Source organism: Thioalkalivibrio sp. AKL9, from assembly GCF_000377825.1.
GTDB classification, from domain to species: Bacteria; Pseudomonadota; Gammaproteobacteria; order Ectothiorhodospirales; family Ectothiorhodospiraceae; genus Thioalkalivibrio; species Thioalkalivibrio versutus.
Genome location: NZ_KB905104.1, coordinates 1 through 115343, shown reverse-complemented (window position 1 = coordinate 115343; position 115343 = coordinate 1). Strand labels below are relative to the sequence as shown.

General features: G+C 65.9%; 108 protein-coding genes, 3 tRNA genes, 1 pseudogene and 1 riboswitch (1 of these 113 running past the window's edge). Of the genes and pseudogenes, 56 read left to right on the top strand and 56 right to left on the bottom strand.

Features of this window, described 5'->3' with window-relative positions; all coding sequences use genetic code 11:
- The 11 genes from hisC to galU form a co-directional block, all read left to right on the top strand.
- Positions 1-1071, top strand: partial view of a histidinol-phosphate transaminase gene (gene hisC / locus D573_RS0102715; protein ID WP_018937603.1) — the 3' portion only. 87 nt of this gene lie to the left of the window's left edge; the window shows 1071 of its 1158 coding nt (coding positions 88-1158); the start codon falls outside the window, past its left edge; the stop codon is at positions 1069-1071.
- Complete coding sequence (locus tag D573_RS0102710; RefSeq protein WP_018937602.1) at positions 1068-1949, top strand: prephenate dehydrogenase/arogenate dehydrogenase family protein; 882 nt, start codon at positions 1068-1070, stop codon at positions 1947-1949. Before hisC ends, D573_RS0102710 begins: the two co-directional genes overlap by 4 nt.
- 6 nt (positions 1950-1955) lie before the next feature.
- Positions 1956-3260 carry a 3-phosphoshikimate 1-carboxyvinyltransferase gene (aroA, locus tag D573_RS0102705; protein ID WP_018937601.1) on the top strand — a complete coding sequence of 435 codons (1305 nt, stop codon included), beginning with the start codon at positions 1956-1958 and terminating at the stop codon, positions 3258-3260.
- Positions 3257-3964: a (d)CMP kinase gene (gene cmk, locus D573_RS0102700; protein ID WP_018937600.1), complete on the top strand. Its 708-nt coding sequence runs from the start codon at positions 3257-3259 to the stop codon at positions 3962-3964. Before aroA ends, cmk begins: the two co-directional genes overlap by 4 nt.
- 85 nt (positions 3965-4049) lie before the next feature.
- On the top strand, positions 4050-5720 hold the full coding sequence (gene rpsA / locus D573_RS0102695) for a 30S ribosomal protein S1 (RefSeq protein ID WP_018650149.1): 1671 nt from the start codon (positions 4050-4052) through the stop codon (positions 5718-5720).
- 93 nt (positions 5721-5813) lie between these two features.
- Positions 5814-6110, top strand: coding sequence for an integration host factor subunit beta (locus D573_RS0102690; RefSeq protein ID WP_018937599.1), 297 nt, complete (start codon positions 5814-5816; stop codon positions 6108-6110).
- 9 nt (positions 6111-6119) lie between these two features.
- A complete protein-coding gene (locus D573_RS0102685) occupies positions 6120-6437 on the top strand; it encodes a lipopolysaccharide assembly protein LapA domain-containing protein (protein ID WP_018145703.1) in 318 nt (105 codons plus the stop codon).
- 69 nt (positions 6438-6506) lie between these two features.
- Positions 6507-7739, top strand: a complete 1233-nt coding sequence (locus tag D573_RS0102680) for a tetratricopeptide repeat protein (protein WP_018937598.1) — start codon at positions 6507-6509, stop codon at positions 7737-7739.
- A complete protein-coding gene (gene pyrF / locus D573_RS0102675; RefSeq protein WP_018937597.1) occupies positions 7736-8455 on the top strand; it encodes an orotidine-5'-phosphate decarboxylase in 720 nt (239 codons plus the stop codon). Before D573_RS0102680 ends, pyrF begins: the two co-directional genes overlap by 4 nt.
- 99 nt (positions 8456-8554) lie before the next feature.
- Positions 8555-8836, top strand: coding sequence for a ComEA family DNA-binding protein (locus D573_RS0102670; protein ID WP_018937596.1), 282 nt, complete (start codon positions 8555-8557; stop codon positions 8834-8836).
- 113 nt (positions 8837-8949) lie between these two features.
- Positions 8950-9828 carry a UTP--glucose-1-phosphate uridylyltransferase GalU gene (gene galU / locus D573_RS0102665; protein ID WP_018145699.1) on the top strand — a complete coding sequence of 293 codons (879 nt, stop codon included), beginning with the start codon at positions 8950-8952 and terminating at the stop codon, positions 9826-9828.
- 27 nt (positions 9829-9855) lie between these two features.
- On the opposite strand, the gene D573_RS0102660 is transcribed toward galU, so the two are convergent.
- From D573_RS0102660 to hspQ, 3 genes are read right to left on the bottom strand one after another with little or no spacing between them, the layout of a single operon-like run.
- Positions 9856-10542, bottom strand: a complete 687-nt coding sequence (locus D573_RS0102660) for a rhomboid family intramembrane serine protease (RefSeq protein WP_018145698.1) — start codon at positions 10540-10542, stop codon at positions 9856-9858.
- A gap of 22 nt (positions 10543-10564) precedes the next feature.
- Positions 10565-12250: a dihydroxy-acid dehydratase gene (ilvD, locus tag D573_RS0102655; protein ID WP_018937595.1), complete on the bottom strand. Its 1686-nt coding sequence runs from the start codon at positions 12248-12250 to the stop codon at positions 10565-10567.
- Positions 12251-12271: 21 nt separating this feature from the next.
- Positions 12272-12592: a heat shock protein HspQ gene (gene hspQ, locus D573_RS0102650; RefSeq protein ID WP_018169763.1), complete on the bottom strand. Its 321-nt coding sequence runs from the start codon at positions 12590-12592 to the stop codon at positions 12272-12274.
- 142 nt (positions 12593-12734) lie between these two features.
- Here hspQ and D573_RS0102645 point away from each other — a divergent pair, with 142 nt between their 5' ends.
- Complete coding sequence (locus tag D573_RS0102645) at positions 12735-13289, top strand: NUDIX domain-containing protein (protein WP_018937594.1); 555 nt, start codon at positions 12735-12737, stop codon at positions 13287-13289.
- A gap of 22 nt (positions 13290-13311) precedes the next feature.
- Here the strand turns inward: D573_RS0102645 and D573_RS0102640 are convergent, their stop codons facing one another.
- The gene (locus tag D573_RS0102640; RefSeq protein ID WP_018937593.1) at positions 13312-13983 is read right to left on the bottom strand and encodes an L-fuculose-phosphate aldolase; all 672 of its coding nucleotides are present in this window, start codon (positions 13981-13983) and stop codon (positions 13312-13314) included.
- 210 nt (positions 13984-14193) lie between these two features.
- On the opposite strand from D573_RS0102640, the gene D573_RS0102635 reads away from it, so the two are divergent.
- Positions 14194-14661, top strand: a complete 468-nt coding sequence (locus D573_RS0102635; RefSeq protein ID WP_018937592.1) for a cytochrome c — start codon at positions 14194-14196, stop codon at positions 14659-14661.
- A gap of 39 nt (positions 14662-14700) precedes the next feature.
- Positions 14701-15582, top strand: coding sequence for a c-type cytochrome (locus D573_RS0102630; RefSeq protein WP_369772841.1), 882 nt, complete (start codon positions 14701-14703; stop codon positions 15580-15582).
- A gap of 65 nt (positions 15583-15647) precedes the next feature.
- Here the strand turns inward: D573_RS0102630 and D573_RS0102625 are convergent.
- Positions 15648-15723 (bottom strand) — tRNA-Asn (locus D573_RS0102625).
- Positions 15724-15806: 83 nt separating this feature from the next.
- Entirely contained in the window at positions 15807-16997 is a 1191-nt protein-coding gene (locus tag D573_RS0102620) for a pyridoxal phosphate-dependent aminotransferase (protein WP_018937590.1), read from the bottom strand.
- 84 nt (positions 16998-17081) lie between these two features.
- Between D573_RS0102620 and uvrB the strand changes: the two genes are divergently transcribed.
- The 5 genes from uvrB to D573_RS0102595 all read left to right on the top strand — a co-directional run bounded on the left by uvrB (position 17082) and on the right by D573_RS0102595 (position 22148).
- Entirely contained in the window at positions 17082-19112 is a 2031-nt protein-coding gene (gene uvrB / locus D573_RS0102615) for an excinuclease ABC subunit UvrB (RefSeq protein ID WP_018937589.1), read from the top strand.
- Positions 19113-19154: 42 nt separating this feature from the next.
- Positions 19155-20198 carry a beta-N-acetylhexosaminidase gene (gene nagZ, locus D573_RS0102610; RefSeq protein WP_018937588.1) on the top strand — a complete coding sequence of 348 codons (1044 nt, stop codon included), beginning with the start codon at positions 19155-19157 and terminating at the stop codon, positions 20196-20198.
- Between the two features lie 114 nt (positions 20199-20312).
- Positions 20313-20681 carry a DsrE family protein gene (locus D573_RS0102605; protein WP_018145688.1) on the top strand — a complete coding sequence of 123 codons (369 nt, stop codon included), beginning with the start codon at positions 20313-20315 and terminating at the stop codon, positions 20679-20681.
- Positions 20682-20821: 140 nt separating this feature from the next.
- Positions 20822-21373 (top strand): hypoxanthine-guanine phosphoribosyltransferase, encoded by a 552-nt coding sequence (locus D573_RS0102600; protein WP_018937587.1) that lies wholly within the window; start codon positions 20822-20824, stop codon positions 21371-21373.
- Between the two features lie 22 nt (positions 21374-21395).
- Positions 21396-22148 (top strand): S-methyl-5'-thioinosine phosphorylase, encoded by a 753-nt coding sequence (locus D573_RS0102595; RefSeq protein WP_018937586.1) that lies wholly within the window; start codon positions 21396-21398, stop codon positions 22146-22148.
- 248 nt (positions 22149-22396) lie between these two features.
- On the opposite strand, the gene D573_RS0102590 is transcribed toward D573_RS0102595, so the two are convergent.
- Positions 22397-23755, bottom strand: a complete 1359-nt coding sequence (locus D573_RS0102590) for an adenosylmethionine--8-amino-7-oxononanoate transaminase (protein ID WP_026287897.1) — start codon at positions 23753-23755, stop codon at positions 22397-22399.
- A gap of 38 nt (positions 23756-23793) precedes the next feature.
- Positions 23794-25164, bottom strand: a complete 1371-nt coding sequence (locus D573_RS0102585; RefSeq protein ID WP_018937585.1) for a KamA family radical SAM protein — start codon at positions 25162-25164, stop codon at positions 23794-23796.
- Between the two features lie 360 nt (positions 25165-25524).
- On the opposite strand from D573_RS0102585, the gene D573_RS0102580 reads away from it, so the two are divergent.
- Positions 25525-26658: an aminotransferase class V-fold PLP-dependent enzyme gene (locus tag D573_RS0102580; RefSeq protein WP_018937584.1), complete on the top strand. Its 1134-nt coding sequence runs from the start codon at positions 25525-25527 to the stop codon at positions 26656-26658.
- A gap of 95 nt (positions 26659-26753) precedes the next feature.
- Here D573_RS0102580 and D573_RS0102575 read toward each other — a convergent pair whose 3' ends face one another.
- From D573_RS0102575 to fabD, 10 genes are all read right to left on the bottom strand, one after another.
- On the bottom strand, positions 26754-27092 hold the full coding sequence (locus D573_RS0102575; protein WP_017941553.1) for a PilZ domain-containing protein: 339 nt from the start codon (positions 27090-27092) through the stop codon (positions 26754-26756).
- Between the two features lie 97 nt (positions 27093-27189).
- Complete coding sequence (locus D573_RS0102570; RefSeq protein ID WP_018937583.1) at positions 27190-28185, bottom strand: DNA polymerase III subunit; 996 nt, start codon at positions 28183-28185, stop codon at positions 27190-27192.
- Position 28186: 1 nt separating this feature from the next.
- Positions 28187-28840, bottom strand: a complete 654-nt coding sequence (gene tmk / locus D573_RS0102565; RefSeq protein WP_018937582.1) for a dTMP kinase — start codon at positions 28838-28840, stop codon at positions 28187-28189.
- Positions 28841-28857: 17 nt separating this feature from the next.
- Complete coding sequence (mltG, locus tag D573_RS0102560) at positions 28858-29892, bottom strand: endolytic transglycosylase MltG (protein ID WP_018937581.1); 1035 nt, start codon at positions 29890-29892, stop codon at positions 28858-28860.
- Positions 29879-30691, bottom strand: a complete 813-nt coding sequence (gene pabC / locus D573_RS0102555; protein WP_018937580.1) for an aminodeoxychorismate lyase — start codon at positions 30689-30691, stop codon at positions 29879-29881. The genes mltG and pabC overlap by 14 nt, the downstream gene beginning before the upstream one ends.
- Positions 30688-32037 carry an aminodeoxychorismate synthase component I gene (locus D573_RS0102550; RefSeq protein WP_018937579.1) on the bottom strand — a complete coding sequence of 450 codons (1350 nt, stop codon included), beginning with the start codon at positions 32035-32037 and terminating at the stop codon, positions 30688-30690. Before D573_RS0102550 ends, pabC begins: the two co-directional genes overlap by 4 nt.
- A gap of 15 nt (positions 32038-32052) precedes the next feature.
- Entirely contained in the window at positions 32053-33273 is a 1221-nt protein-coding gene (gene fabF / locus D573_RS0102545) for a beta-ketoacyl-ACP synthase II (protein WP_018937578.1), read from the bottom strand.
- Positions 33274-33402: 129 nt separating this feature from the next.
- Positions 33403-33642 (bottom strand): acyl carrier protein, encoded by a 240-nt coding sequence (gene acpP, locus D573_RS0102540; protein WP_018145676.1) that lies wholly within the window; start codon positions 33640-33642, stop codon positions 33403-33405.
- Positions 33643-33770: 128 nt separating this feature from the next.
- Positions 33771-34508: a 3-oxoacyl-ACP reductase FabG gene (gene fabG / locus D573_RS0102535; RefSeq protein WP_018937577.1), complete on the bottom strand. Its 738-nt coding sequence runs from the start codon at positions 34506-34508 to the stop codon at positions 33771-33773.
- 44 nt (positions 34509-34552) lie between these two features.
- A complete protein-coding gene (fabD, locus tag D573_RS0102530; protein WP_081618722.1) occupies positions 34553-35497 on the bottom strand; it encodes an ACP S-malonyltransferase in 945 nt (314 codons plus the stop codon).
- A gap of 197 nt (positions 35498-35694) precedes the next feature.
- Between fabD and infA the strand changes: the two genes are divergently transcribed.
- Positions 35695-35913, top strand: a complete 219-nt coding sequence (gene infA, locus D573_RS0102525) for a translation initiation factor IF-1 (RefSeq protein WP_012982660.1) — start codon at positions 35695-35697, stop codon at positions 35911-35913.
- A gap of 99 nt (positions 35914-36012) precedes the next feature.
- On the opposite strand, the gene clpA is transcribed toward infA, so the two are convergent.
- The 3 genes from clpA to icd form a co-directional block, all read right to left on the bottom strand.
- A complete protein-coding gene (clpA, locus tag D573_RS0102520) occupies positions 36013-38283 on the bottom strand; it encodes an ATP-dependent Clp protease ATP-binding subunit ClpA (RefSeq protein WP_018145673.1) in 2271 nt (756 codons plus the stop codon).
- A 5-nt stretch (positions 38284-38288) separates the two neighbouring features.
- Positions 38289-38615: an ATP-dependent Clp protease adapter ClpS gene (gene clpS, locus D573_RS0102515; protein WP_018650138.1), complete on the bottom strand. Its 327-nt coding sequence runs from the start codon at positions 38613-38615 to the stop codon at positions 38289-38291.
- Positions 38616-38720: 105 nt separating this feature from the next.
- On the bottom strand, positions 38721-39977 hold the full coding sequence (icd, locus tag D573_RS0102510; RefSeq protein ID WP_018937575.1) for an NADP-dependent isocitrate dehydrogenase: 1257 nt from the start codon (positions 39975-39977) through the stop codon (positions 38721-38723).
- 152 nt (positions 39978-40129) lie between these two features.
- Here icd and D573_RS0102505 point away from each other — a divergent pair, with 152 nt between their 5' ends.
- From D573_RS0102505 to D573_RS0102475, 7 genes are all read left to right on the top strand, one after another.
- A complete protein-coding gene (locus D573_RS0102505) occupies positions 40130-40591 on the top strand; it encodes an NUDIX domain-containing protein (RefSeq protein ID WP_018937574.1) in 462 nt (153 codons plus the stop codon).
- Complete coding sequence (mnmA, locus tag D573_RS0102500) at positions 40588-41685, top strand: tRNA 2-thiouridine(34) synthase MnmA (RefSeq protein ID WP_018937573.1); 1098 nt, start codon at positions 40588-40590, stop codon at positions 41683-41685. Before D573_RS0102505 ends, mnmA begins: the two co-directional genes overlap by 4 nt.
- Positions 41686-41760: 75 nt before the next feature.
- On the top strand, positions 41761-42390 hold the full coding sequence (gene hflD / locus D573_RS0102495) for a high frequency lysogenization protein HflD (protein ID WP_018937572.1): 630 nt from the start codon (positions 41761-41763) through the stop codon (positions 42388-42390).
- Positions 42391-42405: 15 nt separating this feature from the next.
- Positions 42406-45159, top strand: a complete 2754-nt coding sequence (gene acnA, locus D573_RS0102490; protein ID WP_018937571.1) for an aconitate hydratase AcnA — start codon at positions 42406-42408, stop codon at positions 45157-45159.
- 66 nt (positions 45160-45225) lie between these two features.
- Positions 45226-45558 (top strand): hypothetical protein, encoded by a 333-nt coding sequence (locus D573_RS0102485; protein WP_018937570.1) that lies wholly within the window; start codon positions 45226-45228, stop codon positions 45556-45558.
- A complete protein-coding gene (locus D573_RS0102480) occupies positions 45558-46397 on the top strand; it encodes an HDOD domain-containing protein (protein ID WP_018937569.1) in 840 nt (279 codons plus the stop codon). Before D573_RS0102485 ends, D573_RS0102480 begins: the two co-directional genes overlap by 1 nt.
- Positions 46398-46426: 29 nt before the next feature.
- Complete coding sequence (locus tag D573_RS0102475; RefSeq protein WP_018937568.1) at positions 46427-48379, top strand: bifunctional diguanylate cyclase/phosphodiesterase; 1953 nt, start codon at positions 46427-46429, stop codon at positions 48377-48379.
- Between the two features lie 43 nt (positions 48380-48422).
- Here the strand turns inward: D573_RS0102475 and D573_RS0102470 are convergent, their stop codons facing one another.
- Positions 48423-49805 carry a lyase family protein gene (locus tag D573_RS0102470; RefSeq protein ID WP_018937567.1) on the bottom strand — a complete coding sequence of 461 codons (1383 nt, stop codon included), beginning with the start codon at positions 49803-49805 and terminating at the stop codon, positions 48423-48425.
- Positions 49806-49901: 96 nt separating this feature from the next.
- Here D573_RS0102470 and purB point away from each other — a divergent pair, with 96 nt between their 5' ends.
- Together purB and D573_RS0102460 are read left to right on the top strand one after the other, a co-directional pair.
- Positions 49902-51269 carry an adenylosuccinate lyase gene (gene purB, locus D573_RS0102465; protein WP_018145662.1) on the top strand — a complete coding sequence of 456 codons (1368 nt, stop codon included), beginning with the start codon at positions 49902-49904 and terminating at the stop codon, positions 51267-51269.
- A 13-nt stretch (positions 51270-51282) separates the two neighbouring features.
- On the top strand, positions 51283-52455 hold the full coding sequence (locus tag D573_RS0102460) for a cupin domain-containing protein (protein WP_018937566.1): 1173 nt from the start codon (positions 51283-51285) through the stop codon (positions 52453-52455).
- A 24-nt stretch (positions 52456-52479) separates the two neighbouring features.
- On the opposite strand, the gene dusA is transcribed toward D573_RS0102460, so the two are convergent.
- Entirely contained in the window at positions 52480-53469 is a 990-nt protein-coding gene (gene dusA, locus D573_RS0102455) for a tRNA dihydrouridine(20/20a) synthase DusA (RefSeq protein ID WP_018937565.1), read from the bottom strand.
- 56 nt (positions 53470-53525) lie between these two features.
- Between dusA and D573_RS0102450 the strand changes: the two genes are divergently transcribed.
- Positions 53526-54953 (top strand): Glu/Leu/Phe/Val dehydrogenase, encoded by a 1428-nt coding sequence (locus D573_RS0102450; protein ID WP_018937564.1) that lies wholly within the window; start codon positions 53526-53528, stop codon positions 54951-54953.
- 18 nt (positions 54954-54971) lie between these two features.
- On the opposite strand, the gene D573_RS0102445 is transcribed toward D573_RS0102450, so the two are convergent.
- Entirely contained in the window at positions 54972-56357 is a 1386-nt protein-coding gene (locus D573_RS0102445; RefSeq protein ID WP_018937563.1) for a M17 family metallopeptidase, read from the bottom strand.
- Between the two features lie 92 nt (positions 56358-56449).
- Here D573_RS0102445 and D573_RS0102440 point away from each other — a divergent pair, with 92 nt between their 5' ends.
- The 4 genes from D573_RS0102440 (at position 56450) to mnmD (ending at position 61744) form a co-directional block, all read left to right on the top strand.
- The gene (locus D573_RS0102440; RefSeq protein ID WP_018937562.1) at positions 56450-57427 is read left to right on the top strand and encodes an ABC transporter ATP-binding protein; all 978 of its coding nucleotides are present in this window, start codon (positions 56450-56452) and stop codon (positions 57425-57427) included.
- A complete protein-coding gene (locus D573_RS0102435; protein WP_018937561.1) occupies positions 57424-58206 on the top strand; it encodes an ABC transporter permease in 783 nt (260 codons plus the stop codon). The genes D573_RS0102440 and D573_RS0102435 overlap by 4 nt, the downstream gene beginning before the upstream one ends.
- A 99-nt stretch (positions 58207-58305) precedes the next feature.
- Positions 58306-59814 carry a peptidoglycan DD-metalloendopeptidase family protein gene (locus tag D573_RS0102430; protein WP_038039586.1) on the top strand — a complete coding sequence of 503 codons (1509 nt, stop codon included), beginning with the start codon at positions 58306-58308 and terminating at the stop codon, positions 59812-59814.
- 85 nt (positions 59815-59899) lie between these two features.
- Positions 59900-61744 carry a tRNA (5-methylaminomethyl-2-thiouridine)(34)-methyltransferase MnmD gene (gene mnmD, locus D573_RS0102425; protein ID WP_018937559.1) on the top strand — a complete coding sequence of 615 codons (1845 nt, stop codon included), beginning with the start codon at positions 59900-59902 and terminating at the stop codon, positions 61742-61744.
- On the opposite strand, the gene D573_RS0102420 is transcribed toward mnmD, so the two are convergent.
- From D573_RS0102420 to D573_RS0102400, 5 genes are all read right to left on the bottom strand, one after another.
- Positions 61705-63960, bottom strand: coding sequence for a diguanylate cyclase domain-containing protein (locus tag D573_RS0102420; RefSeq protein ID WP_018937558.1), 2256 nt, complete (start codon positions 63958-63960; stop codon positions 61705-61707). The genes mnmD and D573_RS0102420 overlap by 40 nt on opposite strands.
- A gap of 94 nt (positions 63961-64054) precedes the next feature.
- Positions 64055-64363, bottom strand: coding sequence for a GIY-YIG nuclease family protein (locus D573_RS0102415; protein ID WP_018176778.1), 309 nt, complete (start codon positions 64361-64363; stop codon positions 64055-64057).
- 19 nt (positions 64364-64382) lie between these two features.
- A tRNA-Leu gene (locus D573_RS0102410) sits at positions 64383-64469 on the bottom strand.
- A gap of 58 nt (positions 64470-64527) precedes the next feature.
- On the bottom strand, positions 64528-66495 hold the full coding sequence (locus tag D573_RS0102405) for a M48 family metallopeptidase (protein WP_018937557.1): 1968 nt from the start codon (positions 66493-66495) through the stop codon (positions 64528-64530).
- Positions 66496-66508: 13 nt separating this feature from the next.
- Positions 66509-67099: a LemA family protein gene (locus tag D573_RS0102400; protein WP_018145650.1), complete on the bottom strand. Its 591-nt coding sequence runs from the start codon at positions 67097-67099 to the stop codon at positions 66509-66511.
- A gap of 121 nt (positions 67100-67220) precedes the next feature.
- On the opposite strand from D573_RS0102400, the gene D573_RS0102395 reads away from it, so the two are divergent.
- The 5 genes from D573_RS0102395 (at position 67221) to D573_RS0102375 (ending at position 70733) form a co-directional block, all read left to right on the top strand.
- Positions 67221-68060, top strand: coding sequence for a motility protein A (locus D573_RS0102395; protein WP_018937556.1), 840 nt, complete (start codon positions 67221-67223; stop codon positions 68058-68060).
- A gap of 4 nt (positions 68061-68064) precedes the next feature.
- Positions 68065-68874, top strand: coding sequence for an OmpA family protein (locus D573_RS0102390; RefSeq protein ID WP_018937555.1), 810 nt, complete (start codon positions 68065-68067; stop codon positions 68872-68874).
- A gap of 128 nt (positions 68875-69002) precedes the next feature.
- A complete protein-coding gene (locus D573_RS0102385) occupies positions 69003-69920 on the top strand; it encodes an HPP family protein (RefSeq protein WP_026287896.1) in 918 nt (305 codons plus the stop codon).
- 344 nt (positions 69921-70264) lie between these two features.
- Positions 70265-70341, top strand: a tRNA-Arg gene (locus D573_RS0102380).
- A 65-nt stretch (positions 70342-70406) separates the two neighbouring features.
- The gene (locus tag D573_RS0102375; protein ID WP_018145644.1) at positions 70407-70733 is read left to right on the top strand and encodes a hypothetical protein; all 327 of its coding nucleotides are present in this window, start codon (positions 70407-70409) and stop codon (positions 70731-70733) included.
- A gap of 4 nt (positions 70734-70737) precedes the next feature.
- Here D573_RS0102375 and D573_RS0102370 read toward each other — a convergent pair whose 3' ends face one another.
- Entirely contained in the window at positions 70738-71424 is a 687-nt protein-coding gene (locus D573_RS0102370; RefSeq protein ID WP_018937553.1) for an arylesterase, read from the bottom strand.
- Between D573_RS0102370 and D573_RS0102365 the strand changes: the two genes are divergently transcribed.
- Together D573_RS0102365 and D573_RS0102360 are read left to right on the top strand one after the other, a co-directional pair.
- Complete coding sequence (locus tag D573_RS0102365) at positions 71423-72133, top strand: ABC transporter ATP-binding protein (protein WP_018937552.1); 711 nt, start codon at positions 71423-71425, stop codon at positions 72131-72133. The genes D573_RS0102370 and D573_RS0102365 overlap by 2 nt on opposite strands.
- A complete protein-coding gene (locus tag D573_RS0102360) occupies positions 72130-74652 on the top strand; it encodes an ABC transporter permease (protein WP_018937551.1) in 2523 nt (840 codons plus the stop codon). The genes D573_RS0102365 and D573_RS0102360 overlap by 4 nt, the downstream gene beginning before the upstream one ends.
- A 179-nt stretch (positions 74653-74831) precedes the next feature.
- Here the strand turns inward: D573_RS0102360 and D573_RS0102355 are convergent, their stop codons facing one another.
- Entirely contained in the window at positions 74832-75710 is an 879-nt protein-coding gene (locus tag D573_RS0102355; protein ID WP_018937550.1) for an undecaprenyl-diphosphate phosphatase, read from the bottom strand.
- 96 nt (positions 75711-75806) lie between these two features.
- Positions 75807-77111: a methyl-accepting chemotaxis protein gene (locus tag D573_RS0102350; protein ID WP_018937549.1), complete on the bottom strand. Its 1305-nt coding sequence runs from the start codon at positions 77109-77111 to the stop codon at positions 75807-75809.
- Between the two features lie 206 nt (positions 77112-77317).
- Between D573_RS0102350 and D573_RS0102345 the strand changes: the two genes are divergently transcribed.
- Together D573_RS0102345 and D573_RS0102340 are read left to right on the top strand one after the other, a co-directional pair.
- Positions 77318-77755: an Rrf2 family transcriptional regulator gene (locus tag D573_RS0102345; RefSeq protein WP_018145638.1), complete on the top strand. Its 438-nt coding sequence runs from the start codon at positions 77318-77320 to the stop codon at positions 77753-77755.
- 16 nt (positions 77756-77771) lie between these two features.
- Complete coding sequence (locus D573_RS0102340; protein ID WP_018937548.1) at positions 77772-79472, top strand: ExeM/NucH family extracellular endonuclease; 1701 nt, start codon at positions 77772-77774, stop codon at positions 79470-79472.
- Between the two features lie 34 nt (positions 79473-79506).
- Here D573_RS0102340 and D573_RS0102335 read toward each other — a convergent pair whose 3' ends face one another.
- From D573_RS0102335 to D573_RS0102320, 4 genes are all read right to left on the bottom strand, one after another.
- Positions 79507-80385, bottom strand: coding sequence for a mechanosensitive ion channel family protein (locus D573_RS0102335; RefSeq protein WP_018937547.1), 879 nt, complete (start codon positions 80383-80385; stop codon positions 79507-79509).
- A 15-nt stretch (positions 80386-80400) separates the two neighbouring features.
- Positions 80401-81210, bottom strand: coding sequence for a hypothetical protein (locus D573_RS0102330; protein ID WP_018937546.1), 810 nt, complete (start codon positions 81208-81210; stop codon positions 80401-80403).
- A gap of 104 nt (positions 81211-81314) precedes the next feature.
- Positions 81315-82403, bottom strand: coding sequence for a PA0069 family radical SAM protein (locus D573_RS0102325; protein WP_018937545.1), 1089 nt, complete (start codon positions 82401-82403; stop codon positions 81315-81317).
- On the bottom strand, positions 82400-82774 hold the full coding sequence (locus D573_RS0102320; RefSeq protein WP_018937544.1) for a DUF1992 domain-containing protein: 375 nt from the start codon (positions 82772-82774) through the stop codon (positions 82400-82402). Before D573_RS0102320 ends, D573_RS0102325 begins: the two co-directional genes overlap by 4 nt.
- A gap of 101 nt (positions 82775-82875) precedes the next feature.
- Here D573_RS0102320 and D573_RS0102315 point away from each other — a divergent pair, with 101 nt between their 5' ends.
- Positions 82876-84846, top strand: coding sequence for a bifunctional diguanylate cyclase/phosphodiesterase (locus tag D573_RS0102315; protein ID WP_026287895.1), 1971 nt, complete (start codon positions 82876-82878; stop codon positions 84844-84846).
- Between the two features lie 10 nt (positions 84847-84856).
- Here the strand turns inward: D573_RS0102315 and D573_RS0102310 are convergent, their stop codons facing one another.
- The 6 genes and pseudogenes from D573_RS0102310 to D573_RS0102285 form a co-directional block, all read right to left on the bottom strand.
- Entirely contained in the window at positions 84857-85336 is a 480-nt protein-coding gene (locus D573_RS0102310) for a hypothetical protein (protein WP_018169820.1), read from the bottom strand.
- A gap of 92 nt (positions 85337-85428) precedes the next feature.
- The gene (gene pyrC / locus D573_RS0102305; protein WP_018937542.1) at positions 85429-86460 is read right to left on the bottom strand and encodes a dihydroorotase; all 1032 of its coding nucleotides are present in this window, start codon (positions 86458-86460) and stop codon (positions 85429-85431) included.
- A gap of 387 nt (positions 86461-86847) precedes the next feature.
- Positions 86848-87048 (bottom strand): annotated as a pseudogene (locus D573_RS14025) (DUF167 domain-containing protein); the annotation flags it as partial.
- A gap of 5 nt (positions 87049-87053) precedes the next feature.
- Entirely contained in the window at positions 87054-87800 is a 747-nt protein-coding gene (locus tag D573_RS0102295) for a class I SAM-dependent methyltransferase (protein WP_018145628.1), read from the bottom strand.
- 71 nt (positions 87801-87871) lie between these two features.
- Complete coding sequence (locus D573_RS0102290; protein ID WP_018937541.1) at positions 87872-88900, bottom strand: hypothetical protein; 1029 nt, start codon at positions 88898-88900, stop codon at positions 87872-87874.
- Positions 88901-89016: 116 nt separating this feature from the next.
- On the bottom strand, positions 89017-89850 hold the full coding sequence (locus D573_RS0102285; protein WP_018937540.1) for an alpha/beta hydrolase: 834 nt from the start codon (positions 89848-89850) through the stop codon (positions 89017-89019).
- A gap of 99 nt (positions 89851-89949) precedes the next feature.
- On the opposite strand from D573_RS0102285, the gene D573_RS0102280 reads away from it, so the two are divergent.
- On the top strand, positions 89950-92142 hold the full coding sequence (locus tag D573_RS0102280; protein ID WP_018937539.1) for a bifunctional (p)ppGpp synthetase/guanosine-3',5'-bis(diphosphate) 3'-pyrophosphohydrolase: 2193 nt from the start codon (positions 89950-89952) through the stop codon (positions 92140-92142).
- Between the two features lie 629 nt (positions 92143-92771).
- Positions 92772-93086: a GIY-YIG nuclease family protein gene (locus D573_RS0102275; protein WP_018937538.1), complete on the top strand. Its 315-nt coding sequence runs from the start codon at positions 92772-92774 to the stop codon at positions 93084-93086.
- 601 nt (positions 93087-93687) lie between these two features.
- Here the strand turns inward: D573_RS0102275 and D573_RS0102270 are convergent.
- From D573_RS0102270 to D573_RS0102250, 5 genes are all read right to left on the bottom strand, one after another.
- Positions 93688-94077 carry a flagellar protein FliT gene (locus D573_RS0102270; RefSeq protein WP_018937537.1) on the bottom strand — a complete coding sequence of 130 codons (390 nt, stop codon included), beginning with the start codon at positions 94075-94077 and terminating at the stop codon, positions 93688-93690.
- A 47-nt stretch (positions 94078-94124) separates the two neighbouring features.
- Positions 94125-94538 carry a flagellar export chaperone FliS gene (gene fliS / locus D573_RS0102265; RefSeq protein WP_018169828.1) on the bottom strand — a complete coding sequence of 138 codons (414 nt, stop codon included), beginning with the start codon at positions 94536-94538 and terminating at the stop codon, positions 94125-94127.
- A 39-nt stretch (positions 94539-94577) separates the two neighbouring features.
- Positions 94578-95945, bottom strand: a complete 1368-nt coding sequence (fliD, locus tag D573_RS0102260; RefSeq protein ID WP_018937536.1) for a flagellar filament capping protein FliD — start codon at positions 95943-95945, stop codon at positions 94578-94580.
- A 1218-nt stretch (positions 95946-97163) separates the two neighbouring features.
- Positions 97164-97589, bottom strand: coding sequence for a flagellar protein FlaG (locus tag D573_RS14895; RefSeq protein WP_255346755.1), 426 nt, complete (start codon positions 97587-97589; stop codon positions 97164-97166).
- 74 nt (positions 97590-97663) lie between these two features.
- Entirely contained in the window at positions 97664-99055 is a 1392-nt protein-coding gene (locus D573_RS0102250) for a flagellin (RefSeq protein ID WP_018937534.1), read from the bottom strand.
- 666 nt (positions 99056-99721) lie between these two features.
- On the opposite strand from D573_RS0102250, the gene D573_RS0102245 reads away from it, so the two are divergent.
- Together D573_RS0102245 and D573_RS0102240 are read left to right on the top strand one after the other, a co-directional pair.
- Positions 99722-100021 carry a nucleotidyltransferase family protein gene (locus D573_RS0102245; protein ID WP_018937533.1) on the top strand — a complete coding sequence of 100 codons (300 nt, stop codon included), beginning with the start codon at positions 99722-99724 and terminating at the stop codon, positions 100019-100021.
- The gene (locus tag D573_RS0102240) at positions 100018-100515 is read left to right on the top strand and encodes a hypothetical protein (RefSeq protein WP_018937532.1); all 498 of its coding nucleotides are present in this window, start codon (positions 100018-100020) and stop codon (positions 100513-100515) included. Before D573_RS0102245 ends, D573_RS0102240 begins: the two co-directional genes overlap by 4 nt.
- A gap of 541 nt (positions 100516-101056) precedes the next feature.
- Here the strand turns inward: D573_RS0102240 and D573_RS0102235 are convergent.
- Complete coding sequence (locus D573_RS0102235) at positions 101057-101683, bottom strand: YIP1 family protein (protein ID WP_018937531.1); 627 nt, start codon at positions 101681-101683, stop codon at positions 101057-101059.
- Between the two features lie 102 nt (positions 101684-101785).
- On the opposite strand from D573_RS0102235, the gene D573_RS0102230 reads away from it, so the two are divergent.
- On the top strand, positions 101786-102007 hold the full coding sequence (locus tag D573_RS0102230; RefSeq protein WP_255346757.1) for a ribbon-helix-helix protein, CopG family: 222 nt from the start codon (positions 101786-101788) through the stop codon (positions 102005-102007).
- Between the two features lie 11 nt (positions 102008-102018).
- On the opposite strand, the gene D573_RS0102225 is transcribed toward D573_RS0102230, so the two are convergent.
- The 8 genes from D573_RS0102225 to bluB form a co-directional block, all read right to left on the bottom strand.
- Positions 102019-102792 carry an adenosylcobinamide-GDP ribazoletransferase gene (locus tag D573_RS0102225; RefSeq protein ID WP_018937529.1) on the bottom strand — a complete coding sequence of 258 codons (774 nt, stop codon included), beginning with the start codon at positions 102790-102792 and terminating at the stop codon, positions 102019-102021.
- Between the two features lie 220 nt (positions 102793-103012).
- Positions 103013-103579, bottom strand: a complete 567-nt coding sequence (locus D573_RS0102220) for a histidine phosphatase family protein (protein WP_018937528.1) — start codon at positions 103577-103579, stop codon at positions 103013-103015.
- Positions 103576-104637: a nicotinate-nucleotide--dimethylbenzimidazole phosphoribosyltransferase gene (cobT, locus tag D573_RS0102215; RefSeq protein WP_018937527.1), complete on the bottom strand. Its 1062-nt coding sequence runs from the start codon at positions 104635-104637 to the stop codon at positions 103576-103578. The genes D573_RS0102220 and cobT overlap by 4 nt, the downstream gene beginning before the upstream one ends.
- Before the next feature lie 810 nt (positions 104638-105447).
- Positions 105448-105969: a bifunctional adenosylcobinamide kinase/adenosylcobinamide-phosphate guanylyltransferase gene (cobU, locus tag D573_RS0102210; protein ID WP_018937526.1), complete on the bottom strand. Its 522-nt coding sequence runs from the start codon at positions 105967-105969 to the stop codon at positions 105448-105450.
- Positions 105966-107450, bottom strand: coding sequence for a cobyric acid synthase (locus tag D573_RS0102205; protein ID WP_018937525.1), 1485 nt, complete (start codon positions 107448-107450; stop codon positions 105966-105968). The genes cobU and D573_RS0102205 overlap by 4 nt, the downstream gene beginning before the upstream one ends.
- Complete coding sequence (gene cobD / locus D573_RS0102200; RefSeq protein WP_018937524.1) at positions 107450-108457, bottom strand: threonine-phosphate decarboxylase CobD; 1008 nt, start codon at positions 108455-108457, stop codon at positions 107450-107452. Before cobD ends, D573_RS0102205 begins: the two co-directional genes overlap by 1 nt.
- Positions 108458-108467: 10 nt before the next feature.
- On the bottom strand, positions 108468-109370 hold the full coding sequence (gene cbiB / locus D573_RS0102195; protein WP_018937523.1) for an adenosylcobinamide-phosphate synthase CbiB: 903 nt from the start codon (positions 109368-109370) through the stop codon (positions 108468-108470).
- Positions 109367-110140: a 5,6-dimethylbenzimidazole synthase gene (bluB, locus tag D573_RS0102190; RefSeq protein ID WP_018937522.1), complete on the bottom strand. Its 774-nt coding sequence runs from the start codon at positions 110138-110140 to the stop codon at positions 109367-109369. Before bluB ends, cbiB begins: the two co-directional genes overlap by 4 nt.
- Before the next feature lie 93 nt (positions 110141-110233).
- Positions 110234-110498: riboswitch (cobalamin riboswitch) on the bottom strand.
- A 220-nt stretch (positions 110499-110718) separates the two neighbouring features.
- On the opposite strand from bluB, the gene D573_RS0102185 reads away from it, so the two are divergent.
- The 6 genes from D573_RS0102185 to D573_RS0102160 form a co-directional block, all read left to right on the top strand.
- On the top strand, positions 110719-111555 hold the full coding sequence (locus tag D573_RS0102185) for a cobalamin-binding protein (RefSeq protein WP_018937521.1): 837 nt from the start codon (positions 110719-110721) through the stop codon (positions 111553-111555).
- A 139-nt stretch (positions 111556-111694) separates the two neighbouring features.
- The gene (locus D573_RS0102180) at positions 111695-112666 is read left to right on the top strand and encodes an iron ABC transporter permease (RefSeq protein WP_018145607.1); all 972 of its coding nucleotides are present in this window, start codon (positions 111695-111697) and stop codon (positions 112664-112666) included.
- Positions 112666-113532, top strand: coding sequence for an ABC transporter ATP-binding protein (locus D573_RS0102175; protein ID WP_018937520.1), 867 nt, complete (start codon positions 112666-112668; stop codon positions 113530-113532). Before D573_RS0102180 ends, D573_RS0102175 begins: the two co-directional genes overlap by 1 nt.
- Before the next feature lie 5 nt (positions 113533-113537).
- The gene (locus tag D573_RS0102170) at positions 113538-113903 is read left to right on the top strand and encodes a hypothetical protein (protein ID WP_018937519.1); all 366 of its coding nucleotides are present in this window, start codon (positions 113538-113540) and stop codon (positions 113901-113903) included.
- A gap of 85 nt (positions 113904-113988) precedes the next feature.
- Complete coding sequence (locus tag D573_RS0102165; protein WP_018937518.1) at positions 113989-114837, top strand: pirin family protein; 849 nt, start codon at positions 113989-113991, stop codon at positions 114835-114837.
- A gap of 393 nt (positions 114838-115230) precedes the next feature.
- Positions 115231-115343: transposase (locus tag D573_RS0102160; RefSeq protein WP_018649543.1), on the top strand; the 113-nt coding region annotated here is incomplete at its 3' end.

Below are 115343 nucleotides of genomic sequence, written 5' to 3'. Positions count from 1 at the left end.
CCCTACCAGCCGGGCAAGCCCGTGGCCACGCTGGAACGCGAACTGGGCATTACCCAGGCAGTCAAGCTGGCCTCCAACGAGAATCCGTTGGGGCCCTCGCCCCTTGCGGTGGAAGCCGGGCGCGCGGCGCTGGCCGATGCGCATGTCTATCCCGACGGCAATGGCTTCGAGCTGAAGGCACGTCTGGCCGAACGCCATGGCGTGACCCCGGAGCAGATCACCCTCGGCAATGGCTCCAACGAGGTGCTGGAGTTGGTTGCACGGACCTGGCTGGCGCCGGGGCGTGCTGCCGTGTTTTCTGCCCACGCGTTTGCGGTCTATCCGCTGGTGACTCAGGCGGTGGATGCCGAGGCCCGAGTGGCCGCGGCGCTGCCCGCCGACCATCCGGAACAGCCCTTCGGGCACGATCTTGACGCGATGCAGGCGCGGGTGGATGGCGATGTGCGGGTCGTGTTCGTGGCCAACCCGAACAACCCGACCGGCACCTGGCTGGATGCGGCGGCGCTCGAAGCCTTCGTGGCCGCGATGCCGGTCACGACCGTGGTTGTTATCGACGAGGCCTATTTCGAATATGTCGAGGAGGCCGAGTATCCGGACACCACGCAATGGCTGGATCGCTATCCGAACCTGATCGTCACCCGGACTTTCTCCAAGATCCAGGGCCTGGCCGGACTGCGCCTCGGCTATGCGGTTAGCTCGCCGGCCATCGCGGACCTGCTGAATCGAGTGCGCCAGCCGTTCAATGTGAATGCGATTGCCCAGGCGGCCGGCCTGGCCGCGCTGGACGACCACGAGCATGTGGAAAAGTCGGTGGCCATCAATCGAGAGGGGGTTCGCCAGGTGAGCGCCGCCCTGCGCGAGCTGGGCTTGCGTGTGATCCCGTCGGTGGGCAATTTCGTGACCTTCGATACCGGCCGGGATCCGGGCCCGGTATATGACGACATGCTGCGCGACGGCGTGATTACGCGCCCGGTAGAGAATTACGGTCTTCCCGGGCATCTGCGCGTCACGGTCTCGACCCGTGCCGACAATGACCGCTTTCTCGCGGCCCTGAAAAAGGCCCTGGCGTGATCGAACGGCTGGTCATCTTCGGCGTTGGGCTGATCGGTGGTTCGCTGGCCCTGGCCCTGCGCGAGGCGGGGGCCGTGCGCGAGATCGTGGGTTGTTCGCGCAATGCAGACAACCTGCGTGAGGCGCAACGCCTGGGCGTGATCGATCGCTGGACCACCGATGTCGCCGAGGCCGCCGAGGGCGCGGACCTGGGCGTGCTCGCCGTCCCGTTGGGGGCGATGGAGCCACTGGCGCGCGACCTGGCTGCGGCGTGGCCCAAAGACAGCCCGCTGACCGATGTGGGCAGCAGCAAACAGGCCGTAATCGATGCGGTGGGTGCCGGCTTCGGCAAGGTCCCGCGTGCGTTTGTCCCCGGCCATCCGATTGCGGGAACCGAGAAGAGCGGGGTGGGGGCGGCCTTTGCCACCCTGTTCCGTGAGCGCCTGGTAATCCTGACGCCGGTCGATGCCACGAATGCGCTGGCGACCGACCGAGTGGCCGCGATGTGGCAGGCCGTCGGGGCGCGGGTCGAGTACATGACCCCGGCGCACCACGACCGGGTGCTGGCCGCGACCAGTCATTTGCCCCATGTGCTGGCCTTCACGCTGGTGTCGTCGCTTGCGAACATGAGCGAGCGCGACGAGATCTTTCATTACGCCGCCGGGGGCTTTCGCGATTTCACGCGCATCGCCTCCAGCGATCCGGTGGTCTGGCGGGATATCTGCCTCGCCAATCGCACCGCCATCCTCGAGGTGATCGGGCAGTACCAGGCCGATCTGGAGGGTTTGCGCAGCGCCATCGAGCACGGCGATGCCGCTACCATCGAACAGAGCTTTGAACACGCCAAGGAAACCCGCGATCGCCTTTGCGACCCCGCGGACGCACAACTGGATACCTGAAAATCGATGAATACCTTTACCGTACAGCCCGGAGGGCAGCTTTCGGGCCGCGCCCGCGTGCCGGGCGACAAGTCGATCTCCCACCGGGCGATCATGCTGGGTGCGCTGGCCGAGGGCGAGACGCGTGTGACCGGATTCCTCGAGGGGGCCGATTGTATTGCGACACTGGAGGCGTTTCGTGCGATGGGCGTGGCGATCGAACGTACCGGTCCAGGCGATGTACGCATTCAGGGTGCCGGCGTGCACGGGCTCAAGGCCCCGGCGGCGGCGCTGGACATGGGCAACTCGGGGACGGCGATGCGGCTGCTGTGCGGCGTACTGGCCGGCCAGGCGTTTGACAGCGAGCTGATCGGTGATCGCTCCCTGAGCGGGCGGCCGATGCGCCGAGTCACCGACCCACTCGCGCACATGGGTGCGCACATCGATACCAGCGAGACCGGGACGCCACCGTTGCGGGTACATGGCGGGGCCCCGTTGCGGGGTACGGACCATGTATTGAAAGTCGCCAGTGCCCAGGTGAAGTCGGCCCTGTTGTTGGCAGGTCTCTGGGCGGACGGCAAGACCTGCGTGACCGAGCCGGCGCCCACCCGCGATCACACCGAGCGGATGCTGGCCGGATTCGGTTATCACGTGGAGCGCGACGGACCCCGTGCCTGTGTAGAGGGCGGCGGTCGCCTGGTCGCAAGCCCGGTGGATGTGCCCGCGGACATCTCGTCGGCGGCGTTTTTTCTGGTCGGTGCCTCGATTGCCACCGGCTCGCGCATGCGCCTGGAACATGTGGGGATCAACCCGACGCGCACCGGGGTGATCGACATCCTGCGTCTGATGGGCGCCGAGATCCGCGTCCTCGATGAGCGCGAGGCCGGCGGCGAGCCCGTGGCCGATCTCGAGGTCGAGGCGGCCACTCTGAAGGGGATCCAGATCCCCGAGGACCTGGTGCCACTGGCAATCGATGAATTCCCGGCCATCTTCGTCGCCGCGGCCTGTGCCGAGGGCGAGACGGTCCTGACCGGCGCGGAGGAGCTGCGGGTCAAGGAAAGTGATCGTATCCAGGTGATGGCCGATGGTCTGGCCGCGCTGGGCGTGGACTGCGCAGTGCAGCCGGATGGCATTCGCATCCAGGGCGGTGACGGTTTCACTGGGGGCGAGGTCGACAGTCATGGCGATCACCGCATCGCCATGTCGTTCGCGATGGCCGGGCTGCGTGCCCGAGCGCCGATCCGCATCCGCGATTGCGCCAACGTGGGGACCTCTTTCCCCGGCTTCGTGGCGCTGGCGCGTGAGGCCGGACTGCAACTGGAGGCGGCATGAGTACGGCCATTCCGGTACTGACTATTGATGGCCCCGGCGGTGCAGGGAAGGGCACGGTCTGCATGCGCGTGGCGGCGGCGATGGGCTGGCATCTTCTGGATAGCGGAGCCCTTTATCGCCTGTTGGGGCTGGCTGCGCGGCAGCACGGCGTGGAACTGACCGACGAGGAGGCACTGGCCCGGCTGGCCGCGGGTCTGGATGTGGATTTCGAGGTCAATCGGGATGCCACGGCCGTGACCACGCTGCTGGAAGGCGCACCCGTGGACCAACTGCTGCGCACGGAGCAGACGGGCAGTGACGCCTCGCAGGTGGCTGCGATTCCGGCGGTGCGCGAGGCTCTGTTGGAGCGTCAGCGCGGTTTCGCGAAGGCCCCGGGGCTGGTCGCCGACGGGCGCGACATGGGCACGGTCGTGTTCCCCGAAGCGGACCTGAAGATCTTCTTGACGGCCTCGGCCGAGGAGCGGGCCAGGCGGCGATACATGCAGTTGAAGGAACAAGGACTTAGTGCTAATCTCTCCGCCCTTCAGGACGAGATGGAGGCCCGCGACCGGCGTGATCGCGAACGCAGCGTGGCCCCCCTCAAGCCCGCCGAAGATGCCTGGGAAGTGGATACCACGGACCTGGACATCGTCGGCGTGGTCGACATGATCCTGGAACGCCTCCGGGACGTACTCCCGGAACAAAGCCCCCGCCCCGCGGAATAAGCCGTCGGAAGCGGGATCATAAATGTCTAGAACTGGTTGCAGGAAGTATCTGCAAGCATTTGTTAAACCACAGGTTCACAAATCCATGAGTGAAAGTTTCGCGCAACTGCTCGAAGAGAGCATGGCCTACACCCAGATGCAGCCGGGTGCCATCCTCAGTGCCACCGTCATTGAGGTCACCCCGGAAGTCGTCGTGGTGAACGCCGGCCTGAAGTCCGAGGGGGTCATTCCCACCGAGCAGTTCATGAACGAAGAGGGTGAGCTCGAGGTCAAGGTCGGCGATGTCGTCGAAGTGGCCCTCGAAACCCCGGAAGACGGTTTCGGCGAGACGCGCATGTCGCGCGAGAAGGCCAAGCGAGCCAAGGCCTGGGACCGTCTCGAAGGTGCGATGGAAGAAGAGCAGTACGTCACCGGCAAGATCTCCGGCAAGGTCAAGGGTGGCTACACCGTCGAGCTGGGCGATATCCGGGCGTTCCTGCCGGGTTCACTCGTGGATGTCCGTCCGGTGCGCGATACCGCGTATCTGGAAGGCAAAGAGCTGGAATTCAAGCTTATCAAGCTGGATCGCCGTCGCAACAACGTGGTTGTGTCGCGTCGTGCCGTGGTCGAGCAGGAATACAGCGCCGAGCGCGAAGAGCTGCTGAAGAACCTGCAGGAAGGCGCGCAGGTCAAGGGCATCGTCAAGAACCTGACCGACTATGGTGCGTTCCTGGATCTGGGCGGCATCGACGGCCTGCTGCACATCACCGATATGGCCTGGAAGCGCGTCAAGCACCCGTCCGACGTAGTCGAGATCGGCCAGGAAGTCGAGGTCAAGGTCCTGAAGTTCGACCGTGAACGCATGCGCGTATCGCTGGGCCTGAAGCAGCTGGGCGAGGATCCGTGGGAAAACATCACCCGCCGTTACCCGACCGGCACCCGGATCTTCGGCAAGGTCACCAACATCACCGACTACGGCTGCTTCGTGGAGATCGAAGACGGCGTGGAAGGCCTGGTGCACGTGTCCGAGATGGACTGGACCAACAAGAACGTCAACCCGGGCAAGATGGTTGCCATCGGTGACGAGGTCGAGGTGATGATCCTGGACCTGGACGAAGAGCGCCGCCGCATCTCGCTGGGTATGAAGCAGTGCCAGTCCAACCCGTGGGACGACTTCGCCGCCAACCACAACCGGGGCGAGAAGGTCAGTGGCCAGATCAAGTCGATCACCGATTTCGGTGTGTTTGTTGGGCTGGAAGGCGGCATCGACGGCCTGATTCACCTCTCCGACCTGTCCTGGCATGAGGCCGGTGAAGAGGCGATCCGCAACTTCAAGAAGGGTGACGAGGTCGAGGCCGTGGTCCTGTCCGTGGATCCCGAGCGCGAGCGCATCTCCCTGGGCCTGAAGCAGCTGGACCGCGATCCGTTCGCCAACTTCGTGGCCGAGCACAGCAAGGGCAGCATCGTGTCCGGTACCGTGAAGGAAGTAGACGCCAAGGCCGCGGTGATCGAACTGGCCGACGGCATCGACGGCATCCTGCGTGCCGCCGACATCTCCCAGGATCGTGTGGAGGATGCCAGCACTGTGCTGAAGGTTGGCGAAACCGTCGAAGCCCGATTCATGGGCGTGGACAAGAAGACCCGCGCCATCAGCCTGTCGATCAAGGCCAAGGATCGCGCCGAGGAAGCCGAGATGGTGTCCGATTACGGCAGCAATGCCGGTACCGGTACCACCCTGGGCGATCTGCTCAAGGAGCAGATGGACAAGAACGACTAAGCCCGTTCTGCGGCGGCCCACGGTGCCGGAAGGTGCCGTGGGCCATTTTGTTCCGGGAAACCGGGTTTCCTTCCTGTCTGTGACGAGTGCCTGATGACCAAATCGGAATTGATCGAGAACCTCGCCCGGAAATCGCCTCATTTGCCTGCCAGGGATGTCGAGATGTCGGTCAAGGCATTACTCGAACGGATGAGTCATGCGCTGGCCAATGGGCAGCGGGTAGAGATTCGCGGCTTCGGCAGTTTTTCCCTCCATTTCCGGCCCCCAAGGCTGGGACGTAACCCCAAGACCGGTGAAAGCGTTGCCTTGCCCGGTAAGCATGTCCCCCATTTCAAGCCCGGCAAGGAATTGCGCGAACGGGTAAACGGCTCCATCGACGGGAACGACTAGGGACCGTCCGTGGACGACCGACGTCGACAGCAGATTCGCAATGCCGTGGCCTTTGCCGCGCTTATCGTGATTTCGTCCGCTGTTGGCATTCTTGTTGTACTGAACGAAGACCTGGTGACCCTTGCGTTACCCGGTGTGCAGATCGAGGCGCCGCTCGTGGTGTTCCTCGGGATTGCGGCCCTGTTCGGGGTCGTTTTGGCTTCGCTCGTACTCTGGCTGCGGCTGCGCCGGTTGCGTCAAAAGATTGCAGACCTGCGCGAACAGAACCATGCCCTCAAGGTCGAGGTCGAGCAGTTGCGTACCGCACCCATGCGGGATTTCTACTAGTCACGTGGCGCACATGCGGCCACTGACGCCCCACACGTTTTTCTTCTCATCCGGGACCCATTCTCGCTCATGATCGACGACTGGTTCTGGTTGCTGCTCCCTATTGCGGCTGCAAGTGGCTGGTGGCTCGCGCGTTACGGCGTGCCGGAAGACCGTGAGGAACGGGAGCCGTCACTGGATCGCTACCTGGAAGGTGTGCGCCACCTCCTCGACGACCGCACGGATGATGCCCTTCAGGCCTTCATCGAAATGGTGGAAGTCGATCACGAAACCTTCGAGACCCATGTAATCCTGGGCCGGCTGTTCCGGCGTCGAGGCGAGGTCGATCGCGCCATCCGCATCCATCAGAACCTGGTCGCGCGGCCCACGTTGCCTGCGGCGCAGCGGGCGCAGGCCCTGTGCGAACTGGGCGAGGATTTTCTCCTGGCCGGCGTATTGGATCGGGCGGAGGCGGTGTTTCGCGAATTGTCGGATTCGCCGCATCAGGCGGTCGCCGCACTGGAAGGCCTGCGTCAGGTCTACGAGACCCAGCGGGAATGGGAACGTGCGATCGAGGTGGGCGACCGGCTGAAGGAACATGGGGTCCCGCACGAGCATCAGAGGATCGCGCATTATCATTGCGAACTGGCCCAGATCGCGCTGGACAAGGGTGACTGGGAAAGCGCCAGGGCGCGCGCGGAACAGGCCGAGGGCCTGGTGCCGGGGCTTTCGCGGGCATTGCTGATCCAGTCGGAGATCGCGGCACGCAGGGGCGAGATCCGCGAGGCGATCGGATTCGGACGCGATGCGGTGGCGCGTACCCCGCAACTGGCGCCCTTGCTGGTACCGCGTATCGAGCGGTTGCATCAAGAGCTGCCTGGGGAGAATCGTCTGGGTCAGCTGGAGGAGCTCCTCGACGATCTTGCGCGCAACCGTGGGATCACGATGGCGCGCATTGCCCTGATGCGTCTTTACCGACGTACGGGCCGGCTGGATGCCGCGCTGATGGAGCTGGGTTCGATCCTGGCACAGCGTCCGGTGCCGACCTCGGGATTACTGGAGGCGGTGCGCTGGATGAAGATTCTCCCGGCGGTCCAGCAATACAGCACCGAGTTTGCGGCATTCGAAAAGGCCCTGGCTGACCAGCTCGGGAGCCAGCATCTGTACCAGTGCGTGAACTGTGGCTATCAAGGGCGCGCGCATGTGTGGCAGTGCCCAAGCTGTCGTCGCTGGGATACGCTGCGCGGTCTCGACTTCGACATTGATCAGACGACGGAGGCCGCCGAGGAGGCGCTAATCCGCGAAGGGAGTCCCCGTTCATGAATCCGATTCCGGAACCTGCAACGCGCCTGATTGTGGCGCTCGATTTTTCCGAAGCCGAAGCCGCACTGGCGTTCGCCCGAAAGCTCGATCCCGCCCAGTGCGCGCTGAAGGTCGGGTTTGAGCTGTTCGTGGTCGCCGGGCCCGACCTGTTGCACCGTCTGCACGGCCTGGGTTTTCGGGTCTTTCTGGATCTGAAGTTCCACGACATCCCGAATACGGTGGCGGCGGCTTGTCGGGCCGCGGCGCGGACCGGTGTCTGGTTGATTAACGTGCATGCCAGTGGCGGTGAAGAGATGATGCGCGCCGCGCACGCGGCGGTGCGCGAGACGAATGACACGACGGCGCTTCTGGCCGTGACGGTGCTGACCTCCAGTGACGCCGGTACCTTGCGTGAGATCGGCGTGAATCGGGAACCGGCCGAGCAGGTGCGTCTTCTGGGCGAACTGGCGGTGCGCAAGGCGGGCCTGGAAGGGCTGGTCTGTTCGGCGCAGGAGGCCGCCATGCTGCGCCGCCTGCTCGGCGAGGAACCGTTGCTGGTAACGCCCGGAATTCGGCTGGAGGACGCGGGCGGGGACGATCAGAAGCGGGTGATGACCCCCGAACGGGCGATCTCGGCCGGGGCCAGCGCCATCGTGGTCGGCCGGCCGATCACGCGTGCCGCGGACCCGAGCATGGCCATGGAGGCCTTCATCACACGATTGCTGAAGAGCGAATGACGGCTTGGATTGGAGGGGTTTTCGCAGGGCATCAATCCCGCTAGGATGCCGTTGGTGCATGGATGCACCGATCGTTCAATGAAGATAAGGAGCGTTTTCATGAGGAAGCTTTTTCAATGTGCGAAGTGCTGGGCCCTGGCGGGCCTCTGCGTCCTGCCGCTGGTGATGGTTACGGCCTCGGGAGGCCAGCCGCTCAACGTGAATGGCGCATCCGCCGAAGAGCTGGCCGCGCTGGACAACGTCGGTCCGGTGAAGGCCCAGGCGATCGTGGAGCACCGCGAGGCACACGGTGAGTTCGCTTCGGTGCAGGCACTGACCGAGGTCTCCGGAATTGGTGAACGCACCGTGGAGATGAATCTCGACCGCATCGTCGTCGAGTAACGTTGTAGCGTAGTGGGTGGCAGCGCGTGCTGCCACCCGGTTCCAGCCCCTGGTCAATGGGTCCGTGAGGACGCGTGGGCCAGGGGTTCGTTATTGAGCGCCCAGGAGATGGAATGAGCCAGAATCACCCACCGATCCGTACCGCCGTGTTCCCGGTTGCCGGCATGGGTACGCGCTTTCTGCCGGCCACCAAGGCGAATCCGAAGGAGATGCTGCCGATCGTGGACAAGCCGCTGATCCAGTACGCAGCGGAGGAGGCGGTGGAAGCGGGGATCGAGACCCTGGTGTTCGTGACCGGGCGCAACAAGCGCTCCATTCCGGACCACTTCGACAAGGCTTACGAGCTGGAACATGAGCTGGAGGAGCGCGGCAAGACAGAGCTCCTGGAGCAGGTGCGCAATATCGTTCCGCCGAACGTGACCTGTGTCTATGTGCGCCAGTCCGATGCGCTGGGTCTCGGTCACGCGGTGGCCTGCGCCCATCCGATTGTGCGTAACGAACCCTTTGCCGTGATCCTGGCGGACGACCTGATCGAGTCAAGTAATGGTGGGGCGACGCGGCAGATGGTGGAGCAATACGCCGAGCACGGGTGCAGCGTGCTCGGGGTGGAAGAAGTGCCGGGTGACCGCACACATCAGTACGGGATCATCGATCCAGTGAAGACCGGCCCGCGCAGCTGGGATGTGAAGGGGATCGTCGAGAAGCCCGATCCGGACCAGGCCCCGTCGAACGTGGCGGTGGTGGGGCGTTACATCCTGACCCCGAGAGTCTTCGAGATGCTGGCCACGCAAAAGCCAGGGGCCGGCGGCGAGATCCAGCTGACCGATGCCATCGCGCGGTTGCTGGAGCTGGAGCGGGTAACGGCCTTCAACTTCGAGGGGCGCCGCTTCGATTGCGGTTCCAAGCTGGGCTATCTGGAGGCGACCGTGGAACTCGCCCTGAACCACCCGGAGCTGAAAGACGACTTCGCCGAGTATCTCCGCAACCGCTAGGGAGACGCCGAGCCTCGGCGGGTCCTGTCACCACCAGAAACGGCGCTGACGCGGCCGGATCGGCAGGCGCCCGCGCCAATACTGGATGAGCAGGAAGCCGAAGGCCATCCCGCCCAGATGAGCGAAATGCGCGATGCCGGCGAGCGTGCCGGAAATCCCCAGGTACAGCTCCAGCGCGCCGTAGCCGATCACGAAATACTTGGCCTTGATCGGGATGGGCAGGAAGATCAGGAACAGGCGCTGGTTGGGGAACATCATCCCGAACGCGAGCAGAACCCCGAATACCCCGCCCGAGGCCCCGATGGTCGGGTAGATCATGTCACCGTTGCCGTGGGCAGTGATGACCAACTGCACCAGCCCGGCACCGATCACGCACACCAGAAAGTAGGTGCCGAAGGTGCGTGAACCCCACGCGTTCTCGATCTGCACGCCCAGCATCCATACGGCGAACAGGTTCACGAACAAATGGACTGGACCGCCGTGCAGAAAGCCGTAACTGACCAGCTGCCAGAGCTGGAAGTCGGGCACCCGCATCCAGCTGCCGTCCTGATGGACGGTGGCCGGCGTGCCGATGGGCCAGAGCCCGAAATGGGTGATCAACCAGTCACCCAGCCACGGCATGGTGAGGAACAGGCCCACGTTGGCGATCAGCAGGAAGCCGATCACCGGCGGCATCATGCTGAAGTCGGGGTGGCGGGGGTCCGGGTGTGTCATCGGACTCTTTTGCTCCCCGCCGTCAGGTGAAATCGTCGGTTACGGCACCGCGACTGGCCGAGCCCACGATACGCGAGTATTTCGCCAGGACCCCGCGGTCAAAGCGGGGCACCGGCGGCTCCCAGGCCGCGCGGCGGTGTTCCAGCTCGGCTTCGTCGACCTGCAGCGTGAGCCGGTTTTCTCCGGCATCGATCTCGATCGTATCCCCGTCCCGGACCAGCGCAATCGTGCCGCCGGTCGCGGCCTCGGGGGCAACATGTCCAACCACCATTCCGTACGTCCCGCCGGAGAAGCGCCCGTCGGTGATCAGACCAACGGAATCGCCCAGGCCCGCACCGATGATCGCGGCGGTCGGCGCGAGCATCTCGCGCATGCCGGGACCCCCACGTGGCCCCTCGTAGCGGATGACGAGGATATCGCCGGCCTGGATCTGGCCGTCGAGGATGGCATCCAGGCAGGCCTCCTCGGAGTCGAAGCAGCGCGCGGGGCCGGCGATGGCGGTCCGCTTGAGTCCGGTGATCTTGGCCACCGCGCCCTCGGTCGCGAGATTGCCCTTGAGGATGGCCAGGTGCCCGTGCGGGTACAGGGGCCGCTCCAGCGGGCGGATGATTTCCTGATCCGGGGAGGGCGCATCGGGGATCTCCGCCAGGGTCTCGGCCAGGGTGGCCCCGGTAATCGTCAGGCACTCACCGTGCATCAGCCCGGCATTCAGGAGCATCTTCATCACCTGGGGCGTGCCGCCCACCGCATGGAACTGGGTGGTCACGTAGCGCCCGGAGGGCTTCAGGTCGCACAGCACGGGGACCTTGCGGCGGATGCGCTCGACATCGTCGATGTCCAGGGGGACCTCGGCGGCATGCGCAATCGCCAGCAGGTGGAGTACTGCGTTGGTGGAGCCCCCGATGGCCATCACCACTGCGAGGGCGTTCTCGAAGGCCTCGCGGGTCAGGATGTCGCGCGGGCGCCGGTTCGCGTGGATGGCCCCTACCAGGACCTCGGCCGACCGGGCGGCCGAATCGCCCTTTTCCGGGTCCTCGGCGGCCTGGGTGGACGAACCGGGGAGGCTCATGCCCATGGCCTCGAAGGCACTCGACATGGTATTGGCGGTGAACATGCCGCCGCAGGAGCCGGCGCCGGGGCAGGCGTTGCGTTCTACGCCCTGAAGGTCCTCGTCGGACAGATTGCCGGCACCATGCTGGCCCACGGCCTCGAAGGCGCTGACGATAGTCAGGTCCTGACCCTTGTAGTGCCCGGGCTTGATGGTTCCGCCGTAGACGAAGATGCCCGGCACGTTGAGACGGGCCAGGGCAATCATCGCCCCGGGCATGTTCTTGTCGCAGCCGCCGGTGGCGAGAATGCCGTCCAGGCTCTGGCCGTTGACTACGGTCTCGATGGCGTCGGCGATGACCTCGCGCGAGACCAGCGAGTACTTCATCCCCGGCGTCCCCATGGAGATGCCGTCGGAGATGGTGATGGTACCGAAGGTCTGCGGCATGCCCCCGGCCTGGCGCACCGCCTGTTCGGCGCGGGCGGCGAGGGCACCAATGCCCATGTTGCAGGGCGTGATCGTGCTGTGCGCGTTGGCAATGCCCACGATCGGGCGCTGAAAGTCGTCGTCGCCGAAGCCGACTGCGCGCAGCATGGCGCGGTTGGGCGTGCGGCGGGGGCCTTCGGTGACGACGCGGCTGCGGCGGTTGTCCTGTGCCATGGTCTTCCCTGCGGTTGTGGGTTAGTGGGCGCCGGGCTCGCCGTGGCGCGAGTAGCGGCCGTTCATGAAACGATCGAAGAACTGCCCGAGGGCGGGGTGTTCGATCTGTTCGCCGCGAGTATCCGGCTCCAGGTGGCGTTCGGCCACGTAGGTGCTGTGCGAATAGCCGTCCACCAGCACGTGATACCACGGCTGGTCCTTGGGTGGGCGGCTCTTGGCCACGGTTTCGTACCATTCGTCCGAACCGGCGTACACCGGATCCACATCGACGATCACACCCCGGTAATCGAACTTGGTATGGTGAATGAGCTCACCAACGGTAAAGCGCGTGCGTGTGGTCATGTTCGCCTCTGTCCTGCCTCGGTGCGCAAGTCTCTATTGTGGACCGCGGCCACCGGCGCGTCTTCGAGCTCGGCTCTCGGGTGCACCGCATGGCACTGTACGACTTTGTATTTAAAGCTATAACGCCCCTAACGGTACCGCCATGAGTCGCAATCAAAACAGGCTGGATGCCAGCTTCCATCACCATATCCCCGAAGGCGATGATCGCGAACGGCGTGTCTGCGACCATTGTGGCTTCGTTGACTACGAAAACCCGCGAATCATCGTCGGCAGCGTGGCCATCTGGGAAGACCGCGTATTGCTTTGTCGAAGGGCCATTCAGCCGCGTCGTGGTTTCTGGACCCTGCCGGCGGGGTTCATGGAAAAGGGGGAAAGCCCGGCCGAGGGGGCCCGCCGCGAGGCCTGGGAGGAGGCGCGGGCCGATCTGGAAATCGAACAGTTGCTGGGCGTCTATAGCGTCCCGCACATCGGGCATGTGCAGATGATCTATCGGGCGCGCTTGCTGAGCGATGCGATTGCCCCGGGCCCCGAATCGGAAGAGGTCGGCCTGTTCCGATTCGATGAACTGCCGGAGGAGCGCGCCTTCCCGTCGGTGACCTGGGCCCTGCAGCACTATCTGGAAACCCGAGACCGGGTCGATTTCGCCCCGCGCTCGGCCCCGCTGGCCGATGGAGAAGGTGTCACCCCCGGTCTTTGAGGGTGGCGCGCTCCACGCGTGTCTATTTCCTGTCGCGCTGCGGCCCGTAGTGGCGAAACTTTTCCAGGACGCGATCCATCTCCGCGTCATCCAGCAATTGCGGCCCTCCGATCTGCAGGCTCAGCACATATTGCCGTGCCAGGAGTTCAACCTCCTCGGTCAGCCACAGGGCGCGCTCCAGGTCCTTCCCGGTGGCAATCATCCCGTGATTCGCGAGCAGGCAGGCCGTGCGGTCCCGCAGGGCCGCCACCGCGCGCCGCGAGAGGGTCTCCGTTCCAAACGTGGCGTACGGGGCGCAGCGGATGGAGTTCCCGCCGGCGGCGGCGATCATGTAGTGCAGCGCGGGGATGTCGCGTCCCTGGATTGCCACGACACTGGCATGGACGGAATGGACATGGACGACCGCTCCCAGCTCTGGTCGCGCCTGCAGGATGGCGCGGTGGAAGTGCCATTCGCTCGAGGGCTTGCGGCCAGGCGCCCATTGTCCATCTGCATCGACATACACCAGGTCGTCCGGCTGTAACGCCTCGTACGGGATGCCAGAAGGCGTAATTAGCATGCCGTCGCCGAAGCGCGCGCTGATGTTGCCCGAGGTGCCCTGGTTGAGCCCCCGACGATTGGTCTCCAGGCCGGTGTTGATGATGGCTTGGCGAAGGGCGGTCTCGTCGGTCGTGTTGGGGGAGTTCAGGGTCATCTTCTCGGAAGCGCTTGGGCGTAATGCGATTGTACCGGGTTCGTCCGGGAACCCCCGCGCACGGGTTGTGGTCAATCGGGAAAGCCCGCAATCGTGATGGGTAATCCATTTCGCTCATGGAAATGGGGCGGGCCCGCCGTTTATAGTGGCTTCGCATATCCGGTTCGCCAGATATCCGCGAAATCTTGATTGTTACAGGGAGGAAGCACCATGAAGAACGTCGCACGCCTGATTACCGCCACCTCCGTGGCCGCCGCACTGACCCTTGGGTTGGGTGCCGGAAGTACTGTTCACGCATTCGATGAGCACGAGGCCACGATCGACTACCGCCAGGGTGTGATGCGCGCCATTGGTGGCAACGTGGGCGCCATTGCCGCCGTGGTGGTGGACGGAGCCGAGTTCGGCGACAACCTCGAGATGCATACCAGCCAGCTGGTAGCGCTGAGCCAGGACATCCCGGGCCTCTTTCCGGAGGGGAGCGATTTCCCGGATACCGATGCCAAGGAAGAAATCTGGGATGACTGGGAACGCTTCGAGGAGCTGTCCAATGACACGCTGGAGGCCGCCGAAGCCCTGCACGCAGCCGTGGAAGCCGGTGACGAAGGCGAATACGCCATTCGTTTTCGCAACCTCGGGCAGTCCTGCCAGGCTTGCCACGACGACTTCCGCCGCGAGTAACCCGCAGTGCTAGCAGGTAACAAGGGGCTGGCAGCCTGTCTGTCAGCCCTTTTTCTGGTTGGATCGGCGGCCACGGTGCAGGCAGGGGTGCAGATTGGCGAGCACGACCCGTCCGCGGGTACCGACGAGCAGATCGCCTACGGTGAGTACGTCTTGCGAGCCGGTGGCTGCGTGACCTGCCACACGGCCGAAGACGGGGAATTCCTGGCCGGCGGGCGTGCGATCGAGAGCCCGTTTGGTGCGTTCTATGGTCCCAACATCACCCCGGATGCGGAACACGGCATCGGGGACTGGTCGGAAGAGGACTTCAAGCGCGCCCTGCTCGAAGGCCGCAGCCCGGACGGACGCCACTACTATCCGGCCTTTCCGTATACGTCGTACACCAAGATGCAGCCGCGAGACGTGGAAGCCCTGTGGGCCTTTCTGCAATCCGAGGTGGAGCCCGTCGCTCGAGAAAACACCCCGCATGACCTGGTCTGGTATGCCCGGTTCCGGTCATCCCTGATGGGCTGGAAGTGGCTGCATTTCGAACCGGGCACCTTCGAGGCCGACCCCGACCAGTCGGACGAATGGAACCGTGGGGCCTACCTCGCCAACGCCCTTGGGCATTGCATGGAGTGCCATACTCCGCGCACGCGGACCGGCGGTCTGGACCTCAAGCGTATTGGGGCCGGCGCCCGACTGCCCGACGGGGACGTTGCCTCCAATATCACCCCGGATCGCGAAACCGGCATCGGACGCTGGGGGGAGCGGCATATTGCACGCTATCTGGAGATGGGCCTGACCCGCGACGGTGATTTTGCCGGCGGCGGCATGGCCGACGTGATCGATCACGGCACTGCCCATCTGACCGATGCCGATCGCCGCGCCATCGCGATTTATACCGGTTCTCTGGAGCCCATCGAACACGATCCCGAGTAATCGGCACGGCAGTACGCACCACGAAAAAGGGCCAGGTCGCAATGACCTGGCCCTTCTTCTTTATCTGGCTCCCCGGGACGGGCTCGAACCGCCGACCTAGTGATTAACAGTCACCCGCTCTACCGACTGAGCTACCGGGGAATTGGGCGCAAATCCTAATGGGGCGGGGCGGGGGCGTCAAGGAAAATCTGGCCGCCCTTCGCGTTTTACCGCCGTTCGCGGCCTCAGCTGTGGTTGGCCACGAACTGGCGCAGCCGTTCCAGGGCCTTGTCGAGCTGATCGACGCTGGTGGCAAACGAGACGCGGACATGACCAGGGGCCCCGAAGGCGCTGCCCGGCACCAGGGCCACCCCCACCTCGTCCAGCAGCTGTTTGGTCAGGGCCACATCGGTATCGATGTCTGCGGCCTGCATCAATCCGGTGACGCGCGGGAAGCAGTAGAACGTACCGTCTGGCATCAGGCACTCGATGCCGTCGATGGCATTGAGGCCGTCGACCACACGACGTGCCCGCTCGGCAAAGGCGGAGCACATGGCGACCACGCAGGCCTGGTCACCATCGAGTGCGGCCTCGGCGCCGGCCTGGGCAATGGAAGTCGGGTTGGAGGTGCTTTGCGACTGGATCTTCTTCATCGCCGCGATCAGGTTCTTCGGTCCACCGGCGTAGCCGATACGCCAGCCGGTCATCGCGTACGCCTTGGAAACGCCGTTCAGGACGACGGTACGGTCCAGCAGGTCCGGGGCCACGTTGACGATGTTCACGAACGGCGTGGAGCCGAACAGGATGTGCTCGTACATGTCGTCGGTGGCAATGACGACGCGCGGATGACGCCGCAGGACCTCGGCCAGTTCCGTCAGTTGCTCGGCCGAATAGGCGGCACCCGTGGGGTTGGAAGGGCTGTTCAGGAACACCAGGCGGGTGTTCGGGGTGATCGCCGCTTCCAGCTGTGCGCCGGTGATGCGGAAGCCGGCTTCCTGCTCGGCGCTGACGACCACCGGCCGGGCACCGGCGAGCAAGGCGATATCCGGGTAGGAGACCCAGTAGGGGGCGGGGATCACCACTTCGTCGCCCGGGTTCAGCAGGGCCTGGCAGAGGTTGAAGATGCTCTGCTTGCCGCCGGAGGAGACCAGGATCTGGTCGGGGGTGAACGTCAGGCCGTTGTCGCGATCGAACTTCCGAATGATGGCGGCCTTGAGACTGACCGTTCCGTCCACCGGAGTGTACTTGGTTTCTCCGCGGGCAAGCGCGTCGACCGCGGCCTGCTTGATATGCTCGGGGGTATCGAAATCCGGTTCTCCCGCCCCCAACCCGACAATGTCCCGTCCCTCGGCTCGCAACTGGGCGGCCAGGGCGCTGACGGCGAGAGTGGGGGAGGGCTGGATGCGCTGGACGCGGTCGGAGAGCTCGATTTCCAAGGTGGGGCCTCTGTGTGATCGGGGCGAAGGGCCGCGCGGGCGGTCGGGTGCGAAATGATACTGAAATCAGGCGCGGAGGATAAGGTGCAGCCAGGCGAAGGCGAACAATTCCAGGTGGTGTCCGAATACCAGCCGGCTGGCGACCAGCCCGCGGCGATCGCGGCATTGACCGAAGGCCTCGAGGCGGGCCTGGCACATCAGGTCCTGCTCGGGGTCACCGGGTCGGGCAAGACGTTCACCATCGCCAATGTGATCGAGAATATCCAGCGCCCCACCATTATCCTGGCGCCAAACAAGACCCTGGCCGCCCAATTGTACGGGGAATTCAAGGAGTTTTTCCCGAACAACACGGTGGAGTATTTCGTTTCCTACTACGATTACTACCAGCCGGAGGCCTACGTCCCGTCCTCGGATACCTATATCGAGAAGGACGCGTCGATCAACGACCACATCGAGCAGATGCGCCTGTCGGCCACGCGTGCGTTGCTGGAGCGCCGCGATGCGATCATCGTGGCCTCGGTCTCCGCGATTTACGGCCTGGGTGATCCGCGCAAGTATCTCTCCATGGTGCTGAATCTGGAGCGCGGCGAGCGTATTGACCAGCGCGACTTGCTGCGGCGCCTGGCGGAGTTGCAGTACACCCGCAATGATGCGGAGTTGCGCCGTGCGACCTACCGCGTCCGCGGCGAAGTCATCGACATCCACCCGGCGGAGTCGGACATCGAGGCGGTGCGCATCGAGCTGTTCGACGACGAGGTGGAACGCCTGTCGTATTTCGATCCCCTGACCGGCGAACAGCTGCGCACCGTCCCGCGCCTGACGATCTACCCGAAGACCCACTACGTGACGCCGCGCGAAACCCTGTTGGGGGCGGTGGACCACATCCGCGACGAATTGAAGGAGCGCCTGGACTTTCTGCGCAAGGAAGACCGGCTGGTCGAAGCACAGCGGCTGGAGCAACGCACGCTGTTCGATCTGGAGATGATCCTCGAGATCGGCTACTGCAACGGCATCGAGAACTACTCGCGCTACCTCTCCGGCCGCGCCCCGGGCGAGCCGCCACCGACCTTTTTCGACTACCTGCCCAAGGATGCGCTGTTGGTGATCGACGAGTCGCACGTGTCGGTCCCGCAGGTGGGCGGGATGTACAAGGGCGACCGTTCGCGCAAGGAGACGCTGGTCGAATACGGCTTTCGCCTGCCATCGGCGCTGGACAACCGGCCGCTGCGTTTCGAGGAATTCGAGGCCTTGCAGCCGCAGACGATCTACGTCTCCGCTACCCCGGGGCCCTATGAGCGTGAGCATGCCGACGCGATCGTGGACCAGGTGGTGCGCCCGACCGGGTTGCTGGACCCGATCCTGGAGATCCGCCCGGCCGGTACCCAGGTGGACGACGCACTCTCCGAGATTCGCGATCGGGTCGAATGCAACGAGCGCGTCCTGATCACCACGCTGACCAAACGCATGGCCGAGGATCTGACGGATTATCTGTCCGAGCACGGGGTACGCGTGCGCTACCTGCACTCGGATATCGATACCGTCGAGCGCATGGAGATCATCCGCGACCTGCGCCTGGGCGAGTTCGATGTGCTGGTGGGGATCAACCTGCTGCGCGAAGGCCTCGACATGCCGGAGGTCTCGCTGGTGGCGATCCTGGATGCCGACAAGGAGGGCTTCCTGCGCTCCGACCGTTCGCTGATCCAGACCATCGGCCGCGCCGCACGCAACGTCAACGGCAAGGCGATCCTGTACGCCGACAAGGTGACCGGATCCATGCGGCGCGCGATCGACGAGACCGAGCGCCGCCGGGCCAAGCAGATCGAGCACAATGAGGCCCACGGGATCACGCCCATCGGCATCCGCAAGAACGTTGCGGACATCCTAGAGGCGCGCAACGCGATGCCTGGCGCCGGCGGCCGACGGGGCCGGAAGGTGGCGGAGGAGGGCGCCGATTACGTGGGCGCGCCGGACAACGCGGCCAAGGAGATCGAACGCCTGGAAAAGGAGATGTTTGCCAAGGCCCGCGACCTCGAGTTCGAGGAGGCCGCCCGGATTCGCAATCGCATCGAAAAGCTCAAGGCACTCGCCTTTCTCCCCGAAGCCTCGCTATCCTGAAAAGATGGCTCCCGCGGGAGCGCCGAATCGAGCCCCTGAGTGATGTCCAAGAACGACCCCTTGCCCCTGGGTCCGGTGATGCTCGATGTCGCCGGTACCGAACTGACTCCCGAAGACCGTGAACGCCTGCGTCATCCCGCCACCGGCGGCGTGATCCTGTTCGCCCGCAACGTCGGCACTGCGGAGCAGGTGAGCGCGCTGGTCGCCGCCATTCGCGCCGAGCGCCCCGGCATCCTGATTGCGGTGGACCAGGAGGGCGGACGGGTGCAACGGCTGCGCGATGGCTTCACCGCCATCCCGCCGATGCGTCAGTTGGGCCATGTCCACGATTACGACCGCAACAAGGCCTGCGAGCTCGCCCATGCGACCGGCGAACTTCTCGGGCGCGAGCTGCGCTCGGTGGACATCGACTTCAGCTTTACCCCGGTGCTGGATCGCGACCTCGACATCAGCGAGATCATCGGCGATCGTGCCTTCCATTATGACCCGGACGTGATCGCGCGCCTGGCCGGCGAGTTGATCCGGGGCCTGTCCGCGGCCGGCATGGCGGCCGTGGGCAAGCATTTCCCGGGTCACGGGGCTGTTGCCGCGGATTCGCATGTCGCCTTGCCGGTCGACGACCGTCCACTCTCCGAGATCGAGAATCAGGACCTGGAGGCGTTTCGCCCGGTGCTTGGGGACCTCGAGGCCATCATGCCGGCACACGTCGTATACTCACAGGTGGATGAACATCCCGCGGGCTTCTCGCGCGTCTGGCTGCAGGACATCCTGCGCCGCGAACTGCGCTATCGCGGGGCGATCCTCAGCGACGACCTCGCCATGGCTGGGGCAGAGGGCATCGGCGGTCCCGCCGAGCGCGCTGCGGCCGCACGGGCGGCCGGCTGCGACATGGTGCTGATTTGCAACCAGCCGGAACAAGCCGACATCATCCTTGCCGCCCAGGCGGATCAGCCGTTGTCACCTGAATCGCGGCGTCGACTGGAACGCTTGCGGGCGCGCCCAGTGGAGCCTGATCCACAGGGTCTCGTCGCACTGCGCGCGCGGTTGGCGCGCTGGACCCAAGCGAGCCAGATCGCCACTGCATAACCCCATGGAAAGGGCGCATTGGCACCCGCGTGCCGAGCCGCCTATAATGCGCCACCGGTTTGCAGTTGAGCAGCTAGTAATATTCACACTCACCACTGAAGTTGGAGATCCAAAATGGCCGATAAGCTCATGATCGTCATGGTCAACACCGACCCGAGCAACGCTTCCGAACTGGGTGCCCCGTTCTTCCAGGCCACCGTGGCTGCCGCCATGGAATACGACGTTGAAATCGTGATGACCGGCCGTGCTGGCGAGCTCGCCAAGAAGGGCGTTGCCGAGAACCTGTTCGTGCAGGAAGGCTCTAGCAAGAGCGTCTACGACTTCATGAAGGACGCCCACGAAGCCGGCGTCGTAATGAAGGTCTGCACCCCGACGCTGGATCTTTGGGGCAACGACCTGATTCCGGAGATCGAAGAAACCGTGGGCGGCGCCTACGTCATCTCCGAAGCGATGGACGACGACACGGTCACCTTTACCTACTAAGGTTATCGACGTTCGTTTTCAGCCGGCCGGCCCTTGTGCCGGCCGGTTGCGTTTCCGGGCTCCGAAAAGGCGAGGCCAACCTTGCCGAATGTTCGGCGCTCGGACATGATTTCCCCGCATCGACACCCTCAGGATATGCCATGAGCCCGGAACAGGCCCGAGCCACGCTGCGCGACGCCGACTGCCTCTTCAGCCGCGATGCCGTCGAGACGGCGATCGACCGCCTGGCGGAACGCACTGCCAGCACGCTGAAGGACCGCAATCCGTTGGTCATGGGCGTGATGAACGGGGGTGTGGTGCTGATGGGCGGGTTGTTGACCCGCTGGTCGTTTCCCATGCAGGTGGATTACCTGCACGCCACGCGCTATCGCGGTGGCACCCGCGGCGGCGAACAGCTGCACTGGTTGGCACGTCCGCAGGCCTCGCTCAAGGACCGAACCGTTGTCATCGTGGATGACATCCTCGACGGCGGGATCACCCTGGAGGGAATCAAGACGTTCTGCGAGGAGCAGGGCGCGGCGCAGGTGATCTCCATCGTCCTGGTGGACAAGCACAACCCGGAGCGGGACCCGGCGATCACCGTCGACTACGCCGCCCTGGAGGCCCCGAACCGCTACCTGTTCGGGTACGGTATGGATTATCAGGACTATCTGCGCAATGCGCCCGGCATCTTCGCCGTGGCCGACCACTAAACCACTGACGCCCGAGGCGCTCATGTCCACACCCCGTATCGCCGTCATCGGCGGCACCGGCCTGACCCGGCTGAAGGATCTGGAGATCACCCGGCGTCAGGTAATGCACACGCCGTATGGCGAACCCTCGGGGCCGCTGGTGTTCGGCCGCCTGAACGACACCGAGATCGTGTTTCTGCCACGGCATGGGGCCCGGCATACCATCCCGCCGCACGAAGTGAACTACCGCGCCAATATCTGGGCGCTGAAAAATGCCGGGATCGACAACGTGGTGGCCGTGGCTGCAGTCGGCGGGATTGGCGAAGAGATGAAGCCCGGTATGGTCGCGATCCCCGATCAGATCATCGATTACACCTGGTCACGGGCGAATACCTTCTTCGAGGGGAATGACCTGGAAGAGGTCACCCACATCGACATGACCTGGCCCTATAGCGACAGCGTCCGCCAGACACTGATCCGCGCGATTGACGACCTGGGTATCGAGGCCGTGGAGCACGGGACCTACGGGGCCACGCAGGGACCGCGCCTGGAGACGGCCGCGGAGATTGATCGCCTGGAACGCGACGGCTGCGATCTGGTGGGCATGACCGGCATGCCCGAGGCGGCGCTGGCGCGTGAACTGGGGCTGAACTACGCCTGCTGTGCCGTAATCGCCAACTGGGCGGCCGGACGCGCCGAAGGCGAGATCACCATGGACGACATCGCCGCGAATCTCGATGTCGGCATGGCGCGGGTGAAACAGATCCTCACGCACGTCATCAGCAGTCTTTCCTGACGCCACGGCGTTAACAATCCGGGGACCGGCCGGGGAGAGAACCCGGGCCGGGTGACCGCACGTGCATCGTCCAGGGGCTCGCTAAGGCGACCAGCACAGTCCCTTATCCGCGATTTAACATAATATGTATTATGCGACATTGAAGATGGACGTGTCTCGAGCGGAATGACCGGGATGTTCCCACCGAACTTATGAACGCGGCCTGCGCCAGGCCCAATCCCGTTCCCGTTTAGGCCTGATCCCGCACGTCAGGCGCGCACGGCCTTTTCGATCCCCTCGGTCATCACCTCGACGAGGAAGTCGATCTGTTCCTCGGTGATCACGTACGGCGGCATCAGATAGCTCACGTTCCCCAGTGGTCGCAACAGCGCACCGCGTGTCAGGCCGTGGCGATAGATGTGCAGTCCGCGACGCTCCTGCCACGGATACGGGGTGCGCCGGGACTTGTCCTGCACCAGTTCCACCGCCGCAATCATGCCGTGCTGGCGCACGTCGGCGACATGCGGATGTTCCCGCAAGGGTTCAAGTCGTTTCTCGATATGGGCGGCAAGCTCCCGGTTTCTCTCAAGAACGGGATCGGAATCGAAGATGTCCAGTGTGGCAAGTGCGGCCCTGCACGCGAGCGGATTCCCGGTATAGGAATGCGAATGCAGGAACATGTTGAGCTTTTCGTAATCGTCGTAGAACGCCTGGTAAATGGTATCTGTGGTCAACACGGCGGCCATGGGCAGATAGCCGGCGGTCAGGCCCTTGGACAGGCACATGAAATCGGGCGTGATTGGCCCCTGTTCGCAGGCGAACAGCGTGCCCGTGCGCCCGAAGCCGACTGCGATCTCGTCGGCGATCAGGTGGACGCCGTGACGGTCGCAGGCTTCGCGCAGTAGCCGCAGGTATTCAGGGTCGTACATGCGCATGTGGCCGGCGCACTGGACCAAGGGCTCCACGATGACCGCGGCGGCCTCATCGGCATGTTCCGCCAGCGCCTGCTCCATGTGGTCGAACTGGCGACGCGCCACATCGGCGCAGGTTTCGCCGTCTTCGCGGTCGAAACAATCCGGTGCCGGCACGGTGATGACGTCCAGCATCAGCGGTTCGTAGGTTGCGCTGTACAGCGGTACGTCGCTCACGGACAAGGCGCCCAGAGTCTCGCCGTGGTAGCTGTTGGACAGGCGGATGAAGCGAGTCTTCTGCGGGCGATCGACGTTGCGCCAGTAGTGAAAGCTCATCTTCAGCGCGACCTCGACCCCGGCGCTGCCGTTGTCCGCCAGGAACACCCGGTTCAGGCCTTCGGGGGTGATGTCGATCAGGCGTTCGCACAACTCGACCACCGGCTCGTGGGTGCAGCCTGCGAGGATGACGTGCTCCAGCTGATCGAGCTGCTCCTTCACCGCATTGCCGATGCGGGGGTTGGCGTGACCGAACAGGTTGACCCACCACGAACTGATGGCATCCAGATAGCGATTGCCGTCGAAATCGTACAGCCAGACACCCTCCCCCCGCTGGATCGGAAGCAGCGGGAGGGTCCCCTCCTCGCCGTAGTCTTTCATCTGGGTACAGGGATGCCAGAGGGTGCGCAGGTCGCGTTGCTTGAGCGTGTTGTTGTCCATGAGGTCCATTGTGCCAAACCCGCCCGGCTGAGGCGGACTCAGTGAGCCGATTCGTCCTTCATCGCCATCAGCTCGTCCTCGAAGAAGAAGCGATCTTCGCCGAAGGCGGGTTTGAGCTGATCGAGCCAGGTGGCTTGGTCATCGTAGCGCGCAAAAAACGGGCGCTGGACCCAGTCGGGGTTGCGTGCCTGGATGAAGCGCAGGACGAAGACCTTCTCGCCCTGGATCTCGGCAACGCCCTGGATCTCCACCTTGCCGGGCTCGGCGCTCATTGAGGGGCCGCGGGCGGTGCGTCCGAGCCCCGAGACCTGTTTCATGGCCTCGCGGTAGATCTCCCAGGCGCGCGCCAGCGGGACCTCGAAGTACCGCCGTGCCCCGGTGTCGCGTTCGACAAACATGTAGTACGGGATGATCCCGAGGCGTACCTGTTCGCGCCACAGCTCGGCCCAGCCCTCGGCGTCGTCATTGATGTGCCGGAGCAAGGGCCCCTGGGAACGGATTTCGGCGCCGGTATCCCGTACCCGACGGATGGCCTCGTGGGCAATCGGGGTCCGCAGTTCGTTCGGATGGTTGTAATGCGCCATCAGGGCCACGTGCTTGCCCGCCTCGACCAGCCGTTCCAGTAGACGCAACAGTTCGTCCGCATCCGAGTCGGTCACGAATCGGTAAGGCCAGAATGTCAGGGCCTTGGTGCCGATCCGTACGGTCTGTATGTGGGCCAGCTCCGGCTCCAGCAAGGCCTCAAGATAGGCCTTCAGGTGCTTGGTTTTCATTACCATCGGGTCGCCACCCGTCATCAGAAGGTCGCTGATCTCCGGATGGCCGCGCAGGTAGTCGTGCAGCAACGCGGCATCGGTGCTGGCGATGCGCAGCTCCTTGTCACCGACGAACTGGGCCCAGCGGAAGCAGAAGGTGCAATAACTGTGGCAGGTCTGGCCCTGGCCGGGGAAGAAGAGCACCGTTTCACGGTACTTGTGCTGGAGGCCGTTGATGACCTCGCCCGCTTCCTCGCTCGGGCGATTGAGCTCCATCTGCCCGGCCGGATGCGGGTTGAGCTCCTCGCGCAGCTCGCGCGCGAGGGCCTGGATCTCGGCCCGCCCTGCCCCTTGGTGATGCAGAACGGCCATGCGCGCGAAGGCCTCGGGGGCCAGCATGTCCCGTTGCGGAAAGGTTAGCTGGAAGATTGGATCGTCGGGAACCCGGCTCCAGTCGATCAGCTCCTCGATCACGTAGTCGTTGACCCGGAACGGAAGCACACTGGCAACCACCTGCATCTCGAAGCGCATGGCCTCGGGCAGGCTGGCCAGGGCCGGGATGCGTTCGATCGAGCGTTCATTAAAGACGCGGAACTCGCGCGGCTCGACCGCACCAAGCTGGGGATCACGATAGAACTGGACAACGGAATTCATCTGCGACTCCTGTGCCGACAAACTGAAATTGGAGTGCCTCGCCGCAGCGATGGGCGAGGATGCGCGTGTATCCCGGGACGTTCGGGGCGCTCAAGCTCTAGGAATACGGGATGACCATTCGCACGCGAACGGCGTCCGTAAGAGCAGCGAGTAAGATGCTGACCCGTGCCGCTGTCGAAGGGCGGGGTAGCGGGACCTTCAGAAGCCGGTAAATTAACAACTTGCCCGCATTTTCACAACCAGTTCCCGGGAGCGCCTGATGCGTCGGGTGGGCAGGCGGGCCCCTTCGGCTGCGTCTCTCCGGGTGTTCTAAGCCTCGCCTGACTGGGTTACCCTTTGGCACCCGCCAAGGAGGATCGCATGCACCCGGAGTTTCCACAGGAAGGGATCATCCACCTCAATCATGCCGCCGTGGGCCCCTGGCCCCGGCGCACCGAGGACGCGGTCTGCCGCTTCGCCCGGGAGAACGTGGCCCATGGCTCGCGCGACTACCTGCAGTGGCTGCAGCAAATCGACGCGACGCGGGAACTCGCACGGGCGTTGATCGGGGCGCCGTCCGCAGAGGACATTGCCTTCGTGAAGAACACGTCCGAGGCGCTGTCGATGGTGGCCTTCGGTCTGGACTGGCAGCCGGGCGACAATGTGGTGTTCCCGGCGCACGAGTTCCCGTCCAATCGTGTCGTCTGGCTGGCCGCTGCGGAACGTTTCGGCATCGAGGCGCGCGAGGTCGCCATTGGCGAGGAACCGGAGCGCGACCTGCTGGCCGCCTGTGATGCGCGGACCCGTCTGGTGGCCACCAGTGCTGTGCGCTACGACTCCGGGCTCCGGGTCGACATCCAGGCGCTGGGTGCGGAACTGCGCTCGCGGCGCATCCTGTTCTGTGTCGATGCGATCCAGCACCTGGGCGCCCTGCCCTTCGATGCCCCGGGTTGCCATGCCGACTTCGTGATGGCAGATGCCCACAAGTGGATGCTGGCGCCCGAGGGAATCGGGGTGTTCTACGTAAACCCGGAGATCCGCGAACGGCTGACGCTGCAGGAATATGGCTGGAACATGCTGGCGCATGCCGGTGATTTCTCGAACCCGGGGATCGAGCCCGCCACGAGTGCACGGCGTTTTGAACCGGGCAGCCCGAACATGCTCGGGATTCACGCCCTGCACGCCAGTCTCTCCCTTCTGCTGGAGATCGGGCTGGACAGCATCGACCACGAGATCCGCGAGCACTGGCTACATTTGGAAGAAGGCCTGCGTGCGCACGGCTGCCAAATCCTGACACCGCGCGGCCGGCGTGCCGGCATCCTGACGTTCCGACCGCCGGTGGATGACCTGGAAGCGCTATACGCGAGGCTTCAGGGGCGCGGCATCCTGTGTGCCATGCGAGGCGGCGGGATCCGCTTTGCGCCCCACTTCTACCTCACGCAGGCGCAGATTGACCAGGCGCTGGAAACTCTGGGCGAGGCCATCCGCGAGACCGGTGCCGCGTACGTGCGCTGACGGTTCCAGGCTCGTCGCGAAGGGGTGGCAAGCGGGTGTTCGTGCGCGATGCAAGGTCCCGACGCAGCGTCGGTCAAGACGGCACTTTCAGACGTCTAGAAGGTATGCGTCTTGCGGTCGGAGTTCAGCATGCCGCCCAGGTGTTCCTCGATGCGGCGGTGGGTCACACCCTTGTCCGACTTGTTGAACTGCACGCCGATGCCCCGCAGCCGGTTGCCCTGGGCGCGCGGCGGCGTAATCCAGACCACCGTGCAGGGGGTCGGAAGGCGATCCGAATCCTCCAGCAGTGACAGCAGCAGGAAGACCTGGTCTCCGAGCTTGTAGGCCTTGTCGGTCGGGATGAATAGACCGCCATTGGTCACGAACGGCATGTATGCCGCATACAGCGCGGGTTTTTCCTTGATTGCCAAGGTGAGCATGCCCTGCCCGGCCATAGACCCTCCGTGTGACCTGAAATCGTACTGGGTCTGGCAGTATCGCCCATCGCACCGATACCGCGCCACCCCGACTGTACTCGTGGCGAGTGACGCCTTACTGCTCGAGGAAGCTCAATGCGATGTCTTCCATGCGCAGCTGCGGGTTAAGCTGGCGCGAGGCCTGGCGTTGCCAGCCGAGCGCTTGATTCGAAAGTTCGGCCAGCCGCCGCGGTCCCATGCGGCGCGCGAAGTCCTCGAGTCGATCGCGCGGGAACTGCCGGCCAAACGCATCCGGCTCGCCGTTGACGAGCAGGCGCTGGGCGGCAACCAGCAGGGCCTGGATTCGCGGGATCAGGGATTCCGGCAGGCTGCGTTGCATGGCACTGGCCATCGGTGTCACCCCGGGGCGCCGCAGTAACAGGGTCAGGGCCTCGCGGTCCTGTTCCCAGCGCGCCATACGGTCGGGGTCGGTCAGGATCTCGCGGGCGGCCAGCGGACGCCCGAGACTGGCGGCATAGGCCTCGTCCACTGCCGCAGGGTCATCGGCGGCCCCGCGCAACCAGTCCGTTGCTTCGGCAGGCCCCGGCGTGGCGATTTCGACCATCTGGCAGCGGCTGCGGATGGTCGCTGGCAGGCGCGCCGGCTGAGCTGCCTCGAGAATCAGCATCGCCCTGGGCGGGGGTTCCTCCAGGGTCTTCAGCAGCGCATTCGCCGCATTCGTGTTCAGGGCATCGGCCGGGCGGATGATCACGCTGCGCAGCCCGCCCGAACCGGACAGCGAGAGAAACTCGATCGCCTCGCGGGCCGCCGCGATCAGGATCTCCTTGCCCGCCTCCTCCGGCTCCAGCGTCATCACCTCGGGGTGTACACCACCAAGGAAGCTGCGACAGCCGTTGCATTCGCCGCACGGCGGCTCGGTGCCCGTCGCGCGCTGGCACAGCAGGGCCTGGACCAGCGCGCGCGTCAGCAGTGCCTTGCCAACGCCCGGAGCGCCATGGACCAGCAGACCGCTGGGCAGGCGCCCTTCGCGCCCGCGCCGCGCCAGCGCCTCCCACGGCTTTTGCAGCCAGGGCGGCAGGGTATCGTCGGTGACTGGCGCAGCCGTGGCCACCTTAACCCTCCAGCGCGTGCAACGGCAGGCGCTCGCGCACGCCCGCGAGGATGCGCGCGGCTACCGTGTCCGGGTCCGCGGATGCATCCACGACCAGATAGCGTCCCGGCGCTCGCTCGGCGCGTTCCCGATAAGCCTGGCGTGCGCGCTCGAAGAAGTCCAGCGCCTCGCGTTCGATGCGGTCTCGCCGGCCGCGCTGGACGGCGCGATCAAGCCCGGTCTCTGGGTCGATGTCCAGCAGGATTACCAGATCCGGGCGGAGATCGCCCTGCAGCCAGTCCTCCAGCTGCGCGACCCGCTGGGAGCCGAGTCCCCGCCCGGCCCCCTGGTAGGCAAACGAGGCATCGGTAAAGCGGTCGCTAAGCACCCAATCGCCGGCCTGCAGAGCCGGCCGAATCACCTCGTGCAGGTGCTGGGCCCGCGCGGCGAACATCAGCAGCAACTCGGACTCGGCGCACATGCCCGGCAGGTCGGGGTCCAGCAGCAGGCCGCGCAGGCGTTCGCCGAGGGCGGTCCCGCCCGGCTCCCGGGTGTTGCGCACCGGGTGTCCGGCAGCGCGCAGCGCGGTGTCCAGACGCTCGATCTGGGTGGTCTTGCCCGAGCCCTCGATGCCTTCGAGGACCAGGAAATGGCCGGGATGGGGCGAGCGTTCCATGTGCAGGGCGTCTCCAGTTACCGGTTGCGTATGCCGTAGCGGCTGCCATCCCCGCCCAGCTGGTAGCGGATCACGGCCTCGCGATGTTCACGATAGGTCTCGGAGAAATGATGACTGCCGTCGCCGCGCGAGACGAAGAACAGGTCATTGGTTTCGGCCGGACGTGCCGCCGCCTGCAAGGCCGCGCGCCCCGGCAGGGCGATGGGCGTTGGCGGGAGCCCGGCACGGGTGTAGGTGTTGTAGGGATGATCGCGGTCCAGTTCGGCGCGCGTCAGGCGTTGTACGCCGGGCTCCTGCGCGTACAGCAGGGTGGGATCGGTCTGCAGGCGCATGCCGCGCTTGAGCCGATTCACGAACACCCCGGCCACCCGGTCACGTTCGTCCCCGCGCCCGGTCTCGCGTTCGATGATGGAGGCCAGGATCAGCAGCTCATAGGGGGATTTCACCGGGTGGTCCTCGATTCGGTCCCCCCAGGCGCGGTCCAGGTGCAGGCCCATCGCCTGGTGGGCGCGATGCAGCACCGTCAGGGCCTCGGTTCCGGACCCGAAGAAATAGGTGTCCGGCAGGAACCATCCCTCCGGGTGTCCCAGGTCCTCGAGCCCCAGTGCCTCCAGCAGGTTGTTGACCCCGACCGATTCGGCGGGCCCGATGAGTTCTGGGTGCTCGCGCAGCGCGGCCAGCGCCTGGCGGATGGTCCAGCCCTCGGGGAACGTGAGGCGATGCTGCACCACCTCGCCGCGGGCCATCGCATGGATCAGTTCGCGCGGGGTCATGCCCGGCGTCACGGCGTATTCTCCCGCCTGGAGACGCGGTGCAATCCCCTGACGCCGTCCATAGGCCTCGAGCACCCAGGCAGAATCCACCCAGCCGCGTTCGGCAAAGGTCCTGCTCACCGAACGCAACCCCTGCCCCGGTTCCAACTGAAAGCGTTCCGAGGCGTCCAGCGCCATCGGCGTATCCAGCTGCGCCTGGTAGTGTTCGCTCAGCCACCAGGCGGCGCCCAGGGCCAGAACGACCAGGAGGGCCAGGACAGCGAGGCTAATCCGCTTCATGCAATGCAATTCCCATTGGATACAGCGGATCATCCTGCCACGCAGGCCCCCGCTTGTCCCCTTCGGACAGCACGGCCGGGGTCATCCCGATACGCGCGTTGCTGACATAGAGCGCATCGGCTCTCTCGATACGCGCGGGGTCCGGGTACGCCTCGATCACCTCGAACCCGAACCGTTCGGCATGCTCGAGGACCCAGGCGCGCCGCGTACCGGCGATCCCGGACTGATCCACCGGCGGGGTGAGCAAGGTACGCCCTTCGCGCAGCCAGAGATTCCCTTGCGTGGCGCTGACCACGCGCCCCAGCGCATCGTGGAGGATTGCCTCGTCCCAGCCCGGTTGCCAGCTGCGCCGGGCCATCACGTGTTCCAGGCGACTAGTGTGTTTGAGACCCGCGAGCGCCGGGTTTACGCCGATCGGCACTGCGGCCCAACCCAGGCTCAGAGATTCGCGTTCAGTGGGGGCGGCGTCGTCCAGCGCCGGACCGGCACTGACGATCCGAGTCAGTGCCGGTGCCGCGGGCGGCGCGTAGCCCCTTGGCCCCTCACCCCGGGTCACTGTCAGGCGCACCATGCAGGCTGGCAGGGTCGCCACTCGCGCAATCTCGTCCAGCACCTCGGTCTCGCCGATTTCCGGAAACCCGAGGTGCCCCAGCCCGCGCGTCAGGCGGGCCCAGTGGTAGGGCCATAGCTGTGGTCGGCCCTGTCGCACCCGTAGCGTCTCGAACAGGCCGTCGCCCAGGAGTAGCCCGCGATCCAATGGCGATACCCGCCCCTCGCGCTCGCCGTTCACCAGGATCATGGGCTCTTCTCCCCCGCCCCCTGCAGCGCCTCCAGCAGGCCGCGTGCCTTGTGCCGGGTCTCCTCCAGCTCGCGCTCGGGATCGGAGTCCGCGACGATGCCCGCCCCCGCCCGAAACCGCAGTTCGTTCCCCCGAACGACGAGGGTCCGGATCAGGATATTGGTATCCATGCGGCCGTGGCGGCTGACGTACCCGCAGCCTCCGGTATAGGCCCCACGTGGGGCCTGTTGTTCCAGTTCCTGGATGATCTGCATGCTGCGGATCTTCGGGCAGCCGGTGATGGTGCCGCCCGGAAAGACCGCGCGCAGGATGTCGGCCGTGGTGGTGCCCGGGCGCAGGCGCCCGACAATGCTGGAGACGATGTGATGCACCCGGCGATAGCTCTCGATGGTCATCAGCTCCGCCACGCGCACGCTACCGATCTCGGCCACCCGACCGACATCATTGCGTTCCAGATCCACAAGCATGACATGCTCGGCGCGTTCCTTGATGTTGAACGTCAACTCGCTGAAAAGACGCCGATCTTCTTCCGCGTCCGGATCGCGGCGACGGGTCCCCGCAATCGGCCGGGTCTCGACCATGGCGTTTTCGACCGACACCAGCCGCTCTGGGGAGGAACTGATCACGTGAGCACCGGGGAGTTGCAGCCACGCGGCAAACGGTGCGGCATTGGCCTCGCGCAGGCGGGTGTACAGCCCCGCCGGATCCAGCGGCTGCGCGGCGGTGGCACGCCATTCGCGGGACAGATTGACCTGAAAGGTGTCGCCGGCCCGGATGTACTCGAGGCCCTTCATCACTGCGTCGCGATAGCGCTGGGCGTCCTCCTCCTGAAGGGCCAGGGCGGGCAGCGGCTCGGATGCGGGACTCGGCTGGCCCCGGACTGTCGCGCAGTCCGACTCCACCCGCTCCAAACGCGCGCAATCGCCTGCCTCGTCGACGAACCAGGTCGTCCCCTCGTGGTGATCGTGGATCAGTGCCGCCGGGAAATAGGTCACCAGGGCATCCGGCAGCCAGGGGTCCGATCGGCAATCACCCAGGGCCGGCTCCATGCGCCAGGCCAGTTCGTACCCGGCGTACAGGAACCATCCCCCGAGGAACGGGAGGTGGGCATATGCGGCGTCTTCGGGGTCCAGTGGTGGTGTGCTCGAGAGATCCTGATCCAGCACGCCCAGCACGTCCTCTCCGGCCGCACTGGACAACGTGCGGCCGGGGAAGGCGAACAGGATGGAAAAACGAGCCGGAGCCTGCCCGATCAGGGCCGACTCCAGCAGGTGGGGATAGCGCTCTGGGAATCGCCGCGCCAGGGCCGCAAAGTCGACCCCGGCGGCCAGTTCATGGACCGCCATGGCGGCGCCGCAGCGTCAGATGCTGCGGAACACCAGAGTGCCGTTGGTGCCCCCGAAACCGAAGGAGTTCGACAGGCCGACCTTGGTCTTCATTTCGCGTGCCTCGTTGGCCACGTAGTTCAGGTCGCACCCTTCGCTCGGGTTTTCCAGGTTGATGGTCGGCGGTGACACCTGATCGCGCAGCGCCAGGGCGGTAAACACGCCCTCGATCCCGCCGGCGGCACCCAGCAGGTGGCCGGTCATCGACTTGGTGGAGTTGACCATGAGCTTGTAGGCGTGATCGCCGAAGGCCTTCTTCAGGCCCTGGGTCTCCGCCAGGTCACCTGCGGGGGTCGAGGTCCCGTGAGCATTGATGTACCCAACCTCTTCCGGATTCACCCCGGCATCTTTCAAGGCACGATGCATGCACTTGGCGGCACCGGAACCATCCTGGATCGGCTGCGTCATGTGGTGCGCATCCGCATTCCAGGCGAAGCCGGCCACTTCGCAGTAGATGTGGGCCCCGCGGGCCTTCGCGTGCTCGTACTCTTCGAGCATCATTACACCGGCGCCATCGCTCAGCACAAAGCCATCGCGGTCCTTGTCCCAGGGACGCGAGGCGCGTTCGGGGTCGTCATTGCGAGTGGACAGCGCGCGGGCGGCGGCGAAGCCGCCAATGCCCAGTGGCGTGGTGGCCATCTCGGCCCCACCGGCGACCATGGCATCGGCGTCCCCATAGGCGATCATGCGCGCGGCGTCACCGATGTTGTGGGTACCGGTGGCGCAGGCCGAGACGATGGAGATGTTCGGGCCCTGCAGGTTGCGCATGATGGACAGGTTCCCGGCCACCATGTTGATGATCGCACTGGGCACGAAGAACGGGGAGATCTTGCGCGCCCCGCCCTTCAGGTACGCACCGTAGGAGCGTTCGATATAAGGCAACCCGCCGATCCCGGAGCCAATGGCCACCCCGATCCGCTCGGCGTTCTCCTCGGTAACTTCCAAACCGGAGTCATCCAGGGCCTGAAGCCCCGCCGCGATCCCGTAAAGGACGAAGGTGTCCATCTTCTTCTGGTCTTTCGGCGGGACGTAGTCATTGGCTTCGAAGTCCCGGACCGCGCCGGAGATCTTCACCGGCATGTCCGATGCATCGAAGACATCGATGGGGGAAATGCCGCTCTTGCCGGCCTTGATGTTGCTCCAGGCCTTGTCGATAGTGGATCCGACCGGGGAGACGATCCCCAGTCCGGTAATCACGACACGTCGCTTAGCCAATGTGTTCTCCTCGAAAGACTGAAATTACGCGCTCAGCGCAACGACGAAGGGCCGCCCTGCGCGCAGGAAGGCCCGTTCGCGTCGTCCTGATCGGCGCCCGGAGGCGTCGAATCAGTCCTTCATGTGCTCGTTGATGTAATCGATCGCCTGTTGCACGGTGGTGATCTTTTCCGCCTGCTCGTCCGGGATTTCGGTTTCGAATTCCTCTTCGAGCGCCATGACGAGTTCCACCGTGTCCAGCGAATCCGCACCCAGGTCGTCGACGAAGCCGGCCGCGTTGGTCACGTCCTCTTCCTTGACACCCAGCTGCTCGACAACGATTTTCTTGACGCGTTCTTCAATGCTACTCATGGTTCAGAAATCCCCTTCAGTGTGAGGCGGCTTCGTTGAAAGGTCCGCCATTCTAGAGAAAAGCCCCGCCGCGATCTAGCGATCCGCGCAGCGGGTCGTGCGGGCGGCCTGCGGCCGACCCGTCGTGATCAATGCATGAACATCCCGCCGTTCACATGCAGGGTCTCGCCGGTGATGTATCCGGCCTCCTCGGAGGCCAGGAAACCGACGGCCGCGGCGATCTCTTCGGGCGCCCCCAGGCGCCCCAGCGGAATCTGTCCGAGCAGGGCCTGTTTGGTGTCATCGCCCAGTTCGCGGGTCATGTCGGTATCGATGAAACCCGGTGCGACCGTGTTCACGGTGATACTGCGGCTCCCGACCTCGCGCGCCAGGGAACGGGCAAATCCCGCAAGGCCGGCTTTCGCGGCGGCGTAGTTGGTCTGCCCGGCGTTGCCGGTGGAGCCCACGACCGAACCCACCAGGATGATGCGGCCGCGGCGCAGTTTCATCATGCCTTTCAGCAGGCGCTGTGTCAGGCGCACGGCAGCGGACAGGTTGGTGTCGAGGACCGCGTCCCATTCCGCGTCCTTCATGCGCATGAACAGGTTGTCGCGAGTAATACCGGCATTGTTGACCAGCACCTCGATCGACCCTTCCTGTTCCTGGATCGCCTGCAGGCCGGCTGCGACGGAGTCCGCGTCGGTCACGTCCATCGCTATGCCGCGCCCGCCCCATTGCTTCAGGGTTTCGGTGATCCGTTCGGCGCCGGACGCACTGGTCGCGGTACCCACCACCTGCAGGCCCTGCTCCGCCAGACGGCGGGCAATGGCCGCGCCAATTCCGCGGCTTGCACCGGTTACAAGGGCTACACGTTTGCTGTCGGACATGGTTAAGCCTTTACTTCAAGTGAGAGAAAGTCGCAGTCGGTCGCTCAGCCCGCGGCCAGACGTTCGAGCGTGACCTTCAGGGTATCGCGGTCGGCAACATCGAACAGTTCCAGTTCGCGGTCGATGCGTTTGGCAAGACCGGTCAGGACGCGTCCCGGCCCGCATTCAACCTGAACCGCCACGCCCTGTTCGCGCAAGCCGCGAATGGTCTCGACCCAGCGCACCGGGCGATACAGCTGCGCGGCCAGATTTTCCTTGATGGCCGCGGCGGCATCGGTCGGCGCGGCAGTCACATTCTGCCAGACCGGGATTGTGGGGGACTGAAAGCTGGTGCCGTCCAGGGCCGCCTGCAGGCGTTCCGCGGCCGGGCGCATCAGTGCGCAATGCGACGGGACCGAGACCGGCAGCTTCAGGGCGCGCTTCGCACCAGCATCCTTGGCACCGCTTACGGCCCGATCCACCGCAGTGGCATTGCCCGCGATCACGACCTGCCCCGGTGCGTTCAGATTGACCGCCTCCAGGATCTCGCCTCCGGCATGCTCGAGGCAAAGCGCGTGTACCGCGGCATCGTCGAGCCCAAGGATGGCCGCCATCGCGCCTTCACCTTCCGGCACCGCAGCCTGCATGGCCCGGGCCCGCTCGGCGACCAGGCGTACCGCATCCGGGAAGCGCAGGACGCCGGCGGCGACCAGGGCGCTGTACTCGCCCAGGCTGTGGCCCGCGACGGCCTGCGGGCGGGCGTCCGTTTGTTCGGTCAGGAGGCGCCAAGTGGCGACCCCGGCAGCCAGCATCACCGGTTGTGTCCACTCGGTCTGGTTGAGTTGTTCCACCGGACCATGCTGGCAAAGGCTCCAGAGATCCGCGTCGAGGCAATCCGACGCTTCCTGAAAGGTGTCGCGGACAATGGCGTGGTCATCGCCCAGATCGGCCAGCATGCCGGCGGACTGGGACCCTTGCCCCGGAAATACGGCGGCCCAAGAAGTTGTCATTCGTTACAGATCTCGCGCGTGAAAGCGCGCGTAGTGTAGGCGGTCACGTACACCCCGGCAAACGCCGCCCATCCGCAGGGACCGCCTCTGGTCCGTCGCCGGGGCGTGGCCATGTCCCCCGAAAGCCGCCACGTGACTTGTGTTCCGCCGGTGCATCCGGATAATGTCGCACCTTGATTCAATACGAGAGGGACCGTATGGCGAAGGAAGACGAAATCGAGCTGGAGGGCACTGTAGTCGAAACGCTCCCCAACACCACCTTCCGGGTGGAGCTCGAAAACGGGCACACGATCACGGCGCACATTTCCGGAAAAATGCGCAAGCATTACATCCGGATCCTGCGCGGCGACAAGGTGATCGTGCAGATGACGCCCTATGACCTGACCAAGGGTCGTATCGTCTACCGCAACAAGTAAGTTCGCTCTCCAAAGAAGAAGCCCCGGCCGGACCGGGGCTTCTTCGTTTGCGGGCCCTCCCGGGCCCGGTAACGCCGGGTCGGCGGTCGGCGAGCCGCGTCAGGACGGCACCGCGGTTTCCTGGATGTCCAGCTCCAGACCGGCCTCGCCCAATCGGACCACCACTTCGCCACCGTGGGCCAGTCGTCCGAACAGCAGCTCGTCGGCCAGCGGCTTTTTGATGTACTCCTGCAACGTACGCGCCATCGGGCGCGCGCCCATCTTGACATCGTAGCCGTGCTCGGCCAGCCAGGCACGCGCCTCCGGCTCGACCGTCATATGCACCTTCTTCTCGTCGAGCTGGGCTTGCAGCTGGATCAGGAACTTGTCGACCACGCTGAGGATGGTGGCCTCGTCCAGCGGCCCGAACTGAATGGTGGCATCCAGGCGGTTACGGAACTCCGGCGTGAACGTGCGCTTGATCGCTTCCATCGCATCGCTGGAATGATCCTGCTTGGTAAAGCCCACCGATGGACGGCTGGCCTGCTCGGCCCCCGCGTTGGTGGTCATCACCAGGATCACGTTGCGGAAGTCGACCTCGCGCCCATTGGCATCGGTCAGCGTGCCGTGATCCATCACCTGCAGCAGTACATTGAACACGTCCGGGTGGGCCTTCTCGATCTCGTCCAGCAGCAGCACCGAATGCGGATGCTTCAGGATGGCATCGGTCAGCAACCCTCCCTGTTCGTAGCCCACATAGCCCGGCGGTGCCCCGATCAGGCGCGATACGGTATGCCGCTCCATATACTCGGACATGTCGAAGCGGGCCAGATGGATGCCCATCTGCTGCGCCAGTTGGCGTGTGACCTCGGTCTTGCCGACACCGGTCGGCCCGGCAAACAGGAACGAGCCGATCGGCTTGTCCATGTCGCCCAGCCCGGAGCGGGCCATCTTGATCGCGGTGGATAACGTCCCGATGGCCTCGTCCTGTCCGAAGACGGTCATCTTCAGGTTGCGATCGAGGTGGCGCAGGGTCTCCTTGTCGGAACTGGAGACGGACTTCGGCGGGATGCGCGCGATCTTGGCCACGATCGTCTCGATGTCTTGTACGCCGATGGTCTTTTTGCGCTGGCTGACCGGCTGCAACTGCCGGCTGGCCCCGGCCTCGTCGATCAGGTCGATGGCCTTGTCCGGCAGAAAGCGGTCGGTGATGTAGCGATCGGCCAGTTCCGCCGCCGCGCGCAGGGCCGGCTTGGTGAAGCGCACGTTGTGGTGCGTCTCGAAGCGGGACTTCAGGCCGCGCAGGATCTGCTCGGTCTCGTCCACCGTCGGCTCCGGCACCTCGATCTTCTGGAAGCGCCGCGCCAGGGCCCGGTCCTTCTCAAAGATGCCGCGATATTCCTGATAGGTGGTGGACCCGATGCACTTCAGTTCGCCCGAGGCGAGCATCGGCTTGATCAGGTTGGAGGCGTCCATCACCCCGCCGGAGGCCGCGCCGGCCCCGATAATGGTATGAATTTCGTCGATGAACAGTACCGCGCCCGGCTCTTTCTTGAGCTGGGCGAGCACGCCTTTCAGACGCTTTTCGAAGTCTCCGCGGTACTTGGTGCCGGCGACCAGCGCGCCCAGATCCAGCGAATAGACGGTGGCAGACGCGATCGCATCCGGTACCTGTTCATCGACGATGCGCCGTGCCAGACCCTCGGCGATCGCGGTCTTGCCCACGCCGGCCTCGCCCACCAGCAATGGGTTGTTCTTGCGGCGGCGGCAGAGGATCTGGATGGTGCGTTCGATCTCGTGATCGCGCCCGATCAGCGGGTCGATCTCGTCCTTGCGCGCCTTGTCGTTCAGGTTGGCGGCGTAGAGCTGCAGCGCGTTGGTCTTTTCTTCGCGTTCACCCTCCACCGGCTCGCCCTGGGACTCGCCCGGGTTGGGCTGGGCCCCGAGTTCGTCTTCCCCGACCTTGGAGATGCCGTGGGAGATGAAATTCACGACGTCCAGACGCGAGATATTCTGCTGACCCAGCACGTACAGGGCCTGGCTGTCCTGCTCTCCGAACAGGGCCACCAGCACGTTGGCGCCGGAGACCTCCTTGCGCCCGCTGGATTGCACATGGAATACCGCCCGCTGCAGCACTCGCTGGAAGCCCAGGGTTGGCTGGGTCTCGCGCGAATCGCTCGGCGGGATGCGCGGCGTGTTTTCGTCAATATAGGCCGCAAGCTCGTCGCGGATGCGATCGAGATCGCCCCCGCAGGCCCGCAGCACCGTGGCAGCGCTGGGATTTTGCGCCAGCGCCATCAGCAGATGCTCAACCGTCACGAACTCGTGACGCTTTTCGCGGGCCTCCTTGAAGACCATGTTCAGGCTGAATTCGAGTTCCTTGTCGAGCATGGGAGTCAGACCTCCTCCATCGAGCAAAGCAGTGGGTGCTGATGACTGCGGGCATAGTCGTTCACCTGCGCCACCTTGGTCTCGGCCACATCCCGGGTAAAGATGCCGCATACGCCTTTGCCACGCGTATGCACATGCAACATGACCCGGGTGGCCTTCTCGCGATCCATGCTGAAGAAGGTCTCCAGTACTTCGATCACGAACTCCATCGGCGTGAAGTCGTCGTTGAGCAACACCACCTTGTACTGTCGCGGTGGCTTGAGCTCCGGCCTCGATTCTTCGACCGTTACCGAGTCGTCTCGATCGGGGGATTGGGGCTTGTCATTACTCATCGGTCGAAATTACGCCTTCAGCGGTTACTCGTTTGTTAGTCGTCATCCTCGATTGGTTCCGGGTTCAGGCCAAGTGCCCTTACGGACACTCCGACCACCCGACCCTCACATGTGCTTGATCATCGCCTCGCCGAAGGCCGAGCAGTCGATCGGCTCGACGCCATCCATCTGCCGCGCAAAGTCGTAGGTGACCTCGCTGGCACTGATCGCCCCACCCATGCCCTTGACCACCAGGTCGGCCGCTTCCGACCAGCCCAAGTGCCGCAGCATCATCTCGGCAGACAGGATCAGCGACCCCGGGTTCACCTTGTCCTGACCGGCATACTTCGGCGCCGTGCCGTGCGTGGCCTCGAACATCGCCGTGCTGTCGGACAGGTTCGCCCCCGGCGCGATGCCGATACCACCCACCTGGGCCGCCAGGGCATCGGAGATGTAGTCGCCGTTCAGGTTCAGGGTCGCGATGACCGAGTAGTCCTCCGGGCGCAGCAGGATCTGCTGCAGGAAGGCGTCGGCGATCACATCCTTGATCACGATGTCACGCCCGGTCTTCGGGTTCTTGAAGGTCTGCCACGGACCGCCGTCCAGATCCTTCGCACCGAATTCCTCGCGTGCCAGCTCGTAGCCCCAGGCCTTGAAGGAACCTTCGGTGAATTTCATGATGTTGCCCTTGTGCACCAGGGTCACCGACGGGCGATCGTTATCGATCGCATATTCGATGGCCTTGCGCACCAGGCGCTTGGTGCCTTCGCTGGAGACCGGCTTCACACCGATCCCGGCGGTCTCCGGGAAGCGGATCTGGGTGACACCCATCTCGTCCTGCAGGAAGTCGATGACCTTCTTGACCTCCGGGGTCCCCGACTCGAACTCGATCCCGGCGTAGATGTCCTCGGAGTTCTCGCGAAAGATCACCATGTCGGTCTTCTCCGGCTCCTTCAGCGGGCTCGGGGTGCCGTCGTAATAGCGCACCGGGCGCAGACAGACATACAGATCCAGCTTCTGACGCAGGGCCACATTCAGGGAGCGGAAGCCGCCACCCACCGGGGTGGTCAGCGGACCCTTGATCGACACGCGATAGTCCTTCACCGCCTCCAGGGTCTCGTCAGGCAGCCCGGAGTCGTCATCGTAGACCTGCGTCGCCTTCTCGCCGGCGTAAACCTCCATCCACTCGATGGCCTTCTTGCCGCCGTAGGCCTTTTCCACCGCCGCATCGGTCACCCGGCGCATCACCGGGGTGATGTCCACACCGATCCCGTCACCTTCGATGTAGGGGATCACCGGATGATCCGGCACCTGCAGCTTCCCCTGGTCGTCGACAGTGATGCGTTCGCCCTTCTCCGGGACCTGAATGTGCTGATAGGCCATGCCAACTCCTTGTGCGGATTTCGTAGATGAATCGTTAATCACGTATGACCTGATTATACATGCCGGACCGGGTTTTCCGGTGACCGAACCAGTGCGCGATTGCGCGTTCCCCTATGGCAGCCCGACCGGCAGCCTGCGTTATCATCCGTGCCATGACCGACCGCCTCCCCTGTCATATCACCGTGGCCGCCGTAATCGAGCGCGAGGGCCGGTTCCTGTTCGTCGAGGAAACCGACGCCGGCCGCCGGGTGCTGAACCAGCCCGCAGGCCACCTGGATGCCGGCGAGGACCTGATCGGGGCCGTGATCCGCGAGGTCCGCGAGGAAACCTGCCTGGAATTCGTGCCCGAGGCGGCCCTCGGCTGCGACTTGCTGCAAGTGGTCAGCGGCGCCGTGATTCTGCGCGTGACCTTCTGCGGCCCGGTGTCACCGGTTCAATCCCCTGCCCCCCGCGACCCGGCGATTCATGCCCTGCACTGGCTGGCGCCCGAACAGGCCGAGGGTGAATGGCCGTTGCGCAGTCTGCTGGTGATGCGCAGCATCCGCCGGTATCAGGACGGCTTGCGGCTGCCGCTCGCGGCGGTGGGCGATCTGGTTCGGGCGCCGGGTGCATGATGCGCGGCGAGCGCGTCATCGTCGGATTGTCGGGTGGGGTCGATTCCGCTGTCGCGGCCAGCCGCCTGCTGGAAGCCGGCTATCGCGTCGAAGGCCTGTTCATGAAGAACTGGGAAGATGACGACGACGCCGAGTACTGCGCCGCCGAGGCCGACTATGCCATGGCCCGTGAGGTGGCGGACTGCCTGGAAATCCCGCTGCACAAGGCGAACTTTTCCGAGGACTACCGCCAGCGCGTTTTCGCGCAATTCCTGCATGAGTACGAGGCCGGGCGCACCCCGAACCCCGACATCCTCTGCAACCGCGAGATCAAGTTCCGCTCGTTCCTCGATCATGCCCGGGATCTCGGGGCGCGCTGGATTGCCACCGGCCACTACGCCCGGGTGCGCCATCATGTGCACTACAGTGAGCTGTGCCAGGCGGCCGATGCCAACAAGGACCAGACCTACTTCCTGCATACCCTGACCCAGGAGCAACTGCGCCCCGCCCTGTTCCCGCTCGGAGACATTCCCAAGCATCAGGTCCGCGAACGCGCCCGGGAACTGGGTCTGCCGAACCATGCGCGCAAGGATTCCACCGGGATCTGCTTCATTGGCGAGCGACGCTTCCGTGACTTCCTCGCCCAGTACCTGAAAGCGCCCGAGGGAGCGATGCGCACCCCGGAAGGCCAGGTGGTCGGTCGCCACCAGGGTCTGATGTTCTACACCCTCGGTCAGCGCCAGGGCCTGGGGATCGGCGGGGTCGACGGCTTTGCCGAAGCCCCGTGGTATGTCGTCGACAAGGACCTGGACAGCAACACCCTGGTGGTCGCCCAGGATCCGCAGCACCCGCTATTGATGAGCCCGTCGCTGACGACCGAGGTGGTGCACTGGATCCACAATGTACCGGTCCCCGGTGAGCCGCTGCAGGCCCGGTTACGCCATCGCCAGCCCTTGCAGGAATGCCGGGTGCAGGCGCTGGACACGGCCGGCGCCACCGTGGTCTTCGACACACCCCAACGCGCGGCGACGCCGGGGCAGTCCATCGCCTTCTACCGCGGCGATGTCTGCCTGGGCGGGGCGGTGATCGCCACACGAACCACGAATGCGCCGTGAGTCTGCCAGGCCACTTCCGGTATAGTGGCCGCTGCCCGGCGACCCGACTCCGACCCACCCAAGGAACCGACTGGTTTGGACCGCTCCGATCACAACCGCACCCTGGCGCTGGCCGCCCTCTTCCAGTGCGCGAGCCTGGTCAAGGATCTGGCCTGGCGCGGGAGCTGCGACGACTACGAATTCGAGGTCCTGGTCGGGAGCCTGTTCGCCTTCGACGCGGACACCCCGGAAGCGGTCTATCGCGAGGCGGTCAGCCTGCGCAGTGGCCTGGAACGTATCGAGAGCCAGCTGCAAAACGGCAGCAAGCCGCCAGACATGGAGATCACCCGCTACGCCATCGGGCTGATCTTCCTCGAGCGCAAGCTGCAAAAGCGCGACGACATGCTGCAGAAGCTGACCGACGGCCTGCAGGGCGCCCAGCGCCAGATCGACTACTTCCACATCACCCACGAAAGCGTGATTGCCCGGCTGGCCGAGATCTACAAGGAGACCATCTCCGAGCTCGGCCCGCGCATCATCGTGCAGGGCGAACAGAACAACCTCTCCAATCCCGACACCGCCGCGCGCATCCGTGCGTTGCTGCTGGCCGGGATCCGCGCGGCGGTCCTCTGGCGCCAGGCCGGTGGATCGCGCTGGAAATTGCTTTTCGGCCGCAAGCGGCTGATTCGCGAAGCGCATGACATCCTCAATCGACTCAATACCTGAACGCGGAAGACGCACATGAGCCACGCTGACCCCAAGAACACCCGGACCCTCACCGCTGGCGGCCGCGAATGCCGCTACGTGCCGATCACCGACGACGCCCGGGCGATCGACCTGCCGTTTGCGCTGAAGGTGCTGCTGGAGAACCTGCTGCGCTTCGAGGACGAGCGCACGGTGCGCCGCGCCGACATCGAGGCCTTGCTGGACTGGGATCCGAAGGCCGAACCGACCCAGGAGATCGCGTTCCGTCCGGCGCGCGTGCTGCTTCAGGACTTCACCGGGGTGCCGGCGGTCGTCGACCTCGCCGCGATGCGCGATGCAATGGAGGCCCTGGGCGGCGATCCGAAGAAGATCACCCCGCTGCAGCCGGCCGAACTGGTCATCGACCACTCCGTGCAGGTGGATGCCCACGGCAACGCCAACGCGATGAACCTGAACGCCGAGCTCGAATACTCGCGTAACCGCGAGCGCTACAGCTTCCTCAAGTGGGGCCAGCAGGCGTTCGACACCTTCAAGGTGGTGCCGCCGGACACCGGCATCGTCCACCAGGTGAACCTCGAGTACCTGGCGCGCACGGTGTTCGTGGATGACCAGGCCGAGGGGGGCTGCATGGCCTACCCCGACACCCTGGTCGGGACCGATTCCCACACCACCATGATCAACGGCCTGGGCGTGCTCGGCTGGGGCGTGGGTGGCATCGAGGCCGAGGCCGCGATGCTCGGCCAGCCGATCTCCATGCTGATCCCGCAGGTCGTGGGCTTCCGCCTGACCGGCAAGCTGGCCGAGGGCGCGACCGCGACCGACCTGGTGCTGGTGATCGTCGAGACGTTGCGCAAGAAGGGCGTGGTCGGCAAGTTCGTCGAGTTCTTCGGCGACGGCCTGGCCGATCTGCCGCTGGCCGATCGCGCCACCATCGCCAACATGGCCCCGGAATATGGCGCCACCTGCGGCATCTTCCCGATCGATGACGAGACCCTGACCTACCTGCGCCTGACCGGGCGCGACGCCCAGCACATCGAGTTCATCGAGGCCTACGCGAAGGCCCAGGGCCTGTGGCGCAACGACAATGCCCCGATCGCGCGATACACGGACATGCTGGAGCTGGATCTGTCTACCGTGGAGCCAAGCCTGGCCGGCCCCAAGCGCCCACAGGACCGCATCCCGTTGAGCCAGGCCGGCGCCACCATTAGCCGCCACCTCGACACCATGCTGAAAGAGCGCGAGAGCGGCGCCGATGAACCGGACGACGCCGAGCGTTTCGCGGCCGAGGGCGGGCATACCGCCGTGGGCGTGGAGCATCAGGCGGAAGAGCCCCACCACACCGCCATCGAGATGGACGGCGAGACCTTCACCCTGGATCACGGCGACATCGTGATCGCGGCAATCACCTCCTGCACCAACACCTCCAACCCCTCGGTAATGCTGGGTGCCGGCCTGGTGGCGCGCAAGGCACGCGAGGCCGGACTGCAGGTGAAGCCCTGGGTGAAGACATCGCTGGCTCCAGGCTCCCGCGTGGTGACCGATTACCTCGAGAAATCCGGTCTGTTGCCGGACCTCGAGGCCCTCGGTTTCCACGTGGTGGGCTATGGCTGCACCACCTGCATCGGCAACTCCGGTCCGCTGCCGGAACCGATCTCCGAGGCCATCATCAAGGACGACCTGATCGTCAGCTCGGTGCTCTCCGGCAACCGCAACTTCGAGGGGCGGATCCACTCGGAGGTGCAGATGAACTTCCTGGCCTCGCCGCCGCTGGTGGTTGCCTACGCCCTGGCTGGACGCAGCAACATCGACCTGTACAGCGACCCGATCGGGGAGAATCAACAGGGCGAGCCGGTCTACCTGAAGGATATCTGGCCGACCACGCAAGAAGTGCGCGAGGCGGTGGCCAGCCATGTCGGCGCCAGCAGCTTTACCAGCGCCTATGGTGACCTCTATTCCGGCGAGGAACGCTGGCGCAACCTGGAGGCTCCACAGGGTCAGCGCTTCGACTGGCAGGAGGACTCCACCTACGTACGCAACCCGCCCTACTTCGAGGGCATGAGCATGACGCCTACACCCTGGAACGATGTCCAGGGCGCGCGCGTCCTCGCGCTGCTGGGTGATTCGGTGACCACGGACCACATCTCCCCGGCCGGCTCCATCGCCAAGGACAGCCCGGCGGGTCGCTATCTGGAATCGAAGGGCGTGAAGCCGGCCGACTTCAACTCCTATGGCTCCCGCCGCGGCAACCATGAAGTGATGATGCGCGGGACCTTCGCTAACGTGCGCCTGCGCAATCTGCTGGCGCCCGGGACCCAGGGGGGCGTGACCCAGCACCTGCCGGATGGCGAGCAGATGTCGATCTACGACGCGGCGATGCAGTACCAGGCAGAAGACACCCCGCTGATCGTCATCGCCGGACAGGAATATGGCACCGGCTCTTCGCGCGACTGGGCCGCCAAGGGCACCCTGCTGCTGGGCGTCAAGGCGGTCATCGTCGAGACCTTCGAGCGTATCCACCGCTCCAACCTGGTGGGGATGGGCGTACTGCCGCTGCAGTTCCTGCCCGGCGAGAACGCGGCCAGCCACGGACTGACCGGGCGCGAGACCTACAGCATTACCGGCGTGGAGAACGGCGAGTCGCGCGAGGCCACGGTCACGGCCGTGGCCGATGATGGCCACCGCAAGACCTTTGCCGTACGTGTGCGGCTGGATACCCCGCAGGAGGTGGATTACTTCCGCCACGGCGGCATCCTGCCCTACGTGTTGCGCCAGCTCGCAGCTTCCGCATAAGGTTTGGCCATGGGACGGCGGGTATCCACGGAGGTGATTCAGTCCGGTCAGACGCTGGCAACAGCCGTGCATGACCGTTCCGGCCGTCTCCTGATCCCCGCCGGCATGGTGCTCCAGGACAAGCAGATCCGCGTGCTCCTGTCCTGGGGCATCAGCACTGTCGAGATCGTCGAGGACGAACATGCCGCGGCCAACGATTCGCGGGACGATGAAGTCCCGGACCTGTCGGCGGAGGCCCGGCCCACCCCGGAGATGGAGGAACAGGCCGACACCATCCTGGCCGAGCGCTTCCGTCACTGTGACTTGACCGGCCATCCCATGGACGGCATCTACTCCATCGCGCGTGCCCAGCTGATCGACGAGCTCATGCGCCGCGGCCACAAGGCCCGGAGCGCATGATGACCGTTGCCGAGTTCCTCGAGAAGGATGACTCGTTGTGCAGCTTTTCCGGGAGTTACAACACGATCTTCACGCGCCTTAGCGACCCGACCGCGAACGTGGCCGGGATTACCGAGGCGGTGGAACTGGATCCGGCCATTGCGGCGAAGACGCTGCGCATGGCCAACTCTTCGCTGTACGGTTTCCCCGAACCGATCGATACCCTGCACCGGGCAGTCTCCATTATCGGCCTGCAGCAGATGCGGCAGATCGTGCTGTCGACCATTGTGATCGAGCATTTCCGCGGCCTGCCGGTCATCGGCGTCGACATGGAATCGTTCTGGCGCCACAGCATTGCAGTCGGCGTGCTCAGCCGCTCGATCGCCCGCTTTCGGCGCGAAGCGAACATCGAACGTCTGTACCTCTACGGGATCATGCACGACCTCGGGCGGCTGCTGCTGTTTCTCCGGCTGGGCAGCCGCACCGAGGAGCTGATCAACATCCGCGAGCGCGAGCAGTGCCTGTTGTACGAGGCAGAACGCGAGCTGCTGGGTTTTGACCACGCCGCCATCGGGTCCGCCTTGCTGGAGGAATGGGGGATGGCCCCAGCCCAGGTGGAGGCCACGCGCTACCACCATGCCCCGGAGGAGGCCCGCGCGTTTCCCGTGGAGACGGCCATCGTGCACGTCGCCGACAGCATCGCCAATTCCTTGCGGCTGGGATCCTCCGGGGAGCGTTTCGTGCCCCCGGTTGCCCCGGAGACCTTCGACCGCATTGGCCTGGAGATGGCGGTCTACGAGGACATCATCGGCCACGCGCGCAAGCATCTGGATCAGATGCAGACGATCCTCCTCGACTGAGCCTGTATGCAAGCAAAGGACGCTGTTGCATGAGCCCATCGTACCGCACGCCCGAGGAGGTCAATGCCCTCCATGAGCGCATTCGCTTCCTCGAGGAAGCACTGGAAGCCAACGCCTATGCGATGGATGTGCTCGCCTCGACGACGGCGATCTTCGGTGACACCGACCGCAACCGCAGTCCCGAACTGATTATCCAGAACACCATCGAGTCCATCCGGCGCCTGCTGCCGACACAGGACATGGCGGTGTACGTCCTGGACAACGACTGCTCGTTCAACCTCGACTATCAGGAACGCCCCGGGGAGCTGACGCCGGACCTGTCGGAGACCGTCGAACAACTGATCCAGGACGGCCAGTTCTCCTGGGCGCTGCACCAGAACCATCCGGTCTGCCTGCCCTCCCCGGTCGAGGGCGAGAGTGTGATGCTGCACGTGATCTCGACGCGCACCCGGATTCGCGGGATGTTCGTCGCCCGCTTCCGGCAGGCGGAGCTGCAACGCTACGAGATGATCCTGTCGACACTGACCATGGTGCTGTTCAACACGGCCTATGCCCTGGAGAGTGCCGACCTGTTTCAGATGATGGACCGGCGCCAGAAGGCACTCCAGCGCATCACCGAGCGCCAGTCACGCGAGCTGCTGCACCACATGTCCCACGACTCGCTGACCAACCTGCCCAACCGCATGCTGTTCAGCGACCGGCTGTCGCAGGCGATGGAGCGCCACGCGGGTGCCGCGGCGGGGCATGTGGCCTTGATCCTGCTGGATCTGGACAACTTCAAGCGCACCAACGATTCGCTGGGTCACCGCGCCGGCGACGAGCTGATCCGCAAGGTCGCCCAGGACCTGTCCGCTCTGCTGGACCATGCCCGGGAACGCTCGGGACGCCACCTGCGAACCACCCTGTCGCGTCTCGGCGGCGACGAGTTCGGCATCCTCGTCGAGGACACCCATGGCCTGGAGGGCGTTGTCCGGCTGGTCACCGATGTCGTGCGCAAAACGGCGACCGAGCGGCAGATCTTCGATCAGCCCGTGGTCAGCAGTGTCTCCTGCGGGATTGCCGTCTACCCCTATGACGGCGAGGATGCGGACACCCTGCTCGGCAATGCCGATGCGGCGATGTACGAGGCCAAGCAGCGCGGTCGCAACGGGTTCCGGTTCTACACTCAGGACCTCAACGCCCGCACCTTCCGCCACTTCGAGCTGGAAAACGAACTGGGGCAGGCCATTGCCAATGATCAGCTAAGACTGCATTACCAGCCCAAGATCGAGTTGGGCAGCGGCCGAATCATTGGCGCGGAGGCGTTGATTCGCTGGCAGCACCCAACGCTGGGTCTGCTGCCCCCCAGCCACTTCATCGAACTGGCGGAGGACATGACCCTGATCGAGGAGATTGGGGAATGGGTGTTGCGCCAGGTCTGTCGGGACCTGCAGTCCCTGCGACTGGCCGAAGACGAACTGCCGCGTATCGCAATCAATGTCTCCGCGCGCCAACTGCGCCAGCCGGATCTTGCGGGGACCTTCCACCGCATTATCCGCGAGACTGGCATTCCGCCCCGCTGTATCGAGCTGGAGCTCACCGAGACCGCGATCATGGACGATCCCCAAGGGGCGGCGCGGGTCTTCCAGCGACTGCGTCACGCCGGCATGTCCCTGGCGGTCGACGATTTCGGAACCGGTCATGCGTCCCTCGTGCAGCTCAAGCAGATACCGGCCGACACCCTGAAGATCGACCGCTCCTTCGTGAAGGATCTTGACCAGGGCGAGGAACATTCGCAGATCGTCCGCGCGATCATCCTGATGGCCCATACCCTGGGGCTGGACGTGATTGCGGAGGGCGTGGAGACCGAACGCCAGGCGGAGATCCTGCAACAGCTGGATTGCCACACCGCCCAGGGCTTCTATTTCTCGCATCCGGTGGCGTTCGATGCGCTTCGGGGTCTGCTCCGCGACCGGACCCAGCTCCCAGCCGCGACCGCCTGACACCGTTCGTCACCCCGGACGCATGGGCCCGGGCGGCCTCGGACTAGTCCGTCTGGGGCTCGGTCAGGGTCGCCGGGTTCAGCAAGGCCTGCAGGCGTTCACGCGGGATGTCCGTATGTTCTGCCGCGACATCAACGATCGGCCGGCCACTGGCGTACGCCTCCTTGGCAATCCGGGCACCGGCCTCGTAGCCGATCTCTGCGTTCAGCGCCGTCACCAGGATCGGGTTGCGGTCCAGCGCCGCGCGCAAGACCTCCTCGTTGACGGTGAAGCCGGCGATGGCCCGATCGGCAAGGTGTTCGGCCGCGCGCGCCAGCAGCCCCATCTGGTTGAGCAGATTGTCGGCGATCAGCGGCAGGCCGACGTTGAGCTGGAAATTGCCCCCCTGTCCCGCGGCGGCGACCGCGGCGTCCAGGCCCACGACCTGCTGCGCGGCCATGATCACCGCCTCGGGGATCACCGGGTTGACCTTGCCCGGCATAATCGAACTGCCCGGTTGCAGGGCCGGAAGGGCGATCTCACCCAGTCCGGCCAGCGGGCCCGAATTCATCCAGCGGAGGTCGTTGGCGATCTTGATCAGGCTGGTGGCCGTGGTGCGCAGCTGGCCGGAGAGCTCCACTGCGGTGTCCTGGCTGGCCAGGCCCGCAAAGCCGTTGGGTTCGCGCTCGAAGGCGATCCCGGTACGCTCCGCCAGGCGGTGGGTGACCCGGTCCCCGAACTGGGCCGGTGCATTGATGCCGGTGCCCACCGCCGTGCCGCCAATCGCCAGTCGGTTGACCCGCACGCGCGTGTCGCGAAGGCGTTCGACGTCCAGTTCCAGTTGCCGGCGCCAGCCGGACAGCTCCTGACTCATCCGCACCGGCATCGCGTCCATCAGATGGGTGCGTCCGGTCTTCACGATTGCGGTCAGTTCGCCCTCGCGCCGGGCGATGGTCGCAATGAGATGACGCAAGGCCGGCATCAGCTGCTTTTCCATCTGAACGGACGCAGCCACATGCAGGGCGGTGGGGATCACGTCATTAGAGCTTTGGGAACGGTTGACGTGATCGTTCGGGTGGACCGTCAAGGCATCACTCGAGGCCAGTCTTGCGATCACCTCGTTCATGTTCATGTTGCTGCTGGTCCCGGAACCGGTCTGATAGACATCCACCGGGAAGGCATCGGCATGCTCGCCGCTGGCGATGGTCTCGGCGGCCGCGACGATCGCCCCGACCACCTCGTCCGGGAGCTGATCGAGCCCCTGGTTGGCCTCGGCGCAGGCGGCCTTCGTCTGGGCCAGGGCGCGAATGAAGGCCTGCGGCAGCGGCCGCCCGCTGATGTGGAAGTTGTCCACAGCGCGCTGGGTCTGGGCGCCCCACAGGGCTTGCTCCGGGACCTCCACCGTCCCGAGACTGTCCTGTTCCTGACGCATTGCGGGCTTCGACATGCCTTCCTCCTGGTTTGCGCGTGGCGCGATGCTGTATTGCAGTTGAGCACCTTAGTATACTGCGCCGCCTGTCCCGAACCCGACCCCGGAATCCCCATGTCCCTGAGCCCGTTGTCCGCGATCAGCCCCGTCGATGGCCGCTATGCCCGGCATACCCGCGACCTGGCCCCCTACTTCTCCGAACAAGGTCTGATGCAGGCCCGCGTGCGGGTGGAGATCGCCTGGCTCAAGGCCCTGGCCGCCGAGCCCGCGATCCCCGAGGTCCCGGCGCTGACCGATACGGCCGGCGCCTTCCTCGACGAGATCGCCTTCAGCTTCAACGAGACCGCGGGCGCCCGGGTCAAGGAGATCGAGGCGACCACCAACCACGACGTGAAGGCGATCGAGTACTACATCAAGGAGCAGATGGCGGATCGCTCCGACCTGCAGAGCCAGATCGAGTTTGTCCACTTTGCCTGCACCTCCGAGGACATCAACAACCTCGCCTATGGCGTGATGGTCCGCGAGGCGCGCGACATGGTGATGCTGCCGGCCCTGGACGCCGTGCTCGCACCGCTGCGCGAACTGTCCGGCCGCTTCGCCGAACAGCCCATGCTCGCGCGCACCCACGGCCAGCCCGCCTCCCCCACCACCATGGGCAAGGAACTGGCCAACGTGGTCGCGCGACTGGAGCGGCAGCGCGCCGAGATCGCCGGGGTGGCCTGCCTCGGCAAGATCAATGGCGCGGTGGGCAACTTCAACGCCCATTCCGTGGCCTACCCCGAGGTCGACTGGCCGTCCCTGTCGCGCCGGATGATCGAGAGTCTGGGCCTGGAACCGAACACCCATACGACCCAAATCGAGCCGCACGACTTCCTGGCGGAGTTGTTCCACGCCTTCATGCGCGCAAACACGATCCTTCTGGATGCGTCGCGCGACATCTGGGGCTACATCTCGCTGGGCTATTTCAAGCAGAAGGTGGTCGCCGGCGAAGTCGGCTCCTCGACCATGCCGCACAAGGTCAACCCGATCGACTTCGAGAACGCCGAGGGCAACCTGGGTCTGGCCAACGCCCTGTTCGACCACCTGGCGAGCAAGCTGCCCGTTTCGCGGTTCCAGCGCGACCTGACCGACTCCACCGTACTGCGCAACATCGGCCTGGCATTCGCCTGGTCGCTGATCGCCTACAAGGCGTTCGGCCGCGGCCTCGGCAAGCTGGAGATCGAGCCGGGACGCCTGGCAGAGGACCTGGACCAGAACTGGGAGGTCCTCGGCGAGGCCGTGCAGACCGTGATGCGCCGCTACGGCATCGAGTCGCCCTACGAGAAGCTCAAGGAACTGACCCGGGGTCAGCGCATCACCCCCGAGGGCCTGGCGGCGTTCATCGACGGCCTCGAGATCCCGGAAGAGGCCCGTGCCCGCCTGCGCGATCTGACGCCTGGCAGTTACACCGGGATCGCCGACCGACTCGCGCGCGAACTCTGATCCCGCGCGCGGCATGGGGGCCCCGGACCCGAACCAACCGCTCGCGCTACTCGGCGGCCTGACGCCCGCCGAATTCCTGCGCGACTACTGGCAACAGCGCCCGCTACTGGTGCGCGACGCGATGGCGGGTTTCGAGAATCCGATCGAGCCCGATGACCTCGCCGGCCTGGCCACCGATCCGGACGCGGCCAGCCGGATCGTCAGCGGGCATGTCGACCGCCAGGACTGGGATGTCGAATACGGCCCCTTCGAAGCCGAGCGGCTGGGCGAGCTTCCTGAACGCGACTGGACCCTGCTGGTCACCGACGTGGAGCGCTTCTGGCCCGGTGGCCCGGATTTCCTCGCCCATTTCGATTTCATCCCGCGCTGGCGCCGGGACGACCTGATGATCTCCTATGCCCCGCCCGGCGGTTCCGTCGGGCCGCATGTGGATCAGTACGATGTGTTTTTGTTCCAGGCCGCGGGCCGGCGCCGCTGGCAGATCCAGGACCCGCCGGGATCGCTGGATTGCCATGATGATCTGCCACTGGCCATCCTGCGGGCCTTCGATCCCACCGAGACCTGGGAGCTGGGTCCCGGCGACCTGCTCTATCTGCCCCCCAACCTGCCGCATTACGGACTGTCGCTGGACGACCAGTGCATGACCTGGTCGGTGGGATTTCGCGCCCCGACCATCCTCGATGTCCTGACCGGGTTTCTCGAGGAACGCGCCAACGTGATCGGCGACCAGGCGCGCTTCGAGGATCCGGGTCGGCACCCGTCCGCGCACGCAGCGGAGCTTCCCGCCGCGGATCGCGAGGCGCTGCGCGAAGCCCTGCGCGCCCTGCTGGCGGCGGAGGATCACGACCTGGACGCCTATCTGGGGCGTTTCCTGACCCGTCCCGCCGGCAACGTCGAGCTCGCCCCGGGGGATCCGGGACTGGCGGCCACTGCCGGCCCGGCCGATCGCTTTGCGATCCACCCCGGCGTCCGGCGTGCGTGGTTCCAGGGCCCCGATGGCCCGACCCTGTGCATCGCCGGAAACGACTATCCCGCACAAGCCGTCGCGGCGGACGTTCTCGAAGCCTTCTGTAGCGCGGAGACGCTCAGCATCGCGGAATGGGAGGAGGCAATCCCCATGATCCGGCAGATCCTCGAGGATGGGCTCGAGGCTGGCTGGCTGGCACCGGACGACCCGCGCGAATAGTCACGCTGGAACGACTCCGGGCTCTCAGGCTGCCCGGGGGAGACAGGCCTGCGCGGCCCGCTCGATCAGTGCCGGCCCGGCATCTGGGTGGTGGGCCTCCTCGGTCAGGATGCGCCGCCACTGGCGCGCGCCCGGCTCGCCGTGGAACAGACCCAGGATATGCCGGGTCAGACGCGCCAGCGGCACGCCATCACGGCGCATCCCCTCTGCAATCCCCAGGATGCCCTCCAGAACCTCTTCACGCGTCGGGTCGTCCCCGCCCCCGAAATACAGGCGGTCCACCACCGACAGGCTCCAGGGCTGGTGGTAGGCCAGCCGACCGAACATGACCCCGTCCACATGCTGCAGGTGCGCGCGCGCGGCGCCGACGTCATCCAGTCCGCCGTTCAGGACAATCGTCAGGTCGGGCAACTCGGCCTTCAGCCGATAGACGCGTTGATAGTCCAGCGGGGGAACGTCGCGATTGTCCTTTGGACTGAGGCCCTGGAGCCAGGCCTTGCGCGCGTGCACCACGAAGTGGCGGCACCCGGCGGAGGCTACGCGTTCGACAAAGGCGTGCAGGTCGGCCTCCGAGTCCTGGTCGTCAATGCCGATGCGGTGCTTGACGGTGACGGGGACGCCAACGGACTGCTGCATGGCTGCGACGCACTCGGCCACCAGCCCCGGTTGTGCCATCAGGCAGGCCCCGAACGCGCCCGACTGCACACGATCGGAGGGACAACCCACGTTTAGGTTGATCTCGTCGTAGCCGCGATCCACCGCGATGCGGGCGGCCTGCGCCAGGGTGGCCGGATCGGAGCCGCCCAGCTGCAGCGCGATCGGGTGTTCCACCGGGGAGAACCCCAGCAACCGGTCGCGATCCCCATGGATGACCGCGTTGGCATGCACCATCTCGGTGTACAACAATGCCCGTCGTGTCAGCAGCCGATGGAACCGGCGACACCAGGTGTCCGTCCAGTCCATCATCGGCGCAACCGCAAACCGCGGGTCGGGAGCGTGGCCCGCGTCACCCATTCACAGAATCTCCATGCCGCGCAGGCGGCGCCCAAAAATCAGAAAGGATTGCCATCATGTCGGAAAGCGAAGTGCCTGAAACCTTTCGCGATAGTGTCTCACACATGGTCGACCGGGCCATGGGCTACCTCGATCTTCCCGAGGGGGCCCGGGAGGCCGTCAAGACCTGCGACTCGGTCATTCAGGTGAGCTTTCCGATCCGCTTTCGCGACCGCATCGAGGTGTTCAAGGGCTGGCGCGCGGTGCATTCCGCCCATCGCCTGCCGGCCAAGGGTGGCCTGCGGTTCTCCCCGACCATGGATCAGGATCACGCCGAGGCCCTGGCGGCCCTGATGACCTACAAATGCGCCATCGTGGATATCCCCTTCGGAGGGTCCAAGGGCGGCCTGCGCATCGATCCGCAGAAGTACAACGAATGGGAGATGGAGCGCATTACCCGACGGTTCGCCCACGAACTGATTCAACGCGACTACATCAGCCCGGCCCAGAATGTCCCCGCACCGGATGTGGGGACGTCCCAGCGCGAGATGGCCTGGATCATGGAGACCTATCGCGATCGCCACCCGGAGGACCTCGACCATGCCGCATCGGTGACCGGCAAGCCGGTCGAGCTGGGCGGCATACGCGGGCGCCTGGAGGCCACCGGGCGCGGTGTCCAGTACGCATTGCAGGCCTTTTTCCGCGAAGGCTCGGCGGCCCGCGAGGCCGGGTTCGAGGGCGGGCTGGGCGACCAGCGCATCATCATCCAGGGCTTCGGCAACGTGGGCTATTACGCCGCCCGCTTCCTGCAGGAGGACGATCACGCGAAGATTGTCGGTGTCATCAAGAGCGATGGCGGGGTGTATTCCGAGGACGGGATCGATATCGAGGCCCTGCACGACTACGTTCGCCGCAGCGGCACCATGGAGGGCTTCGCAGGGGTCGAGTTCGTGCGCGATGGCAACCGCATTATGGAACGCGAGTGCGACATCCTGATTCCGGCCGCCCTGGAAGGCGCGATCCATCGGGACAACGTCGACCAGATCCAGGCGCGCCTGATCGCCGAGGCGGCCAACGGTCCCTGCACCTGGGAGGCGGACCAGGCCCTGCGTGATCGCGGGGTCACGATCCTTCCGGATGTGTACGTCAACGCCGGCGGCGTCATCGTGTCCTACTTCGAGTGGGTGCGGAATCTGTCGCACATGCGCTTCGGGCGCCTGGAGCGCCGCTACGACCAGGCACAGGGCCAGCACATCGTCAGTGCCATCGAGATGATGACCAACGAGAGCGTCCCCGAATGGATTCGCGATGCCGTGGTGCGCGGGGCCGAGGAGATCGACCTGGTCCGCTCGGGCCTGGACGACGCCATGCGCGAGGCCTTCCGCGAGATGCACGAGGTCCGCGAGATGGAAAGCAATGGCGAGGTACTCGACTACCGCACCGCCGCCTATCTGATCGCCCTGCGCAAGATCATTCGCGCCCGCAGCGACCTGAGCCTGATCTGATTCCCGCGGGCCCCCGCCCTACCGCGCTTGCCCGTAGCGCGACTCCAACGCCGCGAACAGCGCCCTCAGGCCCATCGCCTCGCCGCCCTTGGGCCGCCCCGGGCGCGCGCGGTCGTTGAAGGCCATGATGTCGAAATGCATCCAGGTCGTGCCCTCGGGGACGAACTCCTTCAGGAACAGCGCGGCAGTAATCGCGCCGCCGTGGCCGCCGGTAGAGCTGTTCACGATGTCCGCCACGTCACTGTCCAGCATGTACCGATAGGGCGTATGCAGCGGCAACTGGCAGACCGGGTCATCCCATTCGCGCGCCGGCTCGACCAGTGCTCGCGCCCAGCCCTCGTCCTGGGTGAAACAGGCGCTGATCTCGGTCCCCACGGCCACGCGCGCCGCCCCGGTGAGCGTCGCAAAGTCCACCAGCAGGTCGGGATGGAACGACCCCGCTCGATCCAGCAGATCGGCCAGCACCAGGCGCCCCTCGGCGTCCGTGTTGTCGATCTCGATCCGCTTGCCGTTGCGTGCGGTCAGCACATCGCCCGGGCGGAAGGCCCCGGCGCCGATGGCATTCTCCACGGCCCCGATCAGCACTGTCAGCCGCACCGGGAGTGCCTGCGCCATGATCAGGCGCGCCAGCCCCAGCACGATCGCCGCCCCGCCCATGTCCTTCTTCATCTGGCGCATGGAATTGCCGGGCTTCAGGTTCAGGCCACCGGAATCGAAGCACACGCCCTTGCCCACCAGCACCAGCGACGGCGCGTCGGGCGCCCCCCAGGTCAGCTCGATCACCCGGGCCCCGTGGTCGCTGGCAGCCCCCACGGCATGGATACAGGGGAAATCCTGCTCCAGCTTGTCGCTGTCGCTGACCAGATGCAGGCTGCTGCCGAATTCCTCGGCCAGCTCCCGAGCCTTCAACGCCAGATTGGCCGGCATCATGTCGGCGGCCGGGGTATTGATCAGGTTGCGGGTCAGCCCGATGGACTCCACAAACGCGAGCACCCGCGCCTGATCCGCGTCTTCCGGCCACACCAGCCGCGGCGAGCGATCCTGCGCCTCGCGGTAACGCTCGAAGCGATAACGTCCCAGGCCCCAGCCTATGGCCGCCAGGTTCTGGATCTCGGGGTTCAGGGAATCGATTTCCAGACGGTAATCCCCCGTTCCCAGGGTCTCTGCCGCTGCGGCCACCATCCAGATCGGAGTTTCCGCATCGAAGCCGGCCAGCACCGCCGCCAGCCCGCCCTCGGTATCCGGGATGCGCAGGGTTGCGCCCGGCTCCGCCTCGAACCCGGAGGCTTCCACCCATTTGCGCCAGCTCTCCGGCGCACTCTCCAGGCGGACCGGCAGCGACTCGCGGCTGACCGGGATCAGGGGAACGGCGGTGTCGGACGACGCAACAAAAACAGAATCCACGCGGCTTTCCTCGAAAACAATTCAAAGCCTTCATAATACCTGCCTTGTCGACCCTCCGGGGTCGTATTCCCCTAGCCTTACAGGATGTGACGATGACGCCAGCGCTGGAGATTCGCGGGCTCAAGAAGACCTACAAGAACGGATTCGAGGCCCTCAAGGGCATCGACCTCGAGGTGGCCCCGGGCAGCTTCTTCGCCCTGCTGGGGCCCAACGGGGCCGGCAAGTCGACGACCATCGGGATCATTACCTCGCTGATCAACAAGACCGCCGGCACGGTCAAGGTCTTCGGCCATGACGTCGATACCGACCTGCAGGCAGTGAAGCGCTCCATCGGGCTGGTCCCGCAGGAATTCAACTTCAACAATTTCGAGCCGATTGGCGAGATCGTGGTCAATCAGGCCGGGTACTACGGCATCCCCCGGCGCGAGGCCTGGAAGCGCTGCGAGCACTACCTGAAGGAGCTGGGGCTCTGGGAAAAGCGCAAGGACATGGCGCGCACGCTCTCCGGCGGCATGAAGCGCCGCCTGATGATCGCCCGCGCCCTGGTCCACGAGCCGCGCCTGCTGATTCTCGACGAACCCACCGCCGGGGTCGACATCGAGTTGCGGCGTTCGATGTGGGACTTTCTTACCCGTATCAACACCGACGGGCGCAGCATCATCCTGACCACGCACTACCTGGAAGAGGCGGAGACGCTGTGCCGCAACATCGCGATCATCGATGACGGTGCGATCATCGAGAACACCACGATGAAGCAGCTGCTGGCCAAGCTCGAGACCGAGACCATGGTGCTGGATCTAAGCGAGCCGCCACCCGGCATCCCGCTGGATTCCCCGATTGCCCTGCGTCAGGTGGACGAGATGACGCTGGAGGCGGATATCCGCAGCGGCCAGCACCTGAACGACCTGTTCCGGGTGCTGGATCAGGCCGGCATTCGCGTCCAGAGCATGCGCAACAAGGCCAATCGGCTGGAGGAACTGTTCATCCGCATGACTCGGCCCGGCCAGGACCCCAGCCATCTGACCCCCGGCGCCAGCGGGACCACCGAGCAGCCGGAGAATCAGGCATGAGAGACTCCCATCTGCGCGATTACTGGACCGCCTTCCGGACCATCGTCAGCAAGGAAGTGCTGCGCTTTGCCCGGATCTGGGTGCAGACAGTCCTGCCCCCGGTCATTACCACGGCGCTGTACTTCATTATCTTCGGGGGGCTGATCGGCGAGCGCATCGGCGACATGGAAGGCTACCGTTACATGGACTTCATCGTCCCGGGGCTGATCATGCTGGCGGTGATCACCAACAGCTATTCCAATGTGGTGTCGTCGTTCTTCGGCTCCAAGTTCCAGCGCCACATCGAGGAACTGCTGGTCTCGCCCATCCCCAACAGCGTGATCATCCTCGGGTTCGTCTTTGGCGGCGTGGCGCGGGGCCTGGCGGTCGGCGTGGCCGTACTGCTGGTCTCGCTGTTCTTCAGCCCGCTCAGCATCCACAACCCCGGCGTCATGCTGATCATCGTGCTGATGACGTCCATCCTGTTTGCCCTCGCCGGGCTGATCAACGGCGTCTTCGCGCGCACCTTCGACGACATCGCCATCGTCCCGACCTTCATCCTGACGCCGCTGACCTATCTGGGCGGGGTGTTCTACTCGATCAGCCTGTTGCCGGAGTTCTGGCAGGGCGTGTCCATGCTGAACCCGATCCTCTACATGGTCGACGCCTTCCGTTACGGCAGCCTGGGCCATAGTGACTTCCCGATCGCCATGTCCTTCGCCATCATTGCCGGGTTCATTGCAGTCATGTACGGGGTTGCGTTGGTCCTGCTCAATCGGGGCGTAGGGATTCGATCCTGAGACGCGCAGGCCGCGAAACTCCGGGAGACCGCCTTCCGACGCTGTTTATTGCCCGAAAAAACGTGGTATAAAGCGGAAACTCTGCAGGGCTACAGCCATATGGGTAACAACAGAAAGACTTTGCATTTCTTTCTGGCGGGCACCGCCGGACTCACCATTCTGGTGGGCACCAGCCTGCTTCTTGCCTCCCAGCCCTCCGAGACGTCCCAACCGCTTCAAATCGGCGCCGGCAATCCGCTCCCCGCATCCCAGCTCGCGCTCGCGCGTACGGACCATCCGGCTGGCGGCGCGTCGATACGGACGGCGCATGGTGCCGCATTCGAGGGTGGCGCCCAGACCGTGGCTTTTGCCTCCGACCTGCCGGGCGAGCCCGCCGCGGATTACGACGACGCCGCAATCGACCCGGACGCCGAGGCCCCGACGTCCTACGAGACCTTCGATCTCGACGGCGACTCCGATGTCGCCGCTGACGCCGAAGCGACCGACACCGACTGGTACACCCACACCCTGCAGAAAGGCGAGCGTCTGACGGGCCTCTGGGAACGCGAATGGGAACTCCCGCTGGCAACCCTCTACCGTCTGCTGGACGACGACGACAACGCCTCGATCCTGAACCGTGTGCGCCCCGGCCAGGAGATCGAATGGCAGGTCGACGACGAGGGCTACCTGACTCGCCTGCGCCTGTGGACCGACCGGGCCCGTGGGCATGAGTGGGTCCGCGAGGCCGATGGCTGGGAGTTCGAACTCGGCGAAGTCGAGAACGGCCGCGAGGTCAGCCACCTGATCATTACGGCCGAGATCGATGGCAACATCGCCAACGCCTTGACCGAACGGGCGGATATCTCCGCGCGTGCGGCCAACGCCCTGGCCGTGCTGCTGGACCGCTACCTGCCGGTGCGCACCCACGCCCGGACCGGCGATCAGTTCACCCTGCTGGTCGAGCAGGAGACCCTGGTGGGCGACGACACACCGCTCAACCTGCGTCTGCTGGCATTCGACTACGAAGGCGAGCGCATCGAGACCCGTGCGGCGCGCAACGTCAACGGGCGCTTCTACACCCCGGATGGCGAAAGCCTGCTGCCCCCGTTCGATCGCCGCCCGTTTTCCGGCAACTATCGCATCAGCTCCAGCTTCAACCCGAACCGGCGTCACCCGGTGACCGGACGCGTGGCCCCGCACCAGGGGACGGACTTCGCCATGCCAATCGGAACTCCGATCCAGGCACCCGCCGACGGTCGCGTGACCCGCGTCGAGAACCACCCGTATGCCGGTCGCTTCATCGTGATCGAGCACGGTCAAGGCTACTCCACCCGCTACCTGCATCTGGACCGCCAGCTGGTGCGCCCGGGTCAGACCGTCGAGCGGGGCGACCGCATCGCATTGTCCGGCAATACCGGTCGCAGTACCGGGCCGCATCTTCACTACGAGATCCACGTGAACAGCCGCCCCCAGAACCCGATGCGCGTGGAACTGCCGGAAAGCGACGCCCTGGAAGGCGACGAGCTCGACCGCTTCAAGTCCATCAGCCAGACCCTGCTGGCCCAGCTGGATAACGGACAGCGCAACCAGCAGGTGGCGTTCACCCCGTTCGAAGAACTGGCCCGCTAACCTCCCATTACGGCCCGTCTCGCGCAATCGCGCCTGGCGGGCTGTGACGGCCCGCTCCTTGGCGACACCCTTGCTCTCCCCCCCCTTGCTCGACTGGGCACGCCTCGAATGGCGTGACGGACAGCCTTTCGCCGCCGACTACGGGGACGGCTACTTCGGCTCCAGCGATCCGCATGCCGAGGTGCGCGAGGTCTTCATCGAGGCCAACGACCTCGCCCGGCGCTTCCGCCAGTGTCAGCGCTTCGTGCTTGCCGAGACCGGCTTCGGGAGCGGGCTCAACCTCTTGCTGGCGCTGCAGGAGTGGCGACGCCACGCGCCCCCCGGCGCCTTCCTGTCCCTGTTGAGCCTCGAGGCCCACCCGCTCGCACCCGCCGACCTAGCGGCCCTGCACCAACGCCTGGGCCTCGACAATGCCGACGCCCGTCAGTTACGGGCCCAGTATCCACCACCGGTTCCCGGACTCCACCGAATCCAGTTCCCCGAGGCCAGGGCCGCGTTGACCCTGGGCCTGGGTGACGCCGCTCCCCTTCTTGCACAGATCCGCGGCAACGTGGACGCCTGGTTCTTTGACGGGTTCGCGCCGCGCAGCAATCCCGCCCTTTGGAACACCGGGGTGTTCCGGCAAGTGGCGCGGCTTTCCGCGCCGGGTACTACATTCGGCACCTACACTGCAGCCGGTCAGGTTCGACGCGACCTGGAGAGCACGGGGTTCGAGGTGCGCCGGGTGCCGGGGCATGGCCCGAAACGGGAGCGTCTCGTGGGGACCCTTCGGGAGCCCCAGTCGCCCACGAAGTCAGCACCCTGCGCGGTACCGCAACGTGTCGCCATCGTGGGGGCCGGCATTGCCGGGCTCAGCGCCGCCCATGCCCTGCAGGCGCGAGGCGTGGAGGTCACGGTCTTCGACCCGAACGGTGCCGGCGGTGGTGCCTCCGGCAACCCGGCCGCCGTCCTGCTACCGAACCTGCACCCCCGGGACGGGGAGCTGAATACCCTGGCACTCGCAGGGATGCGCCGTACCGCTTTCCTTGCCGACCAGCTCGACCCGACCGGCGCATACGGCATCCGGCTGGCAATGGGCGTGGCCTTCCATGGCATCAGCGCCCACGGACGCAAGCGCGTGGAACGTCTGCTGAAAGCGGGCCCCGAACATGCGGCCCTGCTGTTCGATCCTGGCGGGCCCGGTTGCACCGCGGACCCACACATCTACTACCCGGACGGTCTGGCGATCGACATGCGGGCCCTTTGCGAGGCCGTGGCCCACGCCCTGCCGCCCCTGCGCATGGAATCGGTACAGGCGCTGAAGCCGTCGTCCAACACCGGTCCCGTGCAGGTTGAGAGCGACACTGGGTCTGAAGCCTTCGACGCGGTTGTGGTGGCGACGGCCGCCGGCGATGGCACCACCTTGTGCCCGGAACAAGCGGGTATCTCCACGGTAACCGGTCAGATGACCCGGGTCCGTGCGGCCTTCCCCGATTGGGGTGGCTATGTCGCAACCGGTCAGGGCTACTGCATCCCGGGAGACGACGGCACCGCCTGGATTGGCGCGACCTATCGCCGCACGGAGGCCCCAGGAGCCGAGAATGAACGGACCCCTCAGGCCGAGGATGATCAGACCAATCTGCGGCATCTCGCCTGGGTGCCGGGGCTACAGGATGCCCAGGCAGTCGAGATCCTCGCGCAATGGACCGGGGAACGCGCCGTGGTCCGCGATCGCCTGCCGCTGGTCGGGCGCAGCCGGCTGGATCCCGGTGGCCGGGTACTGTTGAGCCTGGCGCATGGCTCGCGCGGTCTGCTCTATGCCCCGCTGGCCGGCGAATGGCTGGCCGATCACCTGCTGGGTCTGATCGAGCCGCTCGAGGCGCAAACCGCGGCACGGTTCGCCCCGGCGCGTCACTCCGTCCGGGATTCCGGCGCCGCCTCCGACGCGTAGGCCACGTCGTTGCGTCCGGCGGCCTTGACGCGGTACATCGCGTGGTCCGCGGCCATCATCAGGTCCGCCAGGCGCTGACCATCTCGCGGATAGAAGGCGACCCCGATACTGCACGAGAGGCTCTCCTCCACCGGTTCCATGTGGCCGGGGTGCAACTCGAATGGCTGGCGGAAAGCCGCCTGCAACCGCTCAATCAGCCTCCCGGCCTCCTCGCGTCGATTCAACGGCGCACTCAGCACGATGAACTCGTCCCCGCCCAGGCGTACCAGCAGGTCATCCGAACGCAGACTGGCCGCAAGCCGTTGCGCCAGCTGGCGCAGGAGTTCGTCCCCTACGGCGTGGCCGTACCGATCATTCACCGGCTTGAAACGGTCCAGGTCAATGAACAGCAGCGCCAGTTGTCCCTCCTTGCGATCCGCTCGCGCCGCAAGCCGCGGAAATGCCCGATCCAGCGCCGCACGATTCGCGGCTCTGGTCAACGGGTCCTCCCAGGCCAGGGCCTGCATGCGTTCTTCCAGCTGCTTGCGCTCGGTTACGTCCAGGGCGTGCCACACCACGGCCGAAGAGCCTTCGAACGGTGCGTCAATCGGGCGTACCCGCGCCTCGTACCAGCGGCTTTCCTCCGGTGATGGACGCGTCTCGCCTCCGTGGAACACGTTCGCCTGGAGGCGGTACTGAATCTCCTGCAATTCACCTTCGCGCAAGGCCCGGCGCACGACGCCGGAAAAGCGCTGCGCGACCTCATCCGGCAGCAGTTCCGCCAGTGTGTGGCCGGCGGCCGTGTGCTGGGGTGCCTGGCCACGCCGCGCTTCGCCAAAGACCGCGCGAACCAGGCCGGTGTCGTCGATCACCAGGGCATCGCCGGGCATGGCCTCGAACAGCGCGTCCTGAAGATCACGGGCCTCGCTCAACGCGTTGAACAGCATTCGGTTGTCGTGTACATCCACAAAGCTCAACAGGAAGGCCCGCTGCCCTTCCCAGTCAATCGGCACCCAGCGCAGCAAATGAAACCGCTGCTCTCCGTCCGCCGTGTGTACGCGAATCTCGCGCCCGCGCGGCTCCTCCAATGCCATTGAAAAATCGAGCGCAGGGGGAAGGCGCCGGCGATCGTCGGCCTGAATCACCCCCAGCGCTGAAAGAGTCTGGCCAGGATCCGGCGACAGGCCGGTCATGCGGGTAAAGGCCGGATTGGCCCAAAGGACCCGGCGCCCCGCGACCACCAGAGTGGCATCCGCCAGACGATTCACGAGCGCCTGATAGCGCGTGAGGGCCTCCCGCCGCTGCCGGATGCCCTCCCCCACACGGAAGGTGTACCCACTAACCGCCAGCAGCCCGACCACGCCCATCACCCACCAGGCGGCCGGGCGCTCCGTGGCGGATGGGTTGGGGACAGGGTGTGCAAGCATCTGCCACTGGCCCCCGGCAAAGGTCACGTCGAGCGCGAGCGGCGCGCTGGCCACGTCGATCTGTTTGGGGTTGTAGAAGACCTCACCGTCGGCGCCGGTCCCGTCGAGGCCGCGCAGGGCCAGTTGCAGGCTGGGCGGGCGCGGGGCCAGACCCGCCTTGCCAAGGATCGTTTCGAAATCCAGCGCAATACTCGACAGTGTCCACGGATTGGCCAACGCCGGCGGATCTTCCGGATCGGTCAGGACCGGGGCGCGCACCAGAAGCCCCCGACCGCCCTGTGCCAACGTCCAGGGCCCGGCGACGACCGTTTGCCGGCTCTCCAGCACTTGTTGATAGGAGGCGCCCTGCTCCGGATGTTCCGCCAGGTTGAGGCCGATCGCGTCCTCGTTGCCATCGCGCGGGTAGACCAGCGCAAGGATCTCGCCGCGCGCCAGGGTCAGAGAGCGAATCAGTTCCGGCTGGCTGCGATAAAGACGGTCCGCTGCCCGGTCGAAGTCATCCTCGGTCAGGTCCGGGTGGACATAGGCATAGGCGGCAAGCCCGATCGTCGCATGGACCGTGCCATTCAGCACGCTTTCCAGTTGGGTCCGAAGGCTGCTTGCCTCCGAGACCACGGCTTGCTGATAGCGGTCGGCCATCTGCTGTTTCCAGCCCTGGTCGATGGCCACGAACAGCAGGGCAAACAGCAACCCGGCAATCAGCGCCGCCACCACCGGGCCGCTGATATGCGGTTCGGTGGTGCGGGCGTCGGCCGGCTGGGCCGCTGGCCGCGCTTCGGATCCTTCGGTTGTGTCCGTGGACTGGGGCATGCCGGATCTTTTCACAGGGACGCTCAGAGCCCCACTATGCGCCTTTCCCGGGCCTGGCTGAACCGTTTGCATGGATGTAACACGAACCTTCGCCTCACGCCTCGTGATCGAGCGTGCCCTCGGACCCGTCGTTCTGTCTCTTCCAGGTCGCCGCGAGATGTCGCTTCTCGGCGGGTCGCAGGCGTTTGATACGTTGTTCCTCGCGCAATGCCTCGCCGTGGCCGGGAAACACCTTCGCCCCCAGGAGCTGCTCCGGCGGGTACATGCGGGTGAAACGCGCCCCGCGCCCCGCACGATGAGCGGCCAGACGCGCCGCAAGCCGCGGTGTAACCCCGGTATAGATCCGGGCACCGCGGCACTCCAGGAGATAGACGTACCAGGGTTGGGGGCTGGCCACGATCACACACCCGGGTAGAAATGATTGGTGGGGACGGCCGGAATCGAACCGGCACGGGCTTGCGCCCAGCGGATTTTAAGTCCGATGCGTCTACCAGTTCCGCCACGCCCCCGGAGCGGCCGCATCATACCGCGCGGCCCCGATCGTCGCACCCGCGGGAGCGGGCCGCACTATTCCGCGTCGGCGGCGGGCATCTCCGCGACGGGTAACGGCACGTGCAGCGAGGCGGCGATCGCCCGCAACAGCTCCACTTCCGCGACCACCGTCTGGCCGCCATGCGTGATCGTGGCAAGCATCGCCGTGACCAGGGTCTGCTTGTCCGCCGGGCGCAGGGCATCCAGTGCCTCCAGCGCCCTATCCAGCCCCTCGGCCCAGACGGCCTCATCGGCAGTCCGCTCCAGAGCCGCGGCAATCGCCTCGTCGGTGGGATCCTCGATCGCCAGGGCCAGAACGCCCGCGCGCAGGGCTGCCCTGGCCTTGTCGGGGTCGTCCGGGTGTCCGTGATGCGCGAGCACGGCCAGCGTGTCCTGCGCGTGGGCAGCATGGCGAGCCAGCCGGTCGCGTCCGCCCGCGCGGGCACGTTCGGGCTGCTCCAGGTCGCGCAACTGGCGCCGCAACAGACGGCCGGTCGCGTATTCGAACGCCGATACCCGGCCGTCGGCGCGGATCAGTTCGTCAATGAGGCCTTCCAGCTGCCGGCGTTCCTCGCGTGGGCGATGGCGCAATACCGGAAAGCTCATCTCCAGCAGCGGAATGCGCAGGTCCGGGCGCAGCTCGGGTTCGGCCTCCAGCAGGGTGCGGACGTGGGACTCGCTCTCCGCCCCCCGCGTGCCGGCAATCCGCAGGAGCTGGTGATCGCGTACTTCCGGATCGTTACTGATCAGCAGGTACAACAAGACATCGACACCCCAGGCATCGGAATGCGCCGCGCGCTCCAGCGGCCCCGGCATCGCTGCCACTAGCAACCCCGCCCCGAGGATCTGCGAAAGCCCCGGATCGCCGATGTTTTCCATCAGCCGCTCCGGATTCAGGAGCAGGCCACCCGGGCGTTCCGTCGAGTCGCGGTCGCGTTCCTCCGCCTCGGCCTGGGCGTCCTTTTCGACACGACGCGTCTCGGCATCCTTCTGCATCTGCTCGCGGATGGTCTCCAGTTCTTCCGGCTTGAACCCCGGCTCGATCGCCTGGATGCGCTGGACCAGCGGTGGATGGGTCGAAAACATCTGACTGACGGCCCCGGAGGCGAACAGCATGTGTCCGACCTCCTCGGTGTCCGCCCCGAGCTCGGTATGGGCGGCGCCGATCTTCTTGAGCGCTCCGGAAATACCCTCCGGCTGCCGGGTGAACTGCACCGCCGAGGCGTCCGCCAGGTATTCCCGCTGGCGCGAAACGGATGCGCGGATCCAGCGCCCGAAGAACAGCCCGATATAGCCCACCACGATCAGTGCCACGCCCGCGGCGACGATGCCCCCGGCGTTGCGGTTATTGCGCGACAGGCTCATGGCGAGCAGCACACGCTGGCCAATCAGGGCCATCACCAGGATCCCGAACAGCATCCCCATGAGGCGGATGTTCAGGCGCATGTCGCCGTTGAGTACGTGCCCGAACTCGTGCGCCACCACGCCCTGCAATTCATCGCGGTCCAGTTGTTCCAGGGCCCCGCGGGTCACGGCGATGGCCGCGTCGTCCGGCGAGTAACCCGCGGCAAAGGCGTTGATACCGGCCTCCTGCTCGAGCACGTAGACCTCGGGCACCGGCACGCCGGAGGCGATGGCGATCTCCTCCACCACGTTCATCAGGCGACGCCGCAGCGGGTCACGGGTATCGCCATCCACCCGCGTCCCGCCGAGTTCGCGGGCCACCGCCCCGCCGCCATCGCGCAGACCGAGCGTGCGGTAGAGACTGCCCAGGCCAATCAAGCCAACCGTCAGCACGGTCGTCCAGACCATCACGGCGACATTGCTGACAAGGAACTCACGGGTCAGCCAGGGTTCGCCCGCAGCGACAGGCTCTGCCTGACCGAACACCACCAGCACGATGGCATTCATCACCAACACGATGGCGAGTACCGCCAGGCCGAACAGAAACAATAGCCAGCGCGTCCGGCGCTGCGCCCGGTCCTGCTGCTCGAAAAAATTCATGACGCCTCGGGGATCAGGAGAAGTTCACTTGCACGGGCTCGCGCTTCTGCGGGTCCTCGATCTCCAGCAGCTGCCCCGGGCGGAACCCCAGGTTGTTGGCAATCAGGCTGTTGGGGAACATCTCGCGCAGGATGTTGTACTGCATGACGGCATCGTTGAAGGCCTGGCGGGCATAAGCCACGCGGTTTTCGGTACTGGTCAGTTCTTCGGACAGCTGCATCATGTTCTCGTTGGCCTTCAGGTCGGGATAGCTCTCGGACAGCGCGAACAACCGCCCCAAGGCCCCCGACAGCCCCTGTTCCGAGCTCGAGAGCTTGCGCACGGCCTCGGTGTTGGTTGGATCACCGCCGACCTCCTGCAGGCTTTCCTTCGCATTGTTACGGGCCTGGATGACCGCCTCCAGGGTGTCGCGCTCATGACTCATGTAGCGTTCCGCAACCTTGACCAGATTGGGGATCAGGTCATAGCGGCGGGTCAACTGCACGTCGATCTGGGCAAAGGCGTTCTTGTACCGGTTGCGCGAGGTCACCAGGCGGTTGTACGTCCACACCCCCCAGATCACCAACAGAACCAGGATCCCCAGTACCACCCAAGTCATATCCATCCCGCCACACTCCTTAACCTTTAACGTGCCGAGTGTACGCCGGAATGCGGGTGGCACCACAAGGCAGACGCTGCCGACGACGCTGTTTTATGCTGGCGCCGGTCTCTTCCCGGAAGCGCACATGAATCTCTCCACCCTCCTCGGCATTTTGGGCAGCCTGCTGGTGTTCGGCAGCGTCATCGCGTTCTCCTCACAGAATATCGATGCCTTCCTGAACCTGCCGGGCCTCGGCATCGTGGTAGGCGGCACCATCGCGGCCACGCTGATGAGCTACCCCTTCCACGAGGTGATGCGCGTGTTTCGCGCCGGCGCCAATGCGATTCGCGAGGAACGCTACGACGTCACCCAGGATCTCGAGGAGATCGTCCAGGTCTCGCGCTACTGGTTCTCCCAGAATCTGCGGCGCATCCAGGATCGGCTGGACCAGATCCGCAACCCGTTCCTGCGCACCGGCATCCAGCTGGTTATCGACGACACGCCGATGGACGATGTCTCCGATCTGCTGAACTGGCGCATGGCGCGCCTGCGTGCCCGCGAACAGGCCGATGCGCAGATGTTCCGAACCATGGCCACCTATGCCCCGGCGTTCGGCATGCTCGGCACGCTTATTGGCCTGATCAACCTGCTGCTGACCACCGAAAACGACGATTTCACCGTCATCGCGGTGAACCTGGGCATCGCCCTGATCACCACGTTCTACGGCATCCTGCTCGCCAACCTGGTCTTCCGGCCCATCGCCATCAAGCTGGAGCGCCGGACCGAGGAGCGCGTGGTGCTGATGACCATGGTGCTGGAGGGCATCATGCTGATGCGCAAGGGACGCTCACCCGGCTACATCCGCGAGACCCTGCGCTCGTTCATGGAGAATCACAGCGACGAGATCCGCCAGGCGGCCCCGAATGGCGAGGAGGAGCCGGATACGGACGAACCCGCCAGCGGCGAATCCACGGAACGGCGCTGAGAACATGCCCGGAGCCAGCCCCTCCACCGCCGAACGCGCCGCGCTGCAGGCAGAGATGGATGCCCACGCCGCCACACGCCCGGAGCAGGCCTTTCTCGGCTCCTACCCGGGCGAACGCCAGCGCGACGACGAGCACGCCTGGATCCTCACCTATCTGGACGTTCTGACCCTGGTTATCGTGGTGTTCGTCATCATGCTCACCTTCATGGACCCGCGTGACGATGATCCGAGGGCGGTCTCGGCCAGCCCGATCGCCCTGGCCCACCCGGACCGCAGCGCCCTCATCGAACCCCTGGTCCATTCCTCTCTGCTGGATCGGCCCGCCCTGGAGGAAGCGCCGGTCGGTGAGCGCTCCGGCCCGGAGGTGGTCGCCGAACAGCCCCCAAGCCGCGAGGCCGGCCGATTACGCGCGCGCGCCCCCGAGGGCGTGGACGTCGTCGAGCAACCTGGACGGATGGAGCTGCGCATCCGCGACGACATCCTGTTCGGGACCGCCGAGGCAGACCTGCGCCCGGATGGCCAGTCGCTGCTCCAGGACCTGCTCCCCATCCTGGAAGATCACCCGGGCACCATCACCGTGGAGGGCCATACCGACAACATCCCCATCGCGACCGAGCGCTTCCCGTCCAACTGGGAGTTGTCCTCCGCGCGCGCCAGCGGCGTCGTACGCTACCTGGTCACCCGCGGGCTGGTACCGGATCAGCTGCGCGCCGTGGGGCGTGCCGACACCGTGCCCATAGCCGCCAACGACCATCCCCAGGGCCGCGCGGAAAACCGCCGGGTCTCCCTGATTCTCGAGACCGATAGCCCCTGACGCCTTCGGAGCGCGCCCGGCACCCGGTCCTCCTGTCCGTCCCTTGCCCGCGCCCAAGCGCCGGCATTTGACGCCGAGGCCCCCACCCTAGAAGCTATACCGCGTTTTCAACTTACGAGGAGGCCGGTTTGCGCTCTGGACGCGGATCCCTGTTGGGGGACTGGCTCGATACCACCGACCACAAGGACAAGCTGATTGCCCTGATTGGCGGTGTGATCGGTCTCTACCTCTCGCTGGAAGTCGCAGCATCTGTCACCGAGAACGGGATCAACGGCTTGATCCTCGCGTCTCTGGGTGCCACGGCCGTGCTGCTCTTCGCTGCGCCCCACGCGGCGATGTCGCAGCCCAGGAACGTGCTCGGTGGTCATGCCATCGCCGCCATCGTGGGGGTGCTGGTGCGCGACGTTCTGCCCCACCCGTTGCTGGCTGCAGCGGTCGCCGTCGGGCTCGCAATCTGGCTGATGCACTACCTGCGCTGCCTGCATCCCCCCGGCGGCGCCACCGCGCTCTATGCGGTGCTCGGGGGTGACTCGGTGCAGGCCCTGGGCCCCTGGTTCCTCCTGCATCCCGTGTTGACCAGCGTGGGCGTCATGCTGGTTGTCGCGGTAATCATCAACTACCCGTTCCCCTGGCGGCGCTACCCGGCCAGCCTGACGCCGACGCCCGAAGCCCCCAAGCAAGGTCCCCTGGCCGCCCTGGAGCGAGCCGGACTGGGCCAGGACGACCTCGAATACGCCATGCGCGAAATGAACCTGTATCTCGACCTCACGGAAGACGACCTCGCACGCCTGTACCTATTGGCCCGGCGCCATCACCAGCACCCCGACCCCATCACGCCGGACGCGATCCAGCCGGATCACTGTTTCAGCAATGGCGAGAGCGATGCCGACTGGGCCGTGCGCCGCGTATTACGTATCGACGACGGGCAAGTGACCTACCGCAACCTTGCGGGGCCGGACACCCCTGGCGAGGACCGCGCCACGCTGGAGGAATTCTCCGCCTGGGCCCATCACCAGCTCGACCCGAAATCCGCCCCGGGCGACTGAAGCGTTTGGGGCTGCCCCTGCCCGGCGCTTATACTCTCGCGCTAGGGAAACACTGATCAATGTACACGCTCGCGTTGGCACCCCAGGTTTTTCGAGACAAGGCGCGTCGTGCAGCGGGTAGTGGTTCTACCCGCAAGCGGCGCAACGCAGGATCGGGGAACCTGGGGTGCCAACCCCACAAACCATTCAATGCAGGGGCTCGGCCGCCCGTTGTTGACGAAAACGGGCGCGCGCACGGCGTTGCGGTTCCCTTGTGCAGAATGACTGCGCGGCAGTCACCGCGCCTTGTTCGCACGCAAAAGCGACTCGAGCGCGAGCGTGTACATTGATCAGTGTTTCCCTAGGTCTCCGTAGCTCAGCTGGATAGAGCAGCCCCCTCCTAAGGGGCAGGTCGCAGGTTCGAATCCTGCCGGGGACACCAAATTCATGAGGCCGATGCCGATTTTCGATCTGGCGCCGTGCCCGCATCGGTCGTAAGGTAGGCAGATGGCCATGCTGACGACCGAACAGTCCACCCGCATGATCGATCTGCTTGCCCCGCTGATCGGCATTCAGGGCGAGGTGGATGGTTGTATGGTCGAACTGGTCGAGGTCCTCGACGAGGGACCTCGGGGTTTGCCCGGGGTCGCCTTGATGAGCATGGGCGCCGAGCGCAGCATCCAGGCCAATCAGTACGGCAACCCCCTCTGTCGCCATTCGGAAATTCGCACCCTCTCGTTGCTGTCAGAGGTTGAACGCGACCTGCACCCGGTCCTGCGCCAGCTGCTTCCGGAATCCGTCGTGGCCGAACTGCGGGGTTTGCTGACGGAGTGAGGGTTTACCCGGCTCCGTTGCATGGGCGCGATCGGGCTTCGGCCTCCTCCACCATGGGTTCCAGCCGCGACCACACCGCGTCCAGCAGATGGGGTTGAGCGGCCTCGCTGGGGTGGATACCGTCGTCCATCAACATGCCGTCTTCCAGCAGGATGTCCTCGAGGAAGAATGGCTCGAATGCCAGTCCCCGCTCCTCGGAAAGATCGGCGAATACGGCCTCGAAACGCTCGGTATAGCGGCGGCCGTAGTTCGGCGGGATGCGTATACCCAGCAACAGGGTGTTGGCGTCGACGGCCTCGATCGCATCGACCATGGCCTCCAGGTTTTCGCGCATGGCCTGCGGCGGCAGGCCGCGCAGGCCATCGTTGCCGCCCAGGGCCAGGATGACGACTTCGAACGCTGCGCGTTCCAGCACGCCGGGCAAGCGACTCCGTCCACCGGCAGTGGTATCACCGCTGATGGATACGTTGACCACTTTCCAGTCCTTCTCTCGCTCGGCCAGCCGTTCGCCCAGCAGGGCCGGCCAGCTGGCGGAATCCGGCATGCCGTACGCGGCACTCAGCGAGTCCCCGAACACCAGGATCCGGAGCGGCTCGGCCGAACGATTTTCGTCCGGTAGGGAATTCGCAGCCGCAACAGGACTCCATAGCAACGCGATCAAGCCCATCACGACCAACGGAATACGCAACATGGATGCATCCTCGTCATTTGTACTGGAGGCCCGGGACCTCGAGCAGCGGATCAACGGACCCAGCGGCCCGCTGGACATCCTGCGCGGCATCTCACTGGCGGTCCAGGCGGGCGAGACGGTGGCCATTCTCGGCGCATCGGGTTCCGGCAAGTCCACCCTTCTCGGGTTGCTTGCAGGTCTGGACGCCCCGAGTGCGGGAGAAGTTCGGCTGCTCGGGCAAACCATCAGCGAACTGGACGAGGATGGCCGGGCCGCCCTGCGCGCCGGCCGGGTCGGGTTTGTGTTCCAGTCCTTCCAGCTCCTGCCGGCACTGACGGCGATGGAAAACACCCTGCTCCCGCTGGAGCTCAACCCGGCCCATGCGCAAGAGAGTCAGGAAACCCTGAACCACTGGGCCTCACAGGCCCTGGAACGCGTGGGTCTGGGCGACCGTTCCGCACACTACCCCCATCAACTCTCCGGTGGCGAGCAACAACGCGTGGCGATTGCCCGCGCCATTGTGGATCACCCGGCGGTCCTGTTCGCCGACGAACCCACCGGGAACCTCGACGGGCGGACGGGGCACCGCATCATCGAACTGCTATTCAGCCTGGCGCGACACCCGGACAATGATGGACCGGCGACAGCGCTGGTGCTGGTGACACACGACCCCGAACTGGCCGGACAATGTGATCGCATTATCTCGATCCAGGACGGTGTGCTCGAATGATCGCCGCCCGGGGAACCGACCGCAGCCATCTACGCGCCCTGCTGCGTGGCACCTGGCGTGAATGGCGCTCGGCCGAGCTGCGCGTCCTCGCCGCCGCCCTGGTCGTCGCCGTCGCAGCCGTCGCGGCGGTGGGCTTCTTCACCGATCGGGTGGATCGGGGCATGGCCCAGCAGGCGACCGCGCTGCTGGGGGGTGACCTGGCCGTCGTCAGCGACAACCCGCTGCCGGCAGGCTGGCCTGCCGAAGCGGCGAGCTACGGACTGGAAACGGCGCATACGGCCTCCCTCCCCAGCGTCGTCTTTACTGCGGACGACGAATCGCGACTGGCCGCCCTGCGCGCGGTCGAGGCGGGCTGGCCACTGAAAGGCGAGGCGCGTATCCGTCCTGGCCGCGAGGCGGACGAGCGGGTCCGCGACCGCGGTCCGGAACCGGGTACGGCCTGGCTGGAGCCGGCGCTGCTCGAGGCCCTGCGACTGGAGGTCGGGGACCGGGTGGAGGTCGGGGACCTCGATCTGGAGGTCGCCGCGATCATCACTCATGAACCGGATCGCGGCAGCAACCTGCTGGATATCGCGCCGCGACTGATGCTGGCCTTCGATGACCTGGAAGCCAGCGGTCTGATCGGCCCCGGCAGCCGCGTACGCTACGAGTTCTTTGCCGCGGGACCCAGCGCCGGGGTCGCGGAGTTCCGTGACTGGCTGGAGGATGACCTGGAGTCCGGCCAGCGCCTGCTGGGTCTGGAAGACGCCAACCCGGAACTGCGCACCGCGATCGAACGTGCGGAGCGCTTCCTCGGCCTCGCCTCGTTGATGGCGGTGCTGCTGGCCGGGGCCGCGATCGCCGTCGCGGCCCATCACTTCGCCCAGCACCGCGCCGACCCGGCGGCGGTGATGCGCGCGCTGGGAGCCAGCGGACGCCAGGTCCTGCTCACCTACTTCGGCCGCGTTGTGCTGGTCGCCCTGCTGGCCAGTGGGGTTGGGCTCGCGATCGGCTTCGCGGCCCAGTTTGTCCTGGCGGCCCTGCTGGGCGACTGGCTCGCCGGGGACCTGCCTCCGCCCGGTTCACGCCCGGTCATCGCCGGCCTTGGGGTGGGGCTGATCACGGCCGTGGGCTTTGCCCTGCCCGCTCTGTTGCGGATCGGCCAGGTCTCGCCGCTGCGGGTCCTCCGGCGCGATCTGGGTCTGCCGCCCACCTCGGTCTGGCTGTCCGGCGCACTGGCACTGCTGGCGTTCGGCGGCCTGCTGTACTGGCAGGCCGCCGATCCCCAACTGGCCGCCTGGGTGCTGGTAGGCACGGCCGTTGCGATCGCGGTGCTGGCCGCACTCGGGATGGCGCTGGTGCTGGCCCTGCGGCCCCTGCGCAACCGGGGCGGCATGGCCCTGCGCTTCGGCCTAGCCAATCTATCCCGTCGGGGTGGCCTGAGTGCCGTGCAGCTCGTGGCCTTCAGCGTAGGCATCCTGGCACTGCTGCTGCTTGCCATTGTCCGGGTAGACCTGCTGGAGGCCTGGGATGCCAGTATCCCCGAGGATGCCCCGAACCAGTTCTTCATCAACATCCAGCCGGGACAGGAGCAGGCCTTCGCCGACCGCGTCGAGGCGGCCGGTCTCGAGCGTCCGCAATTGGACCCGATGATCCGCGGCCGACTGATCGAGATCAACGACGAGCGCGTGCGTCCGGATGATTTCGACGATGATCGCGACCGCAGGCTGGTGGATCGCGAGTTCAACCTGTCCTACGCCGAGTCGCCCCCGGACCATAACCCCATCGTCGAGGGCGACTGGTTTGGCGAGCAGGGGCAGGACCCCGATAGCGGGTGGTCGGTCGAGGCCGGGCTGATGGAACGCTTCAACCTGGCACTCGGGGACCACCTGACCTTCCGTGTCGGCGGTCAGGCTATTCGCAGCCCGATCACCAGTGTCCGCGAGGTCAACTGGGACAGCTTCCAGGTGAACTTCTTCGTCATTGGGCCGCCGGGGTTGCTGGACGAGCAGCCCCGGACCTTCATCACGGCCATGCACGTACCCGAGGCACAGCGCTCCGCCCAGAACCAGTGGTTGCGGGAATTTCCCGCGGTCTCGGCGATCGATGTCAGCGCGATCCTCGCGCAGGTGCGCGACGTCATGGATCAGGCCACCCGGGCGGTGGAGTACGTCTTCCTGTTCACGCTGATCGCGGGTCTGACCGTGCTCTATGCGGCGGTGCAGGCGACGCGCGATGTACGCCGGCGCGAGGCCGCGCTGCTGCGCACCCTGGGTGCACGCCGCGACCAGATCCGCAACGGATTGCTCGCCGAATTTGGCGCCCTGGGGCTACTGGCCGGGCTGCTGGCGTCCGTCATTGCCACGGCGGTCGGCGCCCTGCTTGCCTGGCAGGTCTTCGGGTTCGACTACAGCGTGAACCCGCTGACCTTCGTCTACGGCATCGGTGGCGGTACGCTGGGGATTGCCCTGGCGGGCTGGCTGGGCACCCGACGGGTGCTGGATCAGGCGCCCCTGGCGGTCCTGCGCGGACCGGAGTAAGCCTAGGGATCCAGGGAACGGCTGATTCATTCACCCGTCCGCGTTGGTACCCCACTTTTTCGAGACAAGGCGGGGTCCGCAGCGCCCTGATCACTCTCCGGTCCCGCGTCGATCATTGGGACGCAGCGCAGGATCGGAGCACATGCCCCCCTCGTGAGACTCCGCACCCGAGGATCCGGTCATTTCCCGTACATGATGTCCACGTCGAGGAATCCGAACAGGACCAGCAGCGCCAGCGCCCAGAGGTAGAACGAGAAGACCTTGAGGTTGGCGCGGTACAGGAAAAACAGGACCATCTTCAACGAGACGATCCCGACCAGGGCGGACACCACGAAGCCCACCGCGAGCGCCGTCCAGTTCAGATTCCCCAGCCCGTCGCCATTGAGCACGTCCAGTGACTGCACGGCGGTGGCGGCGAGGATGGTCGGAATCGCGAGGAAGAAGCTGTACTCCGCCGCCCAGCGCCGCTTGAGCCCGGTGAACAGGGCGAAGGTGATGGTCATGCCGCTGCGCGAGAGCCCCGGGATCAGTGCAAAGCCCTGGGCCACGCCGATGATGGTAGCAATCTTCGGACTCAGCTGGCGCAGCCCCAACGGGCGCCGTTGCAGCCGGTCCGTCCACCACAGCAATACCCCGGTCAGGCTCAGCGTGCCCGCGATCAGTGTCGGGTGGGCGAACACCTGCTCGAAGCCCGCCTTCAGGGTGAATCCGACCACCGCGGTCGCGAACACCGAAAGCACCACCAGCAGCCCCAGACGCAGAAACAGCATCTCGCGCCCGGCCGACCCGCGGGCCGATGCCCACTGCAGGCTTTCGCGGGCAATGCCACCGGTCAGCCGGGTCAGGCTCTTGCGGAAGACGACGACGATCGAGACCAGGGTGCCCACGTGCACCACCAGGTCGAACAGGATCATCTCGGGGCTCTCGGGCGCCGGCAGCGGTTCGCCCTGACGGATCAGCCAGTGCTGGGTCAGGACCAGGTGCGCGGTCGAACTGACCGGCAGAAACATAAAGATGCCCTGAACGATCCCGAGGAGGGCAGCGACCCAGACTGTCATTGCAGATACGGCTCCGTGAACCCGAGGCGGGCCGCAGTATACGGAAAACGCCAGGGAGGCGCCGGGACCCCGGTCGCACGCCCAGCCAGGCGTGGATCAGACCCGGAACTGGGTGGTCAGTCCCCGCAGCCGCTCGATCCGCCCCACTAGGACGTCCGTCTCGCTGGCCGTGGCTTCGGCATTCCCCGCGGTGATCTGGGCCCCCTGGCTAACCTCCGTGAGGGTGCCATCCACCTCGCGCGCGACCTCCGCCTGTTGCGATACCGCCCCGGAGATCTCGTTGTTGAGATGACGGATGCGTTCCACCGCGGAACGGATCGCCTGCAGGGCGTCGCCCGCACCAGCGGCCTGGTCGACTCCGGCCTCGCCCCTCTCGCGGCTGCGCTCCATCGCGCTGGCCGCCGCCCGGGCGCCGGCCTGCAGGCGTTCGATCATGGCCTGGATCTCGGTGGTGGAGTCCTGTGTACGCGTGGCGAGGGTCCGCACCTCGTCCGCTACGACAGCGAATCCCCTTCCCTGCTCCCCCGCCCGCGCGGCTTCAATGGCCGCATTGAGCGCCAGCAGATTGGTCTGCTCGGCAATGCCGCGGATCACGTCAAGCACCGAACCGATGCTGTCCGACTCGGACTGCAGGCGCGCCACCTGCTCGTTTGCGGTGCCAATCTCGCTCGCCAGTTCGCGCATCGTGCGGACCGAGGCGTCCACCACATCGGACCCGGTACGCGTCTCGCTCTCGGCCTGATCTGCGGCTTCCGACGCGGTTTGGGCATTGCGCGCGATCTCCTCGGCCGAGGCCGTCATCTGGTTCATCGCGGTAGCAACCTGGCCGATCCGGGCTTGTTGCTGCTGCACCTCCTGGTTGGTCTCTTCCGCCACGCGGTGAAGGGTGCCGACGGACTCCCCCAGTTCACGCGCATGTTCCACCATCTCCGAAACCATCCCCTGCAAGCGTTCGATAAATGCGTTGAACAGACGCGCCAGACGATCAATCCCGTCATTGCGCGGGGCGTTGATCCGCTGACTCAGATCGCCCTCACCCTCCGATACCACGCGAAACTGCGAAGCCAGTTGCGCCAGGCGCCGCCGAATCATCAACACGAACAGGAAATACACCACGACGACCACGCCGATCGCGACACCCAGCATCATCGCGTTGACCTGCCAGGCCGCAAGATCCAGGAGACGGTCGATCTCGAGCGCCACCTCGGCCTCCAGTGCCGGGGTCGTCTCGTGGCCCTGCATGACCCCCGTCAACGTCGCCTCCATACCCCCCTTGAGCGTTGCGGTGTGCCAGAACACCGCGGCAGCGGCAATCAGAAAGAACACCCCCACAATCGCACTCAGCGCCAGCGAAAACCGTCCGGCGAGTGACAGCCGGCCCAACCCCTTGATCGACTCCATTGAATCCCCCTGTATTTCGGCTTCAGAAGCCTTGTTATGGTTGGCATGTAACGGCCGGGCTGTGCGGTTTCTGAACCCCGAGCACGCCCCGGCCTTCACTCAGTGGCAACGACCGAACTTGTGACGGATGTCCGGAGCGATTAAGGTTCCGGGACATATGCGCGCAAGCATATCCTTCCAAACCGCGAACCGACGAATCCTTCCCTATGCAGCTCACTCGCTATACTGATTTCTCCCTTCGGGTCCTGATGTACCTCACCGTGCAGCCGCGCGACCAGCGCGTGACCGTGAGCGATATCTCCGAACAGTTCACGATCCCGCGCAACCACCTGGTTAAGATCGTTCACCAGCTCGGCCAGAAGGGCTACATCATCACCCGGCGTGGCAAGGGGGGTGGGATCTCGCTCGCCTGCGAGCCGAACGAGATCAACGTAGGCAGTGTCATCCGCGACATGGAGCCGAACCTGAACGTGGTGGACTGCGAGAATCCCGTCTGCCCGATTCTCCCCGGTTGCCAGTTGCGTGGGGTCCTGAACGATGCGCGCGATGCCTTCCTGGACGTCCTCGACCGCTACACCATCGCCGATGTCACCCAGGCGCCGGATTATCTCTACGAACTGCTGAACCCCAGCAAGAGCGCCTGATTCTTCTCATGCGGCCATGGATCGGCTGACGCACCCACGCCGCCACGCCAACCCGGCCCCGTGCGTGCGCCGCACGCTGGGGGGCGCACTGGTGCTTCTGCTATTCGCAGCCTCCCCGGTCGATGCCCGGGTGGCCTGCCCCTCCCCCGGGGCCGAGGTCGCCCCTCTCGCCGAGCTCCGCGCCGGCGCGGTCGCCGAGGGAGATGCCGTCATCGCGGAGGGCATCGTCACGGGCGTGTTTATGGGGCCCGATCAACTCGGCGGGTTCTATCTGCAGCAGGGCGCCGGGCCTGACTCGGCGGGTATGTTTGTGTATGCCCCGCGTCGCGAGCCGGTCTCGACCGGCGAGCATGTGCAAGTACACGGGGTGTTTAGCCGCCACCGCGGACGCCCGCAGATCGCTCGGCTGGACCGCATCCAGGGCTGCGGGCACGGCGAACTGCCGGCACCGCTGGAGGTGCGCCTGCCTGAAGACGCCAGCCGCCTCGGCGAGTACGCCGACCTCCGTGTTCGCTTTGCGCAGCCGCTGGCGGTGACCGCCAACCACGAACTCGCGCGCTATGGCAGCCTGACGCTCTCGGCCGGGGGGCGGCTCATGCACCCCGGCCAGACCGGGGCCGCGGGAACCGCCCGGGACGAGAATCGCCGGATCATCCTGGATGATGGCAGCTATCGCGCGAACCCCGACCCGATCCCCTATCGCGACGATCATGGCACGCGCCGAGTGGGCAGCACGCTGGAGGGCCTGACCGGGATCCTGACCCACGCCTTCGGCGACCATCGCATCCATCCCACCGACCCGCTGGACTGGTTCGGCGGCGAGCGCCCTGATCCACCGTCGACGCCGGGAACGGACCACCTGCGCATCGCCACCGCCAATCTGGAGAACGACTTCGTGACGCTGGGCGAGCGCGGCGCACAAAACCGGGCGGAACGCGAGCGCCAGACGGCCAAGCTGGATGCCCTGCTGCGAACGCTGGACGCCGACCTGCTGGGCGCGGTCGAGCTGGAAAACGCCGCGGCGGCGCGCCGGCAGCTGGTCGAACGACTGAATGCAGTCCCTCCGCAGCGCGGCGACTATGCGGCCATCGCCCACCCGGGGCCGGGCGAGGACGCGATCAAGGTGGCCCTGCTCTACCGGCCGGACCGGTTGCAACTCGTTGGGTCCGCCAGCGATCGCGATGCCGTGCATCATCGTCCGCCATTGCTCGGCTGGTTCCAGCAGCCCGGGAGTGGCAAGCGTTTCGGGGCCGTGGTGGTGCACTTCAAGGCGAAGAGCGGCTGCCCCGACGCGGGCGATATCGACCGCGGCCAGGGTTGCTGGAATGAACGGCGCACGGCCCAGGCCGAACGTCTGGTGACATGGATCCGGGAACAACAACGCAATGAGTTTGCCAATGTTCCCGTACTGATCCTCGGCGACCTGAACGCCTACGCCGCCGAAGACCCGGTGCGAACGCTGGCCGCGGCCGGCAAGCGGGACCTGGTACATGACGATCCCGCGTCCGCCCATACCTATGTCTTTCGCGGCCGGGCCGGACAGCTGGATTACCTGCTGGGTCCCGATGCCTTGCGCGACGCCGTGCACGACGGGGCGGCCTGGTCGGTCAATGCAGACGAACCCGGCTTCCTCGGCTTTGACGGTCGCGCGCCCGCCACGGGGCCCTGGCGCGCCTCGGATCACGACCCGGTCTGGGCGGATCTCCGCCTGGATTGAGGGACGGCCCAACCCCGCTCGGGCGGCCTGCCGGTCAGTCGCGCGCGGACGCTTCCGCCTCAGCCTCGGCCTCCGGCACGTTGTCGACGATGCGCACGGGTAACGGGCTTCCATCCAGGCCACCCAGCGTGCGCTGCGGGAACGGGATATCAATCCCCGCCTCGTCCAACGCGGCCTTCACACCCTCGTGCATGGAATTGCGCAGGTCCAGGAACTTCTCCCGCCGCGCCCACACCGAGAGCTGAATCTTCAGCGCGGAATCACCGTACTCGAGGAAGATAAACAGCGGCTTGGGCTCCTCCAGACAGACCGGATTGCGCTCGGCCACACCCATGAGCACGTCGCGCAACTGCTTGAGATCGGTCCGATAGCCCACCCCGATTTGCATGTCCAGGCGGCGAATGGGGAAGCGGCTGAGATTGGTCAGTTGCGTCTTCACCAGGGTCTCGTTGGGCACGCGCACCATCAGATTGTCGAAGGTGCGCAGCTTGACCGACAGCGGGTCGATCGACAGCACCTCGCCCGTGGCATCCCCGACCTTGATGACATCCCCCACGGAGAACGGGCGTTCGCCAATCAGGAACAGCCCCGAGATCAGGTTCGAGGCCGAGGTCTGCGATGCAAAGCCAAGCGCGACCGTCAGGATGCCGGCCGCGCCCAACAGCACGGTGAGATCGAAGCCCAGCTCGCGCAGCGCCGAGGCCAGCACCAGCAGAACGATCAAGTAAAAGCTGATGCGGCGGGTGAGCATGACCTGCTGCGCGTCGAGCTTGTCCTCCAGCGCGCGCGCCAGACCGCGCGACAGCAGGCGCGCCAGCAGCAGGCCCACCAGCAGGTAGACCGCGGCGCGGATGGCGGCGAGAAAGGCCTCGCTGGTCACAAAGGTCTGAGCGGTTTGCAGCCATTCATTCATCGCGCCGGAAGCTCCCTACTGAAACAGGGCGGTGAACGCCCTGACCATCAAATGCCGCCCCCCGGCCTGGCGGGGTTCGGCGATGCGCTGGGCCCCGCCGGCCACACCGGGAGGACCGGAGTCGATCTTCATGTCCGCCATGTCGCGATCTTCCTCGCGCTCCATGCGCACTGCCGGGGTCCACAACCGGTGGTGCTCGTCGGCGAATACCGGAAGGCGCGGCACCGGCAGGTTCACGCGTTCCAGGAACAGGGCATCCGAAGCCTTGTTCTCGATGGTCAGCGGCGTGATGACGCGGTGCGGGCGCATGGGCACGTCGGCCAGGTCCAGGCGAGCCTGGGTGCGAGTGGCATAACAGAGCTCCCCGTTCACGGTATTCGGGCCGAACCAGGTATCGGACGGCGTATAGACCGGAAACTCCTGCACCATGGCCTCGCCCAGGTGCAGCTGCACCCAGGCCGGGGAACTCAGGTAAAGCGTGACCTGACCGCGGGCTGGCACATAGAAGGGGTTTTGCGGCCGGCTGACCATCGGCCGATCCGCCAGGGCCACCCGCAGCTCCGGTACCGAATCCGCCGGGGATCCGGCAAAACGCAGCAGGTCGTTCGCGTCGGCAGGGAACGCATCGGCGCAGGGAACATCGATCGCCAGTGTGGCATCGGCGGGGTCGCGCGGGCGTTCCAGGACCATCTGCCATTCCTGCTCGCCGTGCAGCAGCCAGAGGTCCAGGGGGCCGATGGACCAGCGTCCATGTTGCCCCGATGCAAGTGCCCGGCGCCCCCACCAGGCCGCATCGTCGGTACTCATGGTTGGATTCTGCGGCATCGTCCGCCCTGTCGTGGTGTTGGCGTCACTGTAAACCAGAACACCCCGTCCGCGGGAGAAGCATCCTCGGGACAATGGCGCCCGCCGGACCGCATTCGCGGACGTCAGAAGAGATCGAGCTGCCCTTCGGACCGCGCCTCCTGCGGGCGCGCGGGCGGGACAAACTGGTTGCAGTCCAGCTCCACGAGACGTCCGGCCAGGCCCGCCCGGCGCCGCGCCAGCCGGAAGCGCTGCCGCAACAGCTCCGCATACGGCCCGGCACCGCGCATCCGGTGACCGAAGGTGGAATCGTAGAGCTTGCCCCCATGCGCCTCGCGCAGGCGCTGCAGTATGTGCTCCGCCTTGAGCGGGTGATGGGTGCGCAACCAGTCCTCGAACAGTGGGGCCACCTCACGCGGGAGCCGGAGCAGTACATAGCCGGCGGCCACTGCGCCCGCCGCCGCCCCGGCATCCAGCAAGACCTCCAGCTCCCCGTCCGTGAGTACGGGGATCAACGGCGCCACCAGCAAGCTGACGGGGACGCCCGCCGCCGTAAGCCGCTCCACGGTCTGCAAGCGCCGTTGCGGGGCCGCCGCGCGCGGCTCCAGAGGTCGCGAAAGCCCGCGATCCAGGGTCGTCACCGAGATCGCCACCTGCACCAGTCCGCGCTCCGCCATCGGACCCAGCAAATCCAGGTCGCGCTCGACCAGTGCGGACTTGGTGACGATGGATACGGGATGCCCGGTCTCGGCCAGCACCTCCAGCAGCTCGCGCGTGATCCGCCATTCACGTTCGATCGGCTGGTACGCATCGGTGTTGATCCCGAGCGCCAACGGGGTCACCCGGTGGGACGGTCGCGCCAGTTCGCGCCGCAGGCAGTCGGCCGCGCCGACCTTGGCGAACAGCCGGCTCTCGAAGTCGAGCCCCGGCGAAAGGCCCACATAGGCATGGGCCGGCCGCGCAAAGCAGTAGGCACAGCCGTGCTCGCAGCCACGATAAGGGTTCAGGGACAGCTCGAATGGCACATCCGGGGACTGATTCCAGGACAGGACGCTGCGCGGGTGCTCGACCGTCACCTCGGTGCGCAGCGGCGCCGGTGCCTCGCCATCACCGACCCACCCGTCGTCGAAGGGTTCGTGCCGGGTCGACTCGAAGCGAGCATGGGGATCGATGGTCGCGCCCCGGCCCTTGGTCGGTCCATGGACCGGCTTCATTGGCTGGGGCCATCCATGCGCTCGCACAGCTGTCGGAAATAGCCGGATTCGGAGAGCATGCCCCGACCCGCATCGCTGCGGTTCAGCCGGTCGAGCAGCAAGCGCAGGCGCTTGGCCGCCTGCTGGCGCGCCGCCTCGTCGTCCGCCGCCTGCAGCAGCGCCTCCGTGGAGGCGATCTCGCCTCGCAGTTGCACGGCCTCGGGGACATAGCCGGCGTTCTTCATCACCCGGAAGGCCATGCGCAGCTCTTGCGGCACCGCGCTGTCATCATCCAGTTCCAGGGGTCGACCCGCCCCCGGGAGGTCATCGAACTCCCCGCGGCGCGCCGCATCGGCCAGCCGGGCCTCGATCTGTAACTCGGTCAGCAACATTCCGTAGTCCGTTGTTCATGCGCCGGGCCGAGCCTGTTGAGCCCCCGACTGATTTACCGTAACGTCCAGCCCTTCGACAAACCATCCCCGTCTGGACCCCGATGGCACTCACCCCGCGAGACAATCCACCGGCTTCCAGCGTACGCGCGCTTGTTCCGGCTCGCGAGGCATTGCGGGCCGAACCCCAGTTCGACACCTATCTGACGCGCCAGATCCCGGTGCTGGTGGCGTTGTCCCTGGTCCCTGGCCTGGGCTACATCCTGCTGGGTGCGCTGCACGGGGCATTCACCGCGGCTGCAGCCTGGTACAGCGTGATGTTTGTTGCATCGCTCTGGGGCCTGCAGCTGTACTGGCGTTATCACCGCTCGCCCTTGTCACCGGAGCAACGGCTCCGCTGGCGGCTGCACCTCACCCTCTTCCTGTATCTCTACTTGGCGCTGTGGACCGCGATCTTCCTGATCTTTGTGCGCCTGGACTCGCACAATCTCCACTACATCGCCATTTTCACGCAGATCGGCGCCACCACGGTGGTTGCGGCGTTGCTCTATCCGGCCCCCTGGGTTTTCCGGCCATTGATCCCCGCCATGATGGCGCCACTGGCCGGATATTTCCTGCTGATCGGGGATTGGTACAGCTATGTCCTGGCGGCGTTCTCGGCCACCCTTGCCCTGGTCCTGTTCTACGCGGCCAACAGCAGCTTCGGGCTGCTCCGCAACAGCTTCCATCAGGCCTCCCACGATGCCCTGACAGGACTGAACAACCGCGCCGCCTTCATCGAGCATCTCGAACAAAGCCTCGAGGTCCTGCAGCATCACGGACAGCACTCGTACCTGCTGCTGATCGATCTGGACCATTTCAAGACGGTCAACGACCTGCTGGGGCACGACATCGGCGACGAACTGCTGAAGTCCGTGACGCGCGACTTCGCCAACACCCTGCCCCCGGGCCACCACCTCGCCCGCCTGGGCGGCGACGAGTTCGTCATCGTGGCCCCTGGCAAGGAAGACCGCCAGACCTGCGAGCGCGCCGCCCGCCGCCTGGCGCATTCGCTGCTCCAGGTGGTCAAGACGCCCTACATTATCCGCAACCATCACCTGCACGTGAGCGCGAGCATCGGGATCCGCCTGATCGAGCCCGCGCAGCCGGTCGACTCGCATCAGCTCGTGCGCGAGGCCGATATCGCCATGTACGAAGTGAAGGACCGCGGGCGCGACGGCGTGGTGGTCTTCAGCGACGAGCTGTCGCGGGCGGTGGAGCGGCATCTGCAGATCGAGCGCTGCCTGCACTTTGCATTGCACAATCGCGAGATCGAGGTCCTGTTCCAGCCCCAGGTGGATACCACTGGGCGGATCCGCAGCGCCGAGACCCTGATTCGCTGGCACAGCGCCGAGCTGGGCGCCGTATCACCCGCCGAGTTCATCCCCATCGCCGAACAGACCGGCTATATCAGCGAACTGGGCGACGCGGTGATCGCGCGGGCGTTCCAGGCCTTGCGCGACTGGGATCGCGCCGGGTTCCCCCTGGAGCAGCTCGCAATCAACATCAGCCCGCGCCAGCTGGTGCACCTGAACTTTGTCCACCGCATGCAAGACCTGATCACCCGTTATCTGGGCCGTGAACACGCCCACCGCATCACGCTCGAGATCACCGAGCACGTGGTGGCGGAGGATACCGACCGGGTGATCCACATCATGCAGGCCCTGCGGCAAATGGGCCTGCGCTTCTCGATGGACGATTTCGGGACCGGCTTTTCCTCGCTCAGCTACCTGAAGCGTCTCCCGTTCGACGAACTCAAGATCGACCGGAGCTTCGTCCGCCAGGTCGACCACGACCCGGACGACCAGGCCATGGTGCGCACAATCTGCGACATCGCACGCCAATTCGGTCTGGCGGTGGTGGCCGAAGGGGTCGAGACCGAGGCCCAGTACCGCTGGCTGACCACCCACGGTGACTTGCTCTTTCAGGGGTTCCTGTTCGCCCGGCCCATGGATGCCAATGCCTTTTTCGATCACTGCCGCCGCGCGCCGGCGCTGAAGCCGGACACCAATCGAGCGGCGCCGGCTGCCGGATAGGAATCCGGCCTCAGGCCCCGCCGGTCGCGGCCGGCAGCACCCAGAGCGTCAGCGACAGCAGGATCGCCGTCAGGCTGACTCCGATCAGCGGCAACATCATCACGCCGGCCAGGGCCTCGCGCCGGAACAGGCGCACGGCCATGCCACCCAGGGTCAGCGCCCAGCCCAACGCGACGAAGAACGCCAGCGCGTTCAGTTCGGCACGCCACAGCAGGATCAGGGCCACCGGGAGCCCAAGGTTGAGGATCACCACCCCCATCTCCTGGCTGCCCGCGGCACGTCCGGCAGACAGCGCATAGGCATACGCGGCCCAGACCATCAGCAGACCGAAGCCCAGGGCACCGGCGGCCGGCGAGCTAAGCGGCGCGCGCAGGATCGGCGCGCCGGCCGGCTCCAGCCCGACCCCCAGAGCCACGATCAGCAACGCCACCCCCAGGCTGATGGCCATCCAGAACAACAAAGTCCCGCGTTGCACATTGGGTTCGGTCATGTCTCCATCCTCGTCTTGTCCTGTACTCGTCTACCCTGCTGACCGCCGAGCCGTTACAGGGTTCGCCACGCCGGCCGCTTCCGGAGGCTGGACTACGCCAGCTGCCAGGCGATCGTCTCGCCCGCGCGCAGGGGCACACCCGGATCATGCCCGAACAGTACGGCCTCCGGTACGGTCCACGGGGACCGCTCCAGGGTCAGCTTGTCGGTATTGCGCGGCAGTTTGTAAAAATCGGGGCCAAAATGACTGGCAAAGCCCTCCAGCCGGTCCAGCGCATCCGCCGCGGCAAAGGCCTCCGCGTACAGCTCGATGGCCGCGTGCGCGGAATAGATACCCGCACAGCCACACGCCGACTCCTTCGCGTGGCGTGGATGCGGAGCGCTATCGGTCCCCAGGAAGAAGCGCGGGTGGCCACTGGTCGCCGCGTCGAGCAGCGCCTTGCGGTGGCGTTCGCGCTTCAGGATCGGCAGGCAAAAGTGATGCGGCCGCATGCCGCCCGCGAACAGCGCATTGCGGTTGTACAGCAAGTGCTGGGGCGTGATCGTGGAGCCGACATTGGCCGGCCCGTCCTGGATGAACTGCACGGCCGACTCGGTGGTGATGTGTTCCAGCACCACCCGCAGCTCCGGAAAATCGCGGATCAGCGGCTCCAGGTGGCGCTCGATAAACACCGCCTCGCGATCGAAGATGTCCACGTCCGGATCGGTCACCTCGCCGTGTATCAGCAACGGCAGGTCCACCCGCTGCATCGCCTCGAACACCGGATAGCAGCGGCGGATATCGGTCACGCCACTGGCGGCATTGGTGGTGGCACCCGCGGGATAGAGCTTGACCCCGTGCACGAATCCGGAGGCCTTCGCCGCGTCGATCATGCCCGGTGTCGTGCCCTCGGTCAGGTACAGCGTCATCAGGGGCTCGAAGTCCGCCTCCTCCGGCAGCGCCGCCAGGATGCGGTCGCGGTATTCGGCGGCGGCCTCCACCGTCGTCACCGGCGGTTTCAGGTTGGGCATGATGATGGCGCGGCGGAAGCGGCGCGCCGTGTCCGGCAGTACCGTCGCCAGCACATCGCCATCGCGCAGGTGCAGGTGCCAGTCATCCGGTCGAGTCAGGGTCAGGCGGTTCATCCGTAGTTCCCTTCGCAGGGGGGCCGTCGGGTACTGGGCCCCGTCACAGTGTATGAGTCATGAGGATAACGCGCGGTGCAACTCGGCCTCGGACCGGCCCTCGACCACCACGGTTTTGGGAAACACTGACCAATGTACACACTCGCGTTGGCACCCCGGGTTTTCCGAGACCAGGCGCGTCGCGCAGCGGGTAGTGGTTCTACCCGCAAGCGGCGCAACGCCGGATCGGGGAACCCGGGGTGCCAACCCCGAAGGGGCTCGGCCGCTTTTGCGCGGGAACGGCGTTGCGGCTCCCTTGTGCAGAATGACTGCACGGCAGTCACCGCGCCTTGTTCGCACGCAAAAGCGACTCGAGCGCGAGCGCGTACATTGATCAGTGTTTCCCAAACTGCGCGAGGTCGCACCGGCCACCACCTGCACGGCCGCCTTCGAACACCCCAGTTCCGCGGCCAGCAAGGCCACCACGGCCTCGTTCGCACGGCCCTTCTCCGGCGGCGCCTGCACCTTCAGCTTGAGGGTGTCACCCATCCAGTCACCAATGGCGTTGCGTTTGCTCCCGGGCGCCACCTTGACCTTCAACCGGCCCAAAAACCCTACCCGGCCGGGCGCGTCGCCATGTAGGCGCTGAAGACGCCGAGCTGCACATTGCGCTGCACGTCCTCGAAACCGACCGATCGCAGGGTTTCCATGATGTCGTCCGGGGGGACGCACTGATCGATGGTGTCCCAGAAATAGCGCATCAACAGTTGCCCGTCCGGGTCGCGGGTGAGCACCTTGCCCACGAACGGCACGAAATCGCGGAAATAGAAACGCGCCAGGCCAAACTGGAACTTCGTACGTGGCCGCGAGACCTCGAGGATGGTGCAGCGCCCGCCCGGCTTCAGCACGCGGAAGTACTCGCTGAACAACTCGTGCAGGTCGCGCACATGGCGAAGCCCATACCCCATGTACAGACGGTCGTACTGCTGGTCGCGCAAGGGCATCTGTTCGCCCAGACTCTGCACGAACGTGGCATCCATCTTGGTTCGGGCCACATCCATCATGCCGCGGCTCGGGTCCACGCAGGTCAGGTGGTCATCGCCCACCACCTTGCGGATCTCCTCCGCAACCGGGCCGGTGCCGGTGGCCACGTCCAGCACCTCCATGCCGGCCTCCAGACCGGATTGTTTCAGGACAAACCGGCGATACGACTGCCCGGTGCCGAAGAAGCCGACCCGCAGGATTCGGTCGTAATACGGGGCAGTCCGATCGAACAGGTCGTCGACGTAGGCGCGCCGGCTGGCTTCATCCCCGTAGTAGTCCTTCAGGACCGGGTGTGGCTTCTTGGTGGTTGGCTGCATTGCGTGTACTCCCCAGGCAAGGGACCGGCGCCACCGCAAGTCGGCGGCCTGACCGGCCCGGCATCAATCCTTCATGGTGTCGCGAACGTCGTGGTCAGACGCTCCGAATAAAGTCCCTCGATCTCCACCAGCAACTCCTCGCGGCAGATATCCCCGTGCAGCAACAGGCACGGCACATCGTGACCAAGGCGCGAGCGCAAGTGACGTTCCGCGGCCGACGCATCGGCCGCATGGCGCAGGTACACCTTGAGCAGCGATAGGTCGCGCGGCCTCTCCACCCGAACCGGGTGATCCGTGGCGGCCTGTTCCAGCAGGACACCGACATTGCGCAGGCTTTCGTCGATCTGCGCCTCGAGATCGCCAACATGCCGGCTTTCATGGCCGACAATACTGGCGGTGCCCGAGATAAACAGCTCGGCCGATTCCGGCCCCGACTGCCACAGACTGGCGCGGGCAAACGAAGGGCTGCGCGGCCCGTACTGAGGCGGGTAGTGGTACGCGCTGACCTGGCGCGGATTCTCGATACGCGCGGCCGCCTCGCGAGTGGCAATGAAATAGATCAGCAAGCCATCGGAATGGGTGCCAATCGCCGTCGCCGCCGGCAGGAACTGTTCGTACTCCGGCAATGCCTCGAACACCCGCGCCCGCCCGCTGCAGAAGCCACGATAGCGCTCCTGGCCGGCGACCGGGTCATTGATCGCGGGAAGATAGTTCCACACCCGCACCAGGTGCTCGAAACCCAGCGAACCGCAGCCAGCCAGGATCTCGCGGTACGCGCGCTCGGTCAGGGGATCCGGGTCGCCTGCGGCATCCAGCGGCTGAATCCAGCAGCCGATCAGGCAATCCTTGTGGCGAAGGTAGCTCAGCGAGCCTTCCACTCCGGTCTCGCCCTCGGCGCCGTCCGGCAGCGACCAGCATTCCGCCCAGTCCGACTCGCCGCCCAGGCGCTCCAGCCCCACGCGGATCTCCAGACGCCCCGGCTTGCATTCCACACCGCTCGCCCCGCCAAAGCGGATCACCACCGGCGCCGACGCGCATTCCGGCTGCTCATCACGACAGTAGGTAACCGTCAGGGGGGCTTTTGCGGCAGATTCGCTCATTCCGGACGCCAGGGAGATCCATTCCAGCCAAAACAGCCGCGGAGTCTACCAATCTCCCACGATCGAAACACGGATTCTCCCAACGACCTGCCCCGTCCAGCCTCTTGATCCGTTCGTCATTGAGGGCCGTCGACCGACACGCCTACATCGCGGAGGAACGCCCGCAGGCCCTCCGTGTAGTCGTCGCCCGTGGTCAGGAAGGCGTCGTTGTGCCCACCCTCCATCTCCAGCACCCACGCATCCGTAGCGGCGGCCCGCAGGCGTTTGGCATGCTCGAATGGCACGATCTCGTCTTCGGCACTATGGGCCAGCAGGATCGGCGCGGAGATCGCGCCCACCCGGCCCAGGGTGTCGTATTGGTGCCGCAGCAGCGCCCGCACCGGGAGCCAGGGGTAATGCCGCGCCCCCAGATCCGCCGCGGAGGTAAAGGCGGATTCCAGGATCACCGCCCCCGGCTCCACGCCCGTTGCCAGTTCCGCCGCGACTGCCGCCCCCAGCGAGCGGCCAAACAGCACGATCTCCTCTGGCGAAACCGAACGGTCGTCGATCAGGTACTGCCAGGCGGCGCGCGCATCCGCATAGGTGCCGGCCTCGTCCGGGCGCCCCGCACTCCGCCCGTAGCCGCGGTAATCGATAATCAGCACGGCCAGTCCCAGCTCGTGGAACTGCCGTAGCGAATGCAACCGGTGGCCGATGTTTCCGGCATTGCCATGCAGGAAGAGCAACACGGGCGTGTCGCCCCCGGGCCCCGGCACGAACCAGCCATGAATCCGAACCCCATCCTCGGTGACCAGCTCGACATCCTCGTAGGACAGACCGATGCGCTCCGGCGTGCTGGTCACCGTGCTGGACGGCAGATAGATCAGACGATCCTGAGTCACGAAGATCAGCGCGGTTACCAGGACATAGCCCAGCCCCACGAGCAGCAGGATCTTGAACAAGTTGGCCATCTCCCGATCCTGATCCCGGTCACTCCCGTTCGCAAGCCTCTCGCCACCTTCTGCGCTCCCGTACAATAGGGCCCTCGCTCTGTTTCGACGATTGCCTCCATGCGCCATTCGCTGCTGACCAATACCGATCTGCAGGGGCTCGACCGCGACGCGTTACTGCGCCACTTCGCGGGCAGCCAGCCCCTGGCCGACGCCACCGGCCTGCAACTGGCCGAGGCACTGGATCGAGCACTGGAGGCCGTCGATACCGCCGGGCTCGAATCGCATCCGCTGGACGTGGCGGAGATCCTGCGCCATCTCAACGTCGATCGGCAGACGCTGATCGCGACCTTGCTGGTACCCGTGTATCTGGCGGACCTGCTCAAGCCGGCCGAGCTCGAGCAGCGCTTCGGTGCCGCGGTGGCCCGGCTGACCACCAACGTCGCCGCGCTGGTGCGCCGCCGCTTCGAGGCCCCGGCCGGGCGTCCGGAACAGGCCGAACGCCTGCGTCGCATGCTGATGGCCATGGTGGACGACGTGCGCGCCGTGCTGATCAAGCTGGCGTTTCGGGTGCAGCATCTGCGCCAGCTCGTCCGCGAGCCCGACGAAGGCGCCCGCATCCTCGCCCAGGAGACCCTCGACGTCATCGCACCGCTGGCCAACCGCCTCGGGGTGGGCCAGCTCAAGTGGGAGATGGAAGACCTCGCCCTGCGCATCCTGGAACCCGAAACCTACCGCGACATCGCCGTCGGCCTCGAGGAAAACCGCACCGAACGAGAAGCCTACGTCGAAGAGTTCGCCCGCACGCTGAAGACGCGCCTTCAGGCGGACGGCATCGAGGCCCGGGTCTTCGGCCGGCCGAAGCACATCTACAGCATCTGGAAAAAGATGCAGCGCAAGCGCACCTCGCTGTCGGAGTTGTACGATCTGCGCGCCACCCGCGTGATCGTCGACCAGCTGGCCACCTGCTACACCGTGCTCGGCATCGTCCACAACGACTGGCGCCACCTGCCCAGCGAGTTCGACGACTACATCGCCAACCCCAAGGACAACGGCTACCAGTCCCTGCACACCGCCGTGGTCGGGCCGGAGGGCAAGGTCGTGGAGGTGCAGATCCGCACCCGCGAGATGGACGACTTCGCCGAGCTGGGGGTCGCCGCGCACTGGCGCTACAAGGAAGGCGGGCGCGAGGATCAGGCGCTCAACCGCGCCATCAACAGCCTGCGGCAGCTGCTGGAGGCCGCCGACAACAACGACCAGAACCTGCTCGACGAGATCCAGAGCGAACCGCTGCACCAACGCGTGTTCGTGCTCACACCCCAGGGCGAAGTGCTGGACCTGTCCCAGGGCGCAACCCCGCTGGACTTCGCCTACGCTGTCCACACCGAGGTCGGCCACCGCTGCCGCGGCGCCAAGGTCGACGGCCATATCGTCCCGCTCACCTACAAGCTGAAGTCCGGCGAGCGCGTGGAGATCCTGACCACCCGCGAAGGCGGGCCCAGCCGCGACTGGCTGAGCCCCGCGCTCGGCTATCTCAACACCGCCCGCGCGCGCTCCAAGGTCCGCACCTGGTTCCGTCAGCAGCACCAGGACGAACACCTGGCGACCGGCAAGCACCTGTTCGATCGCGAATGCCAGCGCCTCGGCTGCGGCCACAACCTCGACCGCAGCGCGCTGGCCGAGGCAATGAAGTATCAGACCTTCGACGAACTCCTGATTGCCCTGGGCGCGGGGGATGTCACCACCGCCCAGATCGCCGGACGCATCTCCCACCAGCTGCGCGACGCCCGAACTGGGGAACAACCGGCCACCACCCCTGCGCCCCAGCGGTCGCGCCGCCACGAGGGCGAAGCCAAACCGGACGACATCCGAATCCGCGGCGTCGGCGGGCTGCTCACCACGCGCGCCCAGTGCTGCAATCCGCAGACCGGGGACCCGATCATCGGTTTCATCACCCGCGGCGCCGGCGTCTCCGTGCACCGCAGCGACTGCGTCAACATCCTGCACATGCCGGAAGACAAGCGCGGCCGCCTGATCCCCGTCTCCTGGGGCGAAGAGCCCGAACGCGAGGCGATCACCCTGGAGGTCGATGCCCACGACCGCCCCGGCCTGCTGGGCGAAGTCGGCAACGCCTTCTCCGAATGCGGCATCAACCTGCTGCGCGTAAACACCGAAACCAACCGCGAAGACCGCAGCGTCCGCATGGAACTGGAAGCCGAATTCAGCGACCTCGGCGAACTCAGCCACCTCTTCGACCGCCTCCAATCCCTCAGCAGCGTCCAAACCGTCCGCCGCCTCCCCCCAAACCCCTGACCCCGCCACGTCATCCCGCCCGCACGCCTTCCCACCCTGTAGCGCCGGCCGCGCCCGACCCGGCCCGTCATCCCGCCCGGCCCCAGCGCCACCCCTTCCCGTCATCCCGACCGCAGCGCCCCCTTTTCCCGTCATCCCGGCCGCAGCGCCCACTTTCCCCGTCATCCCGGCCGCAGCGAAGTGGAGAGCCGGGATCTCCCACGCCGGGCACACCCCAACGCATGGGCACACCCCACCGCAGAGATCCCGGATAACCGCTTCGCGGTTTCCGGGATGACGTCGGGGGCTACGACCCGCGTCTTTGCCCTTGTCACCACGCCAGGCTCATCCTCCTGACCACAGCGAGACCCCACGTCATCCCGCCCGCAGCACCCCCTTCCCGTCATCCCGGCCGCAGCGCCCACTTTTCCCGTCATCCCGGCCGTAGCGAAGCGGAGAGCCGGGATCTCCCACGCCGGACACACCCCAACGCACGGGCACACCACGCCACAGAGATCCCGGATAACCGCTTCGCGGTTTCCGGAATGACGAGTAGGAGTCAGAGGAATGCCTTGTGCCTCCCACGGATCAAGGGCACCCGAAACGCGGTGAACGCGCGACCACCGCAACATCCATGGCAAACTCAATACTTGGCCTCGCAAGGACGCGAACCATGGGAAAAGCACCCGGCGGTCTACATCCTGACCAACCGGCGAGAAGGCACCCTGTACACCGGGGTCACCAGCAACCTCCCCAGCCGCATCGCCCAACACCGCGACGACCTCGTACCCGGCTTCACCCGCCGCTACAAGCTCCACCGCCTCGTCTGGTTCGAACAACAAGACTCCATGGACGAAGCCATCCGCCGCGAAAAGCAAATCAAACGCTGGCGACGCCGCTGGAAGATCGACCTTGTCGAAACAGAAAACCCCACCTGGAGAGACCTCTACGACAACCTCTTCTAGCCGATTCGCTTAGTGGCAGACTCGAAGTTGGCAGGGCACCCGCTCAACCCGTCATCCCGGCCGTAGCGCAGCGAAGAGCCGGGATCTCGCACGCCGGATTCACCCCAACGTACGGGCAGCCCACACCGCAGAGATCCCGGATAACTGCTCCGCAGTTTCCGGGATGACAAAAGGTTTGTGGTGATTCCAAGTGCTTTTCCCGACGCCTGTCCGGTTAGACGCTCCCCCTCATCGTCATCCCGGCCGTAGCGAAGCGGAGAGCCGGGATCTCGCACGCCGGATTTACCCCAACGCACGGGCAGCCCACACCGCGAAGATCCCGGATAACTGCTCCGCAGTTTCCGGGATAACAAAAGGTTCGTAGCGATTCCGAGTGCTTTTCCCGACGCCTGACCAGCTAGACGCTCCCCCTCATCGTCATCCCGGCCGCAGCGCAGCGCAGCGGAGAGCCGGGATCTCGCACGCCGGATTCACCCCAACGCACGGGAAGCCCACGCCGCGAAGATCCCGGATAACTGCTCCGCAGTTTCCGAGATGACGGGAGGGGTGGTGTTCGGGGTTTGGTGAGAGTCGAAAAGCCCCGACCGGGCACAGAGTCCCGTCAGTCGGCCGAGTGGCCCAGCCCCGTCCGCATGGAATGCCGGCGGGTCGTCTCGTAGGCGTTGGTGCCCTTGCGGCCGGACTTCAGCTCACGGATCTGCTGCGCGACCTCGCCCCGTCGTTGCGACAGGTCCTGTACGGAGGTCTCGTAGAAGCGCGCCAAGTCCTCCAGGGCCGCGCGCAGCGCCGCACCGGAGTCATCTCGCAGCGGCACTGGATCGGCCCCGAAGGCTCGTTCCACCAGGACTCTCGTCTGCCGGTCCAGCTCCTGCAGCTCTTCCCAGTCTTCTTCGGCCACGGCCCGCGCCATGTGGGCGCGGATCGCTTCGACCGCATCCTCTAGGGTGGCGCCTGTGGTCTCGGGCGCCTCCCGGCTATCGGTGCCGGTCATTGTCATCGGCTGCCCTGGAAATCAGAGGGAAAGTCCATAGAGGGCTGTCAGCTCGCCCGGGCAACACGTTGTTCGGACGGAATATCGTCCCAGCCAGCCTTGATCTCGCGCAGCAGCTTGGCCACCTCGTCCAGTGCCGCCGGATCGTTCTTCGCGTTGGCCTCCAGCAGGCGGCGGCTCATGTACTCGTAGAGCGCATCCAGGTTCCCGGCCAGCTCACCGTTGTGCTTGTGGTCCAGCACCGCCCGCAGGGACTCGACAATGTCGATCGCCTTGCCGATCTTCTCGCCCTTCAGGGCCACGTTGCCCTGCTGCATGGCACCCTTGGCCACGGCAATCCGCTCCAGCGCGCCCTCGAAGAGCATCTGGATCAGGCGGTACGGGTCCGCCACCTGGGCCTCGGCCAGTGCGCCCGACTGCCGGTACTGATTCACTCCGCGATTCATGCCCGGTCCGTACATGCGTTGGTCTCCGTTATCCGTTCGCCCAACCCAGGGCGACTATCGACGAGAATTGTTCTGGGCCAGCGGCATGTTCGCCAGCTGCCCCATCAGAAAATCACCCGTGCTCTGCATCTGCGCCACGGCACTGTCCATCCGCGAGAACTGCCCGATCAGCCGCTGTTCCATGCGTTCTAGGCGGATCTCCAGATTCTCGCGTTGCTGGCTAATGCGTTCCAGATCGTTGCGCAGACCGTCAGTGCGCGCATTGATCAACCCCTCCGGCCCGATAAAGCCATCGGTTACTTCCTGCATGCGTCCGCCGATCTCGCGCACGATCTCCGTGACACGGTCAAAACCGTCCGTCTCCATCGCACGGTCGAAGCGCGCGCCGTCAAAGGACAGCGTCCCATCGCGGTTGGACACGATCCCAAGCTCCGCGAGCGTCTGGGCATTCGCGTCCGGCACCTGGGCAGGCTGCATCAGCGCATTGCCCAGGCGGCTGCGAATACCGCGAATCGTACTGTCCCCCGTTAGTACCGAGCCTTCTTCGGAATCGGGGTTGAAGGAGGTCAACTCGCGGGTCTGCCCCACCAGGGAGTTGTAAGACTCCACAAACCCCTGCAGGGCCTCCCGCAACTGGTCCTGGTCTTCGCTCACGGAGACCGAAACGGGAGACTCGGACGTCCCGCGAAGCTCGATGTTCAGGCCCTCAATCGTATCGTCCAGCGTGTTGGTCGAGCTGGTCACGGTCAGGCCATTGATCACGGCCACGGCATCCCGGGCTTCCTGCGTGGTTTCCAGGTTGTCGCTGGCCAGGCGGCCGAGACCTTCGTTCAGGGCCCCAGTGTCACCATTTACCGCTACCGAGATCGTGTTCTCGGCACCGGTTTCGGTTGCATTCAGCACCAGCCGCGCACCACTGCCGTCATTCACGATCGAGGCCGTCACACCGCCACCGGCCTCGTTGATCGCGTTGCGCACGTCACGGAGGGTATCGCCCTCCTCGACATCGATGGTGATGGCGTTCCCGCCACCCACGCTGATCTCCAGCTGGCCGGCACCCACCTCGGCATCCGCATCGGCGAACTGGCCCGCCGCCGTCGCCACGCTCTGGGCCTGCGCCAGCTGATCCACTTGCAAAGAGAAATTGCCGTTCGCCGCGGTGCCGTCAGAGGTCACGTTGGCCACGCTGGAGTCGGAAACTTCCGCGGACTGGGACAGCTCGAAGCCCGCCAACTGGCTCAAGCTACCACCGACTTGCTCCACGCTGTTGGTAAGTTTGCCGAACGCGGAAATCTGCGCCTCGATCCGACCCTCGCGACGATCGAAACGCTGCTCCTTAGGGACTCGTTCGGCGTTGATCAGATCACCGACGATCTGATTCAGATCCAGTCCCGACCCAACACCCAGTGAACTGATAGCCATGGTCTTGATGCTCCTCGGTGTCCGACGTCTCGGACCCTTTGCACGTGCGATATATCTATTTACGACAGCCTAGCCCAAAACTTGAGCTCGCCGCAGGAAAACCGCCTCAAAATCGGTATGCCAACCACTGACTTGCTGCCACGCAAAACCCCGTCATTGCGAGCGCAGCGAAGCAATCTCCAGAATCTGGCACCCGCCCGCCACTCGAGCCTGCGACGAGCATCCCCCCCTCCGTCATCCCGGAAACCGCGCAGCGGTTATCCGGGATCTCTGTCGCTGGAGGGGGCACAAACGCCCGGGTGTTCGCGCGTAGTGAGATCCCGGCTCTCCGCTACGCTCCGGCCGGGATGACGGGGAAACGGCATGCGCATGAGCCCGTATACACGAACCTTCGGGCTTGCCACCCAGCCGGCGTCATCCCGGAAACTGCTCAGCAGTTATCCGGGATCTCCACCGCCGAAGGTGGCACAACCGTCGGGGGCGTCCCGGCGCCGGAGATCCCGGCTCTCCGCTGCGCTCCGGCCGGGATGACGGGGAAGCGGCATGCGCATGAGCCCGTATACACGAACCTTCGGGCTTGCCACCCAGCCGGCGTCATCCCGGAAACTGCGCAGCGGTTATCCGGGATCTCCACCGCCGAAGATGGCAAAGCCGCCGGGGGCGTTCCGGCGCAGGAGATCCCGGCTCTCCGCTGCGCTCCGGCCGGGATGACGGGGACGCGGCACGCGCATGAGCGCGGATGCACGAACCTTCGGGCTTGCCACCCAGCCGGCTGTCATCCCGGAAACCGCGCAGCGGTTATCCGGGATCTCCGTCGCTGGAGATGGCACAAACGCCCGGGTGTTCGCACGTAGTGAGATCCCGGCTCTCCGCTGCGCTTCGGCCGGGATGACGGGTACACGGCACGCGCATGAGCCCGTATACACGAGCCTTCGGGCTTGCCACCCAGCCGGCTGTCATCCCGGAAACCGCGCAGCGGTTATCCGGGATCTCCGTCGCTGGACGTGGCACAAACGCCCGGGTGTTCGCACGTAGTGAGACCCCGGCTCTCCGCTACGCTCCGGCCGGGATGACGCCAAGGGGCCGCGGCACGGATGGCAGAAAAGGGGCCAGCGGGCCGTGGATCTGCGGCTGGCTGATGCTGGCACAACGAAAAAAGCCGGACCCGCTGCCGGGCCCGGCTTAACTGAACATCACGCTTGCAGGTGTACGAAGCCCTCAGGCCTTGTCCGCCAGCCCCGTACCGCCGAGCTCCTGCTCGGTCTGGAACTGCTCCACCAGGGCCAGCACGGCCTCCGGCGGGATCTGGCGGATCACCTCTTCGCGTTCACCGTCCATCACCGTAATCACCGTGCGGCCGCTGCTGTCGTCCACGCTGAACTCCAGCGCCCGCTTGGTGGATTGCAGGTAGGAATTGATCGACTCGACCACCTGATTGACCTCGTCCATATCCATGGCCTCGATCGCCGGTCCGGTGGAACCACGAGCCGTTGATTCCGTATTACTGTCCGCACGAACCACGGCCTCCGGCCGCCCTTCGCCACGAACAAGACCCGCGCCGGAACCAGGAGCCTTGGCCCCCTCGCCCCCGCGCGGGTTCACTGCCACCAGCGGTGATGTGATATTGCCGATTCCATCACTCATATCGCTGTCCTCTTCAGAAGGAGAGGATGGCGCTCGCGCCATCCTCCCTCAACCAGAAGCCCGAGTGATCGAGCTTACTGCAGCAGGGCCAGCACGTTCTGCGGAACCGCGTTGGCCTGCGACAGCACCGAGGTACCCGCCTGCTGCAACACCTGGGCGCGGGTCAGCTCGGCCGTCTCGGAAGCGAAGTCGGCATCCATGATCCGCGAACGGGCGGCGGACAGGTTTTCCGACGAGATCTCCAGGTTCGAGATAGTGCTCTCGAAACGGATCTGGACCGCACCCAACTCGGAACGCAGGTTGGAGACCTGCTGCAGAGCGGCGTCAATGGTCCCGATCGTCTGCGTGGCGTCCTCGCGGGTGAGCACGCTCACGTCGGCAATCGCATTATCTTCCACGGTGCCGCCCAGACCAAGCAAAGCCGCATCATCACCCCCTACGACAATCCCGTCGGAGACCCCGGCTTCGAGGTTGATGGCGCGAACGAATTCCTGCTCACCATCAGTGTCATCAAAACCACCGATCGCGCCGCCGTCGCCAGAGACGGTGACTTCAAAGGTGAAATCATCATCCGATGACAAAATCAGCTGGTCATTATCATTAACCGTAGCCGTAACGCCCGTCACACCCGACTCCGCATTGATTAGCGTCGCCGCGGTGTTTACATCGTCATCTTGGCCGATGGTGATCTCTTCACCATTGATTTCAACGGTCATATCGCCGGCAGTAGACGTCGAGAAGGCAAGTGGATCCGTCTCGACGGAATCCGCGCGTGAGGCTGTCACACCACTGTCATCTGAAACCGCGTTGATTGCCGCAACGATGTCATCGAACGATTCAACGTCCGCCAGGTTCACCCCGACCTCGTTCAAGGTCAGGTCGTTATTCAGTGCGCCGAAGGCACCATCGTCTTCCAAATCCGCTAGATTAACGGTCTCGCCACCCAGAAGAGACTCGCCAAGCTGGCTCGTGCGAGAATCCACTCCATCGACTGAGATGGTCTGACCCTGGTTCGCGCCCACCTGGAACACCAGATCCTCCAGCTCACCGTTGAGGATATTTTCACCGTTGAACTCGGTGGAATTGGCAACGCGGTTGATCTCTTCAACGAGTTGGTTGACTTCGTTGTTCAGCGCTTCGCGATCGGAGGCAGAGTTGGTATCGTTGGCCGCCTGCACCGCAAGTTCGCGGATGCGCTGCATCGCATCGCCAACCGTACCAAGGGCGCCCTCAGCGCTCTGTGCGAAAGAGATGCCGTCATTGGCATTTCGTACGGCCTGGTTCAGGCCGCGAATCTGCGAGGTGAAGCGCTCGGAAATCGCCAGACCAGCCGCGTCATCCTTGGCGCTGTTGATACGCAGGCCCGAGGACAGACGTTCCAGGCTCTGGGCCAGCGCGCCCTGAGAGTTGCTCAGGTTGCGCTGGGCGTTCAGGGAAAGAACGTTGGTGTTAATTACTTGGGACATGATCGCTCTCCTGTAGAGTCGTTCGTCACCGCCTCGGGCGGTTCTGGTGAACGGGTTGATCCCCGCTCTCAGAAGCCTTAACGACCCTCACCCAGGAACCTTTAGCCCTTCATCGAAATTTTTTTCGACCGGCGGCAATTCCTTGCCGCCCCCCGGTTCCTCCGGTCGTGGACCCGTAACGCCTCACACCGATGCCCAGCCGTTATCCGGACCGCACTCCGCCCACCATGGCCTTCTCGGTCATCCCGGCCGCAGCCCCTGTCCGTCATCCCGGCCGTAGCGAAGCGAAGAGCCGGGATCTCCTCACGCGCGAACGCCCCGACGTCTGCGCCACCCCAAACGACGGAGATCCCGGATAACCGCTGCGCGGTTTCCGGGATGACTCGGGTGGCGGGACCGCACGGAAACGAGGGCCGCGACCCGGCCGCTCAAGGGTGGCGATTACATCCCGTCATTGCGAGGAGCCGCAGGCGACGTGGCAATCGGCTGGCAGGGCGCAAGGCGTTTTAAACCAGCACTCTGCTTGTCCCGAGCGATTGCTTCGTCGCTGCGCTCCTCGCAATGACAGAGGTGGTGGATTCGCGACTGGTTCGCGGGCTGACGGTGGTGGAGGTCGGAGGTGAGACGGTTCGGGTATATGCCCCAGGGCCTTGATATACTTGAGCGATGCGCCTGACCGACGAACAACAGACGATCATCCGCGAGGAAGTGCGCCGTGCATTCGGGCCGGATGCTCGCGTGAAGCTGTTCGGCTCGCGCGTGGACGATGCCGCGCGTGGTGGTGACATCGACCTCTACATCGAGGCGGACGGCACACCGGATGAGCTGCTGGACCAGGAACTGCGCCTGTACGTGGCACTGCAACGCCAACTGGGCGAACGCCGTGTGGATATCGTCGTGCATCCGCGCGGCGCGCCGCCCCGCCCCATTGATTCGCATGCCGACCGCACGGGTGTCGCCCTGTGACCGCCACAACGCCACAGCAACGACTCGCCCGGCTCATTGATCTAGTTGATCGCGAGGACGAGCACCTGCTCGCCGTGCGCGAACGCCTGCTGGAAGGCGATTGCACAGTCGGTCCCGAACGCGTTCAGGGCATCCTTGCCACGGACACCGGGGTCGATCGCCTGGAGTCCTTCGGCGCGAAGTTCGGCCGCATGCAGGACACGATCATGGACAAGCTCGTCCCCACGTTTCTTGCCTGCGCCGGGGAAAACACGGGCCCGGCCATCGACAACCTGTCACGTCTGGAGAAGCTCGCCCTCATCCAGGACGCCGACGCCTGGCTACAAATGCGCCAGCTGCGCAACCGCCTGGTCCATGAATACATGGAGAGGCCCGCCGACCTGGCCCCGGCCCTCCAACGCGCCTGCCGCTTCACCGACCAGATGCACGCCGACTACCAAGCACTGCGCACCTACGCGCAGGATCACCTGAAGATCGGACCGGCTGGCCTTTAAGATCTCAAAGCCGCTGGCTATCCCTCGCCTCATCCCGACCGCCCCGACTACTCGAGCCCGGCCGCACCGCCCCCCTTCCCGGCATCACGGCCGCAGCGCTCGCCTTCTCGTCACCCCGGCCGTAGCGAAGCGAAGAGCCGGGATCTCCACACGCGGGAACGGCTCGATGTCAGTGCCAGCTCCAACGGCGGAGATCCCGGATAACCGCTGCGCGGTTTCCGGGATGACGGGGGCTGGTGGTTATTCCGAGGGTTGGGTGGTCACTCCAAACGTGCGTGTATCCATCCAGCCCGCATCCCCTGGCCTTTGTCCCGGCGGGCTACCCCCTCACCGTCACCTCGGCAGCAGCGCTCCCCTTACCGTCATCCCGGCCGTAGCGGAGCGGAGAGCCGGGGTCTCCATACGCGGGAACGGCCCGAGTCAGTGCCAGATCCAACGGCGGAGATCCCGGATAACCGCTGCGCGGTTTCCGGGATGACGGGGTGTGTGCGCGGCGACTGGTGTAACGGTCACAGGCGCGGATTGTCATGGCTGGCGCGGGCTAGAGCAGCCAGGTGGTGCCGATGCGGTGGTCGGGGGTGGCACCGGGGATCAGGTCCATCAGGAGCCAGCCGAAGATGAGGGTGATGAAGGCGCCGCAGAAGATGGTGGCGACGAACAAGCCGATCCGGTTGCCGCGGCGCAGGCCGATGATCTCGCGCAGAGACCAGTAGAGCAGCCAGAGGGAATACAGGATCAGCAACAAGGCGATGCCGTTGCCCCAGGGCCAGGGGAACGCCGCGACCACCTTGCCGACCCAGGCGGGCAACAGCCCGACCGTGACGGCGAGCATCGCCCGGTCCGGATGCGAGTAGCCCTGGAACAGCTCGGTCAGGTAGTGCGCGGACCAGGCCATCCCCAGCACCCCGATGCTCATCGCCAGCACGCTGTAGACGGCAAAGCCCCAGGCACCCGGCATGGCCTCGGGCGGCAGGCCGGTCGGGATCACCAGGTAAAGCCATTGGCTCGCGACCACGCTCACCAGCAGCACCGGCAACGCCAGCCAAAGGAATGTCTGCCACCACGGCGGGGCCGGCTCGATTGCCCGCGCATCGCGCACCGCCCCAAGCGGGTTTACGAGCGCGCGCAGGGTCATGCGGGCCGGATTGAGTTGCGCGGGAACGGTCATCACCCAAGTATGTGGCAATTACGTGACCATTCGATGACAGCTTTTGCTAGCTTCAGGCATGCATCCTCTGGTCCTGACCGCGGAGACGCTGCATTGGCTCGATTGACGATCCGTTTGCCGGACGACAAGTACGAACGGCTGAAGGCGCTGGCACGCGAACGTGGGACCAGCGTGAACCGCCTTGTCGACGAGATGGCCACGCTGCTGATTGCAGAGCACGATGCCGAGACCCGTTTCCGGGTGCGCGCCCAGCGTGGTCAGGGCCGGGAACAGGAAGGTCTGGCGCTGCTGGACAAGGCGATGGGGAACACCTCGCCTCATTGAGAGGCGACTCCCTAATGCAGGGCGAGCACTAGCGCCATGACGGTAATCGCCATCACTTCCACCAGTTCCAGGGTGGCGCCGGCGGTATCGCCGGTAAAGCCGCCGAGCCAGCGGCGCAGGAAGGCGGCGATGGCGAATACCAACGCCAGCGCAACGGCCAGGCCCAGGATCAGGCCCCAAACACCGGTGACCAGCGCCAGTAGCAGGATCAACACGCCGGTGGCTACCAGCACCATCTGGGCGGGGCTGCGCGGCAGGTGTGCGGCCATCTCGGCGCCCAGGCCCTGCTCCCGCACGTAGGGCACCAGCAGGAACAGCCCGGTGAGCGCCGCGCGCCCCAGCACGATGGCGACCAGCAATGCGATCCAGGCACCCATCTCCACCACGGTTACCAGGGCTGCGAACTTGATCAGCAGCACCAGGATCAGCGCGGCCACTGCCATCGGGCCGCTGGTCGGGTCCTTCATGATGGCCTGGGCCCGTTCCGGGTCCTGATGGCTGCCAACCCACGCATCCACCGTGTCCGCCAGGCCGTCCAGGTGCAGCGCACCCGTCAGACCGACCCATAACGCGAGCACCAGTGCCGCGACCAAGAGCGGCGGCGTGCCGGGTATGGCCGCCAGCGCGATACCGACCAGCACCACGAGCAGGCCCAGGATCAGACCGACCAGTGGATAAGCCAGCACCGAACGGCCCAGGTCGGCCGGCTGCGGGTCTAGCGCGGGGGTGGGCAGGCGGGTGAGGAACTGGAGGGCCAGCCAGAAGGGTGTCAACACGACGCTCATGTGGGTGCCTGGCCGGACTTTGGCGGGAGGCATTCGCGGCCAGGGCTGCTCCCGCAGGGGGCTAGGCCACCGAAGGTCCTCGACATAGTTGTGGGAGCGGCCTTGGCCGCGAAGCCCCTGCCCGCGCCTGACTTTGGCAGGGGCTTCGCGTGCAAGCACGCTCCCACAAGAGCCCTCACAAGATCACCCACAGGGGCTTTCCGCACCAAGGGCAGGAGATTCATGGATAGGGCTGCCATGGCTCGACAATATGCAGGGAGGCGAGCGGGACGTCGATGCCCAGCAGCTTCTCCAGCGGCCAGCCCTCGTGCAGGGCTCGGAGCAGGCGGATGACGCCGCCGTGGGCGATCACGAGCACCCGCTCGCCTTCCTCGGGCGCCAGGTCATTCCAGCCGGCGACAACGCGTTCGCGAAACTCCAGGAGCGACTCGCCTTTGGGGGGCGAGTGATTCACCGGATCCTGCCAGAAACGGCCCAGTGCATCGGCGTCCGTCTCCATCAGCGCCGCCGCCGTGCGGCCTTCCCAGGCGCCGAAGTCGAGTTCGGCCAGGCGGTCGTCGACGGCGAGCGGTACACCGGCCTCTTCCGCAAACGCCTGTGCCGGGGCGCGGCAACGTATCAGCGGCGAGCAGACAATGCGATCCCAGACACTACCTCCGGCCAGAGCATCACGCATCGTGGTCCACCCGGCCTCGGTCAGCGGGACATCGCTGCCTCGGCCGCAGAAGCCGTTGCCAGTCGTTTCCCCGTGGCGCAGCAGGCCGATTTGGGCGTGGCGGATAGTCAACTGGCCTCTCCGCTGACACCCGCCTCTGCGAAGGTGGCCATGCCGGAGTGCAGCTCGCAGGCCAGGCGCAGTAGGGGCACGGCCGTGGCGGCCCCGCTTCCCTCGCCCAGGCGCATGCCGAGATCGAGCAGGGGTTCGGCCTCCAGCGCCGCCAACAGGCGCTGATGACCCGGCTCCGCCGAGGTATGGGCATAGAAGAACCAGTCCGCCGTGCCCGGGCACAGGCGCTCGGCCACCAGCGCCGCCGAGGTGCTGATGAAGCCGTCCACCAGCACCGGCAGACCGATCTGCCCCGCCGCGATATACGCCCCGGCGAGCCCGGCAATCTCGAAGCCCCCCAGACAGCGAAGGCTGCCGAGGGCATCGCCCCGCACGGCCGCATGGGTCTGGAGCGCCTGTTCGATGACCTCGGCCTTGTGCCGCACCCCGTTCGCGTCCAGGCCCGTGCCGGGGCCGGCCAGATCGGCGGGCGGCAGATCCAGCAGTGAACAGGCCAGCGCAGCGGCGGCGGTCGTGTTGCCGATCCCCATCTCGCCGCCGACGAACATCTGGGCGCCGCTGCGCCGGGCGCGTTCCGCGCACTGGCGGCCGGCGTTCAGGGCGCGCTCCAGCTGCGCCGGCGTCATCGCCGGCTCGCGTGCGAGGTTGGCGGTGCCGGGGCCCAGGTTCAGTTGCTGCACACCGCTAACAGCGGGCGGCTCCGTGACCGTGCCCAGGTTGATCACCTCGATGGAGGCGTCCAGGTACCGCGCCAGCACCGAGATCGCCGCCCCACCCGTCGCGAAGTTCGCGACCATCTGTGCCGTCACCGCTTGCGGAAAGCGCGAGATGCCCTCGGCCACCACGCCATGATCGCCGGCGAACACCGCGATGTGCACCTTCTCCAGGCTGGGCTTTTCCTGGCCCTGCATCCCGGCCAGGCGTTCCGCGATCGCCTCCAGTTGCCCGAGCGACCCGGGCGGCTTGGTCAGCTGGGCCTGCCGTTCAGCCGCGGCCTGCCGGGCGGCGGCGTCCAGGGTTGCCGGCGGCACCTGCAGCCAGTCACAGTCTTCGGTCACTTGTTGGTCCTCATTGGTCTCTCGTGCGCGCTCTGCCACTTTCCTTCATCCCGGCCTATGACTCCTCGCCATCCCGACCGGCTACTTCCCGTCATCCCGGCCGCAGCGAAGCGAAGAGCCGGGATCTCCCACGCGGGAACACCCCGACGTCTGCGCCACCTCTCACGACGAAGATCCCGGATAACCGCTGCGTGGTTTCCGGGATGACGACGTTGGGGGAGCATCCGAATGTCTGGAACTGGAATCCTGGCCGCCCGCCCATCTGTCATGCCGGCCCATTGCTTTTCGTGATCCCGGCCATCCATTGCCCGTCTTCGCCAACCACTTCCCGTCATCCCGGCCGTAGCGAAGCGAAGAGCCGGGATCTCCCACGCGGGAACACCCCGACGTCTGCGCCATCATCCCACGACGAAGATCCCGGATAACCGCTGCGCGGTTTCCGGGATGACGACGTTGGGGGGAACATCCGAATGTCTGGACCAGGAATCCTGGCCGTCCGCCCACATGACATACCGGCCCATTACTCCTCGCCCTCCCGGCCGTAAGCGGTTCCCTTGTTGTCATCCTGGCCGCAGCGAAGCGGAGAGCCGGGATCTCCCCACGCCAGGGGTACCCCCTGACGTCCGTGCCACCTGCCAACGGTGGAGATCCCGGATAACTGCTGCGCAGTTTCCGGGATGACGAGGGTTGGGTGACCGAAGGACGGCTGGGGTCGGGATGCTGCGGTGGTGCCGGCCTGCCGGCGTGCTTGTCTATGTGCCTCGAGGGCAGAATGCATCCTGGAGGGTGGAATGCATGTATGCCGGTTTGTCACAGCGGGTCTCCCTTGAGGACGTGCGGGAGGCCGGCGACGGTGAGGACGACGCGGTCCATCGTTGGGGCCAAGCGCTGGTGGAGCCAGCCGGCCTCGTCGGCGAAGCGACGGGACAGTGCGTCCATGGGCGTGATCCCCATGCCGGTTTCGTTGGAGACGAACACGAGAGTGCCTGGCAGGCGGGGCACAGCCTCGATCAGGGCCTCGCGCTCGCGCTCGATCCGGCCCTCGTCATCGGTGCACAGGAGCTGGGTCAGCCACAGGGTCAGGCAGTCCACCAGCAGGCACTGCTCGGGTCCCGCGGTCTGCTCCAGCGCCCGGGCCAGGCCCGTGCCCGCCTCGACGAGGCCCCAGTCTCCGGGCCGGTCGGCGCGATGGCGTTCGATCCGGCGCGCCATTTCCGCATCGTCCGCGCGCGCCGTCGCCACGTAGGTCACGGGCAGGCCGCTGGCCGCCGCCAGTTGTTCTGCCAGTCGGCTCTTGCCCGAGCGCACGCCACCCAGTACCAGGGTCTTCATGCGAATGGCTCCTTCGGTTCGGCTTGCAGAAGGGTCAGTATGTTTTTCATATCCAGGTGTTCTTCCAGAGAATCGGCCAGGCGCTCCAGGCCGCGTTCCCGCGCCGTTGCCAGGTCTTCCCCGGTCTCCATCCCGCTGCGCATCCCCGCCCAGTGCAGCAAGGCCTCGGCGGCGTCCGATGTATCGAACACGCCGTGGACATAGGTGCCGGCCACCGCGTCCTCCGCACTACGCGCGCCATCCGGGCCGTGTTCCAGGTGCAGTAGTGGCCGCTCCAGGCCCGGACCGGTCGTCACGCCCGCATGGATTTCGTAACCTTCTACGCCGGCTTCTCGGTCCAGTACGCGATCTCCGCGAACCCGCTCCAGGTGCTTCTCGGGTGCGAGCCGGGTCTCGATATCCAGCCAGCCCAGCCCCGGCGTGGAACCCGACTGGCCTTCGACGCCATCGGGATCGTGCACGGCGTGGCCCAGCATCTGGAATCCGCCGCAAATCCCCAGCACCTTGCCGCCATAGCGCATATGCCGCTGAAGCGCGGCCTCCCAGCCCTGTTCGCGCAGCCAGGCGAGATCGTCGCGCACGGACTTCGAGCCCGGCAGGATGACGAGATCGGCGGGCTGCAGGGATTCGCCTGGACCAACAAAGCGCAGGTCCACTGCCGGATGCAGGCGCAGGGGGTCGAAATCGGTGTGGTTGGAGATGCGCGGCAATGCCGGCACGGCCACCTTCAGCGCGTCGGCAGCCTTCTCGGGCATCGCCTCGCGCGGAAGGGCGTCCTCGGCATCCAGATAAAGCCCGTGCAGGTACGGGATCACGCCGAGCACCGGCTTTCCGGTTTCCTGTTCCAGCCAGTCCAGGCCGGGTTGCAGCAGGCCGATATCGCCGCGAAAGCGGTTGATCACGAAGCCCCGCACCCGCGCGCGCTCCGTTTCGCTCAAAAGCGCCAGCGTGCCCACCAGATGCGCGAACACCCCGCCCCGGTCGATATCCGCGACCAGGATCACCGGGCAGTCCACGGCCTCGGCAAAGCCCATGTTGGCGATGTCGCCGGCACGCAGGTTGATCTCGGCTGGCGATCCCGCGCCCTCGACGAGGACGTGGTCGTATTGTGCGGTCAGGCGGCCATGCGATGCCAGCACCGCCTCGCGCGCCACTGGCTTGTAGTCGTGGTAGGCCCGGGCATCCAGATCCGCCGCCGGCCGGCCGTGGATGATGACCTGCGCCCCCTGGTCCGAGCTGGGCTTCAGCAGCACGGGGTTCATGTCCGTGTGCGGGTCCAGGCCGCAGGCCGCAGCCTGCAGGGCCTGGGCGCGCCCGATCTCGCCACCGTCGGCCGTGACCGCGCTGTTCAGCGCCATGTTCTGCGGCTTGAACGGCACCACCGACAGCCCGCGCCGGTGCAGCACGCGCGCCAGTCCCGCCACCAGCACGCTCTTGCCGGCATCCGAGGTCGTGCCCTGCACCATCAGCGTCGTACCCATCAGGACGCCCCCAGCGCCCGTTCCAGGCGCTTCCATTCGTGTTCCTTCCCCGGCAGGCCAAAGCGAAGGCTACCCGGGTAATCAAATCGTCGGACCAGGATGCCCTGCGCGCCCAGGTGATCCTGCCAGCCAGCGGGATCGTCCACGCGGCACCACTGAAACAGCGCGGTGCCGCCGGCGGGTTCCAGCCCCTGGTCGCGCAGCAAGTCCGCCAGGCGCTGACCACGTGCCTGGAGCATGCCGCGTGTCTCGGCCTGCCAGGCCCGGTCCGACAGCGCCTGGGTGGCGATCCAGCGGGACGGTCCAGCAAGACCCCACGGCCCCATCCGGGCGGCCAGCCGCGTGCGCAGCGTGTCCTCCGCGATGACAACCCCCACGCGCGCCCCGGCCAGGCCAAAGAACTTGCCCAGCGAGCGCAGCACCACCAGCCCTTCGCGCGGCGCCTCCTTGGCCAGGCTCGCCTCGGGTGTCACGTCCATGAAAGCCTCGTCCACGATCAGCCAGCCGCCGCGCGCGGCCAGGGCCGCTTGCCACGCCAGCAGGTCCGCGCGGTCGAACCGTTGCCCGGTCGGATTGTTCGGGTTGACCAGCACCAGCACGTCCAGGCCGGGCAATGCAGCCTCGATCGAATCCCCATCCAGCGGGACGACGTCGTGCCCTGCCCCGTGCCAGGCCCGGGCGTGTTCGTTGTAGCTGGGCTCGAGGATGCCCACGCGCGAAGGGCCTTCCCGTAGCGCTGGCAGCAGCTGGATCGCGGCCTGGGAACCGGGCACCGGCAACAGCGCCCCGGTCCCGTAATAGGCGGCGGCCGCGGCCTCCAGGCCGTCGTCCGGTTCCGGCAGGCGCGCCCAGGCCCCTGGCGGCAGCTCGCCCGCGGGGTAGCCATGCGGGTTGATGCCCGTGGAGAGATCCAGCCAGTCGGCCTCGGGGATCCCGTAGCGCGCGGCCGCCTGACGGATACCGCCCCCGTGTACCTGGATCAGTGCCTTCGGCTCCGGCGTCTGCATCGATTGGGCCTCAGAACAGGACAACGACAATCACTCCGGCCACAATGAAGGCCATCCAGATGGCCAGCGCACGATCCAGCAGCGCAACCGCCTGGCGAATGCCTGCCGCGTCGGGCATGCGGCCCATCCCCAGGCGGGGTCGCCACTCGCGCTGCCCGCCATAGGGCGCCGCCCCCCCCAGGACCACGCCCAGCGCACCCGCCCCTGCGGCCATCACCGGCCCCGCATTCGGGCTCTTCCAGCCCGCGGCCTGCTCGCGCCAGCACTGCAGCGCGTCCCGGCCGCGACCGGCCAGGGCATAGCCCAGCGCCGTGAGACGGGCCGGGATCAGGTTCATCGCATCATCCAGGCGCGCGGCGGCCCAGCCAAACGAGCGAAACCGGTCATTGCGATAGCCCCACATCGCGTCCAGCGTATTCACCAGGCGATAGGCCACCACGCCCGGCGCCCCGGCCACCAGAAACCAGAAGATCGTGGCGAACAGCGCGTCGTTGCCGTTCTCCAGCACCGACTCGATGGTCGCGCCACTCACCCCGCGCGCGTCCAGGGCCGCCGTGTCGCGGCTGACCAGCATGCCGACACCGGTGCGCGCCCCAGAAAGGTCATCCTTTTCCAGGGCCTCGGCCACCACCTCCGCATGCTCGTCCAGGCTGCGCCAGCCGATCGCCAGCGTCAGGATCGCCAGCGTCAGAACCCAGCCCCAGGCCAGCGAGGCGCCCAGTGCGGCCAGCGCCACCCAGGGCAGGACCAGTGCCGCGAGGAGGAGCGCTCCGCGTGCACGACTGGGCGCATGCCAGCGGGATTCGGCCCAGGCCGCGAGCTGGCCGAATCCGGCCAGCGGATGGAACCGCCGTGGGTCGCCAAACAGCCGGTCCAGGATCAGGGCGCCGATCAGGATCAGAAAGGTACTCATGCCGGCCCGCGCCCGGATGCCCCATCCGGACCCGTGACGGATTCCCGCGCATCCGGGGACTCGGCCAGCTCGCACGGCGCGCCCCAGCGATCCTGGAACACCAGGTCTTCCAGGGGGCGCCGGGTATCCCAGCCCGCCGTCTCCAGCATCGGCCGGTCATAGAAGCGCTCCACATGCCCCAGGCACAGCACCGCGATCGGGTACCCGCCTTCGGGCATGTCCAGCCGATCGGCCAGCCAGTTCGGATCGAACAGGGAGACCCAGCCCATGCCCAGGCCCTCGGCGCGGGCGGCCAGCCACAGGTTCTGGATCGCACAGGCGGCGGAACAGAGGTCCATCTCGGGGAGCGTCCGCCGGCCCAGCACGTAGCGTTCGCGGCCATCGGTCAGGGACACGACCAGTAACTCGCCCGCCTCGCGGATGCCCTCCAGCTTCAAGCGATGCACGTCGGCCGCGCGCTCGCCACAGGCCTCCGCGGTGCGACCCTGTTCGTCCGCTGCATGGGAGTGGAGTGCCTCGCGCATCGCCGGGTCGGTAATGCGCAGGAAGCGCCAGGGCTGCATATAGCCCACGCTCGGCGCGCGATGCGCCGCCTCCAGCAGCCGCCGCAACACCGCTGGATCGACCGGGTCCGGCCGAAAATGGCGCATATCCCGGCGTTCCGCGATCACGCGATAGACGGCCGCAAGCTCATCTTGGGCAAATCCCGAACCCCCGGCATCAGCGCCCGGGCAGGAAGGGTTCTCATTGGCGGGCAACTCGGACTGCATCGGCTTACCGTCAGGGGGACACGACGCGGATGCAGAGGGATCGGGGTGCGGCCACAGGGGGCCCGCACCTACCGACCCTCGCCCACCGCGCGGTCGCAGAAACATCGTCCAGGCCGGTCTCCGGGCTCGCGAGGCCCCGGCAACCCGGGGCGGCAAGTCGCCTTCCCGGGCCGCGTTCGGCCCAGTGGCTTTCGACTTGTCGAGGGCCGAGCGGCCTGCGGAAGCACCCCTCGAACCCACTCGCTTACCGTTGCGGGGGCAGCGTCGGAATGGGGCTGCGGAGGATCTCGCGCCTGCACCGACTTCCCGTTTAACCCGCGCGATCAGTCGCCCGGGCACCTGGTAGCAAGCCACCAATCATACGCGGCAAGCCCACTGCCGACCAATTGACGCTCCGAGGCGCCGCAGGCTTGCTGCTATGATGCCCCGCTAGTCCAGCGCCAGGTGGCGGCTCCCCAGCCGGCTCGAAGGCGCTTGAACAATCAATCCAATGCGACTGTAAAATCATGCAATTCTTGACTCTCCGAACTCCACTGCTCGCTTGCCTCCTGGGCCTGCTCTCAACCCCGCTGATCGCAATGGCGGACTCGATCGCGGTCACCGACGACGATGACCGCGAGGTCCATCTGGAGCAGCCTGCCGAGCGCATCGTCAGCCTGGCGCCGCACATCACCGAGGTGCTGTTTGCCGTGGGTGCGGGGGACCGCATCGTGGGCGCAACGCAGTACAGCGATTATCCGCCCGAGGCGGAGGGCATCCCGCGGATTGGCGGTTACAGCCGGATTGACCTGGAACGGGTACTGGAAAGGGACCCCGATCTGGTGATCGCGTGGAAGAGCGGCAACTCCGCCTCCCAGGTCGAACGCCTGCGCGAACTGGGACTGCCGGTGTACGTATCGGAACCACGCAGCTTCGAGGGTGTGGCCTCGAGCATGCGGCGCATGGCCACGCTCGCCGGCACGCATGACCAGGGCGAGGCCGCGGCAGAGGACTTCCTGGGCCGAATGGACGCGCTCCGCGCCACGTACGGCGACCGGGACCCGATTCGCGTGTTCTATCAGGTGTGGGAGCAACCGTTGATGACGGTCAATGACGACCACCTGATCGCCGAGGCCATCGCCGTCTGTGGCGGTGTGAACGTGTTCGGCAATCTCGACCGCCTGGTGCCACGCATTGGCCGCGAAGCCGTACTGGATGCCGACCCCGAGGTCATCATCGGCGGCGGCATGGGCGAGGACCGCCCCGACTGGGTGGTCGCCTGGGGCCAATGGGAGGATATGACCGCGGTCCAGCGCGACAATCTGTTCTTCATCCCCCCTTCGCTCCTGCAACGCCATACCGGACGCATCGCGGAAGGCACCGCCCTGATGTGCGAAGAACTCGAACGCGCCCGCGCACGCCGTCCTGCCCCATGACCATGACGGTCCGCCTCGCAGTCTCTCGGAAAGGATATCGCGGGACACCAATGAAGGAGCGTTGTACGTGCGCTGAAGGCAGCGCTCCCGCCGTTCCGGCAACCTACCGCTTCGCCCGCCTGGAGCGGAGGGCTACCGCTTGACCCGTTCGTTCCTCCTGGCCCTGGGCGTGCTGTTACCCGCGTCTGTGCTCTCCGTTCTGGTGGCACTGGCCTACGGCAGCGTGCAGATTCCGTTCCCTGACCTGCTGAGTGTCTTCTTCGGCGAGGCCTCGCGACTGCACAGCACCCTGGTACTGGATCTGCGCCTGCCGCGCGCGCTGGCCGCGTTCGCCGCCGGCGGGTTGCTAGGCCTGGCCGGAGCGCTGATGCAGGTCCTGCTACGCAATCCACTGGCCGATCCCTACGTGCTGGGGCTCTCCGGCGGTGCCTCGGTGGGCGCCTTGCTGGCGATGCTGGCGGGGCTGTCCATGTTCTCGGTCTCGGCCGCGGCCTTCGTGGGCGCCCTGCTGTCCACCATTCTGGTGTTCGGCCTGGCCCACGGCACGGGCAGCTGGACCCCGACCCGCCTGCTGCTGACCGGTGTCGTGGTGGCCGCCGGCTGGGGCGCGATGATCAGTTTCATCCTCGCAGTCAGCCCCACTGCGGAGCTCCCGGGCATGCTGTACTGGCTGATGGGCGACGTCTCCCATGCCCGCAACCCCTACCCGGCCTGGGGCGTACTCGTGGTCGTCGCCCTGCTCGCCCTGCCATTTGGCCGCACCCTGAACGTCCTGGCGCGCGGGCCCATGCAGGCCGCGGCCCTCGGAGTGGCCGTACGCCCGGTGGAATGGACGATCTATGTGGTGGCGGCCCTGATCACCGCGACCGCGGTCACCCAAGTCGGCGCGGTCGGCTTTGTCGGGCTGATCGTGCCGCACATGCTGCGTCTGATCTTTGGCAACGACCAGCGCGTGATCCTGCCGGCCTCGGCCCTGGGCGGGGGCATCCTCCTCACCCTGGCCGACACCCTGGCCCGGACGATCATTGCCCCGGAACAATTGCCGGTGGGCGTCATCACCGCGATGCTGGGTGTCCCGGTGTTCCTGTTCCTGCTCTACCGGAGCCGCTGATGCCGCGTACACATCTCCCAGTCCCCGCGGCGACCCAGCCACACGACACGCCGGGCCTTGGCGCGCGCAGCGTCCACCAGGAACCGGGGCCCAAGACCCTGCTCGCGACGCATGACCTCGTCATCGACGTGCCCGAGCGGCCACCCGGTTCGCCGCTGGACCTGACGGTCGACCCGGGCCAGTGCTGGGGCATCCTGGGCCCGAATGGGGCCGGCAAGAGCACCCTCCTGCAGACCCTCGCCGGCCTGCGGGCCGCGCGTGCCGGAACCATCAAGGTCAAGGGACAATCCATTGCGACCCTCGCCCGCGCGGAACTGGCCCGTCGCCTGGGCCTGGTCTTCCAGACCCACCACGACGGCTTTCCCGCCACGGTGCTGGAGACGGCCCTGATCGGGCGCCACCCGTATCTGCGGCCCTGGGATATCGAGTCTTCCGAGGACTACGCCCGCGCCCGGGCGGCACTCGCGGCGATGGATCTCGCCGACCTCGAGGACCGCATGGTGGACACCTTGTCCGGCGGGGAACGCCAGCGCCTGGCGATCGCGACCGTGCTGACGCAGGACCCCAGCCTGCTCCTGCTGGACGAGCCCACCAGCCAGCTGGACCTGCATCATCAGGTGGCCGTGCTCAACCGCGTGCAGGCCATCGTCGGTCAGGAAAACCGAGGCGCGGTGTTGGTCCTGCACGACGTCAACCTCGCGGCGCGCTACTGCGATCACTTGCTACTGCTATTCCCTGACGGACAGGCGTGCTGGGGCCCCACGGCCACCATGCTGGTGCCCAGCGCACTGGAGCGCCTGTACAACCAACGCCTGAGCGTGGGCGAGGTGGACGGGCTGCCCGTGTTCCTGCCGCGCAACGAGTAGTCCCCATGGAATTCTTCCGCACCCTGCATTCCGACCTGGATGCCGAAAACCTGCAGCGAAGCCTCACCGTGTCCGCATTACCCGATGCCAGCGGCGCGATCGATACGCTGATCGCCGACGAGGGCCCCGATGCCGGCGTCGTGTACTGCCTGTGGGGCGAGTTTCGCGTCCATCGGGAAGTCATCAACGGTGGCGTGCGCTTTTCCCTGCCGGAATGCCCGAATGGCCTCGCCTGGACGTTGACCACGGGTCATCCGCCCGCCGCGCATGCCGTCATCCTGCACCTGACCATCAATCGCCAGGAGCACGACCCGGACTTCGTCGAGAGCCTCGAGGCGTTTGCCGATTCCTGGGAGCTCCCCGTGCCCTGACAGAAGGCTCCATGAAGGGAAACGATGCAATTTTCTTTTCGTTTCATGGTCGGTATGGTGCAGATCTGTTGCGAAGGAGAACGCCATGAACCCGACACCGCCGGACAGCGTGAAGACCTCTCATCCCACCCAGGACGGGGCCGGGGTGAAGATTCGGCGCATCCATGATTTTAGTGGCGGGCTGGATCCCTTCCTGATGCTCGACGAACTGAAGGCCAGCGCGCGCGAGGACTACATCGGCGGCTTCCCCTCGCACCCGCACCGCGGTTTCGAGACGCTGACCTACCTGGTCCACGGCGGCCTGACTCACGAGGACTCCATGGGCAACCAGGGCCGCGTCGAGGCCGGCGAGGCCCAATGGATGAGTGCCGGGCGCGGTGTGATCCACTCCGAGATGCCGCTTTTGGACGCGGACGGCCTGCACGGCTTCCAGCTTTGGGTAAATCTGCCCGCCGCGCGCAAGATGGACCCGCCGCGTTACCGCGACGTGCGCGCCGACGCGATGCGCCACCTGCCGGAAGACGACGATTCGCTGCGCTTCAAGGCCATTGCCGGCTCCTGGCAGACCAGCGCCGGGGACACCGAAGGCGCACTGCCGCAGCTCGGCGAAGGCGCCGCAATGGCCGATCTCACGCTACCGGCCGGCTATCGCCTGTCGCTTGCGGTGCAACTGGAAGATCGCGTGCTGGCCTACGTGTTCGACGGCGAGCTGACCGGCCTCGGTACGGGCCAACTGGGCGTCTGGCACGGCCACACCCAGGTCCACCTCATCGCGCAGCAGGATGCCCGGGTACTGCTGTTCAAGGGGCGCCCCCTGGGCGAGCCGATCGCCCACTACGGCCCGTTCGTGATGAACACCTCCGACGAGATCGAACAGGCCATCAGCGACTACCAGTCCGGCCAGCTCGCCGCCGAACCGGCCAGCATGGACTGAGCTCGAGCCAGCCCATCATCCAACAAGTTCCTCGCGCGAGTCCCCCTCTCCGTCATCCCGGAAATCGCCCAGCGGTGATCCGGGATCTCCCCGCGTAGCCCAAACCCCCGACCTGCTGCCTGGCACCCGCGCCAGAGATCCCGGCTCTTCGCTCCGCTGCGGCCGGGATGACGCCGAGGAAGGTCACCCGACCGGTGATCCTTGCATCCCCCGCCACCTATCGCTTTCGTCATCCCGGAAACCGCGCAGCGGTGATCCGGGATCTCACCGCGTGGACCAAGCCCCAACCTGCCGCCTGGCACCCGCGCCGGAGATCCCGGTGTCGCCTTCCCGTAAATTCGGTCCATTGAAAACTGGAGGTCTCCGGGCACACTAGAGCCAAAGGAGGCCGAGATGCGCAAGAGTCGGTTTACGGAAAGCCAGATTGTTCAGACGCTGAAGCAGGTCGAAGGCGGCCGGAAGGTGAAGGACGTCTGTCGGGAGATCGGGGTCTCGGAAGCGACCTA

Coding starts and splice junctions, on each gene's coding strand:
- aroA (WP_018937601.1), top strand. CDS start 1,956: ATGAATACCTTTACCGTACAGCCCGGAGGGCAGCTTTCGGGCCGCGCC.
- clpA (WP_018145673.1), bottom strand. CDS start 38,283: ATGCTCGACAAGGAACTCGAATTCAGCCTGAACATGGTCTTCAAGGAG.
- nagZ (WP_018937588.1), top strand. CDS start 19,155: ATGTCCAAGAACGACCCCTTGCCCCTGGGTCCGGTGATGCTCGATGTC.
- fliS (WP_018169828.1), bottom strand. CDS start 94,538: ATGTACGGACCGGGCATGAATCGCGGAGTGAATCAGTACCGGCAGTCG.
- clpS (WP_018650138.1), bottom strand. CDS start 38,615: ATGAGTAATGACAAGCCCCAATCCCCCGATCGAGACGACTCGGTAACG.
- D573_RS0102420 (WP_018937558.1), bottom strand. CDS start 63,960: ATGCCCCAGTCCACGGACACAACCGAAGGATCCGAAGCGCGGCCAGCG.
- D573_RS0102670 (WP_018937596.1), top strand. CDS start 8,555: ATGAGGAAGCTTTTTCAATGTGCGAAGTGCTGGGCCCTGGCGGGCCTC.
- tmk (WP_018937582.1), bottom strand. CDS start 28,840: ATGGAACGCTCGCCCCATCCCGGCCATTTCCTGGTCCTCGAAGGCATC.
- D573_RS0102325 (WP_018937545.1), bottom strand. CDS start 82,403: ATGAAGCCGGTCCATGGACCGACCAAGGGCCGGGGCGCGACCATCGAT.
- D573_RS0102250 (WP_018937534.1), bottom strand. CDS start 99,055: ATGTCCCAAGTAATTAACACCAACGTTCTTTCCCTGAACGCCCAGCGC.
- cobU (WP_018937526.1), bottom strand. CDS start 105,969: ATGAAGACCCTGGTACTGGGTGGCGTGCGCTCGGGCAAGAGCCGACTG.
- dusA (WP_018937565.1), bottom strand. CDS start 53,469: ATGGGTGACGCGGGCCACGCTCCCGACCCGCGGTTTGCGGTTGCGCCG.
- D573_RS0102295 (WP_018145628.1), bottom strand. CDS start 87,800: ATGCAGCCAACCACCAAGAAGCCACACCCGGTCCTGAAGGACTACTAC.
- purB (WP_018145662.1), top strand. CDS start 49,902: ATGTCCCTGAGCCCGTTGTCCGCGATCAGCCCCGTCGATGGCCGCTAT.
- D573_RS0102235 (WP_018937531.1), bottom strand. CDS start 101,683: ATGACCGTTCCCGCGCAACTCAATCCGGCCCGCATGACCCTGCGCGCG.
- fabD (WP_081618722.1), bottom strand. CDS start 35,497: ATGACAACTTCTTGGGCCGCCGTATTTCCGGGGCAAGGGTCCCAGTCC.
- D573_RS0102660 (WP_018145698.1), bottom strand. CDS start 10,542: ATGACACACCCGGACCCCCGCCACCCCGACTTCAGCATGATGCCGCCG.
- acpP (WP_018145676.1), bottom strand. CDS start 33,642: ATGAGTAGCATTGAAGAACGCGTCAAGAAAATCGTTGTCGAGCAGCTG.
- mnmA (WP_018937573.1), top strand. CDS start 40,588: ATGATGCGCGGCGAGCGCGTCATCGTCGGATTGTCGGGTGGGGTCGAT.
- D573_RS0102175 (WP_018937520.1), top strand. CDS start 112,666: ATGCCGCGTACACATCTCCCAGTCCCCGCGGCGACCCAGCCACACGAC.
- D573_RS0102635 (WP_018937592.1), top strand. CDS start 14,194: ATGAAGAACGTCGCACGCCTGATTACCGCCACCTCCGTGGCCGCCGCA.
- D573_RS0102395 (WP_018937556.1), top strand. CDS start 67,221: ATGAATCTCTCCACCCTCCTCGGCATTTTGGGCAGCCTGCTGGTGTTC.
- D573_RS0102345 (WP_018145638.1), top strand. CDS start 77,318: ATGCAGCTCACTCGCTATACTGATTTCTCCCTTCGGGTCCTGATGTAC.
- D573_RS14895 (WP_255346755.1), bottom strand. CDS start 97,589: ATGAGTGATGGAATCGGCAATATCACATCACCGCTGGTGGCAGTGAAC.
- D573_RS0102590 (WP_026287897.1), bottom strand. CDS start 23,755: ATGGACAACAACACGCTCAAGCAACGCGACCTGCGCACCCTCTGGCAT.
- D573_RS0102185 (WP_018937521.1), top strand. CDS start 110,719: ATGGCGGACTCGATCGCGGTCACCGACGACGATGACCGCGAGGTCCAT.
- D573_RS0102360 (WP_018937551.1), top strand. CDS start 72,130: ATGATCGCCGCCCGGGGAACCGACCGCAGCCATCTACGCGCCCTGCTG.
- D573_RS0102475 (WP_018937568.1), top strand. CDS start 46,427: ATGAGCCCATCGTACCGCACGCCCGAGGAGGTCAATGCCCTCCATGAG.
- D573_RS0102600 (WP_018937587.1), top strand. CDS start 20,822: ATGAGCCCGGAACAGGCCCGAGCCACGCTGCGCGACGCCGACTGCCTC.
- D573_RS0102245 (WP_018937533.1), top strand. CDS start 99,722: ATGCGCCTGACCGACGAACAACAGACGATCATCCGCGAGGAAGTGCGC.
- acnA (WP_018937571.1), top strand. CDS start 42,406: ATGAGCCACGCTGACCCCAAGAACACCCGGACCCTCACCGCTGGCGGC.
- bluB (WP_018937522.1), bottom strand. CDS start 110,140: ATGCAGTCCGAGTTGCCCGCCAATGAGAACCCTTCCTGCCCGGGCGCT.
- D573_RS0102480 (WP_018937569.1), top strand. CDS start 45,558: ATGACCGTTGCCGAGTTCCTCGAGAAGGATGACTCGTTGTGCAGCTTT.
- D573_RS0102585 (WP_018937585.1), bottom strand. CDS start 25,164: ATGAATTCCGTTGTCCAGTTCTATCGTGATCCCCAGCTTGGTGCGGTC.
- D573_RS0102440 (WP_018937562.1), top strand. CDS start 56,450: ATGACGCCAGCGCTGGAGATTCGCGGGCTCAAGAAGACCTACAAGAAC.
- D573_RS0102375 (WP_018145644.1), top strand. CDS start 70,407: ATGGCCATGCTGACGACCGAACAGTCCACCCGCATGATCGATCTGCTT.
- D573_RS0102340 (WP_018937548.1), top strand. CDS start 77,772: ATGGATCGGCTGACGCACCCACGCCGCCACGCCAACCCGGCCCCGTGC.
- D573_RS0102505 (WP_018937574.1), top strand. CDS start 40,130: ATGACCGACCGCCTCCCCTGTCATATCACCGTGGCCGCCGTAATCGAG.
- ilvD (WP_018937595.1), bottom strand. CDS start 12,250: ATGGCACAGGACAACCGCCGCAGCCGCGTCGTCACCGAAGGCCCCCGC.
- D573_RS0102365 (WP_018937552.1), top strand. CDS start 71,423: ATGGATGCATCCTCGTCATTTGTACTGGAGGCCCGGGACCTCGAGCAG.
- D573_RS0102400 (WP_018145650.1), bottom strand. CDS start 67,099: ATGGATATGACTTGGGTGGTACTGGGGATCCTGGTTCTGTTGGTGATC.
- D573_RS0102390 (WP_018937555.1), top strand. CDS start 68,065: ATGCCCGGAGCCAGCCCCTCCACCGCCGAACGCGCCGCGCTGCAGGCA.
- infA (WP_012982660.1), top strand. CDS start 35,695: ATGGCGAAGGAAGACGAAATCGAGCTGGAGGGCACTGTAGTCGAAACG.
- D573_RS0102605 (WP_018145688.1), top strand. CDS start 20,313: ATGGCCGATAAGCTCATGATCGTCATGGTCAACACCGACCCGAGCAAC.
- D573_RS0102290 (WP_018937541.1), bottom strand. CDS start 88,900: ATGAGCGAATCTGCCGCAAAAGCCCCCCTGACGGTTACCTACTGTCGT.
- D573_RS0102205 (WP_018937525.1), bottom strand. CDS start 107,450: ATGGGTACGACGCTGATGGTGCAGGGCACGACCTCGGATGCCGGCAAG.
- D573_RS0102460 (WP_018937566.1), top strand. CDS start 51,283: ATGGGGGCCCCGGACCCGAACCAACCGCTCGCGCTACTCGGCGGCCTG.
- D573_RS0102550 (WP_018937579.1), bottom strand. CDS start 32,037: ATGGCGGTCCATGAACTGGCCGCCGGGGTCGACTTTGCGGCCCTGGCG.
- D573_RS0102355 (WP_018937550.1), bottom strand. CDS start 75,710: ATGACAGTCTGGGTCGCTGCCCTCCTCGGGATCGTTCAGGGCATCTTT.
- D573_RS0102330 (WP_018937546.1), bottom strand. CDS start 81,210: ATGCCGCAGAATCCAACCATGAGTACCGACGATGCGGCCTGGTGGGGG.
- D573_RS0102405 (WP_018937557.1), bottom strand. CDS start 66,495: ATGAATTTTTTCGAGCAGCAGGACCGGGCGCAGCGCCGGACGCGCTGG.
- D573_RS0102280 (WP_018937539.1), top strand. CDS start 89,950: ATGCGCCATTCGCTGCTGACCAATACCGATCTGCAGGGGCTCGACCGC.
- D573_RS0102165 (WP_018937518.1), top strand. CDS start 113,989: ATGAACCCGACACCGCCGGACAGCGTGAAGACCTCTCATCCCACCCAG.
- fabG (WP_018937577.1), bottom strand. CDS start 34,508: ATGTCCGACAGCAAACGTGTAGCCCTTGTAACCGGTGCAAGCCGCGGA.
- D573_RS0102350 (WP_018937549.1), bottom strand. CDS start 77,111: ATGGAGTCGATCAAGGGGTTGGGCCGGCTGTCACTCGCCGGACGGTTT.
- galU (WP_018145699.1), top strand. CDS start 8,950: ATGAGCCAGAATCACCCACCGATCCGTACCGCCGTGTTCCCGGTTGCC.
- D573_RS0102430 (WP_038039586.1), top strand. CDS start 58,306: ATGGGTAACAACAGAAAGACTTTGCATTTCTTTCTGGCGGGCACCGCC.
- D573_RS0102310 (WP_018169820.1), bottom strand. CDS start 85,336: ATGACCGAACCCAATGTGCAACGCGGGACTTTGTTGTTCTGGATGGCC.
- D573_RS0102450 (WP_018937564.1), top strand. CDS start 53,526: ATGTCGGAAAGCGAAGTGCCTGAAACCTTTCGCGATAGTGTCTCACAC.
- D573_RS0102470 (WP_018937567.1), bottom strand. CDS start 49,805: ATGTCGAAGCCCGCAATGCGTCAGGAACAGGACAGTCTCGGGACGGTG.
- fliD (WP_018937536.1), bottom strand. CDS start 95,945: ATGGCTATCAGTTCACTGGGTGTTGGGTCGGGACTGGATCTGAATCAG.
- pyrF (WP_018937597.1), top strand. CDS start 7,736: ATGAATCCGATTCCGGAACCTGCAACGCGCCTGATTGTGGCGCTCGAT.
- D573_RS0102640 (WP_018937593.1), bottom strand. CDS start 13,983: ATGACCCTGAACTCCCCCAACACGACCGACGAGACCGCCCTTCGCCAA.
- hspQ (WP_018169763.1), bottom strand. CDS start 12,592: ATGACCACACGCACGCGCTTTACCGTTGGTGAGCTCATTCACCATACC.
- D573_RS0102575 (WP_017941553.1), bottom strand. CDS start 27,092: ATGGCCGGGCAGGGCATGCTCACCTTGGCAATCAAGGAAAAACCCGCG.
- D573_RS0102370 (WP_018937553.1), bottom strand. CDS start 71,424: ATGTTGCGTATTCCGTTGGTCGTGATGGGCTTGATCGCGTTGCTATGG.
- D573_RS0102285 (WP_018937540.1), bottom strand. CDS start 89,850: ATGGCCAACTTGTTCAAGATCCTGCTGCTCGTGGGGCTGGGCTATGTC.
- mltG (WP_018937581.1), bottom strand. CDS start 29,892: ATGAAGCGGATTAGCCTCGCTGTCCTGGCCCTCCTGGTCGTTCTGGCC.
- icd (WP_018937575.1), bottom strand. CDS start 39,977: ATGGCCTATCAGCACATTCAGGTCCCGGAGAAGGGCGAACGCATCACT.
- D573_RS0102595 (WP_018937586.1), top strand. CDS start 21,396: ATGTCCACACCCCGTATCGCCGTCATCGGCGGCACCGGCCTGACCCGG.
- pabC (WP_018937580.1), bottom strand. CDS start 30,691: ATGATCCTGGTGAACGGCGAGCGCGAGGGGCGGGTATCGCCATTGGAT.
- D573_RS0102225 (WP_018937529.1), bottom strand. CDS start 102,792: ATGAGCGTCGTGTTGACACCCTTCTGGCTGGCCCTCCAGTTCCTCACC.
- D573_RS0102580 (WP_018937584.1), top strand. CDS start 25,525: ATGCACCCGGAGTTTCCACAGGAAGGGATCATCCACCTCAATCATGCC.
- D573_RS0102270 (WP_018937537.1), bottom strand. CDS start 94,077: ATGACCGGCACCGATAGCCGGGAGGCGCCCGAGACCACAGGCGCCACC.
- cbiB (WP_018937523.1), bottom strand. CDS start 109,370: ATGAGTACCTTTCTGATCCTGATCGGCGCCCTGATCCTGGACCGGCTG.
- pyrC (WP_018937542.1), bottom strand. CDS start 86,460: ATGAACCGCCTGACCCTGACTCGACCGGATGACTGGCACCTGCACCTG.
- D573_RS0102320 (WP_018937544.1), bottom strand. CDS start 82,774: ATGTTGCTGACCGAGTTACAGATCGAGGCCCGGCTGGCCGATGCGGCG.
- D573_RS0102170 (WP_018937519.1), top strand. CDS start 113,538: ATGGAATTCTTCCGCACCCTGCATTCCGACCTGGATGCCGAAAACCTG.
- D573_RS0102680 (WP_018937598.1), top strand. CDS start 6,507: ATGATCGACGACTGGTTCTGGTTGCTGCTCCCTATTGCGGCTGCAAGT.
- cobD (WP_018937524.1), bottom strand. CDS start 108,457: ATGCAGACGCCGGAGCCGAAGGCACTGATCCAGGTACACGGGGGCGGT.
- D573_RS0102690 (WP_018937599.1), top strand. CDS start 5,814: ATGACCAAATCGGAATTGATCGAGAACCTCGCCCGGAAATCGCCTCAT.
- D573_RS0102315 (WP_026287895.1), top strand. CDS start 82,876: ATGGCACTCACCCCGCGAGACAATCCACCGGCTTCCAGCGTACGCGCG.
- D573_RS0102645 (WP_018937594.1), top strand. CDS start 12,735: ATGAGTCGCAATCAAAACAGGCTGGATGCCAGCTTCCATCACCATATC.
- cmk (WP_018937600.1), top strand. CDS start 3,257: ATGAGTACGGCCATTCCGGTACTGACTATTGATGGCCCCGGCGGTGCA.
- rpsA (WP_018650149.1), top strand. CDS start 4,050: ATGAGTGAAAGTTTCGCGCAACTGCTCGAAGAGAGCATGGCCTACACC.
- D573_RS0102435 (WP_018937561.1), top strand. CDS start 57,424: ATGAGAGACTCCCATCTGCGCGATTACTGGACCGCCTTCCGGACCATC.
- D573_RS0102335 (WP_018937547.1), bottom strand. CDS start 80,385: ATGAATGAATGGCTGCAAACCGCTCAGACCTTTGTGACCAGCGAGGCC.